Below are 113,116 nucleotides of genomic sequence, written 5' to 3'. Positions count from 1 at the left end.
AGCGAGAGCGTCAGCTCTGCGCCTCCCACCACTTCTTCAGTTCCGCGACCGCCGTGTCGTGCTCCAGCGGACCGTTCTCCAAGCGCAGTTCCAGCAGGAACGCGTACGCCTTGCCGATGACCGGGCCCGGGCCCACGCCCAGGACCTGCATGATCTCGTTGCCGTCCAGGTCCGGCCGGATCGCGTCCAGCTCCTCCTGGCTCTTCAGCTGGGCGATGCGCTCCTCAAGCCCGTCGTAGGTGCGCGAGAGGGCAGCGGCCTTGCGCTTGTTACGCGTCGTGCAGTCGGACCGGGTCAGCTTGTGCAGCCGCTCCAGGAGCGGACCGGCATCCCGTACGTAGCGGCGCACCGCGGAGTCTGTCCACTCGCCGTCGCCGTAGCCGTGGAAGCGCAGGTGCAGCTCCACCAGCTTCGAGACGTCCTTGACCATCTCGTTGGAGTACTTGAGCGCCGTCATGCGCTTCTTGGTCATCTTGGCGCCCACCACCTCGTGGTGGTGGAAGGAGACCCGCCCGTCCTTCTCGAAGCGCCGCGTCCGAGGCTTGCCGATGTCATGAAGGAGAGCGGCGATACGCAGAACGAGATCCGGCCCGTCCTCCTCCAGGGCGATCGCCTGCTCCAGGACGGTCAGGGAGTGCTCGTACACGTCCTTGTGCCGGTGGTGCTCGTCGCTCTCCAGCCGCAGCGCCGGCAGCTCGGGCAGGACCTGCTGGGCCAGGCCCGTCTCCACGAGGAGCGACAGGCCCTTCCGGGGATGAGAGGAGAGCAGGAGCTTGTTCAGCTCCTCGCGCACCCGCTCGGCGGAGACGATCTCGATCCGGCCCGCCATCTCCGTCATGGCGTCGACGACCTCGGGGGCCACCTCGAAGTCGAGCTGTGCGGCGAACCGCGCGGCCCGCAGCATGCGCAGCGGATCGTCGGAGAACGACGCCTCAGGCGTCCCGGGCGTACGCAGGACCCGCTCGGCCAGGTCCTTCCGGCCATCGTGGGGGTCGATGAAGACCTTCTCCGGCAGCGCGACGGCCATGGCGTTGACCGTGAAATCGCGCCGCACGAGGTCGTCCTCGATGGAGTCGCCGTAGGACACCTCCGGCTTGCGTGAAGTCCTGTCGTACGCCTCCGACCGGTACGTCGTGACCTCGATCTGGTAGCCGTGCTTCTGCGCCCCCACCGTGCCGAAGGCGATCCCGACCTCCCACACGGAGTCGGCCCACGGCCTGACGATCTTCAGCACGTCCTCGGGGCGGGCGTCGGTCGTGAAGTCCAGGTCGTTCCCGAGCCTGCCGAGAAGTGCGTCACGGACCGAGCCGCCGACCAGTGCGAGACTGAATCCGGCATCCTGGAATCGGCGGGCGAGATCGTCGGCGACCGGGGCGACCCGCAGCAGTTCGCTGACTGCGCGGTGCTGCACCTGGGTCAGGGCGCTGGGGTTGTCTGCGTTGGCATTCGGCACAACAGAAAAGGGTACGTGCACGGACCGGTCCGGGCGTCACCCATTTCCCGGGCCCTGCGAGACTCTCCCGATCATGCAGCACACTCCCCGGCACTTAGCCCCGACGCACCTCGTTACCATGCGGGGACGCAGCAACGGACGACGATCCACAGCAGTTGACGATGACGAGGGACGGGTACGCGTGGCCGAGGCGGCAGACATCCAGGGGATGCATCCCTCTCCTGCCCGCCGGTGGCTGCGGCGCACAGCCGCCGTGCTCGCCGGGGCGCCGCTCGTCGCCGCCCTGCTGGCGGGCGCCGCCGCCCCGTCGGCCCGGGCCGACGCCCCGGCCAAGGCTCCGACGGGGTCCAGCACGGTGTCGGTGTCCCTGGACGAGATCACCCCCAGCGCCCCGGAGAAGGGGGACACGCTGCGGATCTCCGGAACGCTGACCAACAAGGGCAAGGAGACGGTCACCGACGCCCAGGTCGACCTCCGGGTCGGCCCCCGTCTCTTCAGCCGGACAGCCATCGACGCGGCCGCCCGGCGCACGGGATACCTGCCCGGCACCGACCCCTATCCGATCGGCGGCAAGTACACGGTCGAGATCGACAAGCTGCGCTCGGGAATCAGCCAGGACTTCACGCTGTCCGTACCGGTCAGCAAGCTGGATCTCGGGGACGACGGGGTCTACCAGCTGGGCGTCTCGCTGTCGGGGCGCACCTCGCACACCGTGTACGACCAGGTGCTCGGCATCAAGCGGACCTTCCTGCCCTGGCAGGACGGCGACCGCGACTCCAAGATCGGCCTCAGCTACCTCTGGCCGCTGATCGCGTCCGCGCACCTCACGGCGGAGACCGGCTCGGACGAGCAGCAGACCCCGGTATTCGCCGATGACGACCTGGCCGCGGAGATCGCGCCGGGCGGCCGACTCGAACAGATGGTCTCCCTGGGCAGCCGGCTGCCCGTGACCTGGGTCATCGACCCGGACCTGCTGGCCAGCGTCGACGCGATGACCAAGCCCTACCGGGTCAAGTCCGGCGACACCACGGTCGCCGGAACGAACCAGGACGTGGCCAAGAAGTGGCTGACCTCGCTGGAAGCGGCGGTGTCCGAGGGCAAGGTCGTGGCCCTGCCGTTCGGCGACCCGGACCTGGCCTCGATCGCCCACCGGGGCAAGAACGTCTCCGGCACCCTCAGCCATCTGCAGACCGCCAGTGAGGTCGCCGGGATGACGGTGGAGACGATCCTCCACCTGAAGCCGTCCACCGACTTCGCATGGCCCGTCGACGGTGCGGTGGACCCGTCGATCGTGGACGTCGCCACCTCGGCCGGCGCCCACCATGTGATCGCCCGCAGCGACAGCCTCGACGAGACCGGGAACCTGGTCTACACGCCTTCCGCCGCCCGCCCGATCGGCGGCGGCACCACGGCGGTCGTCTCCGACGCGAGGCTCTCCACGGCCTTCCAGGGCGACATGGGCAACGCCGGGAGCTCCACGCTCGCCGTGCAGAAGTTCCTCGCCCTCACCCTCGCCCTGGCCGAGCAGGACACGGACAAGGACCGTTCCGTCGTCGTGGCACCCCAGCGCACGCCCACGGTCGCCCAGGCGCAGTCGATGGCACGCGCCCTCCACGCACTGGACGACGACCGCTGGACGAAGTCCGAGGGGCTGGCCCAGGCGGCGGCGACCAAGCCGGACTCCGAGGCGACCACCGATGTGCCTCCGGCATCCCGGTACCCCAAGAAGCTGCGCCGCCAGGAGCTGCCCACACAGGCGTTCCAGGACATCAAGTCCATCCAGTCCTCGCTCAATAACTTCCAGGTCATCCTGACCCACCCCGAGCGGGTGGTGACCCCCTTCGGCAACGCCGTCAACCGGTCCATGTCGACCTCGTGGCGGGGGAAGCCGCTGAAGGCGCAGCAGTACCGGGACTCGGTCCGCACCTATCTGCAGGGGCTCGTCGGCGAGGTCCAGCTCGTCCCGAAGTCGGACATCACCTTGTCCGGCCGCAGCGCCACGATCCCGGTGACCGTGCAGAACAGACTGCTGCAGGACGTCGATCACCTGGTGCTGCGGCTGAAGTCGGACAACGCGACGCGGCTCAAGCTGAACGACGGCGGCAGCATCGCGGAACAGCCCATCCAGATCGGCGCCGGGCACAGCCAGTCCGTGAAGTTCGACGCGGCGGCCAACATCAACGGCCAGGTCCAGATGACCGCGCAGCTCTACACGGAGGACGGGACTCCGTACGGTGAGGAGATGGCCTTCACCGTGAAGGTCTCCGAGATCACCCCGACGGTGCTTCTGGTCATCGCCGGCGGGCTCCTGCTGCTGGTGCTGGCCGGCATCAGGATGTATGCACATCGCAAGCGCGCCAACGCGGGCGGCGCGGCGGGCGACGACGGCAGTGAACCCGAGCAGCCGAGTGACCCGACGCCGGACACCGGTCCCGAAAGCGCGGAGCCGTCGGGCACGGGTGAGAAAGTGGACCGTTGAGCGATGTCTGTCGTGGCCGGTCGGCCGGGGACGATGAGGTGGGGTTTCGATGAACGCGCCGTACGACGGTGACCGCGGTCAGGGTACGGGCGGGGCCGGGTACTCCGGCGGCCCTCCGGTGCCCCCTGACCCGCAGCAGCAACCGGCGCCGGACCCGTATCTGCAGTCCGCGTACGACCACGACCCGTACCGGGCGCAGGACCTCTCGGCCCAGGACCCGGTGGACGAGGCGCTGTACGACCGCGCCGCGCATCCGCCGCCGCCCCCCGGCACCTACCAGCAGCCGCAGCCGCTCTATCAGCAGCCGCCGGCGGCCCAGTACGCCCCCGACCCCCGTATCTGGGCCCAGACACCGCCGCCCGAGCCCGCCGGACCCTCGCGCCACCTCCCGTACGGAGACAACGCCGCGACGACCCAGTTCGTGGGCGTGGACGACCTCGTCACACAGGCTTCCGCGGACCGCGACGAGCCCGACGCCTTCGCCCACCTCTTCCGCGACCAGGAAGGCCCCGCGAACCCGGGCGCCGCTCCGGCCCCGGCCCAGCCCGAGCCCGCCCCTGCGCCGGTCAAGTCCGGCGGCCGCGCCTCCAGCCTGCTGAAGTCCAGCGCGGTCATGGCGGCCGGCACGCTCGTCTCGCGCCTCACCGGCTTCGTCCGCAGCCTCGTGATCACCGCGGCGCTCGGCGCTGCCCTGCTCGGCGACAGCTTCACCATCGCGTACACGCTGCCCACGATGATCTACATCCTCACCGTGGGCGGCGGCCTCAACTCGGTCTTCGTTCCCCAGCTCGTCCGCTCGATGAAGGACGACGAGGACGGCGGCGAGGCGTACGCCAACCGGCTCCTGACCCTCGTGATGGTTGCCCTCGGCCTCATCGTCGCCGTGGTGGTCTTCGCGGCCCCCTGGCTGATCCGGCTGATGTCCTCGACGATCGCGGACGACCCTGCGGCCAACAACGTCGCCGTGACGTTCGCCCGCTACTGCCTGCCCACCATCTTCTTCATGGGTGTGCACGTCGTGATGGGGCAGATCCTCAACGCCCGCGGGAAGTTCGGCGCGATGATGTGGACCCCGGTCCTGAACAACATCGTCATGATCTTCACGTTCGGAATGTTCATCTGGGTCTACGGCACGTCCCACGAGTCCCACATGGGCGTGGACACGATCCCGCCGGAGGGCGTGCGCCTGCTGGGCATCGGCACCCTGCTCGGCCTGGTCGTGCAGGCGCTGGCCATGATCCCGTATCTGCGCGAGGCCGGCTTCCGCTTCCGTCCCCGGTTCGACTGGAAGGGCCACGGGCTGGGCAAGACGATAAAGCTCGCGAAGTGGACGGTGCTATTCGTCTTCGCCAACCAGGCCGGTGTGCTCGTCGTCACCCAGCTCGCGACCTCGGCCGGCAAGGCGTCCGGGAAGAACGGCGCGGGTTTCCTCGCCTACTCCAACGCCCAGCTGATCTGGGGCATGCCGCAGGCGATCATCACCGTCTCGGTCATGGCCGCCCTGCTGCCCCGGATCTCCCGGGCCGCCCACGACAACGACCCCGGCGCCGTCCGCGACGACATCTCGCAGGGGCTCCGCAACTCCGCCGTGGCCATCGTCCCGGTCGCCTTCGCGTTCCTCGCCTTGGGCGTGCCGATGTGCACCCTGCTCTACTCCTCCAGCGGCCCCGAGGCCGCCCGCTCCATGGGCTTCATCCTGATGGCCTTCGGCCTCGGCCTGATCCCCTACTCCGTGCAGTACGTGGTGCTGCGCGGTTTCTACGCGTACGAGGACACCCGGACGCCGTTCTACAACACGGTCATCGTCGCCCTGGTCAACGCGGCGGCCTCCGCGCTCTGCTACGTCGTGCTGCCCGCCCAGTGGGCCGTGGTCGGCATGGCCGCGTCGTACGGCCTGGCCTACGCCGTCGGCGTCGGGATCGCCTGGCGCCGGCTGCGCAACCGATTGGGCGGCGACCTGGACGGCGCGCACGTGGTCCGCACCTACGCCAGGCTGTGCCTCGCCGCGCTGCCCGCCACCTTGGTCGGCGGAGCCGCGGGCTTCGGCCTCCTGCAGGTGCTCGGGGAAGGCGCCTTCGGCTCGCTCGTCGCGCTGGTCTGCGGCGGTGTCCTGCTGCTCGGAGTGTTCTTCGTCGCGGCGAGGAAGATGCGGATCGAGGAGATCAACGGCATGGTCGGCATGGTCAGGGGGCGGCTCGGCCGCTGAGGCCGGCCGGTCCGCACAACCATCGCCGGTCTCCGCGTGTCGTGCATAGCGCCGGAGTGTGGGCACAATTGGCGTGACTGTGCAGAGCAGAGCTGGCTGGCATCGCGCAACGGATGGGGAGGCAGGAACGACGGTGGCGGAACGTAGCACGGCTGCCGTCGACGTGGCCGACAACAGCGGGGACAAGCCGCTGACCGCCAAGGCGGACGAGGCCACGACCGACGGTACGGCAGAAGCGCAGGACGCGGCGGACACGGACTCCCAGGAGGAGACCGACGAGACAGCCGCATCGAAGACCTTCCCGGCCACCCCGGATCTGCACAGCGGTCACAAGCTGGCCGGCCGGTACCGGCTGGAGGAATGCGTCACCCGTCTGGACGGGTTCAGCAGCTGGCGGGCCGTCGACGAGAAGCTGCGTCGCGCGGTGGGGGTCCACCTCCTGCCCGCGGAGCACCCGCGGGCACGCTCGGTCCTGGCCGCCGCCCGGTCCTCCGCGTTGCTCGGCGACCCGCGCTTCGTGCAGGTCCTGGACGCCGTCGAGGAGGACGAGCTCGTCTACGTCGTCCACGAGTGGCTTCCCGACGCCACCGAGCTCATGGCCCTGCTGAGCGCGGGCCCGATGGACGCCCACGACGCGTACCAGCTCGTCAGCCAGGTCTCCCAGGCCATGGCTGCCGCGCACCGGGAGGGCCTGGCCCACCTGCGGCTCACGCCGGGGGCCGTGCTCCGCAGCTCGTCCGGCCAGTACCGCATCCGCGGCCTCGCGGTGAACGCCGCCCTGCGAGGCATCACGTCCGACGGCCCCCAGCGCGCCGACACGGAGGCGATCGGGGCCCTGCTGTACGCCGCGCTGACCCAGCGCTGGCCGTACGAGAGCGATGCGTACGGGCTCACCGGGCTTCCCAAGGGGATGGGGCTGCTCCCGCCCGACCAGGTGCGGGCCGGAGTCCACCGGGGCCTCTCCGAGATCGCCATGCGGGCACTCGCCAACGACGGTGCCACGGCGTCCCGCCAGGAGCAGCCGTGCACCACGCCCGACGAGCTCGCCAAGGCCGTGGCGGCGATGCCCCGCATCCCTCCGCCCGAGCCCGTCTTCACCGCCCCGCCCGAGTACCAGCGGACCACCTACCAGCAGGGCACGTACGGAAGGCCGGCGGCGGCCGGTCCCGTTGTCACCCAGCCCGTCGTGCCCGTGCCCCCCGCGCCCTTGCAGAGCCGCACCGGCAAGGCGCTGAAGTGGGTCGTGTCCGCGCTGCTGATCGCCGCCCTGGGCCTGGGCAGCTGGCAGCTAGCCGAGACGCTCATCGACCGGGACAACAACTCGGGCGGTGACCCCGGCACCACCCAGTCCAACCCGGAGAACAACGACACCCCGCCGGTCGAGAAGAGCAAGCCCGTTCCGATCGTCACCGCGCAGGACTACGACCCGCTCGGCGCCGACGGCAGTGAGAAGCCGCAGAGCATAGGCAACGTCTACGACGACGACCCGAGCTCGTACTGGCACACGGACTGGTACGCGTCAGCCGAATTCGGCAATCTCAAAACAGGCGTCGGCGTCGTCCTCGACCTCGGCAAGACACAGCGCGTCGGCAAGGTGGACGTGTCCTTCCTCGGCGGCGACACCTCGGTCGAGCTGCGGACCGCCGACGGCTCCACGGTGCCGACCAGCCCCACCGGTTTCGACAAGGTCGCCCAGGGGTCGGGGACCCAGGTGTCGCTGAAGCCCTCCAAGCCCGTACAGGCGCGGTACCTGCTCGTCTGGCTCACCAAGCTCCCGCCGAGCGGCGAGGGCAACTACCGGGGGAAGGTCTCGGACATCAAGGTCACCAGCTGACGGCTTCGAACACGAGAATGGGGCTGGGCAGGATCCGAGGATCCTGCCCAGCCCCATTTTCTTGGTCGCGAACCGCTGCAGAGGTCAGTACGAAGGCGTCTTCGAGTGGAGACTCACGTTGTCGTACTGGGACCAGCCTTCCGCGTATGCGGAGAGCGGGTCCTTGTCGTAGACCATCCCCGTGTAGCAGGTATAGGTACCGAGCGACGAGCTGTAGGAAAGCTTCGAACAGTTATAAGATTTACCGTCCGAGTTCCGCACGATCTGGGCCTTGCCCCACACGTCCTCGGAAAGGCTGATCCGCGCCCACGCAGTGTGGCACTTGACGCTGTACCGCAGCTCAACGGCACCGAGCGTCCAGCTGGAGGTGCCGATCAGCGAGCGCTTCACAGTGGTGGCGTCGCCGGAGCACCCGGCGGAAATGGGATTCTTCCCGTCCATCGAATAGGTGGCCGCCTGGGCGCTACCCGGGAGCAACGCCACGACTACGGGTGCGGTGAGAACGGCCGGGAGAACCTTTCCCAGGTATCGCTTCATACGCCTCTGCCTCACGTGGTCCCCTTTCTGATTTCCCTCAATATTGGGCGGACAGGGCACCTCAGAAGCGCGACCGAATCGCGCCTTTTCATCATTCATACAATCCACCCGACCTCGCCATTTACTTCCCGGCGTGGATCGGTTTGAATGCACGGATGGCGACAGCTGAGGGGGGAGACCGCGAGCTCTACGGCTCCGGTGCCGCCGATCCACCGAGTGACGAGGACCTCCTCGCGCAGCATGTCGCCGGTGACCCCGATGCCTTCGGCGAGCTGGCTCGACGCCATCGCGACCGGCTGTGGGCCGTGGCCCTGCGGACGCTCGGCGACCGTGAGGAAGCGGCCGACGCCGTACAGGACGCCCTGATCTCCGCCTTCCGCGCCGCCCACACCTTCCGGGGCCAGTCCGCCGTGACCACCTGGCTGCACCGCATCACGGTGAACGCCTGCCTCGACCGCGTCCGCAAGGCCGCGTCCCGGAAGACCTCGCCCGTCGACGACCCGGAACGGCTCGACCAACTGCTGGAGCCCCATGAGTCCGCAGAGGCCCCGGCGGAACGCCATGACCTCCACCGCGAACTCGTCGCCGCGCTGGCCACCCTCCCCGCCGAGCAACGCGCGGCCCTCGTCCTCGTGGACATGCAGGGGTACCCGGTGGCGGAGACCGCTCGCATCCTCGATGTGCCCGTAGGCACCGTGAAGAGCCGCTGCGCACGGGGCCGGGCCCGCTTGGCGCCGCTGCTGACGCATCTCCGCAGCGACGGCCGCGCCGGCGAGACACCCGGCATGGAAGGGAACCGGACGCCCAGAGCATCCGTCCCACCGGCAGCCGGGCCACGAGACGCGGGCACGAGCGACCCCACTGTGATGAAGGGCGGAGGTGGACACCGATGACGTCAACACCCGGCACAACCCAGCACCCGGAAGTCTCGGAGATCTCCGACCTGACCGAGGACCTGCTTCCCGGAGTCCGGGCAGCCGAGATCCGCAGCCACCTGGGCAACTGTGAGCTCTGCGCCGATGTGCTCGCCTCCTTGGAGGAGATTCGCGCGCTGCTCGGCGACCTGCCCGCCCCCGAGCCCATGCCCACAGACATCGCCGACCGCATCGATGCCGCCCTCGCCGCCGAGGCGCGGACTCATCGCGCGGAGCCGGATTCAGCGACCGATGTTTCACGTGAAACAGAGCCGCCGCAGGAGCCCGGGCACATAGCCGGGAACCCGCCATCCCGGTCGCATGCCCCGGATCGCCCGGCCGGGCATGCGCATGCGAACACCGGCCCCGGCCGGCGTCCAGGCCGGAGGCGTCGCCGTACCACTCTGCTCGCCTCCGCATTCGGGGCCGCTGCTCTGGTCGGCATGAGCGTCTTCCTGCTGCAGAACGTCCCGGGAGCCGGGCGAAGCGACACCTCCGCAGCGGGGGTCAGCCAGGACACGACGGCCACGGCCCCGAAAAGCCGCTCGCAGGAGTTCTCCGCAGCCACCCTCGAGGACCAGGTCCACACGCTGCTGGGCCGGACCTCCGGCACGGAGAGCCCACCGGCCCCCCAGGGGAACGACGAGGCTCCCTCTATCGGATCCCAGTCCTCGCCCCATTCCCAGCCGTCGCTCCAAACGGATCCCTCGGACTCCCTGTCCCCCGAGTCCCCGCTCCGGACCCCCGCGGTGCCCGTCCCTGCGTGCGTGGAAGAAGGCATCGGCCGCAACAGCCCGGCGCTCGCCGTCGAGAGGGGCAGCTACGAGGGCACCGACGCGTTCCTCGTCCTCCTGCCTCATCCCACGGAACCGGACAGCGTTCAGGCGTATGTAGTGGACGCGGCCTGCGTGGGAGCCGAGCCTCCCGCCAAGGGGAAGCTGCTGCTGACACACGCCTACGCGCGCCGCTGAGAAGGCGCCGCCAGCCGCCCCGGCACGTCGGGAATGCATCCCCCGTAGGATCCGTTGGGTGGGGTGAGAGTCGTTGAACCGGCCCCAGTAGGCGTGGACAGTAGGCAGTCTGCAGAGACGAGGAAGAAACCCGTGAGCGACGTGCGTAATGTGATCATCATCGGCTCCGGCCCGGCCGGCTACACAGCCGCCCTGTACACCGCGCGCGCCTCGCTGAAGCCGCTGGTCTTCGAAGGGGCCGTCACCGCCGGTGGCGCGCTCATGAACACCACCGACGTGGAGAACTTCCCGGGCTTCCAGGACGGCATCATGGGCCCCGAGCTCATGGACAACATGCGCGCCCAGGCCGAGCGGTTCGGCGCCGAGCTGGTCCCGGACGACGTGGTCTCCGTCGACCTCACCGGTGACATCAAGACCGTCACCGACACGGCAGGCACCGTGCACCGCGCCAAGGCGGTCATCGTCACCACGGGCTCCCAGCACCGCAAGCTCGGACTCCCCAACGAGGACGCCCTCTCCGGACGTGGCGTCTCCTGGTGCGCGACCTGCGACGGCTTCTTCTTCAAGGACCAGGACATCGCCGTGGTCGGCGGTGGCGACACCGCGATGGAGGAGGCGACCTTCCTCTCGCGCTTCGCCAAGTCGGTCACCATCATCCACCGCCGCGACACCCTGCGCGCCTCCAAGACCATGCAGGATCGCGCCTTCGCCGACCCGAAGATCAAGTTCGCCTGGGACAGCGAGGTCGCCGGAGTCAACGGCGAGCAGAAGCTCTCCGGCGTGACGCTGCGCAACACGAAGACCGGCGAGACGTCCGAGCTGCCCGTGACCGGCCTGTTCATCGCCGTCGGCCATGACCCGCGCACCGAGCTTTTCAAGGGCCAGCTCGAACTCGACGACGAGGGCTACCTGAAGGTCAACGCACCTTCGACGCGTACCAACCTGTCCGGGGTCTTCGGTGCCGGCGACGTTGTCGACCACACCTACCGCCAGGCGATCACCGCGGCCGGCACCGGCTGCTCCGCTGCCCTCGACGCAGAGCGCTTCCTCGCCGCGCTCGCCGACGACGAGAAGGCCGCCCCGGCGGCCGCCGTCTGATCCACGCCTCACTCACATCCCCACACACCCCGCGAAGTTAGGAGGCCGCCGTGGCCGGCGCCCTGAAGAACGTGACCGACGACTCCTTCGAAGAGGTCGTCCTCAAGAGCGACAAGCCTGTGCTGGTGGACTTCTGGGCCGCCTGGTGCGGCCCGTGCCGCCAGATCGCTCCGTCGCTGGAGGCCATCGCGGCCGAGCACGACGAGATCGAGATCGTGAAGCTCAACATTGACGAGAACCCGGCCACCGCTGCCAAGTACGGCGTCATGTCCATCCCGACGCTGAACGTCTACCAGGGTGGCGAGGTCGCCAAGACCATCGTCGGCGCCAAGCCGAAGGCCGCCATCCTCCGCGACCTCACGGGCTTCATCGCCGACAAGGACCAGTAAGGCAGAAGCTGCGTCCGCTTGTTTCACGTGAAACGGGCCCGTCCTCCCCAGGACGGGCCCGTTTTGCATGCGGCCATGGAGCACGCACCTCACAACGGCCGCAGCGCAGGCTCCTTCTGTACCGCTCCGAGGAGCCGGTCCAGGGCCAGCTCGACATCTTCCTTCCAGGAGAGCGTCGTGCGCAGCTCCAGCCGCAGTCGAGGGTGCACCGGGTGCGGGCGTACCGTCTTGAACCCCACTGCCAGAAGGTGGTCGGCAGGCAGCACGCAGGCCGACTCCTTCCACCGGGCATCTCCGAAGGCTTCGATCGCCTTGAATCCCCGGCGGATCAGATCCTTGGCAACGGTCTGCACCATGACCCGTCCCAGCCCCTGGCCCCGGTAGCCCGGCATGATCAGCGCGGTCATCAGCTGAACGGCATCGGGGGAGACCGGGCTCGTCGGGAAGGCGGTGGCGCGCGGAACGTATGCGGGTGGTGCGTAGAGCACAAAGCCGGCCGGCACGTCATCGACGTAGACCACCCGCCCGCAGGAGCCCCACTCCAGAAGAACCCCGGAGATCCACGCTTCCTTCTCCCGGTCGGATGTGCCGCTCTTCACGGCGGCCTCTCCGCTGACCGGGTCGAGTTCCCAGAAGACACAGGAGCGGCAGCGCCGGGGGAGGTCGGGAAGGTTGTCCAGCGTGAGCGGTACGAGCCGACGCCCCATGAAGGCTGTTCCTCACTTCTCTCGCCCACTGCGTCATGGACGGAAATGCCCTGCCACAACGCATCGTAACCACCGCCGGATCAAGCCGACACCGCGAGAGAGCAAAGGGCGGGCTGTGATCCGTGAACCGGAAACAGCCCGCCCTCAGGGTGCGGCGTACGTCAGCTCTCGCCGTCCTCGGCCGAATCCTCGGAGGGGGCCTGGTCCAGTACCCGGCCCTCGCCCGGGGCGAGGCTGCCGAGGATGCGGTCCAGGTCCTCCATTGAGGCGAACTCGACGACGATCTTGCCCTTCTTCTGCCCGAGGTCGACCTTCACCCGCGTCTCGAAGCGGTCGGAGAGCCGCGATGCCAGATCGGAGAGCGCCGGGGAGAGCCGCGCCCCGGCCCGGGGCCCCTTGGCCTTCTTGGCGCTCGTGGGCCTGGAGCCCATCAGCGTCACGATCTCCTCGACCGCTCGCACCGAGAGCCCTTCGGCCACGATCCGATGGGCCAGCTTGTCCTGCTCCTCGGAGTCGTCCACCGACAGCAAGGCACGTGCGTGGCCCGCCGACAGGACCCCGGCGGCGACCCTGCGCTGCACCGGCGGGGACAGCCGCAGCAGACGCAGGGTGTTGGACACCTGCGGCCGCGAACGGCCGATCCGGTCCGCCAGCTGGTCATGCGTGCACTTGAAGTCCTTCAGCAGCTGGTCGTAGGCGGCCGCCTCCTCCAGCGGGTTCAGCTGAGCCCGGTGCAGGTTCTCGAGGAGGGCGTCCAGGAGAAGCTTCTCGTCGTCCGTGGCCCGGACGATGGCCGGGATGCGCTCCAGGCCTGCCTCGCGGCAGGCCCTCCAGCGCCGCTCGCCCATGATGAGCTCGAAGCGGTCGGCCCCGATCTTACGCACCACGACCGGCTGGAGAAGGCCGACCTCCTTGATGGAGGTGACCAGCTCCGCGAGCGCGTCCTCGTCAAAGACCTCACGCGGCTGACGCGGGTTCGGCGTGATGGAGTCGAGCGGCACTTCGGCGAAGTACGCGCCGGCGACATCGCCCGGGACCGTCGGCTCGGACCCCGACATCGGCGAGCTCGGCTCGGGCACGACGGGAGTGGCCCCGAGCGTGGCCACCTTGGCGGCAGCCACGCCCCGCTCCGTGGTCAGTACGGGCGAGGAAGCCCCGGAGCCGGCGGACGACAGCTGCTTCTCCTGCGGAGCGGCTGGGATCAGGGCACCGAGCCCTCGCCCCAACCCTCGACGACGCTCACTCACTGGATCCCCTCCGAATTGCTCTGCTGACTGATCGAACCGCCCGTGTGGGCGTGCTGTCCCTCGTAGTGCACCCCAACCCCGCGCAGCGCGATCTCGCGGGCTGCTTCGAGGTACGAGAGCGACCCGCTGGACCCGGGGTCGTAGGTGAGCACGGTCTGCCCGTAGCTCGGTGCCTCGGAGATGCGGACCGACCGGGGGATGCTGGTCCTCAGCACCTCCTTGCCGAAGTGGCTGCGGACCTCCTCCGCGACCTGTGACGCCAGCCGGGTCCGGCCGTCGTACATAGTGAGCAGGATGGTCGAGACATGAAGGTCGGGGTTCAAGTGGCCCCGTACCAGCTCGACGTTCCGCAGGAGCTGACCCAGACCCTCCAGCGCGTAGTACTCGCACTGAATGGGGATCAACACCTCCGCACCGGCCACCAGTGCGTTGACCGTCAGCAGGCCCAACGAGGGCGGGCAGTCGATCAGGATGTAATCCAGCGGCTGCTCATACGCCTGGATGGCGCGCTGGAGTCGACTCTCCCGCGCCACCAGCGACACCAGCTCGATCTCCGCACCGGCGAGATCGATGGTGGCCGGGGCGCAGAAGAGACCTTCGACGTCCGGGACGGGCTGAACCACGTCCGAGAGCGGCCTGCTCTCCACCAGAACGTCATAGATCGAGGGAACTTCGGCGTGGTGATCGATACCCAGAGCCGTCGAGGCGTTGCCCTGCGGGTCGAGGTCCACCACCAGGACCCGCGCCCCGTGCAGAGCCAGCGACGCGGCGAGGTTGACCGTCGAGGTGGTCTTGCCCACCCCGCCCTTCTGGTTCGCCACGACCATAACGCGGGTCTGCTCGGGACGTGGCAGCCCCTCGCCGGCTCGGCCAAGGGCCTCCACTGCCAGCTGGGCCGCACGACCGATGGGTGTGTCGTCCATCGGCGGCGGTGTTTCACGTGAAACACCGTTCCCCGCCGATTCGGTTCGGGGGCCGGGGACCGGATCGGTCATCGGCCCCGCGATGTTGGCGTCGGACCGCAAGGATTCACTCTCCTCGACTTCAGGCTCGCAATGAGCAGAGCCTGTCATGGTTTCGGGGTCGTGAACCAGCGAGGCCCGCTCTTCTGTGGATGAAACCACTTCTGTGGACAACTCCGTAGCCCTAACGGGCCTGCGATGGGGAGGGGCGGCTGCCTCATGACCGCGGCCGATGATTCCATGCAGCAGAGAACGACGTTTCACGTGAAACACGATGCCTCCGCAGCGTAGCTACGGAGCTACGACACTCCGCGCGAGGCTCAGCGACGACGTCGCGTCCGGCTGGTTCGCGCAGCCTTGGCTCGCTTTGCGGCGAACCTCACACCGCCCGGGCTCTCGCCGACCACCACCCGGACCACGGTGGACGTGGGGTCGACCACGCCTTCGCCGACATGCAGCACCTCGGTGTCCACCACGCCCAGCTTGCTGAGCGCGGCCCGAGCACCGTTGATCTCCTCCTCGGCGGTGTCGCCCTTGAGCGCGAGCATCTCGCCGTACGGGCGCAGCAGGGGCACACCCCAGCCGGCCAGACGGTCCAGCGGGGCCACCGCCCGGGCGGTCACCACATGCACCGGCTGCAGGGAGCCGAGAACCTCCTCGGCCCGGCCGCGGACCACGGTCACATGATCGAGCCCCAGCAGCTCCACGACCTCCTGGAGGAAGTTCGTCCGCCGCAGCAGCGGTTCCAGAAGGGTGATCTTCAGGTCCGGGCGCACCAGCGCCAGTGGAATGCCCGGCAGCCCGGCCCCGGACCCGACGTCGCAGACCGTGACTCCCTCGGGAACGACCTCGGAGAGCACCGCGCAGTTCAGCAGATGCCGCTCCCACAGACGCGGAACCTCTCGCGGCCCGATCAGCCCGCGCGTGACACCCGCGTCCGCCAGCAGCTCCGCGTACCGGACAGCCTCGGGAAAGCTCTCACCGAATACCTCCCGGGCCTCGTCGGGCGCCTGGGGAAGCGCTACTTCCTCCGTCACGGGGGACCGTCCTTCCATACCGCACTACCGCACCATGGTGGCTGTCTATCAGGCTGACAAAGATCGGCCCCGCCTGCGAACAGACGGGGCCGACAGGTAAGGAGCCGGTCAGACCGGCAGGACGACGACGAAGCGCTGCGGCTCCTCGCCCTCCGATTCGCTGCGCAGGCCCGCCGCGGCAACCGCGTCGTGCACGACCTTGCGCTCGAACGGCGTCATCGGGTCCAGCTTCACCGGCTCACCGGTGCTCTTGACCTCGTTGGCCGCCTTGGCACCCAGCTCGGCGAGCTCCGTGCGCTTCTTGGCCCGGAAGCCGGCGATGTCCAGCATCAGACGGCTCCGGTCACCGGTCTCCCGGTGCACGGCGAGCCGCGTCAGCTCCTGAAGCGCCTCCAGGACCTCACCGTCGCGCCCCACGAGCTTCTGCAGCTCGCGCGCCGAGTCGCTGATGATCGAGACCGCGGCCCGGTCTGCCTCGACGTCCATGTCGATGTCGCCGTCGAGGTCGGCGATGTCGAGCAGGCCCTCAAGGTAGTCCGCTGCGATCTCCCCTTCCTGCTCAAGGCGGGTCAAGGTGTCGCTGCCCTCAGCGGCCGTGGAGGTGGTGCCTTCCGTCACGGATGGACTCCTTCTTACTTCTTGGACGGGTGCTTGGGCCGCTGCGGGCCCTTGCGCTGTCCGGACTTGGCTTGGCGTGAGGAGCCGGACGCGGCCTTGCCCGCCGGCTTCGACTTGTCGTCCTGCGCGGAGCTCTTCTTCAGGGAGGTCTTGGACGCCTGCTCGTCGGAGTCGTCGCCGGCTCCACCCTGGTGGGCCGCACCGGTCTGGCGCTGCGCCTTCGTCTGCCGCTTGGGCTGCTGGCGACGCTGCGGGGCACTGCCCTCGGCCTCGGCGGCGGCGGTGTCGCTCTTGGTGACCGTGCCGTCCTCCTGGGGAGCGAGGCCGAGCTTGGCCAGTCCGACAACGAACTTCCGCTCGATGTCATTGCGGTCCGGGCCCTTGGCCACGATCCGCTTGACAGTGTTGCGCCGGGTCCGGCCGCGGACCTCACCGTGCGCGGTGACGCTCTTCAGCACGCGCCCGAGGTACTGCTCCTGCGCCTTGCTGCCCGGCGTCGGGTTCTGGTTGATCACGTACATCTGCTGACCCATGGTCCAGACGTTCGTGGTGAGCCAGTAGACGAGGACACCGACGGGGAAGTTGATGCCCATGACCGCGAAAATCAGCGGGAAGATGTACATCAGCATCTTCTGCTGCTGCATGTACGGCGTCTTGACCGTCAGGTCGACGTTCTTCGTCATCAGCTGGCGCTGCGTGAAGAACTGCGAGGCCGACATCATCACGATCATGACCGCGGTGACGACCCGGACGTCGGTCAGCGAAGCGCCGAGGGCGTCGACCTTCTCCGCGCTGTCCATGAACTTGGCGGCCAGCGGAGCACCGAAGATGTGGGCCTGACGGGCGCTGTCCAGCAGCGACTGGTCGATGACGCCGATCTTCTTGTTCGAGGCGATCGCGGAGAGTACGTGGTACAGCGCGAAGAAGAACGGCGACTGCGCGATGATCGGCAGGCACGAGGAGAGCGGGTTGGTACCCGTCTCCTTGTACAGCTTCATCATCTCTTCGGACTGACGCTGCTTGTCGCTCTTGTAGCGCTCCTGGATCGCCTTCATCTTCGGCTGGAGCAGCTGCATGTTCCGCGTCGACTTGATCTGCTTGACGAACAGCGGGATCAGACAGATACGGATGAGCACCACGAGGGACACGATGGACAGACCCCAGGCCCATCCGGTGTCAGGGCCGAAGATCGCCCCGTACAACTTGTGGAACTGGACGATGACCCAGGAGACGGGCCAGGTGATGAAGCTGAACAGACTGGCAATCGTGTCCACTAATCAGGCTCCTTGAGCATTGGGCGAAGTCTCTGCGGCCGAACTCGGGAGCTCGGTGGCCGAACCCCCGGGAGGCACGTCAGCGGCGGAGTCCCCGCCCTTGCTGCCGCGTATGGCGCTGCGCAGCAGTTCGTGCCAACGCGGACGTTTGCGTGGTGGTACGTAGTCCACGCCGCCGGGTGACCACGGATTGCATCGCAGGATGCGCCAGGCTGTCAGCGCCGTTCCCTTGATCGCTCCGTGCCGGTCGATCGCCGTATATCCATAGTGGGAACACGACGGGTAGTAACGGCAGACAGGCCCGAGAAGTGGGCTGATCGTCCACTGGTACAGCTTGATGAGAGCCAGCAGCGGGTACTTCATCGCACGCCCCCTCCCAGCAGCCGCTGCAAGGCGGCGTCCAGGTCTCGGGCCAGCTGTTCATGGCCGGCGTCACCCGATCCGGGCAACGCTCGTACGACAACCAGGCTACCGGGGGGCAGCAGGGCGAGCCGTTCTCGGACCAGGTGGCGAAGCCTGCGCTTCACCGCTGTGCGGACGACCGCACCACCCACGGCTTTGCTGACAACGAAACCCGCACGCGGCGGGGGAACGTTCTCCCCAGGCACGTGCGGGTCGGTTGCACCGCTTCGTAGATGGACGACGAGGAGCGGGCGACCGGCCCGGCGTCCTCGTCGTACCGCGGTCGCGAAGTCCTCGCGCCGCCTCAGCCGATTCTCGGAAGGCAGCACGTCATGACGACCTGTACGCGATCAGGCGGACAGGCTTGCGCGACCCTTGCTACGGCGGGACGCGAGAATCGCGCGGCCGGCACGGGTACGCATACGCAGCCGGAAGCCGTGGGTCTTCGCGCGACGACGGTTGTTCGGCTGGAAGGTGCGCTTGCTCACTCGGGGGCTCCAGAAATGACTCGTGTGTTGGCGGGACATCGCCTGGCTGTCACCGTGCGCCCACGAGAGACTCGCGTAAACGCCCTAGTGCACCGCATTCACAATCACAGATCGTGATCTTTGCCCATCGGAGGCAGGCGGCAGCAGCCATCGACAACTCGACCTGGTCACGGTACGCGCGGCTACGCCATCCGGTCAAACCGACCCTGTCGGACCCCCCATTGTGCACAGGCTGTGGACAACGACTTGAACCGCGCCGGTCGGGCTGACTACCGTGGCTGAACTCCGGTTCTTTTTCTTCCCGCCTGCCGGTCCTCACCCATCCCGACCCAAACCGTCCCGAGAACCACACATTCGTGGGACCAGCGAGAGAGCGTGCCCTGTGGCTGACGTACCTGCCGATCTTGCCGCAGTGTGGCCGCGAGTGCTGGAACAGCTCCTCGGGGAGGGGCAGCAGGGCATCGAGCCGAAGGACAAGCAGTGGATCGAACGCTGTCAGCCGCTCGCCCTGGTCGCCGACACCGCGCTCCTCGCCGTCCCCAATGAATGGGGCAAGCGGGTCCTCGAAGGCCGCCTCGCCCCCCTCATCAGCGAGACGCTGAGCCGTGAGTGCGGGCGCCCCATCCGGATCGCGATCACGGTGGACGACTCCGCGGGCGAGCCGTCCGGCCCCCCGGCGCCCCCCATGCACCAGTCCCCCCAGCCGTCCCACCGCTACCAGGGCCCTCAGCACGACGAGGGCCGGCACGGCGACGCGTACGACGGCTACGGGGGCCGGCCCTCGGACGACGGCATGCCCACCGCGCGGCCCGCCTACCCGGACTACCAGCAGCAGCGCCCGGAGCCCGGCGCCTGGCCGCGCACCCAGGAGGACCTGTCCTGGCAGCAGCCCCGGCTCGGCGGGTTCCAGGACCGCGAGCCGGCGCCCGAGCAGTGGCGCGAGCCGTACGGCGGCGGCCGCCCCCCGCAGCACGACTACCGTCAGCAGCCGCCCGAGCGGCAGGGGTACGAGCCCCAGCACACCGAGCGCCCCCGTTCCGAGCGCCCCGAGCTGCCGGAGCCGCAGCACCGCGCGGGCACCGGCCGCCCCGGCGGCGCCCCGGGCCCGATGGGCGCACAGCCCGCACCGGCCCCCGGCCCCGGCGAGCCGCACGCCCGGCTGAACCCGAAGTACCTCTTCGACACCTTCGTCATCGGGGCCTCGAACCGCTTCGCGCACGCCGCGGCCGTGGCGGTGGCCGAGGCGCCCGCGAAGGCGTACAACCCCCTGTTCGTCTACGGGGAGTCGGGTCTCGGCAAGACGCATCTGCTGCACGCCATCGGGCACTACGCGCGGAGCCTCTACCCGGGCACCCGGGTGCGGTACGTGAGCTCCGAGGAGTTCACCAACGAGTTCATCAACTCGATCCGCGACGGCAAGGGCGACACCTTCCGCAAGCGGTACCGCGACGTCGACATCCTGCTTGTGGACGACATCCAGTTCCTGGCGAGCAAGGAGTCGACGCAGGAGGAGTTCTTCCACACCTTCAATACGCTGCACAACGCCAACAAGCAGATCGTGCTGTCCTCCGACCGGCCACCGAAGCAACTGGTCACTCTGGAGGACCGGTTGCGGAATCGTTTCGAGTGGGGGCTGACCACCGACGTACAGCCTCCCGAGCTGGAGACCCGGATCGCGATCCTGCGCAAGAAGGCGGTGCAGGAGCAGCTCAACGCCCCGCCGGAGGTGCTGGAGTTCATCGCCTCGCGCATCTCGCGCAACATCCGTGAGCTGGAAGGCGCTCTCATCCGGGTGACGGCCTTCGCGAGCCTCAACCGGCAGCCCGTGGACCTGGGGCTCACGGAGATCGTGCTGAAGGACCTGATCCCGGGGGGCGAGGACACCGCTCCCGAGATCACGGCGTCCGCCATCATGGCGGCGACCGCGGACTACTTCGGCCTGACGGTGGAAGACCTCTGCGGATCGTCGCGCAGCCGGGTGCTGGTGACGGCGCGGCAGATCGCCATGTACCTGTGCCGTGAGCTGACCGATCTCTCGCTGCCGAAGATCGGTGCGCAGTTCGGCGGCCGGGACCATACGACGGTGATGCACGCGGACCGCAAGATCCGGGCACTGATGGCGGAGCGGCGCTCCATCTACAACCAGGTCACCGAGCTCACCAACCGCATCAAGAACGGCTGACGGCGCCCCGCGCCGACTCCCGCACGTACCCGAAGGGCGCTGTGCGGACTCGTCAGGAGTCCGCACAGCGCCCTTCCGTGTTCCCCGAAAAGCGCCTCGCAACCCCCTTCGCGCGGCTCCCGGCGCGGGCCGGCCGTCCACCGGGTCCGCTCTCTGAGGCCCTGGTCTGTTCGATTAACCGGGAGGTCACGGGTGTTCTCCACAGATCCGGGCACTTTTTTCCCTCCACAGCCTGGGGATCCAAAAGTTGTCCATACTGCATCCACAGGCAGAACCTCCGGGAGGACATTGGGCCAGCTCAGCGGGTTGGGGATTTGTGGTCAACGATGATCCACAGCCTGTGGACAAGATTTTCGTCCACAGGCTGAGCTCAAGGTTGTCCACCGGCTGCCCACAGGTCGGAGGCCGTTTTCCCCAGCGGGAGGCCGCTTCTCCACATGGCTGTCCACTGTTCGGCAACACGACAGGCCCCATCACCGTCCCGAGTGAAAGGCGTCACACCAAGAGGCAGGGTTGGCCTGTGGGGAACGGGGGTAAAGCTGGGGACAGACCTGGGGAGAAACTGCCCTCCCCTGTGTACGGGTTGTGCACAACTTCCGGGTGTCCACAGAAAGCCCGGGTTGTCCACCGGTTCCGCCCACAGGGTCGGTGGATAAAAAACAGGCTCTGAGCTGCGAAAACGGGGTTATCCACGGTTTCCACAGGGCCTACTACTACCACCACCCATAGTTAGCCCGGAATCCGTTTCGAAGTGGGGCCTGTGCACAACTCGCCCTCGGAGCGCTCCGGGCCGCTCGCCGCGATTTGACCCCGAGCAGCAACGAGTGTCGGTGCGGTGCGTCAGACTGGTCCCCGGCGTCCTCCCCCTGTCATCGGCGGAGCGACCCGACCAGACGACGAAGGCCGACGACGACGAAGGCCGACAGGGCGAAGACAGCAGGAGGCGGTTCCGGTGAAGATCCGGGTGGAGCGCGATGTACTCGCGGAGGCGGTGGCCTGGGTGGCCCGCAGCCTTCCGGCCCGTCCGCCGGCGCCCGTTCTCGCGGGCCTTCTGCTGAAGGCCGAGGACGGAGCGCTCAGCTTCTCCAGCTTCGACTACGAGGTCTCGGCGCGGGTCTCGGTGGAGGCCGAGGTCGAGGAGGACGGCACCGTCCTCGTCTCCGGACGGCTGCTCGCCGACATCTGCCGCGCCCTGCCCAACCGGCCGGTGGAGATCTCCACAGACGGTGTACGGGCGACCGTCTCCTGCGGCTCCTCGCGATTCACACTCCACACCCTTCCTGTGGAGGAGTACCCGGCGCTTCCGCAGATGCCGACCGCGACGGGCACCGTGCCGGGTGAGGTCTTCGCCTCCGCCGCCGCCCAGGTCGCCATCGCCGCGGGCCGCGACGACACGCTGCCCGTCCTGACCGGCGTCCGCATCGAGATCGAGGGCGACACCGTCACCCTCGCCTCCACCGACCGCTACCGCTTCGCGGTCCGCGAGTTCCTGTGGAAGCCGGAGGACCCGGAGGCCTCCGCTGTCGCCCTGGTGCCCGCCAAGACGCTGCTCGACACCGCCAAGGCCCTCACCAGCGGTGACACGGTCACCCTGGCGCTGTCCGGCTCCGGCTCCGGCGAAGGGCTCATCGGGTTCGAGGGCGCCGGACGGCGTACGACCACCCGACTGCTCGAAGGCGACCTGCCGAAGTACCGGACGCTCTTCCCCACCGAGTTCAACTCGGTCGCCGTGATCGAGACCGCCCCCTTCGTGGAGGCCGTCAAGCGCGTCGCCCTGGTGGCCGAGCGCAACACCCCGGTCCGGCTGACCTTCGAGCAGGGCGTCCTGATCCTGGAGGCCGGCTCCAGCGACGACGCACAGGCTGTGGAAAGGGTCGACGCCGTGCTGGAGGGCGACGACATCTCGATCGCCTTCAACCCGACCTTCCTGCTGGACGGCCTCAGCGCCATCGACTCCCCGGTCGCCCAGCTCTCGTTCACGACCTCCACCAAGCCGGCGCTGCTCAGCGGCCGCCCGGCCGTGGACGCCGAGGCGGACGACGCGTACAAGTACCTGATCATGCCGGTCCGCCTCTCCGGCTGACCTCCCCGGCCCCGCCCCGGCGGGGCCCGACGGGCGTGTTCAGCGCCGAGCACGCCCGGCGTCCTGTCCCCTTCCGGGCGTAGGCTCGGAAGCGGGTACGAATCGGCACAACGCTAAGGAATCTCTGATGGAGCTCGGTCTCGTCGGCCTCGGCAAGATGGGCGGCAACATGCGCGAGCGCATCCGCCGCGCAGGCCACACCGTCATCGGTTACGACCGCAACGCGGATCTCGCCGATGTCCACAGCCTGGAAGAGCTTGTGGGCAGCCTCAAGGGTCCCCGGGTCGTGTGGGTGATGGTCCCGGCCGGAGCCGCGACCCAGTCCACCGTGGACGAACTGGCCGAGCTCCTTTCGCCCGGCGACATCGTCGTGGACGGCGGGAACAGCCGCTGGACCGACGACGAGAAGCACGCGGAGGAGCTGCGCGCCAAGGGCATCGGCTTCGTGGACTGCGGCGTCTCCGGCGGCGTCTGGGGCCTCGAGAACGGCTACGCGCTCATGTACGGCGGCGACGCCGAGGACGTGGCGAAGGTCCAGCCGGTCTTCGACGCCCTGAAGCCCGAGGGCGACTTCGGCGCGGTCCACGCGGGCAAGGTCGGCGCCGGCCACTTCGCCAAGATGGTCCACAACGGCATCGAGTACGCCATGATGCAGGCGTACGCCGAGGGCTGGGAGCTCCTGGAGAAGGTCGACTCCGTCACCGACGTGCGCGAGGTCTTCCGCTCCTGGCAGGAGGGCACGGTCATCCGTTCCTGGCTGCTCGACCTGGCGGTCAACGCCTTGGACGACGACGAGCACCTCGACAAGCTCCGCGGCTACGCGGCCGACTCGGGCGAGGGCCGCTGGACGGTCGAGGCCGCGATCGACAACGCGGTGCCGCTGCCCGCGATCACGGCGTCGCTCTTCGCGCGCTTCGCCTCGCGCCAGGACGACTCCCCGCAGATGAAGATGATCGCCGCGCTGCGCAACCAGTTCGGTGGCCACGCGGTCGAGAACAAGAAGTAACCCCGCAACGACGAGCGGGAGGGGCCGGCCGCTCCTCCCGCCGACGGAGCACGGAGCAGGAAGCCGGGAAGGTCGGCGCACCACATGCACGTCACGCATCTGTCGCTGGCCGACTTCCGTTCGTACGCCCGGGCCGAGGTGTCGCTCGACCCGGGCGTCACCGCGTTCGTGGGGGCCAACGGCCAGGGCAAGACGAATCTGGTGGAGGCCGTCGGCTATCTCGCCACGCTCGGCAGCCACCGCGTCTCCTCCGACGCCCCGCTCGTCCGCGTGGGCGCCGAGCGCGCGGTGATCAGGGCGGCCGTCACCCAGGGCGAGCGCTCGCAGCTGGTCGAGCTGGAGCTCAACCCGGGCCGGGCGAACCGCGCCCGGATCAACAGATCGTCGCAGGTCAGACCCCGTGACGTGCTCGGCATCGTGCGGACGGTGCTGTTCGCCCCCGAGGACCTGGCCCTGATCAAGGGCGACCCCGGCGAGCGTCGGCGGTTCCTGGACGAGCTGATCACCGCGCGGTCGCCGCGGATGTCCGGGGTGCGCTCCGACTACGAGCGTGTGCTCAAGCAACGGAACACGCTGCTGAAGTCCGCCGCGATGGCCCGCAGACACGGTGGGCGCTCCCTCGATCTGTCGACGCTCGACGTGTGGGACCAGCATCTGGCCGGGGTGGGCGCAGAGCTGCTGGCCCAGCGCCTGGACCTGATCGCCACGCTCCAGCCGCTGGCGGACAAGGCCTACGGCGACGTGGCGCCGGGCGGCGGCCCGCTGGCGCTGGACTACCGCAGCTCCGTCGGCGGCGAGGCCGGCCCCGCGCGCACGCGCGAGGAGCTGTACGGACAGCTCATCGAGGCCCTGGCCGGGGTCCGCAAGCAGGAGATCGAGCGTGGAGTGACGCTGGTCGGCCCGCACCGCGACGACCTGGTGCTCGGCCTGCGCGGGATGCCCGCCAAGGGGTACGCGAGCCACGGGGAGTCCTGGTCGTACGCGCTGGCGCTGCGCCTCGCCTCGTACGAGCTGCTGCGCGGCGAGGGCAACGAACCGGTGCTGGTGCTGGACGACGTGTTCGCCGAGCTGGACGCCCGCCGCAGGGAGCGGCTGGCGGAGCTGGTGGCGCCCGCCGAGCAGGTGCTGGTCACCGCGGCGGTGGACGACGACGTGCCGGGAGCGCTCGCGGGGACGCGGTACGCGGTGACCGCCGGCGAGGTGGAGCGGGTATGAGCGGCGACGGTGCGGGGAAGACCCCCGGCGGCGAGGACGGGGCGAAGCCCGCGGAGCCGTCCGGTGTGGACCTGGCCCGGGTCGCCCTGCGCGCGGCCAAGGAGCAGGCGCGGGCGCGCGGCGAGGCGGCGCAGCAGAAGAAGCAGGCCAGGCGCGGCGGCGGCCTGCGCTCCGGGGCGCGGCGGGACGGCCGCGATCCGCTGCCGCTGGGCGCCGCGATCAACCGGCTGATCACCGAGCGCGGCTGGGAGACCCCGGCGGCGGTCGGCGGGGTGATGGGCCGCTGGCCGCAGATCGTCGGTGACGACCTCGCGCTGCACTGTGTGCCCGTGCGGTACGACGAGGAACCGGACCAGCGCGTCCTGACGGTGCAGTGCGATTCGACGGCCTGGGCGACGCAGCTGCGGCTGCTGGCTCCACAGCTGGTGGCCCGGCTCAACGCGGACCTGGGCAACGGCACGGTGCGGATGATCAAGGTGCTGGGTCCCGGCGGCCCGCAGCACCGGTTCGGCCCGCTGCGCGCCCCGGGGAGCACGGGCCCGGGCGACACCTACGGCTGACCCGCCGCGACCTGCGCTTTTCGTGCCCGTAGCGGACTGTGTGCCGCGCTCCGGCTGCCCGGGAATCCGATGACGTTTCACGTGAAACCAGGTGGTGGTGAGCGGGCGTCCCTCACCGTAGCGGGAGGCTGACAGGCCGAAGCGCTCAACGCCTGCGTGAGCCCCTTGAGGCCCCGTCCCGGATATGGGGAGTCGTCAGCCGCTCATTCAGGGCGGCACATGCGTACTCAGGTACCCGCAAACCCCCATTCGGGTCGGCGCTACCGGTAGACTGATGAACAATCCCGTGTCTTGCGGGATTCGTCGATACAAGCCGAACGACGCAGCCGCTCCCGCCTGCCCGGAGAACGGCCTGTGCTGTGCCAGAAAGGGCGCTTCGTGGCCGATTCCGGCAACCCCAACGAGAACATTCCGTCCACCCAGGGCGACGCCGCTGCCGCCCCGGCCGAGGCGCAGCCCTCGTACGACGCCAGCGCGATCACCGTGCTGGAGGGTCTGGACGCGGTCCGCAAGCGACCTGGCATGTACATCGGCTCGACCGGTGAGCGCGGTCTCCACCACCTCGTGCAGGAGGTCGTGGACAACTCGGTCGACGAGGCCATGGCCGGGCACGCGGACTCCATCGACGTCACGATCCTCGCCGACGGCGGGGTGCGCGTGGTCGACAACGGCCGTGGCATCCCGGTCGGCATCGTGCCGTCCGAGGGCAAGCCGGCCGTCGAGGTCGTCCTCACCGTCCTGCACGCGGGCGGCAAGTTCGGCGGCGGCGGTTACGCCGTCTCCGGTGGTCTGCACGGCGTCGGTGTCTCCGTCGTCAACGCCCTGTCCACGCGGGTGGCCGTCGAGGTGAAGACCGACGGGTACCGCTGGACCCAGGACTACAAGTTCGGTGTCCCGACCGCCCCGCTGGCGCGTAACGAGGAGACCGGCGAGACCGGCACCAGCGTCACCTTCTGGGCCGACGGCGACATCTTCGAGACGACCGAGTACTCCTTCGAGACGCTCTCGCGCCGCTTCCAGGAGATGGCCTTCCTCAACAAGGGCCTCACCCTCAAGCTGACCGACGAGCGCGAGTCGGCGAAGGCGACGGCCGGTGCGGACAGCGCCGAGGCGGTGGAGGTTCCCGAGGAGGAAGTGGCCCGCTCGGTCACGTACCACTACGAGAACGGCATCGTCGACTTCGTCAAGTACCTCAACTCCCGCAAGGGCGATGTCATCCACCAGTCGGTGATCGACATCGAGGCCGAGGACAAGGACCGTCTGCTCTCGGTCGAGATCGCCATGCAGTGGAACACGCAGTACAGCGAGGGTGTCTACTCCTTCGCCAACGCGATCCACACGCATGAGGGCGGTACGCACGAGGAAGGCTTCCGCGCGGCGCTGACCTCGCTGGTCAACCGGTACGCCCGCGACAAGAAGCTGCTCCGCGAGAAGGACGACAACCTCACCGGTGAGGACGTCCGCGAGGGTTTGACCGCGATCATCTCGGTGAAGCTGGGCGAGCCGCAGTTCGAGGGCCAGACGAAGACCAAGCTGGGCAACACGGAGGCCAAGACCTTCGTGCAGAAGGTCGTCCACGAGCAGCTGACGGACTGGTTCGACCGCAACCCCAACGAGGCGGCCGACATCATTCGCAAGGGCATCGCCGCCTCGACCGCCCGGGTGGCGGCCCGCAAGGCGCGCGACCTGACCCGGCGCAAGGGGCTGCTGGAGAGCGCCTCGCTCCCCGGAAAGCTCAGCGACTGCCAGTCGAACGACCCCACCAAGTGCGAGATCTTCATCGTCGAGGGTGACTCCGCAGGCGGCTCGGCCAAGTCCGGCCGCAACCCGATGTACCAGGCGATCCTGCCGATCCGCGGCAAGATCCTGAACGTCGAGAAGGCCCGGGTCGACAAGATCCTCCAGAACACCGAGGTCCAGGCGCTGATCTCGGCGTTCGGCACCGGGGTCCACGAGGACTTCGACATCGAGAAGCTCCGCTATCACAAGATCATCCTGATGGCGGACGCCGACGTCGACGGCCAGCACATCAACACCCTGCTGCTGACCTTCCTGTTCCGCTTCATGCGTCCGCTGGTCGAGGCCGGCCACGTCTACCTGTCGCGCCCCCCGCTGTACAAGATCAAGTGGGGCCGCGACGACTTCGAGTACGCGTACTCGGACCGTGAGCGCGACGCCCTCGTGGAGCTCGGCAAGCAGAACGGCAAGCGGATCAGGGAAGACTCGATCCAGCGCTTCAAGGGTCTCGGCGAGATGAACGCCGAGGAGCTGCGCGTCACCACGATGGACGTCGACCACCGGGTGCTCGGCCAGGTCACGCTGGACGACGCGGCGCAGGCCGACGACCTGTTCTCGGTGCTCATGGGTGAGGACGTGGAGGCGCGGCGCTCGTTCATCCAGCGCAACGCCAAGGACGTCCGCTTCCTCGACATCTGAGTCGGCCGTACAAGCAAGCCGCAGCGCGAAAGGACTTTGACCAGCAATGGCCGACGAGAACACCCCCGCTCCCGTGACGCCCGAAGAGGTTCCGCCCGTCGAGGGCGTGGGTATGCGTGTCGAGCCCGTCGGGCTCGAGACGGAGATGCAGCGCTCCTACCTCGACTACGCGATGTCCGTCATCGTCTCGCGTGCGCTGCCCGACGTGCGGGACGGCCTCAAGCCCGTCCACCGCCGGGTGCTGTACGCGATGTACGACGGTGGCTACCGGCCCGAGAAGGGCTTCTACAAGTGCGCCCGTGTCGTCGGTGACGTCATGGGTACGTACCACCCGCACGGCGACTCCTCGATCTACGACGCCCTGGTCCGCCTGGCGCAGCCGTGGTCGATGCGCATGCCGCTGGTGGACTCCAACGGCAACTTCGGTTCCCCGGGCAACGACCCGGCCGCCGCCATGCGGTACACCGAGTGCAAGATGATGCCGCTGTCCATGGAGATGGTCCGGGACATCGACGAGGAGACCGTCGACTTCCAGGACAACTACGACGGCCGCAACCAGGAGCCGACGGTCCTCCCGGCGCGCTTCCCGAACCTGCTGGTCAACGGCTCCGCGGGCATCGCGGTCGGCATGGCGACCAACATCCCGCCGCACAACCTGCGCGAGGTCGCGTCGGGTGCCCAGTGGTACCTGGAGAACCCGGAAGCCTCGCAGGAGGAGCTGCTGGACGCCCTGATCGAGCGGATCAAGGGCCCGGACTTCCCGACCGGCGCGCTGGTCGTCGGCCGCAAGGGCATCGAGGAGGCGTACCGCACGGGCCGTGGCTCGATCACGATGCGCGCGGTCGTGGCGGTCGAGGAGATCCAGAACCGCCAGTGCCTGGTCGTCACGGAGCTTCCGTACCAGACCAACCCCGACAACCTCGCGCAGAAGATCGCCGACCTGGTGAAGGACGGCAAGGTCGGCGGCATCGCCGACGTGCGCGACGAGACCTCCTCGCGTACCGGCCAGCGCCTGGTCGTCGTACTGAAGCGGGACGCGGTCGCCAAGGTCGTCCTGAACAACCTGTACAAGCACACCGATCTGCAGTCCAACTTCGGCGCCAACATGCTGGCGCTGGTGGACGGGGTGCCGCGCACCCTGTCGATCGACGCGTTCATCCGCCACTGGGTGACGCACCAGATCGAGGTCATCGTCCGGCGCACGAAGTTCCGGCTGCGCAAGGCCGAGGAGCGCGCGCACATCCTGCGCGGGCTGCTGAAGGCCCTGAACGCCATCGACGAGGTCATCGCCCTCATCCGGCGCAGCCAGACCGTCGAGGTCGCCCGTGAGGGCCTGATGGGCCTGCTGGAGATCGACGAGCTCCAGGCGAACGCGATCCTGGAGATGCAGCTGCGCCGGCTGGCCGCGCTGGAGCACCAGAAGATCACCGCCGAGCACGACGAGCTCCAGGCGAAGATCAACGAGTACAACGCGATCCTGGCCTCGCCCGAGCGGCAGCGGCAGATCGTCAGCGAGGAGCTGGCGGCGATCGTCGACAAGTTCGGCGACGACCGGCGCTCCAAGCTGGTGCCCTTCGAGGGCGACATGTCCATCGAGGACCTGATCGCCGAGGAGGACATCGTCGTCACGATCTCCCGCGGCGGCTATGTGAAGCGCACCAAGACGGACGACTACCGCTCGCAGAAGCGCGGCGGCAAGGGCGTGCGCGGCACGAAGCTCAGGGAAGACGACATCGTCGACCACTTCTTCGTGTCCACGACGCACCACTGGCTGCTGTTCTTCACCAACAAGGGCCGGGTCTACCGGGCCAAGGCGTACGAGCTGCCGGACGCCGGCCGGGACGCGCGCGGCCAGCACGTGGCGAACCTGCTGGCCTTCCAGCCGGACGAGCAGATCGCGCAGATCCTGGCGATCCGCGACTACGACGCGGCGCCCTACCTGATCCTGGCCACCCAGGGCGGCCTGGTGAAGAAGACCGCGCTGAAGGACTACGATTCGCCGCGCTCCGGTGGTGTCATCGCCATCAACCTGCGGGAGACCGCGGACGGCGCCGACGACGAGCTGATCGGCGCGGAGCTGGTCTCGGCCGACGACGACCTGCTTCTCATCAGCAAGAAGGCCCAGTCGATCAGGTTCACCGCGACGGACGAGGCGCTGCGGCCGATGGGCCGCGCCACCTCGGGCGTCAAGGGCATGAGTTTCCGCGAGGGAGACGAACTGCTCTCGATGAATGTCGTCAGGCCCGGTACTTTCGTGTTCACTGCAACCGACGGCGGGTACGCGAAGCGGACCCCGGTCGACGAGTACCGCGTCCAGGGTCGCGGTGGCCTCGGCATCAAGGCCGCCAAGATCGTGGAGGACAGGGGCTCGCTGGTCGGCGCGCTGGTGGTCGAGGAGACGGACGAGATCCTCGCCATCACGCTCGGCGGTGGTGTGATTCGTACGCGAGTCAACGAAGTCAGGGAGACGGGCCGTGACACCATGGGCGTCCAACTGATCAATCTGGGCAAGCGGGATGCCGTCGTCGGCATCGCCCGCAACGCCGAGGCGGGCCGCGAGGCCGACGAGGTCGACGGACCCGTCGACAGCGACGCCGAAGGCGGTACGACCGAGCTGACCACGGCCGACGAGGCCGCCGGCAGCACGGTCGACAGCAATGTCGAGGACACGTCGTCCTCGACCGGGGAGCACGAGGAGTAGAGCGTGAGTGGAGCCACGGGCGCCGGTTCGGCCGCTTCCGGAGCCGGAGGTAACGGTGCCCGTGGCCCCGCCACGGACTCCCAAGGGGGCACTGTGACGGATACGCGGGGCCCTCAGCCCCAGTACGAGGGTTACGCGACCGGGCCGCTGCCCGGCGAGCGGGAACCCGCACCGGGCCAGGCGGGCCCGTACCACCCGCCGCAGGCCTACCCCTCGCCTCCGGGCGGGACCCAGGGCGGTGGGCGGCCCTACGGTGCTCAGCAGGGCGTGGGACCGGCCCAGACGGCCCGCAAGCCGCGGACGGGGGCGCGGACCACTCCGCGTACCCGTAAGGCGCGCCTGCGGGTGTCCAAGGCCGATCCGTGGTCGGTGATGAAGGTCAGCTTCCTGCTGTCCATCGCGCTCGGCATCTGCACGGTGATGGCGTCGGCGGTCCTGTGGATGGTGATGGACGCGATGGGCGTCTTCTCCACCGTGGGCGGCACCATCAGCGAGGCGACCGGCTCCAACGAGGGCAACGGCTTCGACCTCCAGGCGTTCCTGTCGCTGCCCAGGGTCCTGATCTTCACCTCGGTCATCGCGGTGATCGACGTGGTCCTGGCCACCGCGCTGGCGACGCTGGGCGCCTTCATCTACAACCTGTCGGCGGGCTTCGTGGGCGGTGTCGAGCTCACGCTGGCGGAGGACGAGTAGCCCTCCGGGTATCGATTTTGGGACTGGCCCCGACGTGCGCTAATCTTCAGAAGTCAGCGCGACGGAAAAGCGCGGCGGGGCTATAGCTCAGTTGGTTAGAGCGCATCCCTGATAAGGATGAGGCCACAGGTTCAAATCCTGTTAGCCCCACAGTACGAAGGCCCCCCACCGGAAACGGTGGGGGGCCTTCGGCGTTGTCGAACCTACTCACGTGAGGAGGCTGCGCGTCGTCTCGTGGCCGTACGCCGCAGGCGGCCGTGCGGCGTCTCCGTGAGGGTACCGAGGATGAACGCCTGCCTGGACCAGGGCGGCTGAGGGCAGTCCCGGTCCTGTCGGCATGAGGCTGGTCCCGGTCTCAGCGGCCAGGAGCCGGTCCCCGTCCCGTCGGACCAGGAGCCGGTACGAGATACAGGCCAGGGCCCCCCTGCGAAGCCGGGGGCCCCGATGGGCGCGACGGTGGTCACCCGACCTCTCGCCGCCCGGCGTGTGTGAACGCCCGGGCGCACGGGAAAGCCCCCGTCCGGTGTGAACCGGCCCGGGGGCTCAGGGGGTCAGGTGCTGCGGCGCTGTCACGGTGGGAGGAGCGAGGCGTCCTGCGCCAGGGTGCCGTGCGAGGTGCGGGCGGAGCCCGTGGTGTTCACGGTGTTCTTCGTGTCTGCGGACAGATGCCGGGTGGCGGGTGAGGAGCCGTGTGCCTCGGCGCGGATGCGCTGCTTCATCGTGGGCGGCAGCGCCCGGTCACGCGGAAGGGTCCATCGCACCGAAGGTCCGGTCGCTGTTGCGCGGTCGGCGGGGGTGTGCTCGTGGGCCGTGGCCGCCGGCTCCGTGTTCGTGTTCGTGGCTGTCGCCTGTGCGGCGGTGGCCGTGGAGCTCGCGAGGCCCAGAGCCGCGAGGAGTGCGAAGAACGCGGTGACGAGGGCGGTCCAGATGTTCTTGGCCGAGACGGTGCTCATGGCCCCTCACTTTCAGGTGGTCCGGTTTGCTTACCTTTCCGATGATGTGGATCCGGCCCGCGATTTCGTGGACCGACGCCGCGCATGCGCCGATCTTCAGATGAACACCACTCGTATGGTTCAACCGGCCCGCCCCGGCCTTCCATGAGGGCTTCCGAGGGGGACGCACAGAGGGGTTCCGGCCGCACGTCGGCAGGCGCCAATTGGGTTGCGGGGAGGTCACCGGTCGATATCGGCCGGTGTGTATAGTCGGGCGGCAGAAGTCCCCTACGCCAACGAAGGACGAGGTCGCGCGGTGAAGAAGCTTCTCCTGGTCGCACTGGCCGCCATCGGCGGGCTCCTCGTGTACCGCCAGATCCAGGCGGATCGCGCCGAGCAGGATCTGTGGACGGAGGCGACCGACTCCGTGCCCGCGGGTTCGGGTGTCTGAGACGGAACAGCCTGGTACGAGCCCCGGTCGCTGACGCGGCCGGGGCTTCGTGCTGTTGCGGGACCGTGACAGCTGTGCTCTTGAGTTCGCGCAAGCAAATCAATAGCTTGCGTGAGCAAAGACATTGACTGTTCGGTCGAGGGGGCACGGGTGAGGACAGGTCATCACCGCGGCGGTGCGCGGGCGGGGATTCTGATCGGTGGGGCGTTGTTCGCCCTGGTGGCGGGCGCGCTACCCGCCCCGGCGGCAACGGCCGCGCACGGGGCGCCAGCGGTCGCGCGGTCCGGCGGCAACGGCAGCCTGGTGATGGTGCTCGACTCGTCCGGCTCCATGGGGGACGACGACGGCACCGGCCGCACCCGGATGGAGAGCGCCCGCGCGGCCGTCTCCACGGTGGTGGACGGCCTTCCGGACGGCTTCCCGACCGGGCTGCGGGTCTACGGCGCCGACCGGCCGCACGGCTGTACGGACACCCGCCTCGTCCAGCCGGTGCGCGCCCTTGACCGGGGCGGTCTCAAGCGGGCGGTCGAGGCGGTGCGGCCCCGGGGCGACACCCCCATCGGCCTCTCGCTCCGCAAGGCGGCCGAGGACCTGCCCGAACCGGCGGACGGCGCCATCGGCACGCGCACGATCCTGCTGGTCTCGGACGGCGAGGACAACTGCGGTGCGCCGGCGCCCTGCGAGGTTGCCGAGCGGCTCGGCGGGGAAGAGACCGGGCTGCGCATCGACACCGTCGGCTTCCAGGTGGAGGGCCCCGCCCGCGAACAGCTGGAGTGCATCGCGCGCGCGGGCAAAGGCCGTTACTACGACGCACCGGACGCCGACGCACTGGCCCGCCAACTCCAGCGCGCCGCACGGCTCTCGGCGGACGGCTACCGGCTGAAGGGGCGCCGGGTGACCGGCGCGGCCACGGCCGACCGGGCACCCGTACTGACCCCCGGGCAGTACCTGGACACCATCGGGCCGGGCGAGAAGCGGTACTACGCGGTCGACTTCGACGCCGCCTCCACGGCGGACCTCGCCGCGACAGCGGTCCCGCAGCCGGGGGCGGCGGTGGACACGTTCGACGCCCTGACCACCAGGATCGAGCACGCCGGACACGGGTACTGCGCGACGGACACCGAGCGCTTCTCGCAGCGGGAGGGCGCGGTGCCGCTGACGGCCGCGGTCGCCCGGGTCCCCTCGCCGGACGGCGGCCGCGTCTGCGACCGTGCGGGCCGCTACCGGCTCGTGGTGGAGCGGACGAGCAAGAAGGTCTCGGACGCGGCCCGTTGGCCCCTTGAGCTGGTGTACGGGGCCGAGGCGCCGCTGGCGGAGGGGGTGACGCCCGCTCAGTCGGAGACGGAGTACGGCGCGGGTGACGGGAACGCCGCGCTGCCGACGGGCGATCCGCGCGATGTGCGGGGCGGCACCGGCTTCAACGACGCGCGGGAGCTCGGCCCCGGCGTGTGGCGCGACCGCGTCCTGCCCTCGCAGACTCTCTGGTACAAGGTCCCGGCGGGCTGGGGCCAGCAGGTCTCCTACACCGTCGAGTTCGCGAACGAGCCCACGGTGGACCGGGCCCACTCCACGTACTCGTACGGCGCCACCCGGCTCTACACCCCGGCCCGCTTCCCGCTCGACGGGGGCGGTGAGTTCCACGGGAGCACGCTGTACGACGGCAGCCCCGCGGCGGTCCGGATGGGCGGGGTCCCGGTCGCCTGGACCAACCGCTACGAGAGCCGGTCGTACGTCCAGCCGGTGCGCGTCGGGGGCGACTTCTACATCTCGGTGACGCTGGGCGCGCGGGCCGCGGAGATCGCGGAGAACCCGGAGATCGGTGTGGTGCTGCGCGTGGCGGTGCTGGGCGAGGAACGCTCCGGGCCGGGGCGCGACGCCCCGGCGGTTACGGGACCGGCGGGCGGGAAGACCGGCGGCGCCGAGGGCGCGGGGGCGGACAAGCAGGGCGATTCGGCCGCTGCCGCAGACAGTGGCGGTGCGGGAGGGGCAGGATGGGCGGTCGTTGCGGCCGCGGGCGCGGGGGCTGCCGCCATGGCCGCAGTTCTGGCCGTGTTCGTATATGTACGCGGCCGCCGGAGGGCAGCCGTACGGATGACGAGGGGAAGCGCGTGATGAGGCGGCGCAGCAGGATGCGGGGGGCGCTCGCGGCGGTGGCGGCGGTGTTCGCGGTGGCGGCGCTGCCGGGACAGGCGTACGCGGCCGGAGCCCCCGGCTCGTACACCTTCGATCCGGACGCCGAGTCGGCGGCCGGCGCCGACATCAGCGCCGAGGCGACGAAGCTGAAGCCTGGCGGGGTCTACAAGAGCGCGATCCGGAGTGGGCAGAAGCTGTACTACCGGCTGGACCTGGACGCGAAGACGAACGCCTACGTGTCCGCCGTCGTCGTGCCGAAGGGCGGCGGCAAGGTGTCGTACGGGGACGGGATCACGGTCAGCATCCGGGACAGCTCGGACGACGAGTGCAGTTCGCAGGACGCCGTGTTCGGGACCGCGCAGTACCCGCGCCCCATCGCCGCCTACGCCTCCCGGCGGATCGAGAAGGACGGCAGCTGCCAGGACGCCGGTACGTACTACGCGCTGATCGAGCGGGAGACCAAGGAGACCTCGGACCAGGGGGAGTGGGACCTGGAGCTGCGTTACGCCTCCGAGCCGGAGATCGCGAACGCCTCCTCCGCGCCGACCACCGCCCCGACGTCCTGGGCGTCCGCCTCACCGCAGCCGCCCGCCGCCGCCACGGACAACACCCGTCGCGGGGGCGCCGGCTACTACGACGCCACGAGCCTGGAGACCGGCGAGTGGAAGGACCGGATCGAGCCCGGGCAGACCCTCTTCTACCGTGTGCCGGTGGACTGGGGCCAGCAGCTCTTCGCCACGACGGAGCTGAGCAACAGCACCTCCGAGAAGAGCGCGTACGTCAGCAGCGCGCTGACGGTGTCGCTGGAGAACCCGGCACTGGGGCACGTCGCCGATGTGTCGCCCACGGCCTATACGGGAAAGCCGGTCTCCGTCCCCTTCGACCCGCTGCCCCCGGTGGCGTACCGGAACCGGTACGACTCCAGTGACGATGTCGGCGGGATGCGGTTCGCGGGCTGGTACTACCTCTCCGTCACGCTGAGCCCGGACCTCGCGAAGCCGTACGGGCAGAAGCCGATCGCGCTGACCCTCAAGATCAGTGTGAAGGGCGAGGCGGGGAAGTCGCCGTACAAGGGCGATGCCGGGATCTTCTCTGTGACCCAGGGCGACAAGGACGCGGCGCGGGAAGGGCAGAGCGGCGCGCAGGCCGCCGAGGCCAGGAGCGAGCGCGGCACGATGAAGCTGGTCGCGGCGGCCGGAATCGGCGCCGGCACCGTGCTGGTGCTCTGGCTGGGGGCGTGGACCCTGATCGCGCGACGCCGCGCGGCCGCGGCACCGGCCGCGCCCACGGGCGGGCAGTACCCGTACGGAGGGCCGCCTCAGGCCTGGTAGGCGCGGGCGGCCGCCCTCGTACTCAGGACTGGGTCAGCGCCCAGATGCCCACGGCGAAGCAGACCAGCGCCACCAGCAGGACCGGGACCGCCACCCTCGGGGACGGTCCCGGACGCGTTCCGGGGGCGGAGGCCGGTGCCTGGAAAGGGGCCGTCCCCTGCTGGGGGGCCGTGTAGGGGTGGGTGAAGGACCGATCCTGCGGACCGGGAGCCGGGGCGAGCACGGGGTTCGCGTCGGGGGCGGTGTACCCGGCCGGCTGCGGATAGCCGTACGGGGCCGCGGGTGCGGCGGTGTGCGGGGCGTGGTGCGCGGGAACGGCCGGCCCGGGGGGCGGGAGGTGGAAGCTGCCCGTCTCGGACATGGGAGCGGGCGCGGAGGGGTAGGGCTGCGGCTGCTGCCCGCTGGGATGAGGGCCGGTCGCCAGGGGCGCCGTCGGCTGGGGCGCCGGGGCTTGCTGGGGCGACGGGGGCGCGGTCGGCTGACCACTTGTCTGAGGGCCGGGTGAGTGCGCTGCCGCCGGGCCGCCGGACCGCAGCGGGCCGTCGGGGCCGAAGCCCTCGGGAAGCGGGCCGATCTGGTCGAAGACCTCCACCGGCTCCTCGGCGTCCGAGGGCTCGGGAAGCATCTCGACGGCGGCGTTCAGGGCCTTGCGCGCGCCCGTGGCCGTACGGAAGCGGTCCTGCGGGTCCGGCTGCAGGAGGCCCGCGATGACCTGCCACAACGGCTCCGGGACGCCGTCAGGGGCACTGGGGGTGCCGTGCTCCGCGAAGTGCTCGATGAGCGCCTGCGAGTCGGGCTTGGTGCCCTGGAGCAGATAGAGGGCGACCAGGCCGACCGCGAAGAGGTCCGCCGGGAAGTCCGGTTCGGCGCCCATCATCTGCTCGGGCGCGAAGTAACCGAGCGTCCCCACCACGTAGTTCGTCTCGGTGAGGCGCGGCTCGCCCTTGCGCATGGAGATGCCGAAGTCCGACAGCCGCAGATGCGGGCGGCCCCGGCCGGTGGCCTCCATAAGGATGTTGGCCGGTTTGATGTCCCGGTGCACCACGCCTTCGGCGTGCACCGTCGAGAGGCCGGCCAGCAGCTGGTCGAGCAGGGTGCAGACGAAACGAGGGGGCAACGGGCCGTAGTCGCCGATGACATGGGCCAGTGAGCCGCCGCTGACGAGGTCCATGGTGAAGAGAACCTGGTCGTCGTCGGCGGCCCAGCTGGCCGGTGCGAGCACATGGGGGTGCTCGATGCGCAGCGCCTGTTCACGGACGAAGCGGAGCAACGTGTGCGCGTCGCTCTGCTGGAGCACCTTGGCCGCCACATAGCGGCGGCGCCGGTGGTCCCAGGCGCGCCACACGGCACCGACCCCACCACGTCCGATCGGATCGACCAGTTCGTACCGTCCGGCGAAGACCTCACCCATGGCGCTGTGCCCGCTCCCCGTTCATGTTTCCGGCCCGTGCCCCCGTACCGTGCGGGGCCTAGCTCTGGTGGCTCTCGTAGTGCGCCACCGCTTCCGCGGTGCGCCCCGCTCCGTACACCCGGAGGAACTCTGCCAGTTCCGGGTGGGTCGGGGCGAGGGAGTCCGCCGCATCGATGATGTCACCGGCGGCCGAGACCGACCGCAGCAGCGACTGGATCTCCCGGACCACCCGGCGGACGGTGGGTGCTCCGCCGGTCGATGTGGTCTGGCCGGTGCCGGAGAGGACGGATCCGCCCTGGGACTTCTTGATCTCCTCCATCCGGGCTGTGGCCTCGGCGGCGCTGACGCTGCCGTCAGCGACCTGTCCGGCCAGCTCCTGAAGGGCCTGGACGCGCTGGACGACAGCGGGGTTGCCGATCTTCGCGCGCTGACCGCTCATGAGCTGGGAGAGCATGGGAGCGGACAGTCCGAGTGCCGCGGCGAGGCGGGCCTGGTTGAGTCCGAGGTCGTCGATCAGCCGGCGGAAGAGCGCCCCCAACGGCTCCCCGTACCAACTGCGCTGGAGGTCTCTGGCTCTGGCCGTCGCCTCTTGCTGCGCTGCATCCATTGCGTCTCCCCTTCGCATCGGCTTCGCTGCTGCGAACCTCGACCAGCATCTTACGGAGCGTGGTCGCGCACGGGGAGTCCCCGAATTTTTGCAGGATCACCGGGGTGAGCCGGTACTCTGTTCTGCGGCGGTGACCGGAACATCCAGGTGTTCGGGCTGCGTGCTGTCGGGGCCTTAGCTCAGTTGGTAGAGCGCTGCCTTTGCAAGGCAGATGTCAGGAGTTCGAATCTCCTAGGCTCCACATCCCAAGAGGTCCCCTGATCTGCGGAAACACGGATCAGGGGACCTCTTTGGTGTGCGTGCTGTCGTGCGGTGTGCGCGGGTCAGGCGCGGTCGTCCAGGCCCGTGCCCTCCGGGCCGTCCTCGCCGGCCGCCTCGGCGTCGGCCTGCTTGGCCTCGACCTCGGGGTCCAGGAGGGTCGAGGTCTGCGGGCTGCCGTCGACGGAGGACAGCGGGGCGCGGTCGTCCACCTCGGTGGGGGCGGGCGGCTCCACCAGCCACTCGGGGTTGGCCTGCTTGTCCCACCAGCGCCACACCGCGTAGCCGGCGGCCGCGAGGATGCCGGTCACGGCCAGGCCCTTGAACGCCTTGCCCGCCCTGGCCCGTCGCTCGTGCTTCCGGGCCAGCTTGCGAATCTGCTTGGCCGTGACCTGGCCGCGCAGTGCGGCCACCGCGGCGGCGCTGCGGGCGGCGGCTTCCTCCGCCACCGGCTGGGCGGCGGCCCGGGCGCTCTCGATGCGCGGGACGGTGTAGTCCGCGGCGCTGCGGGCGGCCTGACGGGTGCGGAGCGCGGCGCGCTGGGCGGCCTCGTCGACCTTGGGGGGTACGTGTGTGCGGGCGAGCTCGATACGCGGGGCGACGTGCGCGCCGTACTGCACACGGGCCTGCTTGGCTGCCTTCGACACCTTCGGTGCGAGCAGCGTGCGGGCCTCGTGCGCATAGTGAACGGCCTGGTCCTTGGCCGAGTCGGCGTAGGGCGCCACCACTTCCGCGGCGTGCTGCACGCTGTCCCTCGCCGAGTCGGTTGCGGCACGCACGCTGTCGATGCGGGTCACGGGATCCTCCTCCTTGGTGGCGGGTAGGTACTCCGCCTTTCCACCCAATTCGAGATCATGCCTGCGTGGGCCCTGTGCGGCATGTGGGGCGGGCATCCGGGTCATTCGGTACCTCCCGACGACCATGCCATGGTTCATCCGGTATCGCGCCGGTTCGTCACGCACTTGGCCGCATCGGTTGTGCCGCGGCGGCGCGGAGGCGACCGTCTCCCGCCTCGGACGCCGCGGGGGCGGCCCGTGCAAGGATCGGAGCGTCGGTCCGGCCCGGTCAGCGGTGCGGTCCGGCGCGCAGCGCAGACGCGCAGAGCACACGTGCAGACTCACGGAAGGCAGATCGTGGCCGAGCAGCTTTACGCCACCTTGAAGACCAATCAGGGCGACATCGAGATCCGGCTCCTGCCGAACCACGCTCCGAAGACGGTCAAGAACTTCGTCGAGCTCGCCCAGGGTGAGCGCGAGTGGACCGACCCGGCCACGGGGCAGCCGACCCGGGCCCGGTTGTACGACGGCACCGTCTTCCACCGCGTGATCAGCGGTTTCATGATTCAGGGCGGTGACCCGCTGGGGAACGGCACGGGTGGCCCCGGGTACAAGTTCGCGGACGAGTTCCACCCCGATCTCGCCTTCACCAAGCCGTATCTGCTCGCCATGGCCAACTCCGGACCCGGCACCAACGGCTCGCAGTTCTTCGTCACGGTCTCGCCGACGGCCTGGCTGACCAACAAGCACACGATCTTCGGCGAGGTGGAGGACGCGAAGAGCCGGCAGGTGGTGGACGCCATCGCGGGCACCGCGACCAACGCGCGTACCGACCGGCCGGTGCAGGACGTCGTCATCGAGTCGGTGAGCGTGGAGAAGCGCTGATCGCCCAGCGCGTCCGTCTGCTCACTCTCCGATTTCACGTTCGGGAACCAACCGCCCCGCCCGTCCGTATCTCATGGCAGAACGGATGCGCGGGGCGGTGTCGTGCGCACCCGTGCGACGACGAGGACCGAGGGGACCGGGAAGCCATGGGACCGATGGACCAGCAGCCGCCGGGCGCGGCCGGAACACCCCCGCCCGTCGAGGGGCCGGCCCACTGCTATCGGCACCCGGACCGGGAGACAGCGGTCCGGTGCGTCCGCTGCGACCGGCCCATCTGCCCGGACTGCATGGTCGACGCGTCGGTCGGCTTCCAGTGCCCGGACTGCGTCCGCCGGGGATCCGGTACGGGGCACAGCGCCTCGGCCGCGCGCCCGCGCACACTGGCCGGGGGCGTCGTCGCGGCGGACCCCCGGCTGGTCACCAAGATCCTCATGGGGATCAACCTCGCGGTGTTCGTCGCGGTCCTGGCCGACCATTCGCTGGTCGACCGTCTCGAGCTCCTGGGCCGTGCCGTCTTCACGGACGAAGGGCCGCTTGAGGGCATCGCGGAGGGCCAGTGGTACCGGCTGGTGACGTCGATGTTCCTGCACGAGGCGCCGTGGCACATCGCCTTCAACATGCTGGGGCTGTGGTGGCTGGGCGGACCGCTGGAGGCGAAGCTGGGCCGCGTCCGCTTCCTCGCGCTCTACCTGCTCTCCGGGCTGGCGGGCGGCGCCCTGACGTACTGGCTCGCGGAGCCGAACCAGCCGTCGCTGGGAGCCTCGGGCGCCATCTACGGTCTGCTGGGCGCCACCGCCGTACTGATGCGCCGGCTGAACTACGACATGCGCCCGGTCATCGCGATCTTCGCGCTCAACCTGATCATCACCTTCAACCCCTGGGGCGGGATCGCCTGGCAGGCGCATGTCGGGGGGCTGATCGCCGGAGTGCTGATCGGGATCGGCATGGTGCACGCCCCGCGTGAACGCCGGGATCTGGTGCAGTTCGGGACCTGCGCCCTGGTGCTCGTGGCCGTCGTCCTGATCGTGGTGACGAGAACGGCTGCCCTGACCTAGAGGGCGCCTCCGGCCGTCTCCACAGGACAGTTGTGGACCATTTGTGACCGGAGTTGTCCACAGGGTTCCACAGCATGATCCGGATCTTGTGCATAGCGCGGGAACAACTGTGCCCCTTGTCCCTGAGCTGGGTTTTTCCAGTCGGGACAAGGGGCGTCCCGCCCCGGGGCGGGGGCGGCTGCAGTCACACCGGCGTCAACGGCCTGAGAGTTATCCACAGATCGTCTGACCTTTTCCCCCACCTGTGGATAACGCTGTGGGTAACTCAGGGCAGGGGTTGCGGAGCAGGGTCGGCGTGTGGTTCTACGCGGTCGCGTGGGCTATTTCCACTGGGTGGAGACGCCGAAGCCGCCGGCGATGAAACCGAAGCCGACGACGATGTTCCAGTTCCCCAGCGACTTCACCGGCAGATCGCCGTCGGTCACATAGAAAACGACGATCCAGGCCAGCCCGATGAGGAACAGCGCCAGCATCACGGGCGCCACCCAGCTACGGCTGGTCAGCTTTATGTTGGTCGCCTGCTTCGCCGGGGGCGGCGTGAAGTCGGCCTTCTTGCGGATCCGTGACTTCGGCACGAGGAACTCTCCTGTCGATGCGCTGCGTGACCGCGCAGGGAACTGTGGCTGGCGCCGGGGCGGGGCGCGAGGGGGAATGTGGCCTCCCCCGGGCGTCCGTTAGCGTAGTCCTTCCGTGGCACCGAAGGAGATAAGGGTACGTTGAGCAATTCTGCCGACTCTCCCCCCGGGCCGGTCCGCCGCACCTTCCGGCACCCGGCCAGAGTGCTCACGGCTGCCGTTTTCGCCCTTGCCGGACTCATCTTCGTGACCAGCGCGAATACGGCGAAGGGCACCAATATCCGGACCGACGCCTCACTGCTGAAGCTTTCCGACCTCATCCAGCAGCGCAGCGAGAAGAACGCCGCCCTGGAGGAGTCCGCCGCATCCGTGCGCGAGGACGTCGACAGCCTCGCCCAGCGCGACAACGGCAGCACCAGGGCGGAGGCCGCCAGGCTCAAGGCGCTGGAGCGGACCGCGGGCACCACCGAGCTGTCCGGCCCGGCCGTCTCCGTCACGCTCAACGACGCCCCGCCCAACGCCACCGCCAGCCCCGGCTACCCCGATCCGCAGCCCAACGACCTGGTCATCCACCAGCAGGACCTCCAGGCCGTCGTCAACGCCCTGTGGCAGGGCGGCGCCAAGGGCGTCAAGGTCATGGACCAGCGGCTGATCTCCACCAGCGCCGTGCGCTGCGTCGGCAACACCCTGATCCTCCAGGGCCGGGTCTACTCACCCCCGTACAAGATCACCGCGGTCGGCGACACCGCTGCGCTGCGGCGGGCGCTGGACGCCTCGCCGGCGATCCAGAACTACCTGCTGTACGTGAAGGCGTACGGGCTCGGCTGGAAGGTGGACGAGCAGGGGACCGCGACCCTCCCCGGCTACTCGGGCACCGTGGACCTGCACTACGCGGAGCCGGTGAAGTAGCAGACGGCGACAGGCGTCGCACAGCTTTCCACAGGCACCCCACGCCGGGCCCCGGGCCCTTTAGTCTGGACCCGGTACCGAATGGAGGGTCTGGATGTACAGCTGGATCTGGCGGCATCTGCCGGGCAACGTGTGGGTGCGTGCGTTCATTTCGCTCGTCCTCGCCCTGGCGGTCGTCTATGTGCTGTTCCAGTACGTCTTCCCGTGGGCGGAGCCGCTGCTTCCGTTCGGCGATGTGACGGTCGACGGAGCGAGCGCGCCGACGGGGGCCGCCCGGTGAGCGCCCGCATCCTGGTCGTGGACAACTACGACAGCTTCGTCTTCAACCTCGTCCAGTACCTCTACCAGCTCGGTGCCGAGTGCGAGGTGCTGCGCAACGACGAGGTGACCACGGCCCACGCGCAGGACGGCTTCGACGGCGTCCTGCTCTCCCCCGGCCCCGGCACCCCGGAGCACGCGGGCGTCTGCGTCGACATGGTGCGGCACTGCGCGGCGACCGGCGTCCCGGTCTTCGGGGTCTGCCTGGGCATGCAGTCCATGGCGGTGGCGTACGGCGGCGTCGTCGGCCGCGCCCCCGAGCTGCTGCACGGCAAGACCTCGGCGGTGCTCCACGAGGGCGCGGGCGTCTTCGCCGGACTGCCCTCGCCGTTCACCGCGACCCGCTACCACTCGCTCGCCGCCGAGCCGGACACCGTGCCCGACGAGCTGGAAGTCACCGCGCGGACCGCGGACGGCATCATCATGGGCCTCCGCCACCGCGAGCTGGCCGTCGAGGGCGTGCAGTTCCACCCGGAGTCGGTGCTCACCGAGCACGGCCACCTGATGCTGGCCAACTGGCTGGTGCGCTGCGGGGACACCGGAGCCGTCGAGAGGTCGGCGGGGCTCGCTCCGGTGGTGGGCAAGGCCGTCGCGTGACCCCACCCCGCCACGGAGCCGGGGCCGGGCAGGACGACCCGCACGATCCGCGGGCGTACGAGGACCCGGGCGCGTTCGAGGCGGCGGTCCACCGGCTGGCGGACCCGTTGAACGACCCGCTGCCGGGCCCGGAGCCCGTGGTCCCGGAGCCCGTGGTCCCGCAGCAGGCGCCCTACGAGCCACAGAGCCCTCAGCAGGCCCCGCAGGAGTGGTACGACCCCGATGGGTACCAACGGGACTGGTACGGCCACCAGGAGCCCGTACAGCCGCCTTCGGAGGCATCGCCGCCCGCGCCCGACCCGCACGTCCCGGGCCCCGCGGCCGTTCCGCAGCCCCCTGCCTCCGAGGCCGTGGAGCCGGCCACGGAGGTCCTCGGCCGAATAGACGCGGGCGACCCGGTCGTGCCGGCGCCCCGCCCGGAGCCGGAAGCGCTCACCGAGGCCGACGCGCCCGGAGGCGTACCCGACGCGCCCGGAGGAGCGCCTGACGCGCCCACGCCCCCGCCCACCGGCGGACGCGCCGAGCGCAGGCGTGCCGCCAAGGGGCGCGGCCGCCGGCGTCCCGCGCCGCGGCCCGGTCCCCAGAGCGCGGCCCCGGCGAAGCCCATGACGCGCATGGAGGCGCGCCGCGCGGCCAAGGCCGCCAAGGACAGCCCCGCGATCGTCATCAGCCGGGGCATCGGCGAGCTCTTCATCACCCTGGGCGTCCTGATGCTCCTGTTCGTCACCTACCAGCTCTGGTGGACGAATGTGCGCGCCGACCAGATCGCCGGCCGGGAGACGCACAAGATCCAGGACGACTGGGCCAAGAACGAGAAGACCCCTGAGAAGCAGGAAGCGTTCGAGCCGGGGCAGGGCTTCGCCATCATCCACATCCCCAAGCTGGACGTCGTCACGCCGATCGCGGAGGGCACCAGCAAGGAGAAGGTCCTCGACCGGGGCATGGTCGGCCACTACAGCGAGAAGCCGCTGAAGACGGCGATGCCCTCCGCCAAGGAGGGCAACTTCGCGCTGGCCGGCCACCGCAACACCCATGGCGAACCGTTCCGCTACATCAACCGCCTGAAGCCCGGCGACCCGATCGTGGTCGAGACCCGGGAGGCGTACTACACGTACGAGATGACGAGCGAGCTGGCGCAGACCTCGCCCTCCAACGTCTCCGTGATCGCGCCGGTGCCGGAGCAGTCCGGGTTCACCAAGCCCGGCCGGTACATCACCTTGACGACGTGTACGCCGGAATTCACGAGTACGTACCGTTTGATCGTCTGGGGCAAGATGGTCGACGAACGGCCGCGCAGCGAGGGGAAGCCCGACGTGCTCGCGGACTGAACGGGCCGGACGCCATGAAGACAGGGCGGTGCGATGACAGCGACGACCGAGGACCAGGAGCGGACCGACGAGTCCGCGCCACCTACGCGGAAGGGCGGCCGCCATCCCCTTGCGACCGCGGTCAGTGTCTTCGGTGAACTGCTCATCACCGCAGGTCTGGTGCTCGGCCTCTTCGTCGTCTACTCGCTGTGGTGGACGAACGTGCTCGCCGACCGCGAGGCCACCAAGCAGGGCCACACCGTCCGCGACAAGTGGGCCGACGGCCCCGGCGCGCTGGACACCAAGGACGGCATCGGCTTCCTCCACGTCCCGTCGATGAAGAACGGCGAGGTGCTCGTCAAGAAGGGCACCGACACCGACATCCTCAACGACGGTGTCGCCGGCTACTACACCGATCCGGTGAAATCCGCGCTCCCCTCCGCCAGGGAGGGCAACTTCTCGCTGGCCGCCCACCGGGACGGCCACGGGGCGAAGTTCCACAACATCGACAAGGTGCACACCGGGGACGCGATCGTCTTCGAGACGAAGGACACCTGGTACGTCTACAAGGTCTTCAGCGAGCTTCCGGAGACGTCCAAGTACAACGTCGACGTGCTGGGCCCCGTCCCGAAGGGCTCGGGCGCGAAGAAGGCCGGCCGCTACATCACGCTCACGACCTGCACCCCGGTCTACACGTCCAAGTACCGCTACATCGTCTGGGGCGAGCTGGTCCGCACGGAGAAGGTCGACCGCGACCGCACGAAGCCGGTGGAGCTGCGCTGACGGTTGTGCCGTGACGCCGGAGGGCCCCGGTCACCTTCGCGGTGACCGGGGCCCTCCGTTCGTACGGGGTGCGGAGCGGGTCAGTGACCCCTGCCGCCGTTCGGGCCGCCGAAGATGTTGCCACCGGCGTCGATGGTGTTCAGGGTGACCGTGCCGCCCTTGTCCACCTGCTGGTTCGGCCCGGGGGTGCTCATGACCACCTTGGCGTCCGGCTTGTCGACCGAACCGGGACCGAGTGCGACGACCAGGCCCATGCCTCCCAGCTGAGCCTTCGCGTCCTGGTACGACTTGCCGACGATGTCGTCCGGGACGGTCACCTTTTCCGGCTCGGCCGGGCCCTTGGAGACCTTCAGGATGATCGAGGTGTCCTTGCCGGCCTTCGTGTTCGGCTCGGGGTTCTGGCCGATCACCTCGTTCGCCGGCTTGTCGGAGTCCTCGTCCGACCTGCCGATGTTGGTGAAGCCGAGTCCCTTCAGCTGGTTCACCGCTTCGTCGTACGAGCGGGTGGACACGTTGGGTACCGTGAGCAGCTTCTCCGTGGCGACCTTGAGCGTGACCTCGGAGTTCTCCTCGGCCTTCGTGTCGCCCTTCGGGGACTGCTCCAGGACGGTGCCGGGATCGGCCTGGTCGGACTCGACCGATGTGACGTTGACGGTGAAGCCGCGCTTCTCAAGGATCTCGCGGGCGTTGTCCTCGGACTTCTCGGTGACGTCCGGAACCTCGACCTTCGGCGGGCCGCTGGAGACGAAGACCGTGACGGTCTCCTGCTCCTTCATCTGCCCGTCCTCCGGAGTCTGACGGCAGATCTTGCCCTTGGGCTGGTCCTTGCACTCTTCCTTCGGACCGACCTTGAGGACGATGTTCGTGTTGTCGGCCAGCTTCTGAGCGTCCTTGACCGTGATGCCGACCATGGTGGGCACGTCGAACGCGCCGTCGTCGCCACCGTCGCCGCCGAAGACCGCCTTGCCGATGAGGATCGCGCCGATCAGCACCAGGATGCCCGCGACGACCAGGAGGATCGTCGAGGTGTGGTTCTTCTTCTGCCTGCGGCGGTCGGGGCGGTCGTCGTAGCCGTAGCCCCCGTCGTCCGGGTTGACCGGTGGCAGCATCGACGTGCGCTCGCCGCTCTGGTCGGCGGCGCGCAGGGCGGTGGTGGGCTGGTCGTTGTCGTACCCGCCGGGGTAGCCGCCGCCGTAACCCGCCGCACCCATCGCGGCGGTCGCGGCGACCGGCTGGCCGTCGAGGCACGCCTCGATGTCGGCGCGCATCTCGTCGGCCGACTGATAGCGGTAGTCCGGGTCCTTGGTGAGGGCCTTCAGCACGATCGCGTCCATGGCGGGCGTGATCTCGGGATCGAAGTTGCTCGGCGGCTGCGGCTCTTCCCGTACGTGCTGGTACGCGACCGCCACCGGGGAGTCCCCGACGAACGGGGGCCGGACGGTCAGCAGCTCGTAGAGCAGGCAGCCGGTCGAGTAGAGGTCGGACCGCGCGTCGACCTGCTCGCCCTTGGCCTGCTCCGGGGAGAGGTACTGGGCGGTGCCGATGACGGCGGCGGTCTGGGTCATCGTCATGCCGGAGTCGCCCATGGCGCGGGCGATACCGAAGTCCATGACCTTGACCTGTCCGGTCCGGGTCAGCATGACGTTGGCCGGTTTGATGTCCCGGTGGACGATGCCCGCGCGGTGCGAGTACTCCAGCGCCTGGAGGATGCCGACCGTCATTTCGAGCGTCCGCTCGGGCAGCAGCCTGCGCCCGGAGTGCAGCAGCTCGCGGAGCGTCGAGCCGTCGACGTACTCCATGACGATGTACGGGATGGAGACCCCGTCGACGTAGTCCTCGCCGGTGTCGTACACCGCGACGATCGCCGGATGGTTGAGCGAGGCGGCGGACTGGGCCTCACGGCGGAACCGGGCCTGGAAGGACGGGTCGCGGGCGAGGTCCGCCCGGAGCGTCTTCACGGCGACGGTGCGGCCGAGCCGGGTGTCGTGGGCGAGGTAGACCTCGGCCATGCCACCACGGCCGAGCACCGAGCCCAGCTCGTACCGGCCGCCTAGGCGACGCGGCTCTTCCATAACTGTTCCAGCCCTCTCCGTCAGTCCTGACCGCACCGGTGTGCGGTCCGGCGGTGTGCTGTTCGCGCATACGCTACCGGCCGCGCATCAGCTGATCGGCCCGCAGGCAATACCTGATATCCGACCGGTATCCGCAGAGGCGCTTTCGCGGCCGGGTGTGAGCGGTCTCACTTCTCGCTGTCGATGACCGCCTTCATGACGGCCTTCGCGATCGGGGCGGCCAGGCCACCACCGGAGATGTTCTCGCGGGTGGCGCTGCTGTCCTCCACGACGACGGCCACCGCCACCGGCGAACCGTTGTCGGTCTTCGCGTACGAGATGAACCACGCGTACGGGTTGCCCTTGTTGTTCAGACCGTTCTGGGCGGTACCGGTCTTGCCGCCGACCGTGACGTTGGGGATCTGGGCGTTCGTGCCCGTGCCCTCCTTGACGACGGTCTCCATCATTTCCTGCAGCTTCTGGGCGTTCTCCGCCGAGAGGGGCCGGCTGAACTCTTCCTTCTCGTGCGTGTAGATCACGTCCAGGTTGGGCGCCTTGCGCTCGGCGACCATGTACGGCTGCATGAGCTTGCCGTCGTTGGCGACGGCGGAGGCGACCATCGCCATCTGGAGCGGGGTGGCGCGGTTGGACGCCTGGCCGATGCCGGCCATGGCGTTCTGAGGCCGGTTGTCCTCGGGGTACACGCTGGCGTTCGAGCGGACCGGGGTGAAGATCTCCTTGTTGAAGCCGAACTTGCCGGCCTCGTCGATCATCTTCTGGTTGCCCAGGTCATCGCTGATCTTGCCGAAGACGGTGTTGCAGGAGTACCGCAGCGCCTGGCGGAGCGAGGCGTTCTTGCACGGGATGCTGCCCTCGTTGGGCAGGTCGTCGGTCGACTGCGGCAGGCGCCAGGGCAGCGGCGACTTCGTGTCCTCGTCGATGTCGTCGTAGAGCCCGTTCTCCAGGGCGGCGGCCGCGGTGACGACCTTGAACGTCGAGCCGGGCGGGTAGGTCTCGCGCAGTGCCCGGTTGAGCATCGGCTTGTTCTTGTCGTCCTTCAGGGACTGCCACGCCTTGCTGTCGGACACGCCGTTGCCCGCGAAGGACGAGGGGTCGTACGAGGGGGTGCTGGCGAGCGCCAGGATGGCGCCGGTCCGCGGGTCGAGGGCGGCGACGGCGCCCTTCTTGTCGCCGAGGCCCTCGAAGGCGGCCTTCTGGGCCGCGCCGTTGAGCGTGGTGACGACGTTGCCGCCGGTCCTCTCCTCACCGGTGAACATCGACATCGTCCGGTTGAAGAACAGCTGGTCGTCGTTGCCGGTGAGGATGCCGTCCTCGAGGTTCTCCAGCTGGGTGGCGCCGAACGCCTGCGAGGAGTAGCCGGTCACGGGGGCCCACATGGGGCCGTCCTTCCAGACCCGCTTGTACTTGAAGTCGCTTCCCTTGGTCTCGGCGGACCCGGTGATCGACTTGCCGTCCACGATGATGTTGCCGCGCTCATGGGCGTACCGCTCGATGCGGACGCGGCGGTTCTCGTCGCGGGTGTTGAGGGCGTCGGCCTTCACGTACTGCAGGTAGTTGGTCCGCGCGAGCAGGGCGAAGATCAGGACGCCGCAGAAGATCGCGATCCGGCGCAGGGGCTTGTTCACGGGCGGACCACCTGGGTCATCTCGGCGTCGGTCGAGGGTGCGGGGGCGGGCGCGGGGCGGCGGGCGGTGTCGCTGATGCGGATGAGGATGCCGATCAGGGCCCAGTTGGCGATCACGGACGAACCACCGGCCGCGAGGAACGGCATCGTCATACCGGTGAGCGGGATCAGACCCATGACGCCGCCGGCGACGACGAAGACCTGGATCGCGAAGGCGCCGGAGAGGCCGATCGCGAGGAGCTTGCCGAACGGGTCGCGGGCGGCGAGCGCCGTGCGGACACCGCGTTCCACGATGAGGCCGTAGACCAGCAGGACGGCCATCATTCCGGCGAGGCCGAGCTCGTCACCGACGGTGGCGAGGATGAAGTCGGCGTTGGCGGCGAAGCCGATCAGGTCGGAGTGGCCCTGGCCCCAGCCGGAGCCGAGCGTGCCACCCGACCCGAAGGACATGATGGCGTTGCCGATCTGCTCGCAGGAGCCGTCCGTGTGGAAGCACTTGAACGGGTCCTTCCAGGCATTCACGCGGGCCTCGACGTGCGGCTCGAAGCTCGCGACACCCACGGCTCCCACAGCCGACATCAGGAGACCGAAGACGATCCAGCTGGTCCGCTCGGTGGCGACGTACAGCATGATCACGAAGAGGCCGAAGAACAGCAGCGACGTTCCGAGGTCGGTCTCGAAGACCAGGATCAGGATCGACAGCGCCCAGATGACCAGGATGGGGCCCAGGTCGCGCCCGCGCGGCAGGTACAGCCCCATGAAGCGGCGGCTGGCGAGCGCCAGCGCGTCCCGTTTGACCATGAGATACCCGGCGAAGAAGATCGCGATGATGATCTTCGCGAACTCCCCGGGCTGGATGGAGAATCCGGCGATGTTGATCCAGATCTTCGCGCCGAACTTGGCCGGAAAGAACATGGGAAGGATCAACAGGAACAGCGCGGCCACCATTGAGATGTACGTGTAGCGCTGCAGGATGCGGTGGTCCTTCAGCAGCAGGAGCACGCCGACGAACAGCGCCACACCGACCGCCGAGTACATCAGCTGCCGGGGAGCGGACGGGGTGAACACCCCGTAGTAGTTCTCGGCGTCCCTGATCAGCTTCGGCGACTGGTCGAGCCGCCAGATCAGCACCAGCCCCAGCCCATTGAGCAGAGTGGCCAGCGGCAGCAGCAGCGGGTCCGCGTACCGGGCGAACTTCCGCACCACGAGATGGGCGACACCGCCGAGCAGGACGAGCCCCGCCCCGTAGCCGAACATGCCGGACGGCAGCTTGCCGTCCATGGCCAGGCCCACGTTGGCGTAGGCGAACACCGAGATGGCGATGGCGAAGCCCATCATCATCAGTTCGGTGTTGCGCCTGCTCGGTGCGTCGATCGCGCCGATCGTGGTCGTGTTGGTGACAACGCTCATGGTGCTGAAGGCCCCCTACGGCTCTACTTCTTACCGCACTGCGGGACCAGCTTCTTCTCTTCCTCCGAGAGGCTGGGCCCAGGAGTGGGAGTCGTGGAAGTCTGCTCGGACTTGGTGTCGCCACCGGATGTCTTGGAGGACTTGGACGCCTTGGTGGCGTCGGTGTCCGTGCCCTGCGCCTGGCCCTCGTCCCCGTGCTCCTTCTCCGCGGCACGGCGCTGCTCGTCCTTCTTGCAGGCGGACGCCTGGGTGGAGAGCTCGGTGATCTTCTCGCGGGCGTCGGCGAGGCTGCCCTCGGCGATCGTCGCCTCGACCTTCTTGCGCTGGTAGGGCGGGAGGTACTTGAGTTCGATCTCGGGATGGTCGGTCTCGACCTTCGAGAGCGAGAGCCAGCCGAGTTCCTGGCTGATGCCCCGGTACAGCGCGACGTTGTCGTTCTTCGCGCCGACGTAGAACTGGGTCTGGGTCCAGCGGTAGCCGCCGTAGAGCCCGCCGCCGACGACGGCCAGCGCGAGCACCACGTACAGGGAGCGCTTGAGCCACTTGCGGCCGCCGCCCTGCTTGACGAAGTCGTCGTCGGAGTAGGACCCGAAGGACCCCTCGGGCATCCCGTCGTAGCCGGAGTCGTCGCCGCTGCCGGGCGGGCCGAAGCTGCCGGAGGGCGGCGGTACGGGACGGCCGAGGCCGGCCGCACGGCCCGCCGGCGTCTGCATCGCGCCGCCGTCGTTCAGCTGGGCCGCCTGGTTCTCGGCGACCGCGCCGACGACGACCGGGGTGTCATTGAGCTGCCCGGCCAGGGTGTCGTTGCTGTCGACGTCGAAGACATCGGCGACGATGCAGGTGATGTTGTCCGGTCCGCCGCCGCGCAGGGCGAGCTGGATCAGGTCCTGGATGGTCTCCTGCGGGCCCTGGTAACTGGCGAGCGTCTCCTCCATCGTCTGGTGGGAGACGACGCCGGAGAGCCCGTCGGAGCAGATCAGGTAGCGGTCGCCGGCCCGGACCTCACGGATGGAGAGGTCGGGTTCGACGTGGTCACCACTGCCCAGCGCGCGCATCAGCAGGGAGCGCTGCGGGTGGGTGGTGGCCTCCTCCTCGGTGATCCGGCCCTCGTCCACCAGCCGCTGGACCCAGGTGTGGTCCTGCGTGATCTGGGTGAGCACGCCGTCGCGCAGCAGGTACGCGCGCGAGTCGCCGACGTGCACCAGGCCGAGGCGCTGGCCGGTCCAGAGCAGGGCGGTGAGCGTGGTGCCCATGCCCTCCAGCTGAGGATCCTCCTCGACCATCATCCGCAGCTGGTCGTTGGCCCGCTGGACCGCCGTACCGAGCGAGGTGAGGATGTCGGAGCCCGGGACGTCGTCATCGAGCTGGACGAGGGTGGAGATCACCTCGGAACTGGCGACCTCACCGGCCGCCTGGCCGCCCATGCCGTCGGCGATCGCGAGGAGGCGGGGACCGGCGTAGCCGGAGTCCTCGTTGCCCTCCCGGATCATGCCCTTGTGCGACCCGGCGGCGAAGCGCAGGGACAGACTCATGCGCACCTCACCCGTCGGTTCGGGGTACAGCCGGTCTCGAGCCACACTGCCCACCCTCCGGTCGGGAGCCTGGCCGGGTCCGATGCCCGGACCCCCGCGGCTCGCTCGCTCCGCTCGCTCATTGTCGTACTACTTCCGCAGCTCGATGACGGTCTTGCCGATCCGGATCGGCGCGCCCAGCGGAACGGGCGTCGGGGTGGTGAGGCGGGTCCGGTCCAGGTACGTGCCGTTGGTGGACCCGAGATCCTCGACGATCCACTGGCCGTCACGGTCGGGGTAGATCCTGGCATGCCTGCTGGACGCGTAGTCGTCGTCCAGCACGATCGTTGAATCATGGGCCCGGCCGAGCGTGATGGTCTGCCCCTGGAGCGCCACCGTGGTGCCGGTGAGCGTGCCTTCGGAGACGACCAGCTTGGTCGGCGCACCGCGGCGCTGGCGGCCGGGCTGCTGGCGCTGCTGCGGCGGTGCCGCGTTCTGGCGTCCCTGGGGCGGACGCGCGTCGTTCGCGGTGCGGCGTGAGCCGCGCTGCGTGACACGCGTTCCGAACAGGTCGCTGCGGATGACCTGGACGGCCACGATCACGAACAGCCACAGAACAGCCAGGAAACCTAGCCGCATGACCGTCAGGGTCAGCTCTGACATTGCCCCCGCTTCACCCTTCGGCTTGCCGGTAAACGATGGTGGTGCTGCCCACGACGATCCGCGAGCCGTCGCGGAGCGTAGCGCGGGTGGTGTGCTGCCCGTCTACCACGATGCCGTTGGTAGACCCGAGATCCTGGATCGTCGAGGGCGTTCCGGTCCTGATCTCACAGTGCCGGCGGGAGACGCCGGGGTCGTCGATCCGCACATCGGCGTCGGTGCTGCGGCCCATGACCAGTGTCGGGCGGGAGATCTGGTGGCGGGTGCCGTTGATCTCGATCCAGCGCCGCACCTGCACGTTCGGCAGGGAGGTGGGGGTGGCCGGCGGACGCCGGTCGGAACCGCCGTGACGCCCTGCGCCCGGCGGCGGACCGGCGGGCATGGGCGGGGCGGAGGTGGGCGGGTAGCCGTAGCCACCGGGGGCCTGCGGAGCGGAACGGCCGGGGTACCCCTGGGGGGACTGGCCGCCGTAGCTCTGGCCCTGGCTCGGTGCCTGGCCGGGGCCCTGTCCTTGTCCCTGACCCTGTGACGAACTCGACGCCAGGGTGCGGCTGCGGACCCGGTAGAGGCCGGTGTCGAGATCCTCGGCCTTCTCCAGGTGGACCTTGATGGGGCCCATGAACGTGTACCGCTGCTGCTTGGCGTAGTCCCGGACGAGGCCGGAGAGCTCGTCGCCCAGCTGGCCGGAGTACGGGCTCAGGCGCTCGTAGTCGGGGGCGCTGAGCTCGACGATGAAGTCGTTGGGGACGACGGTGCGCTCACGGTTCCAGATGGTGGCGTTGTTGTCGCACTCCCGCTGGAGGGCACCCGCGATCTCGACCGGCTGGACCTCGGACTTGAAGACCTTGGCGAAAGTGCCGTTGACCAGACCTTCGAGACGCTGCTCGAAACGCTTCATCACTCCCACGGGGCACCTCCTCCGGTGTCATCGTCCCTGTACTGCTTACTGATCGTATCCACGCGTCGGGAAATCGGCTGGTTCCCCTTGTCTGCCCTGGGGGCGAGTGTCCCCCCTCACACGGATCGTAGAGGTGGCCTCCTCACAGTGTCCCGCACCTTGGACGCACTCAGGAGGAGTGGGGGCGACCTCTGGGGGTTCCCGGTTCCTTTCGGACGTTCTGCGCACGTCGGCCGAGCGTGCGGCGAGTGCCCGGTGATCGGGCGGCGAAACAACGGATGTGAATCCACCCTGTCCAGCGTGCTAATCTTCCGGATGTCGCCAGGCGATCGCACCGAAAAAGTGAGAGAGCCCGGAAGCACCACTCTTGCGCGAGTGGCGGAACGGCAGACGCGCTGGCTTCAGGTGCCAGTGTCCTTAGGGACGTGGGGGTTCAAATCCCCCCTCGCGCACAAGAAGGAAGCCCCCCAGGCATCAGCCCGGGGGGCTTCTTCCGTTCGGGGACGACCCCGCCCCTGCGTGCTTCCCTGTGTGTTTGGTTTCACGTGAAACGCCCGTTTTACGCGTGTGGGGCGTCACCCGTCGCGTTGTAGCGCAGGAGGTACGCGGCGAACCGGCCGAGGTCGTCCTCCGTCCAGTCCGCAAGGCGTTCCTGGTAGGCCGCGCGCCGGCTGGCCTGGGTGGCGGCGAGGGCCTGCGTTCCGGCCTCGGTGGGGTGCAGGACCTGGATGCGGTGGTCGTCCGGGTCGGGATGGCGCTCGACCAGGCCGAGCTTCTCCAGGGTGCCGATCTGCCGGCTGACCGTGGACTTGTCGAGCATGTAGTGCGCCGCCAGATCGGTCGCACGGCACCCCTGCTGGTCGTCGATGTGCGCCAGCAGCGTGTACGAGACGAGCGGCAGCTCGGGGTGGAGCTGGGCCGCGGCAGCCCGCGCGCGGCGGGCGAAGGCGGTCAGCTCGCGCTGGATGACGTCCAGCGACTCCTCGCGTTCTCCGGGGGTGCCTGACACGGGTTCGCCTTCCTCGAAAGTTCAGTTGTAGAGTACAACGGAATTGGAGTTGTAAAAGCCAACCAGTTGAGTTGTAAAAGCCAACTACCTGGCCGATCGTCTGGAGCCCCCATGTCCGCAGGCCCGAGCGCCGCCGCCGGCTCTCCGGCGGGCGCACTGCGTCACGTACTGAGCCACCTCGTCACCCCGCTGCTGATGTGCATCGGCATGGGCCTCGCCTACCTCGGCGCCTTCCACGCCCCGCAGCCGCACGACCTGCGGGTCGACGTGGTCGGCTCGGGGCCGTCCGCACAGGTGCTGGCGCAGACCCTCCAGGACAAGGGGAACGGGGCGCTGAGCGTGCGTACCGTCGCCGACCGAGCCACCGCCGCCGAGCACCTGCGCACGCAGGACAGCTACGGCGCCTACATCCCCGGCAGGGCCCCCGAACTGCTCGTCGCCTCCGCCTCCTCCGACACCAGCGCGACGGCGGTCGAGAAGGTCTTCACCCAGGTCGCGGCCGGCCAGGGCGCCCCGCTGAAGGTGACGGACACCGCGCCCACGGCCGACGGCGACCCGACCGGCCAGGGCATCTTCTTCCTGCTGGTCGCCGTGAGCATCGGCTCGTACGCCTCCGTCGCCGTGATCGGCGGCGCCGGAGCGGTCCTGCGGCTGGGGGTCCGGGCGGCACTGGCGCTGGGCGCCTCGCTGGTGGTCAGCGCCATCGGAGCGGTGTTCGCGGGGCCGCTGTTCGGTCTCGTGGACCACGGGCTAGGGGGGCTCTGGGCCATGGCGTGGCTCTACTCGGCGGGCATCCTGCTGATCGGTGTGGGCTTGCACACGTTCCTCAAGCGGTGGACCACGCTCGGCGTGATGGTGCTGTTCGTCATGCTCAATTTCACCAGCTCCGGCGGGATCTTCCGCCCCGAACTCCAGCCCGGCTTCTTCGGGGCGCTGCACTCCTTCTGGAACGGGGCGGGCTTCGTGGAGGGCGTGCGCGGCCATGTGTACTTCGGCGGCCACGCGCTGGGCGGGAATCTGCTGGTGCTGGCGCTCTGGTTCGTCGCGGGTGTGGCGCTGACGGGGCTCGCGGGCCTGGCCGAGGCGAGGCGGCGCCGGGCGGCCGCCCTTGCGGCCATCCCTCCTGCCGCCGCCTCCGCTGCCTCCGCCGGTCCGGTGCGGCCGTCGGGCGAGGAGGAGGAAGAGGAGATGGAGGAGGCGGTGGGGGTCTGAGCGGCTGACCAGCGGGGGAGAGCCCGGCCCCGGAGTTATCCACAGGGGCAGACGGCGATCGGTGTACGGCGGTACCGTCGGCGGCAGTTGATGTTGGGGCAGGTCCCGGCGGCTGCGCCGGGCGGGGGCGGGGGAGGCTGCGCGCCATGGAAAAGACCGGAACGGGACTGCCGCCGGTACGACTCGTTGAACTCGGCGGTGAGGCCGCGGTCGCGGGGGCGGTGCTCCCCGCGGCCGCGGGCGGGCCGCGCATACCGGCCGTGCCGGGGTTCGCCCACCGTACGGACGGGGCTGACGCGGAGGCCGGGGGCCGGCCGAAGGAGAAGGGCAAGGCGCTGCGGGCGCGGGTGCCCCGGTCCGCGCACGCGACGCTGGACCTGCCCGCCGGGCGGCCGGACGCGGTGCGCGCGGTCGAGGAGTCCAACCGGGGCCGGGTGGCGGAGCTGACGCCGATACGGGTGGGCCGGATGGCCGCCACACCCTTCGCCTTCCTGCGCGGCTCGGCCGGACTGATGGCCCATGACCTGAGGGGCACCCCCGTCACCGGGATCGCCGCCCAGCTCTGCGGCGACGCGCACGCGGCCAACTTCGGGCTGTACGGCGATGCGCGGGGCGGCCTCGTCATCGACCTGAACGACTTCGACGAGACCGTGGCCGGGCCCTGGGAGTGGGATCTCAAGCGCCTGGCGACCTCGCTGGTGCTCGCGGGCCGGGAGGCCGGTGCCGACGAGGACACCTGCCGCAAGGGCGCGTACGACACCGTGGGCGCCTACCGGCGGACGATGAGGCTGCTGGCCCGGATGCCCACGCTCGACGCGTGGAACGCCATCGCGGACGAGGACCTCGTCTCCCACACCGACGCGCGGGACCTGCTCGGCACCCTGGAGCGGGTCTCCGAGAAGGCCCGCAACAACACCGGTGCGCGCTTCGCGGCGAAGTCCACGGAGGACTCCGAGGACGGCGGCCGCCGCTTCGTGGACGCGCCGCCGGTGCTGCGCCGGGTCCCGGACGCGGAGGCCGCGGCCGTGGCGGCGGGACTGGGGGAGTATCTGGGGACCGTCTCCGAGGACCGGCTGCCGCTGCTGGCCCGGTACGCGATCCATGACGTGGCGTTCCGGGTGGTCGGCACCGGCAGCGTGGGCACCCGCTCCTACGTGGTGCTGTTGCTGGACCACCGGGGGGAGGCGCTGGTACTCCAGGTGAAGGAGGCCAGGCCCTCGGTGCTCGGGCCGCATCTGGCCGCCGTGGGGTTCGCGGTGCCGGAGGTCGCGCACGAGGGGCGGCGCGTGGTGCTCGGGCAGAAGCGGATGCAGGTCGTCAGTGACCATCTGCTGGGCTGGACGACGGTGGACGGCCGGCCCTTCCAGGTGCGCCAGTTCAGGAACCGCAAGGGGAGCGTCGACCCCGCCGCCCTGGCCGCCGACCAGGTGGACGACTACGGCCGGATGACCGGTGCGCTGCTGGCGCGGGCCCACGCACACAGCGCGGACCCGAGGCTGCTGGCGGGCTACTGCGGCAAGAACGACGAGCTGGACGAGGCGGTGGCGGCGTTCGCCGTGACCTACGCGGACCGCACGGAGGCGGACCACGGGGAGCTGGTGCGGGCGATCGGGGCGGGGCGGATCGCCGCGGAGCGGGGGGTGTGAGGGGCGGGCACGCCCGGCCGCCGGCAGGAGGCGTGAGGCCTGCCGGGGCCACCGCGGGTCCACGGGGGCGGGCCGGGGCCATACGCTGGACGGGTGACCCACGAAGCACCCGGGGTGCCGACCTCCCCGAATGACGATGACCTGCAGGACGAGGCCAGGCCGGCCGCCGGCCGCGAGGAGGCGGCGGAGACCGCGGGGCAGGAACGGCCCGAGGCGCGGCTCGCACAGGCGGTCCGGGTGGCCGAGCAGGCGCTGATCGAGTTCGAGATCGCGGTGGAGACGTTCCGGGTCGAGGTGGAGAACTTCTCCCGGCTGCACCATCAGCGGCTGGGTCCGATGTACGCGCGGCTGGACGAGCTCGACGCGCAGATCGCCGAGGCGCGGGCGGCGAAGACCGGTGACCCCGAGGACGTGCGCAAGGCCGAGGAGGCGCGGTCGGTCGTGATGCCCATGCCGGGCGTGGACGAGCTGTTCCACGACTGGATGGACTCCGAGGGCCTGTCCCCCGAGGCGTCGGCCATGCTGACCGATCAGAAGGTGCGCCCGCCCAAGCGGGTCCGCCCCACCGACGAGGCCCGCAAGCTGTACCGCGACCTGGTCCGCAAGGCGCACCCGGACCTGGCCCAGGACGAGGCGGAGCGGGCCAGGCGGGACGAGTTCATCGCGCGCGTCAACGCCGCCTACGGGCGCGGGGACGAGGCCCAGCTCAACGAACTGGCCGAGGAGTGGGCGGCGGGACCGGCAGCACCGCGCCAGGAGCTGGGCGAGGCCGACGAGCTCTACGCCCGGCTGGACTGGCTGACCCAGCGCAAGGAACTGCTGACCGAGTGGGCCCAGGAGCTGGAGGAGAGCGCGATCGGCGCCATGCTGCGGATGGCCCCGGACGACCCGGACCAGCTTCTGGAGGAGATCGCCGAACAGCTGCTGGGCGAGGTCTCGCAGCGGGAGGCGGAGCTCGCGGCTCTGGTGCAGTAGCGTTTTCGGTGGCCCCGAGCGCACTGATTCGGTGACCCCGAGCGCACTGACGAGAGCCCGAGCGCACTGACGAGAGAAGGCATGACCCATGAATTTCGGCCCGCTTCCCACGGTCGATGTCGCGTCCGTCCCGGCGGACGGCCTCGTCCTGGACGTCCGGGAGAACGACGAGTGGGTGGCCGGACACGTCGAGGGCGCCCTGCACATCCCCATGAGCGACTTCGTGGGCCGCTTCGGTGAGCTGACCGAGGCGGTGGAGGACGGCCGCCGGGTGCACGTGATGTGCCGGGTCGGCGGCCGTTCCGCCCAGGTCACCCAGTACCTGGTGCAGCAGGGGATCGACGCCGTCAACATCGACGGCGGCATGCTCGCCTGGGACGGCGCGGGCCGCCCGATGGTCACCGACAACGGCACCCCGGCCTTCGTCGCCTGACGCAACCCGCTCCGGTCGTCCGGCGCCGGGGTCGCCCGTCGCCGGGGTCGTCCGGCGCCGGGGTCGTCAGCGGTCGAAGTCGAGCTCCACTTCCTCGGTGACCGGACGGGACTGGCAGGCCAGCACGTAACCCGCGTCCGTCTCCTCCGGCTCCAGGGCGTAGTTGCGGTCCATCCGCACCTTGCCGGAGACCAGGAACGCCCGGCAGGTGCCGCAGACGCCACCCTTGCACGCGTACGGGGCGTCCGAGCGCCTGCGCAGCACCGTCTCCAGCAGCGACTCGCCCCCTTCGACCGGCCAGGTGCCGGAACGGCCGTCGAGCGTCGCCGTCAGGACACCGCCGACCGGCGTCTCGACCCGGGGCCCGGCGGGTGCGGCGGGGGTGTCCTCGACGTGGAAGATCTCCTGGTGGATGCGGGAGCGGTCCACGCCCAGCCCGTTCAGCGCGACCTCGGCGGCCCGGACGAGGCCCAGCGGCCCGCACAGGAACCAGCCGTCGATCTCCGCCACCGGCAGGAGCGCCGGCAGCAGTCCGGAGAGCCGCTCGCCGTCCAGCCGGCCCGAGGGTAGACCGGCCTGCTGCTCCTCCCGGGACAGGGCGGTGACCAGCTGGAACCGGTCCGGGTAGCGGTCCTTCAGGTCGGCGACCTCGTCCAGGAACATCGTCGAGGCGGCGGTCCGGTCGCTGCGGACCAGGCAGAACGTGGCGTTCGGCTCCCGGGCGAGCAGGGTGGCCGCCATGGACAGCACCGGGGTGATGCCGCTCCCGCCGACGATCGCCGCGAACTGCCCGGCGCGGGGCGTCAGGACGAAGCGCCCCATCGGGGGCATCGCCTCGATCGTGTCCCCGACCAGCAGCTCCTTGAGCGCGTACGTGGAGAACGCGCCGCCGTCCACGAGGCGGATGCCCACCCGCAGCGCCGGGCCGGCCGAGGGCTCGGGGGCCGGTGCGCAGATCGAGTACGAGCGCCGGACCTCCTCGCCGTCCACGGTGTAGCGGACGTTGAGGTGCTGGCCGGGCTTGTGCCGGAAGGTCTCGTGCAGGCCGGGCGGGACGGCGAGGGTGACGGCCACCGAATCGTCCGTGAGCCGCTCGATCCCGCTGACCCGGAGCGGATGGAACATCTACAACTCCTTGAAGTGGTCGAACGGCTCCTGGCAGGCCACGCAGCGCCGGAGCGCCTTGCACGCCGTGGAGGAGAACCGGCTCAGCAGCTCCGTCTCGGTGGAGCCGCAGTGCGGGCAGCGCACGGACAGGGCCAGCGGCACCGGACCGCCGGACGCGGTGTCGTGCGGCCGGGGCGGGGCTATGCCGAACTCCGCCAGCTTCCGGCGCCCTTCGGCGCTCATGTCGTCCGTCGACCAGGCGGGCGACAGGACCGTCTCCACGGACACCTCGGCCACGCCGTGGTCGTGCAGCACGCGCTCGATGTCCGCCGACATCGCCTCGATCGCCGGGCAGCCGGTGTACGTCGGCGTCAGCCTGACCGTGACATGGTCCGGGTCGTGCACCTCCACGCCCCGGACCACTCCCAGATCCTCCAGCGTCAGCACGGGGAGCTCCGGGTCCGGGACGGAGCCCGCGAGGCTCAGCAGCTCCTCCTCGACGGACGTCCAGGTCACCATGACGCCCCCGGGTGGCTGCGGTGCAGGTGCTGCATCTCGGCGAGCATCCGGCCGAAGGACTCCGTGTGGATGCCCTGCCGGCCCGCGCCCGCCGTCCAGGCGCCGGACTGCGGGCCCGTCGGCACGGTCAGGGTGGCCCGGCCGAGGACGTCGGTGACGGCCTCCAGCCAGCGGCTGTGCAGCGCCTGCCAGTCGGCGTCGACGCCCTCGACCGGCTGGAACAGCTCGCCGGTGAAGCGCCACAGCGCGTCCACCGCCCGCTGCATCCGCTCGTGACTCTCGTCCGTCCCGTCACCGAGGCGCAGGGTCCACTGCTCGGCGTGGTCCCGGTGGTAGGCGACCTCCTTGACCGCCTTGGCCGCGATCTCCGCGAACGGACCGTCCCCGGCGGCCAGCTGCTCGTACAGGCCCTGCTGGTGGACCGAGAAGTAGAGCTGCCGGGCGATGGTGTGGGCGAAGTCGCCGTTGGGCTGCTCGACCAGCTGGAGGTTGCGGAAGGCGCGTTCCTCGCGGAGGTAGGCCAGTTCGTCCTCGTCGCCCGCGAGGGAGAGCAGCAGCCGGGCCTGGCCCAGCAGGTCGAGGGCGATGTTGGCGAGGGCGACCTCCTCCTCCAGCACCGGGGCGTGGCCGGCCCACTCCCCCAGCCGGTGCGACAGCACCAGCGCGTCGTCGCCCAGGGCGAGGGCCGCGGTCACAGGTGCTTCACCCCGTCCGGGATCTCGTAGAACGTGGGGTGCCGGTAGGGCTTGTCACCGGCAGGCTCGAAGAAGGAGTCCTTCTCGTCCGGCGACGACGCCGTGATCTGGGCGGAGGGCACGACCCACAGCGAGACCCCCTCGGACCGGCGGGTGTAGAGGTCGCGCGCGTTGCGCAGGGCCATTTCGGCGTCCGGCGCGTGGAGGCTGCCGGCGTGGGTGTGGGAGAGCCCGCGCCGCGAGCGGACGAACACCTCCCACAGCGGCCAGTCCGTCGAGCTGTTCATGCTGTCGCCTTTCCGTTCCGTACGGCCGGGTCCGCGCCGGGCGTGTGCTTACTGGCGTATGCGGCGGCGGCCTCGCGGACCCAGGCGCCTTCCTGGTGCGCGCTGCGGCGCTGGGTGAGGCGCTGCTCGTTGCACGGGCCGTTGCCCTTCAGGACCTCCTGGAACTCCGTCCAGTCGATCGCGCCGAAGTCGTGCCTGCCGCGTTCCTCGTTCCACCGGAGGTCCGGGTCGGGGAGGGTCAGGCCGAGCGCCTCGGCCTGGGGGACGCAGATGTCCACGAACCGCTGCCGCAGCTCGTCGTTGGAGTGCCGCTTGATCTTCCAGGCCATCGACTGCGCGGAGTGGGCCGAGGCGTCGTCCGGCGGGCCGAACATCATCAGGGACGGCCACCACCAGCGGTTCACCGCGTCCTGGGCCATCTCGTGCTGGGTGGGGGTGCCGTTGCTCAGCGCGAGGAGCAGTTCGTACCCCTGGCGCTGGTGGAACGACTCCTCCTTGCAGATGCGGACCATCGCGCGGGCGTACGGGCCGTAGGAGCAGCGGCAGAGGGGCACCTGGTTGGTGATCGCGGCGCCGTCCACGAGCCAGCCGATGGCGCCGACGTCCGCCCAGGTCAGCGTGGGGTAGTTGAAGATCGAGGAATAGCGCTGGCGCCCCGCGTGGAGCTTGTCGAGCAGTTCCTCGCGGCCGGTGCCCAGGGTCTCGGCCGCGCTGTACAGATACAGGCCGTGCCCGGCCTCGTCCTGCACCTTGGCCATGAGGATCGCCTTGCGGCGCAGCGAGGGGGCGCGGGTGATCCAGTTGGCCTCCGGCTGCATGCCGATGATCTCGGAGTGGGCGTGCTGGGCCATCTGCCTGACCAGCGAGGCGCGGTACGCGTCGGGCATCCAGTCGCGCGGCTCGATGCGCTCGTCGGCCGCCACCGCCGCGTCGAAGGCGGCCTGGAGCGCCGCATCGGGCCCCGCTCCGTCGCCTGCTGCCGTCTGCGCTGTCTGGCTCGCAGTCACTGCCGCCATCCCGGACTCCCTACCGACCGATCGTTCGGTTCAATGTCTTCAATGGTGAGTCCGGGGCCCGTAGGGTGTCAACCCTGTGGATAACCGACGCGATCGGGGCGGGATGGATTCGGACGACGACAGGGTCGCCAGCGACGAGGGCGGACCCGTTCCCGCCGTCGAGGCGGCGCCCGCGGCGGCCGGCGGAATGGCCGGGCTCTCGTTTCCGTACCAGATCGTCGCCGCCGTGGCGCTCGCCGCCTTCGGGGTGCTCGCCTGCATGCAGCTGGCCATGATCTTCCTGCACGTCGCGCCCTCCAACACGCTCACCAAGCAGCACGGCGCGGCGGTGGACGACTGGGTGTACCCCGAGTTCGAACAGAACTGGAAGCTCTTCGCACCCAACCCCCTGCAGCAGAACGTGTCCGTTCAGGTGCGCACCGAGATAGCCGGGGCCGACGGCCCCCGCACGACGGCCTGGCGGGACCTCTCCGCCGAGGACGGCCGGGCGATACGCGGCAATCTGCTGCCCAGCCACGTCCAGCAGAACGAACTCCGCCGGGCCTGGGACTTCTACACCGGATCGCACGACGACAAGAACCGGGCCAACGGCCTGCGCGGCACCCTGTCCGAGAAGTACGTCCGCCGCCTCGTGATGCTGCGCGTCGGCGGCCGGGACGACGGCGAGACCGTCCTGAGGATCCAGGTCAGGTCCGAGATACGGTCCGTCGCGGCGCCCGAGTGGAGCGACGAGAAGATCAGCACCGGCCCGTCCTATCGCGTCCTGCCCTGGTGGACGGTCACCGCCGACGACCTGGGGGCGGCCCAGTGAGTACCCCGCATCCGAGCCGCGGTCTCGCCGGCTTCATCCACCGCATCACGGCCTCGGCCCTCGGCCCGTACCAGAGCGCAGTCATCCGCATCGGCTTCTCGGGCACCTTCCTGCTGTTCCTGCTCAGGGAGCTGCCCCACCGGCACGAGATGTACGGCCCCGACGCGCCTTGGCGCTGGGACCTGGCGCGGCAGCTGATATCCGGGAACCAGGCCTTCACGACCCTCATGTGGTCGGACAGCAACGTCTGGTTCGAGTCCGTCTACGCGCTGGCGCTGGTCTCGTCCCTCCTGCTGATGCTCGGCTGGCACACCCGCGCGGTCTCCGTGGTCTTCATGGCCGGAGTCCTCTCGTTGCAGAACCGCAGCATCTTCATGGGCGACGGCGGCGACAACGTCATCCATCTGATGGCCATCTACCTGACGCTGACCCGCTGCGGGCAGGTCTGGTCGCTGGACGCCCGACGGTCGCGGCGCCGCGAGTCGGCGGAGTACGCCGACCTGGCGGCCGGTGGGCGACGGGTGCCCGGGGAGGCCGCCGGGATCGTGCTGTGGGTGGTGCTCGGCGCCGTCCTGGTGGGCGCCTCGGTGGCGGGCGGTCTGGGCGGGACCGTGTGGCTGCCGCTCCTCCTGTGGTGCCTGTGGCTCGGCCAGGGCGCCTGGTGGGCCGTGAACCGGTACGCGCCGCGCAACGAGCTCCGTGCCCTTCTCGACGTCATCGCCAACCTCGCCCACAACGCCACCCTCGTCGTGATCATGGCCGAGGTCTGCCTGATCTACGCGACGGCCGGCTGGTACAAGATCCAGGGCTCGCGCTGGCAGGACGGCACCGCGCTGTACTACCCGCTGAAGCTGGAGTACTTCACTCCGTGGCCCGCCCTGTCGGACCTCCTGGCTTCCAGCGGAGTCATGGTCATGGTGCTGTCGTACGCCACGGTCATCGTGCAGGTGGCCTTCCCGTTCACCCTCTTCAACCGGCGCGTGAAGAACTTCCTGCTCGGCGCGATGATCTGCGAGCACGCGGGGATCGCGCTCCTGCTGGGGCTGCCGTTCTTCTCGATGGCCATGATCGCCGCGGACGCCGTCTTCCTGCCGACCGCCTTCCTGGTGTGGCTCGGCGCGCGGGTGGCGGCCGGGCGTCAGCGGGTGTTCCGGCGGCGGGTACGGGTACCGGCGCCGCGTGCCGTCGGCGGCGGCCCGGAGGCACCGGAGCCCGGCGGCGACGGGAGCCATACCCTCGTCGGGTGAGCAGTGAGACCGGCAGCACCGGTGAGACCAGCGGCGGCGGCGCGCCCGTGGGCGACGAGCCCGCGCAGTACGACGAGGGGTTCGGGACGGAGATCGGTGTCGGGCCGCATCCGCTGCCCTGGCCCGAGGACGAGCGGTACGACCCCGAGCTGCTGGCCGGTGGCGACCGGCGCAACGTGGGCGACGAGTACCGGTACTGGACCCGTGAGGCGATCGTCGCCGACCTCGATCTGCGCCGCCACGATTTCCACGTGGCCGTGGAGAACTGGGGCCACGACTTCAACATCGGGTCCGTGGTGCGGACCGCGAACGCGTTCCTGGCCAAGGAGGTGCACATCGTCGGGCGGCGGCGCTGGAACCGGCGCGGGGCGATGGTCACCGACCGCTACCAGCATGTCCGGCACCACCCCGACACCGCGAGCCTGACCGCCTGGGCGGCGGCCGAGGGGCTGCCGATCGTCGGGATCGACAACCTGCCGGGGGCGGTGCCGTTGGAGCGGACGGTGCTGCCTCGGCGGTGTGTCCTCCTGTTCGGGCAGGAGGGGCCCGGGCTGACGGAGGAGGCTCGGCGGTGTGCGGAGGTGGTGTGTTCCATTGCGCAGTTCGGGTCTACGCGGTCGATCAACGCGGGGGCGGCCGCCGCCATCGCTATGCATGCCTGGGTGGCTCGGTATGCGGTGATTCCTGGGTGAGGTGGGACTGGCGCGGGGCGGGGTGGGGCGTACGCCTGCGGCGGGCCCTTTCCCCTACCCGCCCCTTCCCGTAACCGGGGCTCCGCCCCGGACCCCGCGCCCCAAACGCCGGCGAGGCTGAAGTTCACGCCGGTGAGGGTGGGATTCGCGCGGCCTCAGTTCTGGCGGCGGACCTCGATCGTGCGGAAGCGGTTCGAGACGAAGGCGCCGTCGCAGAGGGCCGCGTTGGCCGCTGGGTTGCCGCCCGAGCCGTGGTAGTCGGAGAACGCCGCCGTCTGGTTGACGTACACGCCGCCGGTGAGGTTCAGGGAGAGCTGGGCGGACTCGTCCAGGCAGACGTCCTCCAGCGCGCGTTCCACCTCCGGGGACGTCGTGTACGCGCCGACCGTCATCGCGCCCTTCTCGCGGATCGTGCGGCGCAGCAGCTCCAGGGCGTCCGGCGTCGAGTCGACCGCGACCGCGAAGGAGACCGGGCCGAAGCACTCCGAGAGGTACGGGGCCTCGCCGTCCGTCTTGGCGGCGTCGAGCTTGACGATCACGGGGGTGCGGACGGTGGCGTCCGGGAAGTCCGGGTTGGTCACCTCGCGGGACGGGAGCGCGACCTCGCCCAGGTGGGCCGCCGACTCCAGTCGGGCCTTCACGTCCGGGTTGACCAGGGCGCCCAGCAGGCCGTTCGCCCTGGCGTCGTCGCCCAGGAGGCCGGTGACGGCGGCGGCGATGTCGCCGACCACGTCGTCGTACGACTTGTCGCCCGCGTCCGTGGTGATGCCGGAGCGGGGGATGAGGACGTTCTGCGGGGTGGTGCACATCTGGCCGCTGTACAGGGAGAACGAGAACGCCAGGTTGGCGAGCATGCCGCGGTAGTCGTCCGTGGAGTCCACGACGACCGTGTTGACGCCGGCCTTCTCCGTGTAGACCTGGGCCTGGCGGGCGTTGGCCTCCAGCCAGTCGCCGAACTCCGTGGAGCCCGTGTAGTCGATGATCTTGATCTCGGGGCGGACCGCCAGCGTCTTGGCGATGCCCTCGCCCGGGCGCTCGGCGGCCAGGGCGACGAGATTCGGGTCGAAACCGGCCTCCGCGAGCACCTCGCGCGCCAGCTGGACCGTGAGGGCCAGCGGGAGCACCGCGCGGGGGTGGGGCTTGACCAGGACCGGGTTGCCCGTGGCGAGGGAGGCGAAGAGGCCCGGGTATCCGTTCCACGTGGGGAAGGTGTTGCAGCCGATCAGCAGCGAGATGCCGCGGCCCGCCGGGATGAACGTCTTGTGCAGCGCGAGCGGGTCGCGCTTGCCCTGCGGCTTGGACCAGTCGGCCGTCCGGGGCGCGCGGAGCTGCTCCTCGTAGGCGTAGGCGACGGCTTCGAGGCCGCGGTCCTGGGCGTGCGGGCCGCCGGCCTGGAACGCCATCATGAAGGCCTGGCCGCTGGTGTGCATCACGGCGTGGGCGAACTCATGGGTGCGGGCGCTGATCCGGGCCAGGATCTCCAGGCAGACCAGGGCCCTGGTCTCGGGGCCCGCCTCGCGCCAGGCAGGGATGCCCGCCCGCATCGCCGGAAGCAGCACGTCCAAGTCCGCGTGCGGGTACTCGACGCCGAGCTCGGGGCCGTACGGAGAGACCTCCCCGCCCGTCCAGCCGTCGGTGCCCGGCTGGCCGAGGTCGAGGCGGCCGTGCAGCACGGCGTCGAAGGCGGCCTTGCCCTCGGCGGCGCCGAGGCTTCCCGGAGCGCCGCCCTCTCCGTACGCCTTCGGGTGTTCGGGGTGCGGGGACCAGTAGTCACGCGTACGGATCGCTTCGAGGGCCCGGTCCAGCGTGGAGCGGTGCCTCTCGGACAGCAGGTGCGGGGAGAGCTCGGCGGCCATGACGGACCAACTCCTCATCGAGCTGGGCAGGGGCGGGCGGACAGAGTTAGAGTAACCGAACGATCGGTCGGGACAAGAGGGCCCACGAAACCTGTGGACAACTCGTAGGGGAGGATCGCGGACATGACCACGGCCAAGCGGGACACGTACACACCGGAGACTCTGCTGACCGTCGCCGTCCGTGTGTTCAACGAGCGCGGCTACGACGGCACGTCCATGGAGCACCTGTCCAAGGCGGCCGGAATCTCCAAGTCCTCCATCTACCACCACGTCGCGGGCAAGGAGGAACTGCTGCGCCGTGCGGTCAGCCGGGCGCTCGACGGGCTGTTCGGGATCCTTGACGAGCCGGGTGCGACGCGGGGCCGCGCGATCGAGCGGGTCGAGTACGTCACGCGCCGTACCGTCGAGGTACTGATAGCCGAACTCCCCTACGTCACGCTGCTGCTGCGGGTGCGGGGCAACACGAAGACCGAGCGCTGGGCCCTGGAGCGGCGGCGCGAGTTCGACCAGCGGGTCGCCGAACTGCTGAAGGCGGCCGTCGCGGACGGCGATCTCCGCTCCGACGTGGACATACGGCTCGCGACGCGGCTGCTGTTCGGGATGGTCAACTCGCTCGTGGAGTGGTATCGGCCGCTGCCCGACGGCGGCGCGGACGGGGAACGCCTCGCCGACACGGTGGTGCGGCTCGCCCTCGACGGCATGAAGGCCGGTCCGGACCGCCGTTGACCACGGGCCTGCCCGTATCCGCTCAGGCGAGCTCGGTGGGGCGGTCCGGTCCCGGGTCCAGGTCCGTTTCCTCGAACACCAGCAGCGTGCGCGTGGAGAGCACTTCCGGAATGGCCTGAATACGGGTCAGCACCAGCTCGCGCAGCGTCCGGTTGTCCGGTGTGTGCACCAGGAGCAGGACGTCGAAGTCGCCGCTGACCAGCGCGATATGGGTGGCTCCCGGCAGCGCCTGGAGCTGTTCCCGGACGGTCCGCCAGGAGTTCTGGACGATCTTGAGCGTGATGTACGCGGAGGCGCCCTGCCCCGCCCGCTCGTGGTTCACCCGTGCGCCGAAGCCCCGGATCACCCCGTCCTCGATGAGCCGGTTGATCCGGGCGTACGCGTTCGCGCGCGATACGTGGACGCGGTCGGCCACCGACCGTATCGAGGCGCGGCCGTCCGTCTGGAGCAGTCGCAGGATGGCGTGGTCGATGGAATCGAGCGGGCGTGCCGGTGGAACCTGGCCCGGCCCCTCGGCCCCGTCGGCCATTTGTTCAGCTGGCATGTTCCCGCGCCTCCCCGTCCTGGACGACCTGCCCCTATCCCAGGCTGTGGAAAACCGTTTGTCCACAGGCTGGCGGTGCCTGTAGCCAAAATGCGCTCGCGACCGAACAATCGGTAGGTGAGGCACGCCACACCTGTGCTTCACGCTGTTTTCGATATATCACCATATGTCGACACCCCTCGATGCTCGGAGGTGCCTGTCATGACGGTCCAAGAGCTGCCCGGTGCGGCCGCCTACCGGCCCACGCCGCCCCCGGCCTGGAAGCCTCTGACCGATCCCGCGCCGCTGCTCCCGGACCCGGAGCCGTACCGGGTCCTCGGTACGGACGCGGTGGCCGACGCCGATCCCGAGCTGCTGCTGCGGCTCTACGCGGAGCTGGTGCGCGGGCGGCGGTACAACGCCCAGGCGACGGCCCTGACGAAGCAGGGCCGGCTGGCGGTCTACCCGTCGAGCACGGGCCAGGAGGCGTGCGAGATCGCGGCCGCCCTGGTGCTGGAGGAGCGGGACTGGCTCTTCCCCAGCTACCGCGACACGCTCGCGGCGGTGGCCCGGGGTCTCGACCCGGTCGAGGCGCTGACGCTGCTGCGGGGTGACCGGCACACCGGCTACGACCCGCGCACGCACCGCATCGCGCCGCTCTGCACCCCGCTCGCCACCCAGTTGCCGCATGCCGTGGGCCTGGCCCACGCGGCGCGGCTGAAGGGCGACGACGTGGTCGCGCTGGCGATGGTCGGTGACGGCGGCACCAGTGAGGGCGATTTCCACGAGGCGCTGAACTTCGCGGCGGTCTGGAAGGCCCCGGTGGTCTTCCTCGTGCAGAACAACGGCTTCGCCATCTCCGTACCGCTGGCCAAGCAGACGGCCGCGCCCTCCCTGGCCCACAAGGCGGTGGGGTACGGCATGCCCGGCCGGCTGGTCGACGGAAACGACGCGGCCGCGGTGCACCAGGTGCTCTCCGAGGCGGTCGCCCGGGCCCGGAGCGGTGGCGGTCCGACCCTGGTCGAGGCGGTCACGTACCGGATGGACGCCCATACGAACGCGGATGACGCGACCCGCTACCGCGGCGACAGCGAGGTCGAGGCGTGGCGGGACCACGACCCCGTCCAGCTCATGGAGCGCGAGCTGACCGGGCGCGGCCTGCTCGACGACGAGGGCGTGGAAGAGGCGCGGGCGGCCGCCGAGCGGATGGCGGCCGCGCTCCGGGAACGGATGAACGCGGACCCGGAGCTCGACCCGATGGACCTCTTCACCCATGTGTACGCGGAGCAGACGGCGCAGTTGCGGGAGCAGGCGGCCCGGCTGCGCCAGGAGCTGGCCGCGGAGAACGACCAGCACGGCACGGAAGACGGGGGAACGGCGCGATGACCACGGCAGCGGTGACGGCCGGGGAGCGGACGGCCAAGGCCAAGCCCGCCACCATGGCGCAGGCGCTGGGGCGCGCGCTGCGCGACTCGATGGCCGAGGACCCCACGGTGCACGTGCTCGGGGAGGACGTCGGGACGCTCGGCGGGGTCTTCCGGATCACCGACGGCCTGGCGAAGGAGTTCGGCGACGAGCGCTGCACGGACACCCCGCTCGCCGAGGCGGGCATCCTCGGGGCCGCGGTCGGCATGGCGATGTACGGCCTGCGGCCCGTGGTCGAGATGCAGTTCGACGCGTTCGCGTACCCGGCGTTCGAGCAGCTGATCAGCCACGTCGCCAAGATGCGGAACCGGACCGGGGGCGCGATGCCGCTCCCGATCACCGTCCGGGTGCCCTACGGCGGCGGCATCGGAGGCGTCGAGCACCACAGCGACTCCTCGGAGGCGTACTACATGGCGACCCCCGGTCTCCATGTCGTCACCCCGGCCACGGTCGAGGACGCGTACGGGCTGCTGCGGGCCTCGATCGCCTCGGACGACCCCGTGGTCTTCCTGGAGCCGAAGCGGCTGTACTGGTCGAAGGCCGACTGGTCGCCGGAGCACCCCACCGCCGTGGAGCCCATCGGCCGCGCCGTCGTGCGCCGACCCGGCCGCAGCGCGACCCTGATCACCTACGGGCCGTCCCTGCCGGTCTGCATGGAGGCCGCTCAGGCGGCGGTCGAAGAGGGCTGGGACCTCGAAGTGGTCGACCTGCGCTCGCTGGTCCCGTTCGACGACGAGACCGTCGCCGCCTCCGTCCGCCGCACCGGGCGCGCGGTCGTCGTCCACGAGTCCACCGGCTTCGGCGGGCCCGGCGGCGAGATCGCGGCCCGGATCACCGAGCAGTGCTTCCACCACCTGGAGGCGCCGGTGCTGCGGGTCGCCGGGTTCGACATCCCGTACCCGCCGCCGATGCAGGAGCGGCACCACCTTCCCGGTGTGGACCGGGTGCTCGACGCCGTCGCGCGGCTCCAGTGGGAGGCGGACAACTGATGGCTCAGGTTCTTGAGTTCAGGCTTCCGGATCTCGGCGAGGGGCTGACCGAGGCGGAGATCGTGCGCTGGCTGGTGGAGGTCGGGGACGTCGTCGCCATCGACCAGCCGGTGGTGGAGGTGGAGACCGCCAAGGCGATGGTGGAGGTGCCCTGCCCGTACGGGGGTGTGGTGACCGCCCGCTTCGGCGACGAGGGCGCCGAGCTTCCGGTGGGGGCGCCGCTGCTGACCGTGGCCGTCGGATCGCCCGTGGAATCAGCCGGGGGAGGTGCGGACGCGGATTCCGGTACGGATTCCGGGTCCGGGAACGTGCTGGTGGGGTACGGGACCGGGGCGCCGCCGGTGCGGCGTCGGCGGGTCCGGCCGGAGGGGCTGAAGGCGGCGGTCGCCGTGTCCGTGGCGCCCGCCGAGGCTGCGGCCCCGGCCCCCACGCCCGAGCCCGCCCCCGCGCTCGGGCCGGTCGCGGTCGTGTCCCCGCTGGTCCGCAGGCTCGCGCGGCAGCACGATCTGGACCTGCGCCGGCTCGCCGGGTCGGGGCCCGACGGGCTGATCCTGCGCGCCGACGTCGAGTCCGCGATCCGGTCGGCCGCCGAGGCGCCCGTCCCGGAGCCCGCCGCTTCCTCCTCCTCCCCCGCCGGTGAGCGGGTCGCGCTGCGCGGCGTACGGGGAGCGGTCGCCGACAAGCTGTCCCGCAGCCGACGGGAGATCCCCGACGCCACCTGCTGGGTCGACGCCGATGCGACCGAGCTGATGGCGGTGCGCGCCGCGATGAACGGCGCCGCCGGGGCCGGTGCGCCCAAGGTGTCGGTGCTCGCCCTTCTCGCCCGCATCTGCACGGCGGCCCTGGCCCGTTACCCGGAGCTGAACTCCACGGTGGACCAGGAGGCGCGCGAGATCGTCCGGCTGCCGCAGGTCCACCTCGGATTCGCGGCGCAGACCGACCGGGGCCTGGTGGTCCCCGTCGTCCGGGACGCTCACGCCCGCACCACGGAGTCGATCGGCGCCGAGATCGCCCGGCTGACCGAGGCGGCCAGAACGGGCGCGCTGACGCCGGCCGAGCTGACCGGCGGCACGTTCACGCTCAACAACTACGGGGTCTTCGGGGTCGACGGCTCGACGCCGATCATCAACCACCCCGAGGCCGCGATGCTGGGTGTCGGCCGGATTGTTCCCAAGCCATGGGTGCACGAGGGCGAGCTCGCCGTGCGTCAGGTCGTCCAGCTGTCCCTGACCTTCGATCACCGGGTCTGCGACGGCGGTACCGCCGGGGGCTTCCTGCGGTACGTGGCGGACTGCGTGGAACAGCCGGCGCTGCTGCTCCGAAGCGTGTAGGCGGGCACCCGCCGGTGCGGGGCCTGGCCGTCCGGGGCGTCGGCCGGGCCCGCATACTCGGGGCATGACCGCCTACGACGCCATCGTTCTCGCCGGAGGAGCCGCCAAGCGGCTGGGCGGTGCCGACAAGCCCGCCGTGCGGGTGGGCGGCCGTCCGCTCCTCGACCGGGTCCTCGCCGCCTGCCCCGGCGCCGGGACCACCGTGGTGGTGGGGGACCGGCGGCCCACCGCGCGGGCCGTGACCTGGGCGCGCGAAGTCCCGCCCGGCGGCGGTCCGTTGGCCGCCCTGGGCGCCGGGGTCCGGCACACCTCGGCGGAGCGGGTGCTCGTGCTCTCCGCCGATCTGCCCTTCCTGGGCGCTGATACGATCGCCGCCCTGCTGACCGCCTCGGAGCGGGACGGCGTCGAGGGTGCCCTGTGCTCCGACGAGGGCGGGCGCGACCAGCCGCTCGTCGCCGTCTACCGGGGCGAGCCGCTCCGGCGCGAACTGGCCTGCCTCGCCGCCGAGCACGGGAGCCTGGGCGGGCTGCCGCTGAGGCTGCTCACGCAGGAGCTGACGCTGTGCCGGGTGGCGGCGGGCCCCCTCGCCTCGTTCGACTGCGACACCTGGGAGGACATCGCTTCGGCCCGGGCCCGGATCAGAGAACATGGGACGGTGCTGGACGAATGGATCACCGCAGTCAAGGAAGAACTCGGCATCGACCTCGACGTCGACACCGGCCTCCTGCTCGACCTCGCCCGTGACGCCGCCCACGGCGTCGCCCGGCCCGCCGCGCCCCTGACGACCTTCCTGGTCGGCTACGCGGCGGCGAAGGCGAGCGGCGACGGCGGAGGGCCCGAGGCCGTGGCGGAGGCCGCCCGCAAGGCGGCCGCGCTCGCGCTCCGGTGGGCGGACGAGAACGAGACGCCGTGACGGGGTCCGGGGGACCCGGGGGCCTCGGGGAGCCCGCGGACTCCGGCGCCCTCGGCGGCGGTGCCGCTCACGCCTCCGGGGCAAAGGCGCAGGCCGATGAGGACCGGGCCGTCGCCCAGGCCCTGGCCCTCGTGAGCCGGCCGTCGCCCCGCGACGCGGAGCCCGCGCCGGTGGACGCGCCGTCCGACTGGCTCACCAGCCTCCACGACGACTGGCCGGACGCCCCGGCCCCCGGTAGGCGGAGCACCCCTGCCGCGCAGGCCGACGGCACTCCCCGGCTGCCCGGCGAGCCGGGCAGCCGCCCCGCCGCGTCGTCGGAGCCCGGGCACGGCGGCGACCCGCTGAGCGACGCCGAGTGCACGGACCAGCCGGAACGTCACGGCTCCGACGCGGCCTCCTCCCGGCCCGGCGTCTCCCCCGCCGGGGACCGGCCCGGCCCCCGGCCCCGCGCCCCCCGGCACACAGCGCTCCCCTGGCCCGCGGCCCGGGGCATCGCCACCCGGGCCGGGCAGCGTGGTGCCGTGCGTACCGAATGGCTCGGGCTCGGCATGGTGCTGGGCCGGGTCCTGGGCGAGCCGTTGGCCGCGCTCACCGACCTGCCGTCCTTCGATACCTCGGCCATGGACGGGTGGGCCGTTGCCGGGCCCGGGCCCTGGCGCATCCAGGACGGCGGCGGCATCCTCGCCGGGCACGGCGCGCCCGCCCCGCTGCCCGACGGGGAGGCCGTGCGGATCGCCACGGGCGCCCGTATCCCCGCCGAGGGCACCGCCGTCATCCGCAGCGAGCACGCACACGCCGACGAGGCCAAGGGGCTGCTGTACGCGGAGCGGTCCGTGAGCCAGGGGCAGGACATCCGGCCGCGCGGCCAGGAGTGCCGGTCGGGGGAGATCCTGCTTCCCGCCGGCACGGTCGTCACGCCCGCAGTGCTCGGACTGGCCGCAGCCGCCGGGTACGACGAGCTGCCCGTCCGCGCCCGGCCGCGCGTCGACGTCCTGGTGCTCGGCGATGAACTGCTCACCGCCGGGCTGCCGCACGACGGGCTGATCCGCGATGCGCTGGGCCCCATGATCGGGCCCTGGGTGCACGCGCTGGGCGCCGAGGTCACTCCGCCGCGGCGCCTCGGGGATGATGCGGAGGCCCTGGAGAAGGCGCTCACCAGCTCCGAGGCCGACCTGATCATCACGACCGGAGGCACCGCCGCCGGGCCCGTCGACCACGTCCACCGCGTCCTCGGCCGGATCGGGGCCGAGCTCCTGGTCGACGGGGTCGCCGTGCGTCCCGGCCATCCGATGCTGCTGGCCCGGCTCCCCTCCGACGGGCCCTGGCTCGTCGGGCTGCCCGGCAACCCCCTGGCCGCCGTCTCCGGACTGCTCACCCTCGCCGGGCCGCTCCTCGGCGGACTGGCCGGACGTACCCCCGATGATCCCTACCGGGTGGCCGTGCGCGACGATGTGCACGGGCATCCGCGCGACACCCGGCTGGTGCCCGTGGTCCACCGGGCGGCCGGAGAACCCGGAACCGCAGGCGGGGCGGAGCACGTCGTACCACTGCACTACAACGGTCCCGCCATGCTGCGCGGGATCGCCGCCGCGGACGGGTTGGCCGTCGTGGAGCCGGGCGGGGTACGGTCCGGCACCGAGGTGGAGATCCTCGATCTACCGTGGGCCCCGGCGACGCCGTGGACTGAAGGGTGTTTCACGTGAAACTTCCCGGCCAAGACGCGATGGCCAGGCGGGCGGACGAACAGGTCGTCCCCACCCGCGTGATGCTTCCGCGCAGGGTCGTGGACGGACCGGCCCGCCAGGTCGCCAAGCGGCTGATGATGGCTCTGATGGTGCTGGCCATCACGGTGTTCATCGTCTGGATCGACCGGGTCGGCTACCACGATGCCGCCGACGGCAAGGTCGACCTGCTGGACTCGGTCTACTACGCGACGGTCACCCTCTCCACCACCGGATACGGCGACATCACCCCGTACAGCGACGGGGCCCGTCTCATCAATGTGGTGCTCGTGACACCGCTGCGCGTGCTTTTCCTCATCATCCTGGTCGGCACCACCCTTGAGGTCCTCACGGAGCGGACCCGGGAGGACTTCCGGCTGAAGCGTTGGAGAACCAACTTGCGTGACCACACTGTCGTCGTCGGGTTCGGAACGAAGGGCCGCTCGGCCATCCAGACCCTGTGCGCCACCGGGCTGAGCAAGGAACAGATCGTCATTGTCGACCCGCAGTCCAAGGTGATCGAGATCGCCACCGCCGAGGGCTTCACGGGTGTCATCGGGGATGCCACGCGCAGCGATGTACTGCTGCGGGCCGAGCTTCAGAAGGCCCGTCAGGTCATCATCGCCACCCAGCGCGACGACACCGCGGTGCTGGTCGCACTGACCGCCCGCCAGCTCAACCGGGGCGCGAAGATCGTGGCCGCGGTCCGTGAGGAGGAGAACGCCCCGCTGCTGCGGCAGTCCGGTGCTGACGCCGTCATCACCAGCGCCAGTGCGGCGGGCCGGCTGCTCGGCCTCTCCGTGCTCAGCCCCAGCGCGGGCACGGTCATGGAGGACCTCATCCAGCAGGGCAGCGGCCTCGATCTGGTCGAACGGCCGGTGATAAAGAGCGAGGTGGGCAAGAGCGTGCGGGAGACCGACGATCTCGTCGTCAACGTGCTGCGGGGCCACCGGCTCCTCGGCTACGACGACCCGGCGGCGAGCCCCTTGCAGCTGACGGACCGCCTGATCACCATCGTCCGCGCTTCGAACGAGCCTCCCAGCTACCCGCCGCACCAGGGCATCCCGCGTTCCTGAGACCGCCCCGCCCACGGAGTAGCCTCGCGGCCATGCATGCGATCACGATCCCCGAACCCGGTGGCCCCGAGGCGCTCGTGTGGGCCGAGGTGCCCGATCCCGTTCCCGGCGACGGCGAGGTCCTCGTCGACGTCGCGGCCAGTGCGGTCAACCGGGCCGATGTGCTCCAGCGCCAGGGCTTCTACGACCCGCCGCCGGGAGCGTCCCCCTACCCGGGCCTGGAATGCTCCGGCCGCGTCTCGGCCCTCGGGCCCGGGGTCACCGGCTGGGCCGTCGGCGACGAGGTGTGTGCGCTCCTCGCGGGCGGCGGTTACGCGGAGAAGGTCGCCGTTCCGGCGGGCCAGCTCCTCCCCGTACCCAAGGGGCTGGACCTCGTACGGGCCGCGGCGCTGCCCGAGGTGACGGCCACGGTCTGGTCCAACGTGTTCATGGTGGCCCACCTCCGGCCCGCCGAGACCCTGTTGGTGCACGGCGGGTCCAGCGGCATCGGCACGATGGCGATCCAGCTCGCCAAGGCCGTCGGCGCACGGGTCGCCGTGACGGCCGGCAGCCCCGACAAGCTGGCGCGCTGCGCCGAGCTGGGGGCGGACATCCTGATCGACTACCACGAGCAGGACTTCGTGGAGGAGATCCGCGAGACCACGGCCGGGGCGGGCGCGGACGTCATCCTCGACATCATGGGCGCGAAGTACCTCGACCGGAACGTGCAGGCGCTCGCCGTCAACGGCCGGCTCGCGATCATCGGGCTCCAGGGCGGCGCCAAGGGCGAGCTGAACCTCGGCATGCTGCTCAACAAGCGGGCGGCCGTCACCGCGACCTCGCTGCGCGGGCGCCCGCTCGCCGAGAAGGCGGCGATCGTCGCGGCCGTCCGCGAGCACGTCTGGCCGCTCATCGAGGAGGGCGTCGTGCAGCCGGTGGTCGACCGCACGGTGCCGATGCGGGACGCGGCCGAGGGCCACCGGGTCATGGAGTCCAGCACCCACATCGGCAAGGTGCTGCTCCAGCCGCCGACGACCGCCTGAGCGCACGCGTACGAAAGGGGCCCGGCACACCGTTTGTGTGCCGGGCCCCTCGTGCGTGGTCGGTTACAGGTACGGCCCCGAGCGGACCGGGCCGTGCGGGTCGATGCCGCCGTCCTCCTCCGGGCCGCTGCCGGGCGGCAGGGCCCGGCGCATCTGCTCCAGCTGGGCGCGGGCCGCCATCTGCTGGGCGAACAGCGCGGTCTGGATGCCGTGGAACAGGCCCTCCAGCCAGCCCACCAGCTGGGCCTGGGCGATCCGCAGCTCCGCCTCGGAGGGGACCGAGTCCTCGGTGAACGGCAGGGACAGCCGCTCCAGCTCCTCCACCAGCTCCGGCGCGAGGCCGTCCTCCAGCTCCTTCACGGAGCCGGCGTGGATCTCCTTGAGCCGCACCCGGCTCGCCTCGTCGAGAGGAGCGGCCCTCACCTCCTCCAGGAGCTGCTTGATCATGCTGCCGATCCGCATGACCTTCGCGGGCTGCTCGACCATCTCCGTCACCGGGACCTCCCGCGACTCGTCGTCCGTGCCACCGCCGCCGATCGCCATTCCGTCCTGCCCCACTACGAGGACCTGGGGGTGCTCCTGCGACCGTTCATTCCTCGGCATCTCCATGCCGCCATTGTCTCGCACACACGGTGTTCAACACTGTGGTGCCCCCGGAAACGGCTGATCCACCGCATCCAGGGGCACCGAACGGTCCTACGGCTCAGCCGGCCCGCCTCGCCAGGGCCACCCGCGAACGGGTGAAGACCGCCGCGAGGCCGCCCGCCAGCAGCGGGACCGCCACGGCCAGCAGGCCGATGGTCGCCCAGGGCAGCACGATCGGCGTGTACGCGGACTCCATGGGGTCCTCCCGCATGTACTCCATCGCCTCGCGCAGATCGACCAGCCGCAGGGCCACCGCGGGCACCAGACCCGCCGCCGTCCCGAGCAGCACCCCGGTCAGCGCCACCACCAGGCACTGGAATCCGGAGAGCGACCGCCGCACGCGCGGGGCCGCGCCGATCGCGCTGAGCGTGGTGAGGTCGGCCTCCGCGTCCGCCTTGGCCAGACCGGTCGTGATCGCGGCCGCGCCCACCGTCACCACCCCGGCGAACAGGGTGAGGATCAGCAGGATCGTGCTGCCCCGGTCGTTGGGCCCGGAGTTGCTCTGCACCCAGAGACCGCCCCCGGCCTGGTCGATGGCCGCGGTGACCCGCTGGTTCTCCGCGTCCGTGGGCTCGTGGCCGACGGCGTACACACTGCCGAACGGCTTCGTGTGCAGGCCGAGGCGTTCGGCGGTGCGCTGCGGGAGGATCATGCGGATGCCGGGCGTCGTGGCGTACTCGGCCTTCGCGATGTACACCTTCAGCCGGTCCGTCGTCTTCCGGGCGGGCCCGGGGTGCAGCTTGCGGTTCTTCTTGTCCTTGGCGTTGTACGTGTGGACGGCCTTGAGGGTGACCTCGCCGTTCTCCGCGTACGCCTCGTTGAGCAGGACCGGGGTGCCGGCCTTCAGCGCGGCGGCCGCCGCCGGGTCGTCCAGCTTCACGTACGTGTCGAGCAGCGCCGCGTCACCGACGACGATGTTGTCGGAGTCGTAGCTGAAGGACCCGGTGGAGTTGTGGACGTCCACACAGGCGGGGGTCCGCATCATCGCGCGGTGCTCGTCGGCGGAGAGCCGGGCGGCCAGCTCCTTGGCGCCCTTGGTGTCGAGCGGGCAGGTGTGGCCCTTGCCGGCCGGCTTGACCAGCGCGAGGGAGCCGCAGCCGCTCTCGTCCTCCTCGTAGTAGACGCTGCAGTCGCTGCCCGCCCAGACCCGGGAGATGTCGGCCCGGCGGCCGGTCACCGCCATGTCGTGCTCGACGGCGGCACGGGCCGCCGGAAGCCGCTCGGCGGCCTCGGCGTCGTTGGCACTCAGGGCGATCGTGCCCTTGGTCAGCATCGGCATGTAGGAGTAGTCGGACTCGGCCAGGCTGCTGGACATGTACGTCGCGATGGCGACGGAGCCCGCGACCGCGGCCATGACGGCGGCCACCGCCGGAGCGGTGCGGCCCCGGTTGCGGGCCGCGTCCCGCAGCGCCATCCGGGGCGAGAGCGGAAGCCTGCGCCCGAGCCGGCCCAGCAGCCCGACGATGACCGGGATGCAGGCCAGCAGGCCCAGCTCGGCGACGACCGAGCCGCCGGCGACCAGCATGGAGTTGCCGCCGGTGCCCCCGTACACGGCGATCAGCACGCCGAGCGCGAGCACGCAGGCGCCCGTGACCGGCAGCACCCGGGAGCTGCGGCGCACCCCGCGCCGGCCGGTCAGCGACTCCAGCACCGACTGCCGGCCGGCCGCGATCGCCGGGGCGAAGGCCGCCAGCAGGCCGGTGACCAGACCGAGCACGGCGATGACCAGGAGTTCGGCCGGGTGCAGTGCGAGGGAGCCGAAGCGGTGACCGGCCCAGCCCTCGATCAGCGGCCGGAACACCACCGTCAGCACCAGGCCGGTCACGACACCGGCGACCGCGCCGACGCCGCCGAGGACGAGACCGCCCCCGAGGACCACGGCGCGGACCTGGCTGCGGTCACCGCCGCAGGTGCCGAGCAGGCCCAGCTGGCGCCGGGACCGCCGGGCGCCGACGGCGAACGCGGGTCCGGCCAGCAGCACGACCTCCAGGAGCGCCATCGCGACGACGGTGATCAGGGCGGTGCTGGTCTCGTCGGAGGTGTAGGTGCGGTCGTTGGCGTACTGCGGGTCCGTCCGCAGCAGCGGGATCTCGGAGTCGGGCGGCGGGTTCTCGAAGACCTGCCGGGAGGTGACGAGGGCACCGGCCTTGTTGGCGGCCAGCACGTCCTGCCAGACGATCCCGGCCTTCCCGGGCCCCTCGACCAGCCACCGCGTCTCGCCCGGCTGGGGCGTCGGCACCTTCTTGTCGCGTGCGGCCAGGGCCGCCCAGGGGGCGATCACCGCGCCCGGTTCCGCGTACAGCGCCTTCGCCTCCAGGTCGGCGGGAAGCTCCACCGCACCGGTGATCGTGTACTTCTTGCCGGAGGTCGTCACCGTGACGTCGGAGCCCACACGCAGGCCCGCCGACTCCAGGAACGCCTCGGTGGCCACCAGCTCGCCCGCGGAGCGCGGGAACGCGCCCCCGACGAGGTCGATCCGCCCCCGGGCCATCCGGTCCGAGGTCCTGAACTCGGTGATCTCGGTGCTCGCGATGCCGTACGAGGTGGTGACGGTCGCGGACACGGACTGCTCGCTGACCGCCCGTACGCCCTTCGGGAACACGGCGCGCAGGTCGACAGGCTTCGGCTCCTCGGAGGGCTCCTTGCCGCTCGCCCGGTCGTACATGGTGCCGTCGGGCATCTGCTGGATCGGACCCAGGCCGACGTCGCTGTACACCGCGTCGGCCGCGCCGATCTCGGCCGTCAGCCGCTCGGCCGGGCTCAGCTCCGCGCTGCGGTACGTGATGTCGGCGGCCGTCACCCCGAGGACCGGCAGCGCGATCATCGCGACCACCAGGGCGCTGCGGCCCTTGGCCCGGAGGGCGTCACGGCGGGCTATCCGGAGGGCGGCGCGCCACCCCGTGAAGACGCTCACTCGGCTCCCCCGGCGGCCAGCAGCGAATCGGCCCCGGCCGTCAGCGTCTGGTCCACGATCGAACCGTCCCGCAGGAAGACGACCCGGTCCGCCCAGGCCGCGTACCGCGGTTCGTGCGTGACCATCACCCCCGCAGCGCCCTGGTCGCAGCGGTTGCGCAGGAGCGCGAGGACGGCCTCGCCGGTCTCCGAGTCGAGCGCCCCGGTCGGCTCGTCGGCGAGGACCAGGCGCCGGTCGCCCACCAGCGCGCGGGCGATGGCGACGCGCTGCTGCTGGCCGCCGGACATCTCGTCCGGGAAGCGGTCCGCGATCTCCAGGAGGTTCATCTCCTCCAGCGCGGCGCGGGCCTCCTTGCGGGCCTTGCGGACCGAGACGCCGTCGAGCTCGCGGGGCAGGGCGATGTTCTCGGCGGCGGTCAGGGCGGGGATCAGGTTGTAGTCCTGGAAGACATAGCCGACGCTGCGGCGGCGCAGGGCGGCGAGCCCCTTGCGGCCGAGCGCGGAGATGTCCTGGCCCTCGATGATCACCTGGCCGCCGCTCGCGGTGTCGAGACCGCCGGCGAGGGTGAGCAGGGTGGACTTGCCGGAGCCGGACGGGCCCATGACGGCGACGAGCTCACCGGCGTGCACCGACAGGCTGATGCCGCGCAGCGCCTGCACCTCGGCGATGCCGGTGCCGTGGGTGCGGGTGAGCGAGCGGAGTTCGAGCACCGGTGCGTCCACCGGCAGGGCCGGGGCGGACGGAGACGGGACGTGCAGGGACATGATTCCCTCTCGGAACGGTGGATGTGGAGGGCGCCGGATTCAGCGGCGCGTGCGGGACCGGGCGGACGGCCGGGCGGCGGTGCGGGCGGCCGGGCCCGGGGACGGGCCCTCCTCCGGCTCCGTGGCGGCGGCCTCGGCGAGCCGGATCAGCCGGGCCTCGCAGTGGTCCAGCCAGCGCGCCTCGGCCTCGGCCTGGAAGATCAGCTGCTCCACGACGAGCAGCCACGCCACCTCGTCGCGGTTGGCGGGTGCCTGGGCGAGGGACCGCGCCTTGAGGCGGGTGTAGTCCTGCATGGCCTTCACCGTGTGGTGGCGCTGGGCCTGGATGACGGCCTTGATGTCGACGCCGGGCGCCCCGACCGCCATGGCCAGCTTGATGGCCAGCTCGTCACGGGGCGGGTTGCTGCGGTCGACCGGCGTCTCGAACCAGGCACGCAGTTCGGTGCGCCCGGCGTCGCTGATCGAGTAGAGGGCGTGGCCCTGGTCGTCCTCGCCGTCCTGGGCGACCAGGCCGTCGCGCTCCAGCCTGCTCAGCGTCGTGTACACCTGCCCGACGTTCAGCGGCCAGGTGGAGCCGGTGCGCGACTCGAATTCGGTGCGGAGCTGGGAGCCGTAACGCGGCCCGCGCTCCAGGAGGGCGAGGAGCCCGTGACGGATCGACATACCGAGTATGTATACCGAGTATGTTGATCACCGCAAGTCTCCGCGGCGGCGGTTCGGAAGGAGGGCCGTACGTCAGCGGGCCCGGCGCATCCGCAGGGAGAGGAAGCCGAGACCCAGCCCGACCAGGGCGATTCCCGCGCCGAGCGACAGCTGCTGGAAGCGCCGCACGGTCGTCCCGCTCAAGGCCTGCCGGCCCTCGGGCGGAGGGTCGCGGAAGTCGGCCGGGTCGGGGGTGAAGACCGGCACGGCGGCGGATTCGGAGGGCGAGGGCCGCGGCTGCCGGTCCTCCAGCGCGTCCTGCCGCGCCACCTCGGCGGCCGAGCGCCCGGGCCGCTGCCGCCCCGCCCCGGCGGGCCACCCGGCAAGCGGAGACTGCGCGTCCACGGGACGGGACGCGCTCGGCGAAGGAGAAGCGGAAGACGGAGAGGAAGCAGAAGACGGAGAAGAAGCAGAAGCGGAGGACGAAGACGAGGCATCCGGCGCCGCCGCCCCCAGGGACGCGGCCGCCGTCAGCGCCAGGCAGGCCACGCCCCGGGAGGAGCGCGCGCGGAGCCGTCCCGAAGCCATGCGGTCACCGTCACACGCGACGGCACGACCGGCATCTCAGATGAGGCGTACGGATGGCTCCCGCCCGAGGACGGGGTGACCGGACGCGGGGACTAGGGCGACAGGCCCTAGGCGGGGTCCCCCGTGGCGACCTCCAGCTCGAAGTGGGCGCCGGTCTCCGACACCGCGGCCCCGGACGACGGGAACTGGTTGACGACCTGGTCCTCCGCGTACGCGTTGCCCGGGACCTTCTTCACCTTGAGCGTCCAGCCCGCCGCGTCCGCGCAGGCGCGCACCGAGAGGAGGTCCTTGTACATGAAGTTCGGGGCGTCGACCTTGTTCGGGTCGTCGATGTCCTCCGTCGCGTCCGTGCACTTATCGGTCTCGATCGTCCGGTTCCGCTCCGGATCGCGGTGATCGCCGGCCGGGGACTCGGTGGCCTTGGCGTCCGCGCCGCCCTTGTCGTCGCCGTTCATCGCGATGACCGTGATCAGGCCGCCGATCGCGACCAGCGCGACGACGATCGAGCCGATGATCACCGGCATGTTCCGCTTGGAGCCGCCGCCCGAGGCCGGGGACGTCGTCGTCTGCGGGGACACCGTGTACGGCGAGGGCGTCTGGTGCTGAAGCGGCGCCGGGCTCTGGTAGGCCGGGGCGCCCGTCTGCGGGTAGCCGTACGACGGGTTGGTGGCCGGGGCCGGCGTCGCCGGGCCGTACGGGCCGGGGGACTGGTACGGGCCCGGCTGGTACGGCGTCTGGACGCTGTGCGGGGCCGGCGCGGACTGGTCGACGGGCGGGAAGACCGCCGAGCCGACGCCCGAGCCGCTGTTGGCCGGCATGCTGCCGTCGCCGACGATCACCGGGGCGCCGGTGTGACCGCTCGCGCTCAGCACGCGGGCGATCTCGTCCTGCATGGCCGCCGCGCTCGGGAAGCGCTCGTTCGGGTTCTTCTTGAGCGCGCGGGCGACGAGGGCGTCCATCGCGGGCGTCAGCGACCGGTTGATCGTGGACGGGGCGACCGGCTCCTCCTGCACATGCGCGTACGCGATGGCGAGCGGGGAGTCCGCGTCGAAGGGGAGGCGCCCGGTCAGCAGCTGGAAGAGCATGATGCCGACCGAGTACAGGTCGGAGCGCGCGTCGACGCCGCGGCCGAGGGCCTGCTCGGGGGAGAGGTACTGCGGGGTGCCGACGACCATGCCGGTCTGCGTCATCGACGTCACGCCCGACTGCATGGCGCGGGCGATGCCGAAGTCCATGACCTTCACGACGCCGCGCTTGGTCACCATGACGTTGCCCGGCTTGATGTCGCGGTGCACCAGGCCCATCTCGTGGCTGGTGTCGAGCGCGGCCAGCACGTCCGAGGTCACCTTGAGCGCCTTGTCGGCGGGCATGGCGCCCTGGGAGCGGATGTCCGCCGCGAGGACGGAGCCGAGCGGCTGCCCCTCGACGTACTCCATGACGATGTACGGCATCAGCGCGCCGCCGAGCTCGTCCTCGCCCGTGTCGAACACCGAGACGATGTTGGTGTGCTGGAGCTTGGCCACGGCCTGGGCCTCGCGGCGGAAGCGCTCGCGGAACGACTGCTCGCGGCCCAGCTCGGTGTGGAGTGTCTTGATGGCGACCTGTCGGTCGAGGGCGGAGTCGTACGCCAGGTATACGGACGCCATCCCGCCTTCGCCGAGCAGGTCGCGCAGCTGGTAGCGGCCGCCGGCGACGGACCCGCCCGCGTAACGACCCTGCGAACCGTGTCCGCCGTCGTGGCTCATGACTTGCTTCCCCCTCGGCGCGCGACTCCCGGGAACTCGGCGCGCGACTCACGCGATCATCCGTAATTACCGGCCAAGTCTGCCGTAGGGGTACGACACGTCAAGCCGGGTGCCCGTTCCGTGACCGTACGCGCTGGAAGCGTCTCGGAAGCGTTACAGGATCAGCATGGAATTTGCGTCGGCGGCGCGCCAGCCGATTGGATGGCCGGTCCGGCGCCGAATCGGCTTGTCCCATCGAGGCTGTAGCGTGACGGGGCAATGCGGCCGGCAGCGCAGCCGGCGACGCAGCAAGGCACCGTGAGACCCCGCGGGCGCGCGGACGCGCGGACGGACGCGGACAGATACGACGGCGAGGACTGATGGCACCCGAACCCGAAGCAAACGGCGGCGGCGTTCCGGATGGCACCGATTCCTGGGGCATCGGCGGGGTCGTCGGCGACGGACGGTACCGGCTGACCCACCGGCTCGGCCGGGGCGGCATGGCCGAGGTGTTCGCGGCGGAGGACGTCCGGCTCGGGCGCACGGTCGCGGTGAAGCTGCTGCGCTCCGACCTCGCCGAGGACCCGGTCTCCAAGGCCCGCTTCACGCGCGAGGCGCAGTCGGTCGCCGGGCTCAACCACCACGCGGTCGTCGCCGTGTACGACTCCGGCGAGGACACCGTCGCCGGGCAGACCGTCCCGTACATCGTGATGGAGCTGGTCGAGGGCCGCACCATCCGCGACCTGCTGATCAGCGCCGAGGCCCCGCCGCCGGAGCAGGCGCTGATCATCGTCTCCGGGGTCCTTGAGGCGCTGGCCTACTCGCACCAGCACGGCATCGTGCACCGCGACATCAAGCCCGCCAACGTGATCATCACCAACTCCGGTGCGGTCAAGGTGATGGACTTCGGCATCGCCCGCGCGCTGCACGGCGCGCAGTCCACGATGACGCAGACCGGCATGGTCATGGGCACGCCGCAGTACCTCTCCCCCGAGCAGGCGCTCGGCAAGGCCGTCGACCACCGCTCCGACCTGTACGCCACCGGCTGCCTGCTGTACGAACTGCTGGCGCTGCGGCCCCCGTTCACGGGCGAGACGCCGCTCTCCGTGGTGTACCAGCACGTGCAGGACACCCCGGTCCCGCCGTCGAACATCCTGGACTCGGTGCCGCCGGAGCTGGACGGGCTCGTCATGCGCTCGCTGGCGAAGGACCCGGACGACCGCTTCCAGAGCGCCGAGGAGATGCGCGGCCTGGTCCAGTACGGCCTGCAGATGCTCCAGGTGCAGGGCGGCCACACCGGTACGTGGAACACCGGCCCGGTCGTCCTGAACGAGGGCGCGGGCACTCCGCCCGGCGGCATGACCGGCGCCACCCGCGCCATGGGCGGCTACCCGCAGCACGGGGACACCTCGCAGGCGCCGATCCTGCCGCCGATGAACCCGGACGACGGGGGATACGACGGCGGCAGCACCCGGCAGGGCGGCGGTGGCCGCGGCAAGCTGTGGCTGTTCGTCGTGCTCGCCCTGATCGCGATCGGCGCGGGCGTGGCCATCGCGCTCAACGCGGCGAACGGGAGCGGCCAGAAGCACGAGAAGCAGCCCACCGAGACCTCCAGCAAGCCCACGCCCACGGAGGAGTCGCCCACCCCGACCCCCGACGACACCCAGGACGACACCCAGCAGCCGGGCGACAGCACCGGCGGTGGCTGGGACGACGACACCTGGTCGCCGTCGCCCACGCCGAGCGAGACCGCCGAGTCCCCGAGCGCCTCCTCGCCCCAGCCGGGCACGGGCGGATCGGACAACGGCGGCGCGGACGGCGGTGACGGCGGCAACGGCTCCGGCGGAAACGGCAGCAACGGTTCCGGCAACGGCGGTTCGGGCAACACCGGCGACACCGGTACGACCACCGAGGGCGGCAACACCGGCACCAGCGAGGGCGGCAACACCGGCACGAGCGAGGGCACCGACGCCGGGGCCAGCGAAGGCGCGGCCGAGGGTTCGGAGGGCGCCCCGGGCGGTGCCGCGGCGGGCACGACCGCCGGTACGACGGCGGGCACGGCGGGCACGGGCACGGGCAACTGAGCCCCCTCACCCCGTGAAGGCCGCGCGCACCGCCTCGTACTCACGGGTCCACCAGACCGCCAGGGCCGACACCGCGGGGAACTGCGGGTCGGCCCTGCGGTCGTCCAGGCAGTAGCGCCAGCGCAGTATCCAGAAGTCGTTGAGCCGCTCCCACCAGACCCGGTGCACCGCCGCCGCCAGCTCCGCCGGGTCCGCCCCGGCCGCCCGCCGGTAGGCCCGGGCGTAGGCGCGTACCTTCGCCAGGTCCAGCGCGCCGGCCGGCTGCACGAAGAAGATCGCCGCCGCCCGGACCGCCTCCTCCGCCCGGGGCTGGACGGCCAGCCGGTCCCAGTCCAGGATCGCGACCGGGTCGGCGCCCCGGTAGAGCACGTTCAGCGGGTGGAAGTCGCCGTGCACCCAGCCGGTCGCGGGCGCTCCCGGGTCGGGTGGCCGTCGGTCGGCGTACCGTTCCAGCAGGGTGCGCCGCTCGCGCAGCCGGTGCTCGGCGAGCTCGTCGAAGGCGTCCCGGCCGACGCGTCCGCGCGCGGCGGCGAGCAGATCGCCGATCAGCGCGAAGGTGTCGGCCGCCTCGGGGCTCGCGTATCCGGGCGGATGCCCGCCGCCGGTCCCCGTGTCGCGTTCGGAGCCCATGACCTGCTCAAGACCGGTGTGTACGGCTCCGAGGAGCGTCCCGAGACGTGTCGACTGGGCGAGGGTGAGCTGGGCGCCGCCCCGGTGCAGGCCGTCGACCCAGGGGTGGAGGGCGTAGCAGCGGCCGGCGATCTCGGTGACGGTCCCGCCGTCGCGGTCCCGGACGGGCGGGGCGACGGGCACTCCGAGTAACTGGAGGCGGCGGGTCGCGCGGTGCTGGCGGACGATGGTGGCGCGCTCGCGGGTGCTGTCGTCCGAGTGATGTTTGAGGAAGTACGAGCCCCGCGTGGTGGACACCCGGTAACCGTGGTTGAGCAGGCCCTGGGAGAGCGGGGTGCAGCTGAGCGGCGCCCCGGCGCCCGGGTAGCGGCGAAGCACCTCGCCGACCGGCGGAACCGGCGGGGAGGCGACAGATGAGCGCGACACGCGTCAGATGTTAGATCACGCTGCGTTGCGGATCTGCCGGCTTGCGTGGAAGTCCAGAGTGTGCACCGTGACGAAGTGAGGTTCGAGCCAGAGGTACGAAGGGGCGAACGGCTCGCCGTTGACCTCGACGGGCGCGGGACCGAAGCGCTCGCGCTGGGCGGGGGTCGGCTCCACGACCCGTGCGGGCCCGGTGAACTGCACGGACCACAGGTCCTCGGTGCCCACCGGGGCGGTGTTGAAGTTGTCCGCTCCGTAGGCCACCACCGCGCCGTCGCAGGCGCCGTGGTGGCCGAGCCCGCTGTGCATGCGCAGCACGACGCGGCCGTCGATGACGATGTGCCGGGCCACCGTCAGCATCGGGAGGGCGCGCATGCTGGTCGCCAGCCGGCCGTAGGGGACCCGGCCGAGCAGGTCGATCGCGTGGAGTTCCTCGGTGGACATGCCTTCCACTGTCGGCCAGGGCATGTGGGCGGTATAAGAGGCCGGGGCCCCCGTTTCGCCGGGACCAAAGTCCCTCAGCGCTTCTCGGCCTGGAGCCGGGCCACGTAGGCGGCGGCCTGCGAGCGGCGTTCCATGCCCAGCTTGGACAGCAGGCTGGACACGTAGTTCTTGATCGTCTTCTCGGCGAGGTGCAGCCGTTCGCCGATCACCCGGTTGGTCAGCCCCTCGCCGATCAGGTCCAGGATCTTGCGCTCCTGGTCCGTGAGGTTCGCCAGCTTCTCGTCGTCGCGCCCGCGCTTCCCGTCGCGCAGCCGCTCCAGCACGCGGGCGGTCGCGACCGGGTCCAGCAGCGACTTCCCCTCCGCCACGTCCCGTACCGCCGCCAGCAGTTCGTTGCCCCGGATCGCCTTGAGGACATAGCCCGAGGCGCCCGCCATGATCGCGTCGAACAGCGCCTCGTCATCGGCGTACGAGGTGAGCATCAGGCAGTGGATGGACTCGTCCTGCGACCGGATCTCCCGGCACACCTCGACCCCGCTGCCGTCCGGCAGCCGTACGTCGAGCACGGCCACGTCGGGGCGGACCGCCGGAATCCGCACCAGCGCGTCGGCCGCCGTACCGGCCTCGCCGACCACCTCGATGTCGTCCTCCATCGCGAGCAGCTCATGCACCCCGCGCCGGACCACTTCATGATCATCGAGTAGAAATACCGTGATTTTTCCTTTTTCGCGCACAATCGCAGTCTCACACACTCACCCCTTCCCTGCCGCTGCCGGGCGGGATAACGTGCCGTTGTTCCGGCGGCCTGCGAGGCTGTGATCAGTGCTGTGACCAGCGAGGCTTCCCGAATTCCTCGATTTACTTGGATATCCAAGCAAAATCGCAGGTCAGGGAGGGTTTCGCAGTTACGGGACGCACTGGGTAACGTGCCTTGGACAGGGCGCTCGCCGGGGCACCTGTCACGCCTGTTTCCCGGACCGAGCGGCACCCACCCCGTGCACGGGTACGGACACAGGCGAGCCGCACTGGTCTCCCGGCAGACCCCGGGGGCCGGACCGACGGAGGAGCACGCACGTGACCGTGGAGAGCACTGCTGCCGCGCGTAAACCGCGACGCAGCAGCAAGCGGACCAGCGCCGCGAAAACGCCCGCGAAGACGCCGGAGGGTTCGACGCCCGAGCTCGTACAGCTGCTGACGCCCGAGGGCGAGCGGGTCGAGCACCCGGACTACTCGATCGACCTGAGCGCGGAAGAGCTGCGCGGCCTGTACCGGGACATGGTCCTGACCCGTCGCTTCGACGCGGAGGCCACCGCCCTCCAGCGCCAGGGCGAGCTGGGCCTGTGGGCCTCGCTGCTGGGCCAGGAGGCCGCCCAGATCGGTTCCGGCCGGGCCCTGCGCGACGACGACTACGTCTTCCCGACCTACCGCGAGCACGGTGTGGCCTGGTGCCGGGGCGTCGACCCGACCAATCTGCTCGGGATGTTCCGCGGTGTGAACCACGGCGGCTGGGACCCGAACACCAACAACTTCCACCTGTACACGATCGTCATCGGCTCGCAGACCCTGCACGCCACGGGTTACGCCATGGGCGTGGCCAAGGACGGCGCGGACTCGGCCGTGATCGCGTACTTCGGCGACGGCGCCTCCAGCCAGGGCGACGTCGCGGAGGCGTTCACCTTCTCCGCCGTCTACAACGCCCCGGTCGTCTTCTTCTGCCAGAACAACCAGTGGGCGATCTCCGAGCCCACCGAGAAGCAGACCCGGGTGCCGCTCTACCAGCGTGCCCAGGGCTTCGGCTTCCCCGGCGTCCGGGTCGACGGCAACGACGTCCTGGCCTGCCTGGCCGTCACGCGCTCCGCCCTGGAGCGGGCCCGGCGCGGCGAGGGCCCGACCCTGGTCGAGGCGTTCACGTACCGCATGGGCGCGCACACCACCTCGGACGACCCGACGAAGTACCGGGCCGACGAGGAGCGCGCGTCCTGGGAGGCGAAGGACCCGATCCTGCGCCTGCGCACGTACCTGGAGAAGCAGGGCGCGGCCGACGAGGCGTTCTTCACCGCCCTGGACGAGGAGAGCGAGGCCCTCGGCAAGCGCGTCCGCGAGGCCGTACGGGCGATGCCCGACCCGGACCGGATGGCGATCTTCGACCACGCCTACGCCGACGGGAACCCGCTCGTCGACGAGGAGCGCGCCGAGTTCGCCGCCTACCAGGCTTCGTTCGCCGAGGAGGGCAAGTAACCATGGCCGTGGAAAAGATGTCCCTCGCCAAGGCGCTCAACGAGTCGCTGCGCAAGGCCCTCGACACCGACCCGAAGGTCCTCATCATGGGTGAGGACGTCGGCAAGCTCGGCGGCGTCTTCCGGATCACCGACGGCCTCCAGAAGGACTTCGGCGAGGACCGTGTCATCGACACCCCGCTCGCCGAGTCCGGCATCGTCGGTACGGCGATCGGCCTCGCCCTGCGCGGCTACCGGCCCGTCGTGGAGATCCAGTTCGATGGCTTCGTCTTCCCCGCGTACGACCAGATCGTCACGCAGCTCGCGAAGATGCACGCCCGCGCGCTCGGCAAGATCAAGCTCCCCGTCGTCGTGCGCATCCCGTACGGCGGTGGCATCGGTGCCGTCGAGCACCACAGCGAGTCCCCCGAGGCGCTGTTCGCGCACGTCGCGGGGTTGAAGGTGGTCTCCCCGTCCAACGCGTCGGACGCGTACTGGATGATGCAGCAGGCCGTCCAGAGCGACGACCCGGTCATCTTCTTCGAGCCGAAGCGGCGTTACTGGGACAAGGGCGAGGTCGACACCGAGTCCATCCCGGGCGCGCTGCACGCGGCGGCTGTCGCCCGCACCGGCACGGACATCACGCTCGCCGCGTACGGCCCGATGGTGAAGGTCTGCCTGGAGGCCGCCGCGGCCGCCCAGGAGGAGGGCAAGTCGGTCGAGGTCGTGGACCTGCGCTCGATGTCCCCGATCGACTTCGACACCATCCAGGCGTCCGTCGAGAAGACCCGCCGCCTGGTCGTCGTCCACGAGGCACCCGTCTTCTACGGCTCCGGGGCCGAGATCGCCGCCCGCCTCACGGAGCGGTGCTTCTACCACCTGGAGGCGCCCGTGCTGCGGGTCGGCGGATACCACGCCCCGTACCCTCCGGCGCGGCTGGAGGAGGAGTACCTGCCGGGTCTGGACCGGGTGCTCGACGCCGTCGACCGCTCGCTGGCGTACTGAGGAGAGAGGAGCGTGACTACGATGACCGACACTTCCAACGCTGCTCGCTTCCGTGAGTTCAAGATGCCCGACGTGGGCGAGGGACTGACCGAGGCCGAGATCCTCAAGTGGTACGTCCAGCCCGGCGACACCGTCACGGACGGCCAGGTCGTCTGCGAGGTCGAGACCGCGAAGGCCGCCGTCGAGCTGCCGATCCCGTTCGACGGCGTCGTCCACGAACTGCGCTTCCCCGAGGGCACCACGGTCGACGTGGGCCAGGTGATCATCGCGGTGGACGTGGCGCCGGGTTCGGGTGACCCCGTTGCCGAGGAGCCCGAGGCCGCCCCGGCCCCCGAGGCCGCTCCCGAGGCGCCCAAGGGCCGCCAGCCCGTCCTGGTGGGTTACGGGGTGGCCGAGAGCTCCACGAAGCGCCGGGCCCGCAAGGGCGCCGAGACCGCGCCCCCGGCGGCCGCCCCCGCCGCCGTGCAGGCCGAGCTCAACGGGCAGGGCACGGCGGCGATTCCGGAGGCCCGCCCGCTGGCCAAGCCGCCGGTCCGCAAGCTCGCGAAGGACCTGGGCATCGACCTGGCGACGGTCACCCCGACCGGTGTCGGCGGTGTCATCACGCGCGAGGACGTGCACGCGGCGGCGACGCCTTCGGAGCCGGTGGCTCCTTCGGCTCCGTCCGAGGCGCCCGTGGTCGTGGAAGCGGAGGTTCCTGCTCAGCAGGGCGCCCGCGAGACGCGTATCCCGGTCAAGGGCGTCCGCAAGGCCATCGCGCAGGCCATGGTGGGCAGCGCGTTCACCGCCCCGCACGTCACCGAGTTCGTGACCGTCGACGTCACGCGCACGATGAAGCTCGTGGCGGAGCTGAAGGAGGACAAGGACATGGCGGGGGTGCGGGTCAATCCGCTCCTCATCATCGCCAAGGCCCTCCTGGTCGCGATCAAGCGGAACCCCGGGGTCAACGCGGTCTGGGACGAGGCGAACCAGGAGATCGTCCAGAAGCACTACGTGAACCTGGGCATCGCCGCCGCCACTCCGCGCGGCCTGATCGTCCCGAACATCAAGGACGCCCATGACCAGACGCTGCCGCAGCTGGCCGCGTCCCTGGGCGAGCTGGTCGCCACGGCCCGGGACGGCAAGACGTCACCGGCCGCGATGGCGGGCGGCACGGTGACCATCACCAACGTGGGCGTCTTCGGCGTCGACACCGGTACGCCGATCCTGAATCCGGGCGAGTCCGCGATCCTCGCGGTCGGAGCGATCAAGCTCCAGCCGTGGGTCCACAAGGGCAAGGTGAAGCCCCGTCAGGTGACCACGCTGGCCCTTTCGTTCGACCACCGGCTGATCGACGGCGAGCTGGGCTCCAAGTTCCTGGCGGACATCGCCGCGATCCTGGAGCAGCCGAAGCGGCTGATCACCTGGGCGTAGTCGTCCGTACGAGGGGCCCGCGCGAGGTTCGCGCGGGCCCCTCTGCTTTGTAACAAGGGTGTATGAGACACCGGTTGGGCGCAACGCACCCCCGTCCCGGACGGTTCTTGCTGATCGGAACTGTCAACGGATACCGAGGACGAATCGATGCGCTCTCACAAGATCACCTTCGCCGCCCTGGCCGTCGCCGCGGGTCTCTCGCTCACGGCCTGCCAGAACGACGACGATGCCGCGGCGCAGACCGACCCGTCGTCCGTGGCGACCGCGTCCCCGTCCACCGATGCGCCGGACGCGGGCGGTTCGGATTCGGGCGGCGGGAAGGAGACCGCCGACGGGGCCGGGTCCGACCAGTCCGGCACGGCCGCCAAGTGCCGTACCGACGGGCTGAAGATCACGGCGATCGACAACTTCATCGACGGCGATCCGCAGGGGACCGTCGCGGTGGAGATGAAGAACACCAGCGGCCGGGACTGCGTGATCGCCGGGTTCGCGGGCGTCGACCTGAAGACCAACGAGGGCACGCTGTCCGCCGAGCGCAAGGGGGCACCCGGAGACCCTTACGTCCTCAAGAACGAGAAGACGATCGCCTTCTCCGTCACGTATCCGCTCAACGAGACGGGCGGCACCGGCGTCCGCATCACCCACCTGGTGGTGACACCGCCCAACGAGACGAAGTCGGTCACCCTCCCCTGGCCGGGCAAGCCCTCGCTGCCCGTCACGGACGGCTCCGGCGACCCTGTGACGGTCGGCCCGATCGGCAGCGCGGGCCAGGGCGGCTGAGGCGTACGTTCCGTGCCCGTGGGGGTCCCGCTCGATGCGGGGCCCCCACGTTCGTGTGTCGGCCGGGTCCTTCAGGGGCCCGTGACCTCCCAGGCCGCTTCGATCATCCCGAAGATCTCGTCCACCGCGGCCTCCGGATCGGCCGCCTCGCGGGCCAGTGCGTGCGCGTCGACCACGAACCTGGCGATCGTCCGGCAGGCCGTCGAGGTCCGGGACAGCCGGGGGTCGGCGGCGATGGCCGTCGCCAGCGACTCCGCGTGCCGCAGCCGCATCGACTCCTCGTACTCCCGCAGCGCGGTCGATCCGTCGATCATCCGCCAGAGGGGGGCGGCGTCGTCCGCCGTGCAGTGCCGGACCATCGCGTGGATCTCGCGGCGCAGCGCGGGCATGAGCGGTTCGTCCGGTGCGCGGTCGGTGGCCGCCTGCGCGAGGCGGTGCTCGAAGTCGGCGTCCTGCTCGAACACGAGGGCCTCTTTGGAGGTGAAGTGGGAGAAGAGCGTGGTGACGGCCACGTCCGCCTCGGCGGCGATCTCCCGGATGCCCACCGCCTCGTATCCGCGTTCCAGGAAGAGCCGCAGCGCGGTGTCGGCGATCTTCTGGCGGGTCGCGGCCTTCTTGCGCTCGCGGCGCCCGGACTGCACGGTCATGCGCTCACGCTAGCAGCTACGTATCCGTAGCCGTTTCAAAACACTAACCGTTAGTGTTACGGTCCCCGGCATGAAGAAAGTGAGCTTCGCCGAGTTCGGCGGCCCCGATGTCCTGCGCCTCATCGACGCCGTGGAGCCCCATGCGGGCCCCGGCCGGATACGTATCGCCGTGCGGGCGGCAGGCGTGAACCCCGTCGACTGGAGGGTCCGTGAGGGCCAGGTCCTGGGCGCCCATCCGACCGTGCTGCCCTCCGGCGTCGGGCTGGATGCCGCCGGGATCGTGGACGAGGTGGGTGAGGGTGTCGAGGGCGTGGCGACCGGCGACCGCGTGTTCGGCGAAGGGGCCGACACCTACGCCGAGTTCGCCGTGCTGTCGGCCTGGGCCCGGATGCCCGAGGGGCTGACGTTCGAGGAGGCGGCCGGGTATCCGTCCGTGGTGGAGACCGCCCTGCGCGTCATCGACCAGGTCGGTGTACGGCCGGGCGAGACGCTGCTGGTGAGCGGGGCGTCCGGGGGCGTCGGTTCAGCAGTGCTCCAGATCGCCCGGGACCGGGGCATCGCGGTGATCGGCACGGGCGGCGCCGCCAATCAGGACTACCTGCGCGGGCTGGGCGCGCTCGCCACGACGTACGGCGAGGGCTGGGTCGAGCGGGTACGGGGGCTCGGCCGCGTCGACGCGGCGCTCGATCTGGCCGGCTCGGGCGTGATCCCCGAACTCGTCGCGCTGACGGGCGATCCGCGCAGGGTGATCACCATCGCGGATCTCGGCGCCCCGGAATTCGGCGTCCGCTTCTCCGGCGTGGCCGGCAGCGTGCCGGACGCGCTCGCGGAGGCGGTGGACCTGATCGAGCGGGGGCGGCTCCACATCCCCGTCGAGAAGTCGTACGCCCTCGCGGAGGCGGCGCAGGCGCACGCGGACAGTCGGGCGGGTCACACACGTGGGCGGCGAGTCATCGACGTCCGGCCCGCCGCCTGACGGTGCGTGCCGGGCCGGTGCGGGCGCGCCTGTAGCGCGAGTTCGGCGAACACCGTCTTCCCCACGGTGTGGGGCTCGACGCCCCATCGGTCCGCGATCCCGTCCACGAGGGGGAGCCCGCGCCCGTAGCACTCGTCACCGCCGGCCTCCCGAATCCCGGGCAGCCGCTCACCCCGGGGGTCGGTGACCTCCACGCGGAGGGCGGCGCCGGTGAGGACGACCCGCACCCGGATGAGCCGCCCGCGCAGGCTGCCGTGGATCAGCGCGTTGGTGGCCAACTCGGATACGAGGAGCGCGACTTCCCCGGCGCGCTCGGGGTACCCCCATTCACCGACGAGCCGAGCGGCCCGTCGCCGTCCGCGACTCGAAGCGGGCCGCCGGGCCCGTCCTCGTACTCAAGCCCACCGCGTGGGCCGCGTTCCACGCCGCGCTGCGCCGACCGTAGCGGTCGGCGCGAACGGCCGCTGTTCTCCAGGTCCAGGTCATGACCGGCATCCTGCCCTGACAACGGTCTGTGGGCGCTGCCCGGCGGCGGGACGGATACGGGGGACTCATTGCCCGGTGCAGCGGTCAGGGTCCCGTGACCCGGATGACGAGCACCGCCACGTCGTCCCGCTGCGGGACCTCCGCGAGGCCCGTGGAGAGCATCTGGAGGAGGAGGGGGAGGGGCTTGTCGGCGTGGTGGGACAGGAGCGCGGCCGTGTGGGCGGTGCACGCGTCGATGTCCTCGTCGCGGCGTTCGACCAGGCCGTCCGTGTAGAGCAGGAGCACGCTGCCCGGGGGCAGGGCACGGGTGTGGTCCTCGCGGGGCGGGGTGTCCGGGAGGCCGAGCAGGAGGAGGTCGTGGTCGGTCAGGGTGGTGACGCCCGAGCCCGGGGTGCAGAGGAGCGGCGGGGGGTGTCCGGCGTTGGACCAGGTCAGGCGCCAGTGGTCGGCGTCGCGGTCGAGGCGGGCGTGGACCGCCGTCGCGCCGACGCCCAGGGGGAGGACGCCGATGGCCTGGTCGATGGCGTGCAGGGCGCCGGCCGGTGAGTGGGCCGGGTCGTCCAGGCTCGCCTGGCGGAGCATGCTGCGGATCTGGCCCATCACGGTGGCGGCCCGGACGTCGTGGCCGATGACGTCGCCGATCGAGAGCATGAGGGCCGCGGGCAGCGGATAGGCGTCGTACCAGTCCCCGCCCACCATGTCCTGGTCGGCGGCGGGCAGGTACAGGGCGGCCATGTCCAGGCCGGGCACGTCCGGCAGCTCCGTCAGCATCGCGGCCTGGAGCTGTTCCGCGGCGCTGAGCCGGTGCGCCACGAAGCGGGTGCGTTCCACCGCCTGGCTCACGTACCCCGCCACCGTGGTGAGCACCGCCTCCTCGGTCGGCGCCATGACGTGCGGGCGGGACCAGCACCACGTGAGCACGCCGTGGCCGTTCGGCAGCGGGACGCACAGGACGGACTGGAGGCCCAGCGAGTCGTACCCGGCGACGGCCTCGGGCCCGAAGCCGGCCAGCAGCGCCGCGCGGTCCGGGACGAAGACGGCGCGCTGTTCCCGCATGGCCAGCGAGCTGGGGAAGGCCGCGTCCCGGTCCAGCCGGTCGATGGCGCTTTCCACAGGGCGTACGTCGTCCGGGTCGACGACCCGCCACAGCCCCTCGCCGTCGGCCAGCAGCAGACCCACGAACGCCGGCTCGGCGGGCCCCCGGAACATCTGGCGGAGGCGGCGGGTCAGGTCGGCCGGATCGTGGGCGTGGGCGAGTTCGACCGAGGCGCGCAGCAGCAGACCGGCATGGTCGCGGTCCCGCTGGATCAGCTCCGTCGCGATCCTCAGCCGCAACTCCATCGAGCAGGCGGCCGTGAGGTCTTCGAGGTCGCGCAGCTCGTCCGCCGTCCACTCCCGGGGGCGGTGGTCGATGGCGCAGAGCGATCCGAGCACCCGTCCGTCGGCGTCGGTGAGCGGCATTCCGGCGTACGCGACCACCTGGAGATCGGGGATGGCGAGACTGGCGCAGGTGCGCGGGTGCGCCCGGGTGTCGCTGAGGACCAGCGGACCGGCGTCCGCGACGACGTGCTGGCAGAGGGAGTGGCTGAGGGGGGTCTCGCGCCGGGCCGCCCAGTCGCCGGACATCCCGACCATGCCGGGGAACACCTGCCGGTCGGGCTCCAGCAGCGAGACCAGGGACACCGGGACGCGGAGCAGGCGCGAGACCAGCCGCGCGAACCGGTCCATGCCGGGATCGGCCGCCGCGGTCAGCCCGGCCAGCCGCAGCGCCTCCAGCCTTCCGGGGTCCCTCACTCCGGGGCCTCCGTCCGGACGGGCGGGAACGGCGCGATGTCCACAAAGCGCATTTTATGAATATACGGGCGATGGTCCGTGCTGTCCTGGCCTGCGGCCGGGCCCCTACCCCCGCCGGGCCTCCGTGTCGCCGTTGACCGTGCGCAGGGTCAGGCGGTGCGCGTCGTCGGAGTCCTCGGCGACCGGGAGGTCCGAGGTCGAGCGCCCGTTGACGGTGTGCGCCTCGGTCGCGTACGGGGGTGTGCCGGGCGGGAGCGTGACGCGCGCGGAACCGTTGCGGGTCACGCCGCTGAGCGTGTCCGGAGCGGTGGCGCATCGCACGTCGACGTCGCCGTTGACCGTCTCGGCGTCGATGCGGAGGCCCCGGAGGCCGGTCGCGCGGACGGACCCGTTCCGGGTGACCAGGTGCTGGTGGGCGCCCTTCGCGCCGGAGTCCTGCACGGTGACGTCGCCGTTGACGGTGCTGAGGCTCAGCCCGCCCCGTACGCCGCTCACGTCGATCCCGGCGTTGCGCGCCCGCACGGTGAGCGTGACGCCGGAGGGGACGCGCACGAGGGGCATGCCGCCGCAGTTGTCCCGGGCCCGGTCGTCGCGCGCGTCGCCCTCGTCGCAGGGCAGGTCGAGCGTGTACGTGTCCCCGTCCCCGTCCCCGTGGGCGAGGACGGAGCCGTCCACCGCGACGCGGTCCCCGTCCGTTCCGACGACCCGCACACCGCCCTGGGTGGTGACGACGAGCCGGGCGCCCTCCGCGAGGGAGGCCGCCCGGAAGTCCCCGCTCCGCGGCTCGTCGCCACCGTGCCCGCAGGCAGTCAGCACCAGCAGCGCGCACCCGGCCAGGGCCACGCGTCCCTTCGCCACGCTCCGCGATGAGGTCATGGGGTGCGTGTGCCCCGGGAACGGGGGCTTACGGGGTCAGGTGACCGCGGGGCTGCGGCGCTCCACCAGGACGACGTCGCGCCAGACGCCGCGGTGGCGGCCGATCCGCTCCCGGGTGCCGATGACGCGGAAGCCGGCACGCCGGTGCACGGCGAGGCTGGCGGTGTTCTCCGGGAAGATGCCGGACTGGACGGTCCAGATCCCGGCCCGGTCCGTGGAGTCCGTCAGCGCCGTGAGCAGCGCGGAGGCGATCCCCCGGCCGCGGGCGTCCGGGTGGACGTAGACGGAGTGCTCGACCACTCCCGCGTACGCGCACCGGTCCGAGACCCGGCCGGCCGCGACCCAGCCCAGCACGGTCCCCGCCCCGTCCAGGGCGGCGAACCGGTGCCCGGGCAGATTCGCGGCGTCGAACGCGGCCCAGGACGGCGCCTCGGTCTCGAAGGTGGCGTTGCCCTCGGCGATCCCCGCCTCGTAGATCGCGAGCACCTGCTCCGCGTACTCCGCCGTCAAGGGCACGAGGGGGGTCAACGGCGGCCCCCGCGCCCGCCCGTGAACGCCGAGATGATCCAGATGACCAGCAGGGCCAGAAAGACGACGACGATGATCGTGGGAAGCGCTGACATCCTGGTCCCCTCGGAGTCGTGTGGCCCGTGAGGCTCAAGGGGCCCGGATCGAGCGGATGTTACGCGCCTGCGGCGAGGGTCGCCAGGGTTCCGTCACGCCCCGCGGATCAGTAACTGCCGGTGTAGCCCAGCGCGCTGCCGACGCGGCCGGAGCTCTCGGAGGCGCCACCCACCGCGTACGAGGTGTAGTCGGCGTCGTTGAGCATCGGGGTGTAGCAGGAGTACTGACCGGACGCGCTGTCGTAGTGCGGGGTGCCGCAGTACTCCCAGGAGTTGTCCTGGTCGCGGACGACCTTGGCGTAGACGCTGTTCCCGTCGGACCAGACCCGGGCCCAGACCGTCCGGCACGACGGGCTGTAGCGCAGCTCCACCGTGCCGACCCGGGCGCCGTTCACGTAAAGGGCCTGCGAGCGGGCGGTGTACGCCCCCGAGGCGCAGCCGGACGACATGGGATCGGCGCCGTCCCGCGCGGCCGCGTCGGCGGAGCCGGACAGGCCGAGGGCGAGTCCGGCGACGGCCGCGGCCACGGCGGTCGCGTGCTTGAGGGTGCGGGCGAGCTGCATGAGCGGTCCTCCGGGAGGAGCAGGGGTGGATGTGGGGGCACCGTGGCACGGCCGGCGGGGGCCGGTCCACGGTTCGCCGTCCCGTCCCGCGGCGGGCCCGACGGGACGGCGTCCCGGGACGGCGCGTCCCCCGTCCCAGGGACGTGAGCTGCTGGAACGGGCCGGATCCGGCGTGCCAACGTCGGTGCGAGCAGCGGCCGTCAGCCGCCCCCACCACCCAGGAGCCACCCATGGCATTCAGCAGCACGGCCAAGCGCGCGGCGGTCGTCGCCGCCTCCACCCTCGCGCTGGCGCTGGGCATGACCGGAACCTCGCACGCCCTCGCCCGGGACGGCCTCGACCCCAACGCCTCCGGCTGCTCGTCCGACGCGTACACGGCGAGGCAGACGCACATCCTGGACCGTGACGGCCGGACGTACGTCGGCGTCGTGGAGCTGCGCTACAGCCCCGCCTGCCGCACCGCCTGGGTGCGCGTCCAGGGCGACCAGTCCGATCTGCACGGGACCGTGCAGCGTACGCAGGACTACGTGAAGCAGTACTGCGGCTCCGTCAACTGGAGCACCAGCCTCGGCCAGTACACCTGCTACAGCCCGATGCTCAACGACGCCGGCTACACCTCCTACGCCTTCGGATACGCCGTGCACAACGGGGTCGAGAGCTACGAGGCCATCACCACCATCTACTGAACCCGAAGCCGTCTTCGCCGCGACGCCTGCGCCGCCTCTTCGTGATCCGCCCACCCCTATCCAGGGAGCAACCATGCGTATACCGGCCCTCTTCGGCCGGACGGCCGTGATCGCCGTCGCGTCCGCCGCCCTCGCCACCGGCTTCACCGGCTCCGCCTCCGCCGCGAGCCGCGACGGCCAGGACCCGATCTCCTCCGGCTGCTCGGCCACCGCCATCACGGCCGCCTCCCGGGCGCTGTACGCGAAGGGTGCCCAGGTCGGCACCGTCGAGCTGCGCTACAGCACCGCCTGCCGCACCACCTGGGTCCGGGTCTACTCGGACGGGCCGAACTTCGGCGGTTACATCAACCGCGTCCAGGACGGCGCCACCCAGTGGTGCGGCGGCCCGAGCATCGCCGCCAACGGCCAGGAGACCTGCTTCAGCCCGATGCTGAACGACGCGGGCTACACCTCCTGGGCCGCCGGTTACGCCTCCGACGTCATCGGCTACGACGAGTCGGGTACGCACACCACCTCGGCGTACTGAGCCCTAGGGCCTGTCGTCAAACTGCCGTCTGCCGCGCGGCGCCATGCACGCACTCTCGCCGCACCGGCCCCAGACCCCGGTACGTCCAGTACAGGGGTCTGGGGCCGGCACGCCGAGAGCACGCACCTGACGCCGCCCGGCCGCCCTTCGGGCAACGACGCCAGTTTGAAGACAGGCCCTAGCGGGCGCGCAGCGCCTCCGTGCCCGCGTACCGGGCGCCCGCGCCCAGCTCCTCCTCGATGCGGATCAGCTGGTTGTACTTCGCGGTGCGGTCGGACCGGGACAGGGAGCCCGTCTTGATCTGGCCGCAGCCCGTGGCGACCGCCAGGTCCGCGATCGTGGTGTCCTCCGTCTCGCCCGAGCGGTGCGACATGACGACCGTGTACCCGGCGCGGTGCGCGGTGGAGACCGTGGTCATCGCCTCCGTCAGCGTGCCGATCTGGTTGACCTTCACCAGGATCGAGTTGGCGACCCCGGAGGCGATGCCCTCGCGCAGCAGCGCGTCGTTGGTGCAGAACACGTCGTCGCCCGTCAGCTGGCAGCGGTCGCCGACGCGCGCGGTCAGCTCGCGCCAGCCGTCCAGGTCGTCCTCGGCCATCGCGTCCTCGACCGACACGACGGGGTAGGCGTCGATCAGTTTCACCAGGTAGTCCGCGTGCTCCGCGGGAGTGCGGCGTACGCCCTCGCCCGCGTAGTCGTACACCCCGTCGCGGAAGAACTCCGACGTCGCCGGGTCCATGACCAGCCCGATGTCCGTGCCCGGCCGGTACCCCGTGCGCTCGACGGCCGCCACGACGAAGTCCAGCGCCTCTTCCGCCGTACGGAGGGACGGCGCGAAGCCGCCCTCGTCGCCGACGCCCGTGGAGTGGCCGGCGCCGAGCAGGTCGCGGCGCAGGGTGTGGAAGACCTCCGAGCCCATCCGGACCGCCTCGGCGAAGGTCTCCGCGCCGATCGGGGCGATCATGAACTCCTGGAAGTCCAGCGGATTGTCGGCGTGGGCGCCCCCGTTGACGATGTTCATCATCGGGACGGGCAGCAGCCGGGCGTCCGACCCGCCCAGGTACCGGTAGAGCGGCAGGCGGTGGGCGACCGCCGCGGCCTTGGCGGCGGCGAGGGAGACGCCCAGGATCGCGTTGGCGCCGAGCCGGGCCTTCGTGGCGGTGCCGTCGGCGGAGACGAGCGCGGCGTCCAGCCCGGCCTGGTCCTCCGCGTCCCGGCCGATGACGGCCTCGGTGAGCTCGGTGTTGACGTGGCGCACGGCCTGGTCGACGCCCTTGCCGTGCCAGCGGGCCGGGTCGCCGTCGCGCAGTTCCACGGCCTCGCGGGCGCCGGTCGACGCCCCGGAGGGGACCGCGGCCCGGCCGAGCGAGCCGTCCGACAGGACCACGTCCACCTCGACGGTGGGATTGCCCCGGCTGTCCAGGACGCGGCGGCCGGTGACGGAAGTGATGGCGGTCATGGGAGTCCTTCCCGTTGTCGCGTTGCCGCGGTCCGGCTGCGACGACGGTGGCGCGGGACCCGGCGCCAACAACTCTACAGCAATGCTGTTCAGTAAGGCTGTGTAGTTGTGCTGAACAGTTCTGCTGTGCAGTCTTCCGGCCTGTTTCCGACCCCGCGCTAAAGTGCGGTATGCCCCTCCCGGAATCCGCCTCCATCGCCGCCGAGCTGCGCACAGCGATGGGCAAGCTCACCCGCCGCGTGAAGCTTGAGGACCAGATGCCGCTCGGCCAGGTGGCCGTGCTCGGCGAGCTGGACCGTAACGGCGCCCTGACCACCAGCGAGCTCGCCGCCAACCAGCGGGTGCGGCCGCAGTCCATGGCGCGCGCGGTCGGGCTGCTGATGGATCAGGGGCTGATCACCCGTCGCGCCCACCCCACCGACGGCCGCAAGAGCCTGGTCGAGCTGTCGGCGGCCGGGCGCGCCCTCCTGGAGGAGGAGCGCGAGCGCCGGGCCGACTGGCTGGCCCGCGCGATCGACGCGGAACTGAGCGAGGAGGAGCGGGCGTTGCTGGCCCGTGCGATCGGGCTCGTCGGGCGGCTGGCCGCGCACTGACGGTGGTGCGGGGGCCGGTCCGTCGAGAACCGGCCCCCGCGGCCTTACGGCCCTACCGCCTCACCGCCTCACCGCTTCAGCAGGAAGCCGAAGTCCGTCGACGTCCTCCCGGTCAGGCGGACCGGCGCGACGAGCTTCCCCTCGGCCAGCAGGCGTTCCGTCTCGCCCCGTGAGAGGCCGAAGCCGTCCGCGACCAGGCGCAGCGGGCGGACGGGAACGGGGACGGCGAAGCGGACCGACACCTCGGCCACCTCGCGGCCGAGGTGATCGTCGCCCCCGGTGTCCAGGCGCCAGGCGCCCGTCCAGTCGAGGGCGATGTGGTTGCGGCGCCGCACGACGCCGTCCCGGAGGAGTTCGCCCGCCAGGGCCGGGTCGTTGGCGTGCATCCGGTCCAGCAGTTCAGGTCGTACGGAGCGGACGTGCGCGCGCTCCAGGATCGTGACCTTGGTGGTGTCCCCGCACCCCGTGCAGAGCGCGAGGAGCCAGGCGTCGAGCAGCTTGTGGTTCGCGTTGACGCGGAACTTGCCGTGGGCCCGGAAGGTCCCGGACGCGCAGGCGTGGCAGCGGCGCCGGACGAGGGGCAGGCGTGTGGGCATGACGGCCCAATGAGAGAGCACAGGTGTACACCGGTTTCCGTGTGAGAAATCCGCAGCGGGAAGCGGCACGGCGCACAGGGTGCGACGCGCGGCCGGTCAGCAGTGGGGAGGTCTCACGCGATGTACAACGGAACGCCCTTTCAGGGGACGGCAGATGCGGGACCGCGCCGCGAACGGTGGGGCCCGGCTGGACGGTAGTGGGGCGATCCGGCGGATCGCCACCGGTTTTCGGGCGGGCCTGGTCCCCGAAAGTCCTTGCCCATTAAGGTCGTTGTGATCGCAAAGAGTGCGAAGAGCGGGCCAGGGGGGACGATGGGCGGGATAAGGACGGCACACCGGTGGGCGGTCGTCGCGGCCGGGGCCGCGCTGGCGGCGGTGTCGCTGGCCGGCTGCGGGGACGGCGGCGACGGTGCGGCGGGCGCGAAGGCGGCCGAGGGCGCCAAGGGAGGCGGGGACGCGAAGAAGCCGGCGCGGCGCGCGTACGACCCACCCGTGCGCTTCGAGGGGAACGCCGTCGACCTGACGGGCGCCGAACAGCCGAGCACGTCGAGCGGAGAGGCCCTGCGGCCCTCGGTGACGCTGGCGGACGGGGTCGCGTACGTCGACGATCAGCGCGGGATCAACGCGATCGACACCCGGACCGGCGACTCCAAGTGGTACGTGGCGACCAAGCACGAGGGGGAGCGGGGCGGCTTCGGGACGGAGCGGGTCGCGCCCCTGGTCTCGGACGACGGGCGGACCGTCTACGCCGCGTGGGACCGCCGGGTGCCGGGTGAGGGCACCGTGCGGGACCGGTTCGTCATCGAGGTGGTGGCCGTCGACACGGCCACCGGCAAGCGGACGTGGTCGGCCGAGATCCCGTCCGACCCCAGCGCCACCGGAATGGCCGCCACCGCCATCGGCGCCGACGGCAACCTCGCGCCGCAGGTCGTCGGGGTGGACGCGGGCACCGCGGTGGTCACCGACGCGGACACCACGTACGCCCTCGACACCGCCACCGGGGACGTCCGCTGGAAGAAGGGCGACTACCGGGCGCTGAACCTCGCCGAGGGCGTCGTGGCCGGCGGCGAGGAGACCGGATACAACCAGGGCCGGCTGCTTGGCGTCGACGCGGCGACGGGCGAGCAGCGGTGGACCGTCGCGGGCGCGCGGCAGCCCGCCCGTGCCGCGCCGAAGTTGCTGAGTGCGAACCGGGACGGCCACACGGACGTCGTGGACGCGGTCGACGGCAAGCTCCGGCTGATCATCGACAAGCCGGACTACCGCTGCCTGGACGACGCGCGGTCGCTGGTCGCGTGCTCCAAGGACGGGTACAACGCGTCGGACCGGGGCATCGTGGTCATCGACGCGACCACGTTCCGGCGCAAGTGGGTGCTGTCCGACGACTCGGAGCGGTCGGTGCCGGGGGTCACCGGTTTCTGGCACGGCGCCCTGTACGGCGAGGTGGGCGGACGGCCGGTCGTCCTGGACGGCGAGACGGGCGAGGACCGCGAGACCGACCCGAACGCGGCCCCGATCGAGATCGACCGGTACGGCGGTGTGGAGGGCACGCGGTTCATCCCGGCCGCGGGCTGAAGAGGGGCTGGTTGAGGCGGTCGGTTCGGGGGAACGCCCCCGTATCCCGCGGGGGTTGACCACGCCGGCCTCCGGGGGGCCGCAGGATGGCCCGGTCGCCGCGCGGCTGGTGCGATGAGGGTCCATCACCGGTGACGGCGTACCACCGTTCCGGCACAGAGAAACGGACCATCATGCGCGGATTACTACGGCGCCGCCGGGGCATCGCCTTCCTGGCCGGGCTGACCGCCACTCTCCTCGCCACGGCATCCGGACTGCCCGCGGTGGCGGCACAGCCGCGTTCCGCCGACCCGCTCCAGCGGCAGGTGGACGCGATTCATGGGACGGGGGCCGTGGGTGTGCTGGCCGAAGTGTCCGGACCGGGCGGCCGGAGCGCCGCGCGTGTCGGGACGGCCGTGGCAGGCAGCCGGATACCGATGCCCTGGAACGGCAGGTTCCGGATCGGCAGCGCGACCAAGACCTTCACCGCCGCGGTTGTGCTGCAGCTCGTAGGGGAAAACCGCATGTCCTTGGACGACACCGTCGAGCGGTGGCTGCCGGGTGTGGTCCGGGGTCACGGCAACGACGGCCGGCGCATCACCGTACGCCAGCTGCTGCAACACACCAGCGGCCTCAGGGACGTGGCCCCCGAGATAGCCGCGCTGAACAGCGCGGCAGGCTATCGGGCGGAGCGGTTTCGTACCTACCCCCCCGGGGAACTGGTGCGGCTGGCGGTGAGCGACGCGCCCAGGTTCCCGCCGGGCAAGGGGTGGTCGTACTCGAACACCAACTACGTCCTCGCCGCGATGATCATCGAAGAGGTCACCGGCCGGAGCTGGGCCCGTGAGGTGAAGGCTCGGATCATCCGTCCGCTGGGCCTGAGCGGGACCTCCGTGCCCGGCACGTTTCCCTTGGTCCGAGGCCCGCACGCCCACGGTTACGCCGCGTTCGGCACCGAGGAGGCCACCGACGTCACGACGCTCGATCCGAGCATGGCCTTCGGCTCCGGCGCGGTCATCAGCACGGCGCACGATCTGAGCCGCTTCTACGCCGCGCTGCTCGGCGGCCGGCTGCTCACCCCGGCGCAACTGGGCGAGCTGACCGACACCGTGGACGCGCCCGAGCTCGGCGTGCGGTACGGGCTCGGGATCGCCGAGATCCCGCTGTCCTGCGGTGGCACCTACTTCGGGCACCGGGGCGAACTGCTCGGCTACACCACCTGGGCCGGTGCCACGGCGGACGGCAGGCGGAGCGCGGCGGTCTACGTCAACAGCGAGGGCGGGCAGGGCACGCAGAACGCCATGACCGCGCTCGTGGACCAGCAGCTGTGTGCGAAGGGCTGACGGGGGGGAAGAGCGAAGGGCCCCGCACACCGTGGTGTGCGGGGCCCAGCTCCGTACAAACGGCTTACTTCTTGAAGCCGTAGTCCATCAGCTTCTTCGCGTCCGACGTGCGGGTCGCCTCCGACGTCGAGGTCAGCACCGTGCCGATCACCGTCTTGCCGTTGCGGGTCGCGGCGAAGACCAGGCAGTACTTGGCCGCCGGGCCGGAGCCCGTCTTCACGCCGATCGTGCCGCTGTACGTACCCAGCAGCTTGTTCGTGTTGGTCCACGACATGTAGCGGTAGCCACCGCTCTTCGTCGTGACCTTCTGCTTGGTCGACTTCGTCTTCACGACCGAGCGGAACGTGGAGTACTTCATCGCGCTGCTCGCGAGCTTCGTCAGGTCGCGCGGGGTCGAGTAGTTGGACCCGTTCCCTATGCCGTCGAACGAGTCGAAGTGCGTGTTCTTCAGGCCGAGCGTCTTGGCGGTGCTGTTCATCTTGCCGATGAACGACTTCACCCGCGCCGCGCGCGTCGAACCGGAGCCGAACTTGTCCGCCAGCGCGTACGCGGCGTCGCAGCCCGACGGCAGCATGAGGCCGTAGAGCAGCTGGCGCACGGTGACCTTGTCGCCCACGATCAGCCGCGCCGAGGACGCGCCCTTGGAGACGATGTAGTCGCTGTACGCCTTCTGGATCGTGACCTTGGAGTCGAGGTTCAGGCCCTTCTGGGCCAGCACCACGCGCGCGGTCATGATCTTCGTCGTCGAGCCGGTGGAGCGGCGGGTGTCCGCAGCCTTGGTGAACAGCGTCTTTCCGGTGCCGTTGTTCATCACGAAGCCGCCCTTGGCGACGATCGAGGGCGCCTTCGGCGCGGCGGCCCGTGCCTTGGCGAAGTAGGGCGCCTTGGGTGCGGCGGCCTGTGCCGTGGAGGCGAACGCACCGCCCGCGATCAGGGCGCCCGTGGTGAGGGCCACCGTGACGGTCGCCGAACCGCGCCTTATGCCCTTAATGCCGAGTTTCAAAGTGAACGCTCCAAATACCCCTGAAAGGCGGCCACATGAGGGTGCCGCCGCGCTGGTAAGACGAACGACCGCCCCGCATGGTTGGGCCCACTCATGGGTGATTTTTTACGACATCCAGGGGCGGCGGGGCGGCCCGCGGCGTTCGCGGGGCGAGGGCGGGCGGTGGCCAGGGGCTACCATCGGCGTCACATCCGAGCGCCCCAGAGGCCGGAGGTCACCGTGGACGATGTCGTGCGTGCGCAGGAGTCCGTCAGGGCATACGGCGAGCTCGTCGCCCTCGCCGAGCGCCTGGAGGCGCTGCGGCAGCTGGGCGAGGACGGCGTCGAGGCGCATACGACGGCCGCGCTGCACGCGGTCCGCTTCGCCGCGACGATCCTGTGGCGGACCGTGCCGGACGTGCCGGAGCCGGACTACCGCCAGGACGAGGAGCGGCTGCTCGAACTGGCCGCGCACTGGCGCGAGGCCGCGCTCGGCCTCGGCGAGTTCGCGCCCCGGCGCCCGACGCTGCGGCTGGTGGAAAACGACGGGTCGTCCGCGTAGCCGCCGGGATAGCGTCCCCGGCATGACGCCTTCCCTGCGCAGTGAGCGCCTGGTCCTCGAACCGTATGTGCCCGCCGACGAGGAGGACTTCGTCGGCCTCTTCATGGACGAGCGGGTTTCCCGCTGGATGGGCGACGGGCCCTGGCCCGAGGAGCAGTACCGCACCACGTTCTCCCGCATCTTCACGCACGCCTACGGCAGCGAGGGCTTCGACGTCTGGGCCGTGCGACGGGGCGGCCGGACGGTCGGCCACGCGGAGATCAAACCAGCCAAGGTCGTGGAGGGGTACGAGCTGATCTACGGCCTCGCCCCCGAAGCGTGGGGCCAGGGCCTCGGCACCGAACTCGCGCGCAGGATCGTCGCGTACGGCTTCGAGGCGCTGGGCCTGGACCAGGTCTACGCGACCGTGGCCGAGCCGAACGCGGCCTCGCTGGCGGCCCTGCGGAAGGTGGGTTTCCAGCACGTCAGGGACATCGCCGAGGAGGACGGCGGCACGACGCTGCTGCTGGCCGTCGGCCGGTAGCCGGCCCGGCGGCGCCCACATCGTGGACGGGACGGTGCTTGCGTGCATGTTGTATCTATGCTGTACGCATGCCAGCCCCCGCTCCCTCCACCGCACCCGTGACCCCGCCCGCGAAGCGGCCCCCGGCCGCGGAGCGCGTCTACACGCACGTCAAGGACGCCGTCCTGGACCGCCGCTACGAGGGCGGCACCCTGCTCACCGAGGGCGGCCTCGCCGAGGCCGTGGGGGTCTCGCGCACCCCGGTGCGCGAGGCGCTGCTGCGCCTGGAGGTCGAGGGGCTGATCAAGCTCTACCCGAAGAAGGGCGCCCTGGTGCTCGCCGTCTCCGCCCAGGAGATCGCGGACGTGGTGGAGACCCGGCTGCTGGTCGAGGAGTTCGCCGCCCGCAAGGCGGTGCCCGCATCCCCGCAGCTGATCAGCCGGCTCGAAGCGCTCCTGGAGGAGCAGCGGCACTTCTCCGGCACCGGCGACCTGGCCACCGTCTCCGTGAAGGACCGCTGCTTCCACGCCGAGATCGTCCGCCACGCGGGCAACGAGATCCTGTCCCGCCTCTACGACCAGCTGCGCGACCGCCAGCTGCGGATGGGCGTCGCCGTCATGGAGGCCCACCCGGGCAGGATCGCCGCCAACATCGCGGAGCACGGCGAGCTGCTGGAGGCGATCAGGTCCGGTGACGCGGACGGCGCAGCCCAGGTCGTGCGCCGCCACGTCGGCCGGGTCAAGGTGCTGGTCCGGGGTGAGGACCGGTGAGTTCCGCCGCCGCGCCCACCCTGCCCCTGCCCGGTGACCCGCCCGGCGGCCGGCGTGCCGCCTGGGTCTGGGGCATCGGCGTCGCCGTCTACTTCGTCGCCATCATCTTCCGGACCAGCCTCGGCGTCGCCGGACTCGACGCCGCCGACCGGTTCGACGTCAACGCCTCGGCGCTCTCCACCTTCTCCATCCTCCAGCTGCTCGTGTACGCGGGCATGCAGATACCCGTCGGCCTGATGGTCGACCGGCTCGGCACCAAGCGGGTCCTCACCCTCGGGGCCGTCCTGTTCACCCTCGGCCAGCTCGGCTTCGCGCTCTCCCCCTCGTACGGCACCGCGCTCGCCTCCCGCGCGCTGCTGGGGTGCGGCGACGCGATGACGTTCATCAGCGTGCTCCGGCTGGGGACGCGCTGGTTCCCGGCCCGGCGCGGACCGCTGATCGGCCAGGTCGCCGCCCTCTTCGGGATGGCGGGCAACCTGATCTCCACGCTGGTCATCGCCCGCGCCCTGCACGGCTTCGGCTGGACGACCACCTTCGTCGGCAGCTCGCTGGCCGGGGTCGTGGTGCTGGTGCTGCTCCTGCTCTTCCTCAAGGACCACCCCGAGGGCTACGAGCCGCCGCGCGCCCGGCACGCCGGCGGGGCGTACGTGCGCAAGCAGATCGCGGCCTCCTGGCGGGAGCCCGGGACCCGGCTCGGGATGTGGGTGCACTTCACCACGCAGTTCCCGGCGATGGTGTTCCTGCTGCTGTGGGGCATGCCGTTCCTGGTCGAGGACCAGGGGCTCGGCCGGGGGACCGCCGGTGAGCTGCTGACCCTGGTGGTCCTCTCGAACATGATGCTGGGGCTCGTCTACGGGCAGCTGATCGCCCGTCACCACGCCGTCCGCGTCCCGCTCGCCCTCGGCACGGTCGGCACGACGGCCGCGCTGTGGGCGGTGACGATCTTCCACCCGGGGGACCACGCGCCGATGTGGCTGCTGGTCGTCCTGTGCGTGGTGCTCGGGGCGTGCGGGCCCGCCTCCATGATCGGCTTCGACTTCTCCCGCCCGGCCAACCCGCCGGAGCGCCAGGGCACCGCGTCCGGCATCGTCAACATGGGCGGCTTCGTCGCCTCGATGACCACGCTGTTGGCGGTCGGCGTGCTGCTGGACGCGACCGGTGACAACTACCGGGTGGCGTTCTCGTCGGTCTTCGTCCTGGAGGCGCTGGGCGTCACGCAGATCCTGCGGCTGCGCGCGAGGGCCGCGCGCCGCGAGCGCGACCACCATGTGATCAGCCGGGTGGAAGCGGTGCACGTGCCGGTGTGAACCGGCCCCGAACGGCGGCGCGCCCGTCCCCCTCGTGGGGGCGGGCGCCGCTGTGTGCCGGGGGGCGTCTACGGGGTGACGGCGAAGTGCTGGAGGATGGCGTCGGCCAGCTCCTGGTCGCCCTCGGTCTTGATCCGGTCCGCCACGGCGGCGGGCCGCACCCGGCCGCAGGCCAGCCGTACGTACGTCTCCCAGTCCATGGACAGCGTCGCGGCGGGCCCGAGCGACGGAGCCACGTCCAGCGAACCGCGCCCTTCGGCGTCGACCCGCACCGTGCGCATGAACTCCAGCGGCCCGTGGACGTCCAGCACCACGGCGGAGTTGGCCGGTGCGCCCGCGCTCTTGGCCACCACCTTCGGCAGCCCCAGCAGCAGGATGTCGCGGGCGACCAGGGCGCCGGGGGTGTCCAGGTTCCCGGGCTTGCCCAGGGTCGTCCGCAGGTCCTGCTCGTGCACCCAGACGTCGAACGCGCGCATCCGCAGCGCCGTCTCCAGGGTCTGCTCCTTGCCCAGCGGCGCCCGCACCATGGTCTCCGGGTCCCGCGTCTCGTTCCGCAGCTGGCGGGAGCGCCGGATGATGGTGTACTCCAGCTCCGAGGTCATCTCCGGCGCGGTGTGGTGGCGCCTGACGTCGACCTGCATCTCCATGTAGCGGGCGAACTCGCTCTGCACGTGGAACAGGTCGCGCGGCAGGGTGTGGATCGGGCGCGGGTCGCCGAGCTGTTCGCACTCCATGCCGATGATGTGCGACACGATGTCGCGCACGGACCAGTTGGGGCAGGGTGTGCGGCCGTTCCACTCCCCCTCGGCGAGCGGGCTCACCAGCTCGGCTATGGACTCGATGGAGTGGGTCCAGGCGTCGGCGTAGGTCTGGAGGCTGGGATGGACGGTCACGGGACCCCTCGTGCGGTTCTGCGGTGCATGGGCAACTGGGCGCGGACGGTCGGGCTGCTGGCTGCGGGCAGCAATGAGGTTCGGTGGCTAAGTTACGCTGCGAGCAGGCACCCCGGCAGTGCTTTCGTGTGACGATCGTAGGCCGGTGTTGACGGCTCGAATGCCAGGACGGTGGTAGTGTGCGCGCCTCCCTCATCCAGATCGCAGTAGACCCGGACGAACCTGTCGGTTCCCGCAGGGAACGCGCCGCCTCGCTGGTGGCGTCGCAGCGGGACGCGGATCTGGTGGTCCTGCCCGAACTGTGGCCGGTCGGAGCCTTCGCCTATACGGCCTTCGAGGACGAGGCCGAGCCGCTGACGGGCCCGACGCACGAGGTGATGGCCAAGGCCGCCGCCGAGGCCGGGGTCTGGCTGCACGCCGGTTCCTTCGTGGAACGGGCCGGGGACGGCACCCTCTACAACACCACGCTCGTCTTCTCCCCCGAGGGCGAGCGGGCCGCCGCCTACCGCAAGATCCACCGCTTCGGCTTCGACCAGGGCGAAGCGGTCATGATGGGCGCCGGGGAGGACCTGGTCACCGTCGCCCTCCCGGAGACCACGCTCGGCCTCGCCACCTGCTACGACCTCCGCTTCCCGGAGCTCTTCCGGGGCTTGGTCGATGCCGGGGCCGAGACCCTGGTCGTCGCTGCCGGGTGGCCGGAGCGCCGCCGCGCCCACTGGACGCTGCTCGCCCAGGCCCGTGCCGTCGAGAACCAGGCGTACGTCCTCGCCGTCGGCTCCGCCGGTACGCACGCGGGCATCCAGCAGGCCGGGCACTCCCTCGTCGTGGACCCCTGGGGCGAGGTGCTCGCGGAGGCGGGCGCGGACGAGGAGGTGCTGACCGTGGAGCTGGACACGGCCAAGGTCGCGGCGACCCGGGACCAGTTCCCGGCGCTGAAGGACCGGCGGCTCGGGCTGGCCGCGCCGAAGATCTGACGTGTGAAGGGCCCCTCGTCTCACGGTTTCACGTGAAACAAGGGGCCCTTCGCGCCGTTGGTGCGGTCAGTCGTCGTGGTCCTTCTCCGCGAGCACGATCACGCACACCGCGACCGCGATCAGCAGCGACGCGTCGGCGTCGTCCCGCACGATGTCGATGCCGTACGTGTCCCGGATGGACAGCCAGCGACGGGAGATCTGGGCCAGCAGTTCGCCGTCGTAGTCGATGGCGAACTCGCGGTCCAGGATCTTGCCGCTGACGTCCAGCTCCGTGCCGTCCGCCAGGGTCACGCGGTAGTGGTTGCGGAGCAGCGACAGATGCTTCTTCTTGACCTTGGCGAGCTGTTCGCCGTCCCGCTCGATCAGCATCGTGTCGCGCAGACTCAGGAGCTTCTGGCGGATCTCCACGACGATCCGGCCCTGCGCGTCCTTCAGCTCGAAGGTGTCGCGCACCCGCATGGCCTTGCCGTCGACCAGGAAGACCTTGCGGCCGTCCGCGTCCTCGATCCAGTAGTCGTCACCGATACCGAAAATGCGCTCACGCACGAGAAGTCTCATGGCTCACAGGTTCCCCGAGCCACCTGTGGAATGCGGGAACGCCACGGTGATGTTGACTGGTCTCATGGCAACACGTGCGCGCGTCAGGGCCCCCGAACTCATCGGCAAGGGCGGCTGGCTCAATACAGGCGACCGGCAGTACACCCTCGCTGACCTGCGAGGACGCATCGTCATCCTCGACTTCTGGACCTTCTGCTGTGTGAACTGCCTGCATGTTCTCGATGAGCTGCGCGAGCTGGAGGAGAAGCACCGCGACACCGTCGTGATCATCGGCGTGCACTCGCCGAAGTTCGTGCACGAGGCGGAGCACCAGGCCGTCGTGGACGCGGTCGAGCGGTACGAGGTCCAC

The 113,116-nt window shown here is 70.8% G+C and carries 107 protein-coding genes, 3 tRNA genes and 1 pseudogene (1 of these 111 running past the window's edge); 61 read left to right on the top strand and 50 right to left on the bottom strand.

Going from position 1 to position 113,116, the window contains the following annotated elements; all coding sequences use genetic code 11:
* Window positions 1–10 precede the first annotated feature (10 nt).
* Window positions 11–1,453 (bottom strand): CCA tRNA nucleotidyltransferase, encoded by a 1,443-nt coding sequence (locus OHS17_RS16720; protein WP_073863850.1) that lies wholly within the window; start codon window positions 1,451–1,453, stop codon window positions 11–13.
* A gap of 181 nt (window positions 1,454–1,634) precedes the next feature.
* Between OHS17_RS16720 and OHS17_RS16715 the strand changes: the two genes are divergently transcribed.
* The 3 genes from OHS17_RS16715 (at window position 1,635) to OHS17_RS16705 (ending at window position 7,972) form a co-directional block, all read left to right on the top strand.
* Window positions 1,635–3,932, top strand: coding sequence for a DUF6049 family protein (locus OHS17_RS16715; RefSeq protein WP_330312818.1), 2,298 nt, complete (start codon window positions 1,635–1,637; stop codon window positions 3,930–3,932).
* Window positions 3,933–3,981: 49 nt separating this feature from the next.
* Entirely contained in the window at window positions 3,982–6,138 is a 2,157-nt protein-coding gene (gene murJ / locus OHS17_RS16710) for a murein biosynthesis integral membrane protein MurJ (protein ID WP_330312817.1), read from the top strand.
* 133 nt (window positions 6,139–6,271) lie between these two features.
* Window positions 6,272–7,972, top strand: coding sequence for a protein kinase family protein (locus tag OHS17_RS16705; protein WP_330312816.1), 1,701 nt, complete (start codon window positions 6,272–6,274; stop codon window positions 7,970–7,972).
* 84 nt (window positions 7,973–8,056) lie between these two features.
* Here OHS17_RS16705 and OHS17_RS16700 read toward each other — a convergent pair whose 3' ends face one another.
* Window positions 8,057–8,509, bottom strand: a complete 453-nt coding sequence (locus OHS17_RS16700; RefSeq protein ID WP_330312815.1) for a DUF2690 domain-containing protein — start codon at window positions 8,507–8,509, stop codon at window positions 8,057–8,059.
* Between the two features lie 155 nt (window positions 8,510–8,664).
* Here OHS17_RS16700 and sigM point away from each other — a divergent pair, with 155 nt between their 5' ends.
* From sigM to trxA, 4 genes are all read left to right on the top strand, one after another.
* A complete protein-coding gene (gene sigM / locus OHS17_RS16695) occupies window positions 8,665–9,402 on the top strand; it encodes an RNA polymerase sigma factor SigM (RefSeq protein WP_330312814.1) in 738 nt (245 codons plus the stop codon).
* The gene (locus OHS17_RS16690; protein ID WP_330312813.1) at window positions 9,399–10,394 is read left to right on the top strand and encodes an anti-sigma factor family protein; all 996 of its coding nucleotides are present in this window, start codon (window positions 9,399–9,401) and stop codon (window positions 10,392–10,394) included. The genes sigM and OHS17_RS16690 overlap by 4 nt, the downstream gene beginning before the upstream one ends.
* 132 nt (window positions 10,395–10,526) lie before the next feature.
* Window positions 10,527–11,492: a thioredoxin-disulfide reductase gene (gene trxB / locus OHS17_RS16685; RefSeq protein ID WP_330312812.1), complete on the top strand. Its 966-nt coding sequence runs from the start codon at window positions 10,527–10,529 to the stop codon at window positions 11,490–11,492.
* A gap of 50 nt (window positions 11,493–11,542) precedes the next feature.
* The gene (trxA, locus tag OHS17_RS16680) at window positions 11,543–11,881 is read left to right on the top strand and encodes a thioredoxin (protein ID WP_018101890.1); all 339 of its coding nucleotides are present in this window, start codon (window positions 11,543–11,545) and stop codon (window positions 11,879–11,881) included.
* Window positions 11,882–11,970: 89 nt separating this feature from the next.
* Here trxA and OHS17_RS16675 read toward each other — a convergent pair whose 3' ends face one another.
* From OHS17_RS16675 to rpmH, 9 genes are all read right to left on the bottom strand, one after another.
* Complete coding sequence (locus OHS17_RS16675) at window positions 11,971–12,588, bottom strand: GNAT family N-acetyltransferase (protein WP_073863857.1); 618 nt, start codon at window positions 12,586–12,588, stop codon at window positions 11,971–11,973.
* Window positions 12,589–12,749: 161 nt separating this feature from the next.
* Complete coding sequence (locus OHS17_RS16670; protein WP_330312811.1) at window positions 12,750–13,835, bottom strand: ParB/RepB/Spo0J family partition protein; 1,086 nt, start codon at window positions 13,833–13,835, stop codon at window positions 12,750–12,752.
* Window positions 13,832–14,908 carry a ParA family protein gene (locus tag OHS17_RS16665; protein WP_078498647.1) on the bottom strand — a complete coding sequence of 359 codons (1,077 nt, stop codon included), beginning with the start codon at window positions 14,906–14,908 and terminating at the stop codon, window positions 13,832–13,834. The genes OHS17_RS16670 and OHS17_RS16665 overlap by 4 nt, the downstream gene beginning before the upstream one ends.
* A 209-nt stretch (window positions 14,909–15,117) precedes the next feature.
* Window positions 15,118–15,834, bottom strand: a complete 717-nt coding sequence (gene rsmG / locus OHS17_RS16660; RefSeq protein ID WP_018101894.1) for a 16S rRNA (guanine(527)-N(7))-methyltransferase RsmG — start codon at window positions 15,832–15,834, stop codon at window positions 15,118–15,120.
* 108 nt (window positions 15,835–15,942) lie between these two features.
* Window positions 15,943–16,452, bottom strand: coding sequence for a Jag family protein (locus OHS17_RS16655; protein WP_330312810.1), 510 nt, complete (start codon window positions 16,450–16,452; stop codon window positions 15,943–15,945).
* A 14-nt stretch (window positions 16,453–16,466) separates the two neighbouring features.
* A complete protein-coding gene (gene yidC / locus OHS17_RS16650) occupies window positions 16,467–17,726 on the bottom strand; it encodes a membrane protein insertase YidC (protein ID WP_018101896.1) in 1,260 nt (419 codons plus the stop codon).
* Between the two features lie 3 nt (window positions 17,727–17,729).
* Window positions 17,730–18,089: a membrane protein insertion efficiency factor YidD gene (gene yidD / locus OHS17_RS16645; RefSeq protein ID WP_073863860.1), complete on the bottom strand. Its 360-nt coding sequence runs from the start codon at window positions 18,087–18,089 to the stop codon at window positions 17,730–17,732.
* The gene (gene rnpA / locus OHS17_RS16640; protein WP_073863861.1) at window positions 18,086–18,457 is read right to left on the bottom strand and encodes a ribonuclease P protein component; all 372 of its coding nucleotides are present in this window, start codon (window positions 18,455–18,457) and stop codon (window positions 18,086–18,088) included. The genes yidD and rnpA overlap by 4 nt, the downstream gene beginning before the upstream one ends.
* 21 nt (window positions 18,458–18,478) lie before the next feature.
* Entirely contained in the window at window positions 18,479–18,616 is a 138-nt protein-coding gene (gene rpmH, locus OHS17_RS16635) for a 50S ribosomal protein L34 (protein ID WP_006348049.1), read from the bottom strand.
* Between the two features lie 382 nt (window positions 18,617–18,998).
* On the opposite strand from rpmH, the gene dnaA reads away from it, so the two are divergent.
* From dnaA to OHS17_RS16590, 9 genes are all read left to right on the top strand, one after another.
* Window positions 18,999–20,798 (top strand): chromosomal replication initiator protein DnaA, encoded by a 1,800-nt coding sequence (gene dnaA / locus OHS17_RS16630; RefSeq protein ID WP_330312809.1) that lies wholly within the window; start codon window positions 18,999–19,001, stop codon window positions 20,796–20,798.
* A 952-nt stretch (window positions 20,799–21,750) separates the two neighbouring features.
* On the top strand, window positions 21,751–22,881 hold the full coding sequence (dnaN, locus tag OHS17_RS16625; protein ID WP_018101898.1) for a DNA polymerase III subunit beta: 1,131 nt from the start codon (window positions 21,751–21,753) through the stop codon (window positions 22,879–22,881).
* Between the two features lie 127 nt (window positions 22,882–23,008).
* Window positions 23,009–23,887: a phosphogluconate dehydrogenase (NAD(+)-dependent, decarboxylating) gene (gene gnd / locus OHS17_RS16620; protein WP_161207100.1), complete on the top strand. Its 879-nt coding sequence runs from the start codon at window positions 23,009–23,011 to the stop codon at window positions 23,885–23,887.
* 84 nt (window positions 23,888–23,971) lie between these two features.
* Window positions 23,972–25,102, top strand: a complete 1,131-nt coding sequence (gene recF / locus OHS17_RS16615; RefSeq protein ID WP_330312808.1) for a DNA replication/repair protein RecF — start codon at window positions 23,972–23,974, stop codon at window positions 25,100–25,102.
* A complete protein-coding gene (locus tag OHS17_RS16610; RefSeq protein WP_018101900.1) occupies window positions 25,099–25,662 on the top strand; it encodes a DUF721 domain-containing protein in 564 nt (187 codons plus the stop codon). The genes recF and OHS17_RS16610 overlap by 4 nt, the downstream gene beginning before the upstream one ends.
* 354 nt (window positions 25,663–26,016) lie before the next feature.
* Entirely contained in the window at window positions 26,017–28,098 is a 2,082-nt protein-coding gene (gyrB, locus tag OHS17_RS16605) for a DNA topoisomerase (ATP-hydrolyzing) subunit B (protein WP_330312807.1), read from the top strand.
* Window positions 28,099–28,144: 46 nt separating this feature from the next.
* Window positions 28,145–30,799: a DNA gyrase subunit A gene (gene gyrA / locus OHS17_RS16600; RefSeq protein WP_330312806.1), complete on the top strand. Its 2,655-nt coding sequence runs from the start codon at window positions 28,145–28,147 to the stop codon at window positions 30,797–30,799.
* A gap of 93 nt (window positions 30,800–30,892) precedes the next feature.
* Window positions 30,893–31,492: a DUF3566 domain-containing protein gene (locus OHS17_RS16595; RefSeq protein WP_330312805.1), complete on the top strand. Its 600-nt coding sequence runs from the start codon at window positions 30,893–30,895 to the stop codon at window positions 31,490–31,492.
* A gap of 76 nt (window positions 31,493–31,568) precedes the next feature.
* A tRNA-Ile gene (locus OHS17_RS16590) sits at window positions 31,569–31,642 on the top strand.
* A 419-nt stretch (window positions 31,643–32,061) separates the two neighbouring features.
* Here OHS17_RS16590 and OHS17_RS16585 read toward each other — a convergent pair.
* Window positions 32,062–32,445 (bottom strand): DUF6344 domain-containing protein, encoded by a 384-nt coding sequence (locus OHS17_RS16585; RefSeq protein WP_330312804.1) that lies wholly within the window; start codon window positions 32,443–32,445, stop codon window positions 32,062–32,064.
* A 295-nt stretch (window positions 32,446–32,740) separates the two neighbouring features.
* Between OHS17_RS16585 and OHS17_RS16580 the strand changes: the two genes are divergently transcribed.
* The 3 genes from OHS17_RS16580 (at window position 32,741) to OHS17_RS16570 (ending at window position 36,339) form a co-directional block, all read left to right on the top strand.
* A complete protein-coding gene (locus OHS17_RS16580) occupies window positions 32,741–32,875 on the top strand; it encodes a DLW-39 family protein (protein ID WP_003958712.1) in 135 nt (44 codons plus the stop codon).
* A 150-nt stretch (window positions 32,876–33,025) separates the two neighbouring features.
* Window positions 33,026–34,987, top strand: a complete 1,962-nt coding sequence (locus OHS17_RS16575; RefSeq protein ID WP_330312803.1) for a vWA domain-containing protein — start codon at window positions 33,026–33,028, stop codon at window positions 34,985–34,987.
* A gap of 17 nt (window positions 34,988–35,004) precedes the next feature.
* A complete protein-coding gene (locus OHS17_RS16570; protein WP_330315275.1) occupies window positions 35,005–36,339 on the top strand; it encodes a hypothetical protein in 1,335 nt (444 codons plus the stop codon).
* Between the two features lie 22 nt (window positions 36,340–36,361).
* Here the strand turns inward: OHS17_RS16570 and OHS17_RS16565 are convergent, their stop codons facing one another.
* Window positions 36,362–37,750 (bottom strand): serine/threonine protein kinase, encoded by a 1,389-nt coding sequence (locus OHS17_RS16565; RefSeq protein WP_330312802.1) that lies wholly within the window; start codon window positions 37,748–37,750, stop codon window positions 36,362–36,364.
* Window positions 37,751–37,808: 58 nt separating this feature from the next.
* Window positions 37,809–38,357 (bottom strand): helix-turn-helix domain-containing protein, encoded by a 549-nt coding sequence (locus OHS17_RS16560; RefSeq protein ID WP_026171365.1) that lies wholly within the window; start codon window positions 38,355–38,357, stop codon window positions 37,809–37,811.
* 168 nt (window positions 38,358–38,525) lie between these two features.
* On the opposite strand from OHS17_RS16560, the gene OHS17_RS16555 reads away from it, so the two are divergent.
* Window positions 38,526–38,598, top strand: a tRNA-Ala gene (locus tag OHS17_RS16555).
* A gap of 82 nt (window positions 38,599–38,680) precedes the next feature.
* Here OHS17_RS16555 and OHS17_RS16550 read toward each other — a convergent pair.
* Window positions 38,681–39,412 (bottom strand): DUF5324 family protein, encoded by a 732-nt coding sequence (locus tag OHS17_RS16550; protein WP_330312801.1) that lies wholly within the window; start codon window positions 39,410–39,412, stop codon window positions 38,681–38,683.
* Between the two features lie 336 nt (window positions 39,413–39,748).
* On the opposite strand from OHS17_RS16550, the gene OHS17_RS16545 reads away from it, so the two are divergent.
* Together OHS17_RS16545 and OHS17_RS16540 are read left to right on the top strand one after the other, a co-directional pair.
* Window positions 39,749–40,276: a peptidylprolyl isomerase gene (locus OHS17_RS16545; protein ID WP_330312800.1), complete on the top strand. Its 528-nt coding sequence runs from the start codon at window positions 39,749–39,751 to the stop codon at window positions 40,274–40,276.
* Window positions 40,277–40,431: 155 nt separating this feature from the next.
* Window positions 40,432–41,331, top strand: a complete 900-nt coding sequence (locus OHS17_RS16540) for a rhomboid family intramembrane serine protease (RefSeq protein ID WP_330315274.1) — start codon at window positions 40,432–40,434, stop codon at window positions 41,329–41,331.
* A 320-nt stretch (window positions 41,332–41,651) separates the two neighbouring features.
* On the opposite strand, the gene crgA is transcribed toward OHS17_RS16540, so the two are convergent.
* Window positions 41,652–41,906 (bottom strand): cell division protein CrgA, encoded by a 255-nt coding sequence (gene crgA / locus OHS17_RS16535; RefSeq protein ID WP_018101913.1) that lies wholly within the window; start codon window positions 41,904–41,906, stop codon window positions 41,652–41,654.
* A 141-nt stretch (window positions 41,907–42,047) separates the two neighbouring features.
* Here crgA and OHS17_RS16530 point away from each other — a divergent pair, with 141 nt between their 5' ends.
* From OHS17_RS16530 to OHS17_RS16510, 5 genes are all read left to right on the top strand, one after another.
* Window positions 42,048–42,815, top strand: a complete 768-nt coding sequence (locus OHS17_RS16530) for a DUF881 domain-containing protein (RefSeq protein WP_026171366.1) — start codon at window positions 42,048–42,050, stop codon at window positions 42,813–42,815.
* Window positions 42,816–42,909: 94 nt separating this feature from the next.
* Window positions 42,910–43,095: a hypothetical protein gene (locus OHS17_RS16525; protein WP_018101915.1), complete on the top strand. Its 186-nt coding sequence runs from the start codon at window positions 42,910–42,912 to the stop codon at window positions 43,093–43,095.
* Entirely contained in the window at window positions 43,092–43,730 is a 639-nt protein-coding gene (locus OHS17_RS16520; RefSeq protein ID WP_330312799.1) for an aminodeoxychorismate/anthranilate synthase component II, read from the top strand. Before OHS17_RS16525 ends, OHS17_RS16520 begins: the two co-directional genes overlap by 4 nt.
* A complete protein-coding gene (locus OHS17_RS16515) occupies window positions 43,727–45,058 on the top strand; it encodes a class E sortase (protein ID WP_330312798.1) in 1,332 nt (443 codons plus the stop codon). The genes OHS17_RS16520 and OHS17_RS16515 overlap by 4 nt, the downstream gene beginning before the upstream one ends.
* Before the next feature lie 33 nt (window positions 45,059–45,091).
* On the top strand, window positions 45,092–45,820 hold the full coding sequence (locus tag OHS17_RS16510; protein ID WP_330312797.1) for a class E sortase: 729 nt from the start codon (window positions 45,092–45,094) through the stop codon (window positions 45,818–45,820).
* A gap of 80 nt (window positions 45,821–45,900) precedes the next feature.
* Here OHS17_RS16510 and pknB read toward each other — a convergent pair whose 3' ends face one another.
* From pknB to OHS17_RS16480, 6 genes are all read right to left on the bottom strand, one after another.
* Window positions 45,901–47,892, bottom strand: coding sequence for a Stk1 family PASTA domain-containing Ser/Thr kinase (gene pknB / locus OHS17_RS16505; protein WP_330312796.1), 1,992 nt, complete (start codon window positions 47,890–47,892; stop codon window positions 45,901–45,903).
* 167 nt (window positions 47,893–48,059) lie between these two features.
* Entirely contained in the window at window positions 48,060–49,517 is a 1,458-nt protein-coding gene (locus OHS17_RS16500; RefSeq protein ID WP_330312795.1) for a peptidoglycan D,D-transpeptidase FtsI family protein, read from the bottom strand.
* Window positions 49,514–50,926, bottom strand: a complete 1,413-nt coding sequence (locus OHS17_RS16495) for an FtsW/RodA/SpoVE family cell cycle protein (RefSeq protein WP_164629490.1) — start codon at window positions 50,924–50,926, stop codon at window positions 49,514–49,516. Before OHS17_RS16495 ends, OHS17_RS16500 begins: the two co-directional genes overlap by 4 nt.
* A 23-nt stretch (window positions 50,927–50,949) precedes the next feature.
* Window positions 50,950–52,458: a Stp1/IreP family PP2C-type Ser/Thr phosphatase gene (locus OHS17_RS16490; RefSeq protein ID WP_018101922.1), complete on the bottom strand. Its 1,509-nt coding sequence runs from the start codon at window positions 52,456–52,458 to the stop codon at window positions 50,950–50,952.
* 129 nt (window positions 52,459–52,587) lie between these two features.
* Window positions 52,588–53,100: an FHA domain-containing protein FhaB/FipA gene (locus OHS17_RS16485; RefSeq protein WP_018101923.1), complete on the bottom strand. Its 513-nt coding sequence runs from the start codon at window positions 53,098–53,100 to the stop codon at window positions 52,588–52,590.
* 10 nt (window positions 53,101–53,110) lie between these two features.
* A complete protein-coding gene (locus OHS17_RS16480; RefSeq protein ID WP_330312794.1) occupies window positions 53,111–54,004 on the bottom strand; it encodes a DUF3662 and FHA domain-containing protein in 894 nt (297 codons plus the stop codon).
* A gap of 360 nt (window positions 54,005–54,364) precedes the next feature.
* Between OHS17_RS16480 and OHS17_RS16475 the strand changes: the two genes are divergently transcribed.
* A tRNA-Leu gene (locus tag OHS17_RS16475) sits at window positions 54,365–54,447 on the top strand.
* A 107-nt stretch (window positions 54,448–54,554) separates the two neighbouring features.
* Here OHS17_RS16475 and OHS17_RS16470 read toward each other — a convergent pair.
* Window positions 54,555–55,004, bottom strand: a complete 450-nt coding sequence (locus OHS17_RS16470; RefSeq protein ID WP_330312793.1) for a MarR family winged helix-turn-helix transcriptional regulator — start codon at window positions 55,002–55,004, stop codon at window positions 54,555–54,557.
* Window positions 55,005–55,115: 111 nt separating this feature from the next.
* Here OHS17_RS16470 and OHS17_RS16465 point away from each other — a divergent pair, with 111 nt between their 5' ends.
* The 4 genes from OHS17_RS16465 to OHS17_RS16450 all read left to right on the top strand — a co-directional run bounded on the left by OHS17_RS16465 (window position 55,116) and on the right by OHS17_RS16450 (window position 59,270).
* The gene (locus OHS17_RS16465; protein ID WP_330312792.1) at window positions 55,116–56,216 is read left to right on the top strand and encodes a hypothetical protein; all 1,101 of its coding nucleotides are present in this window, start codon (window positions 55,116–55,118) and stop codon (window positions 56,214–56,216) included.
* Window positions 56,217–56,362: 146 nt separating this feature from the next.
* Window positions 56,363–57,862, top strand: coding sequence for a DUF2252 domain-containing protein (locus tag OHS17_RS16460; RefSeq protein ID WP_330312791.1), 1,500 nt, complete (start codon window positions 56,363–56,365; stop codon window positions 57,860–57,862).
* A 93-nt stretch (window positions 57,863–57,955) separates the two neighbouring features.
* Window positions 57,956–58,837, top strand: coding sequence for a hypothetical protein (locus tag OHS17_RS16455; RefSeq protein WP_330312790.1), 882 nt, complete (start codon window positions 57,956–57,958; stop codon window positions 58,835–58,837).
* An 88-nt stretch (window positions 58,838–58,925) separates the two neighbouring features.
* Window positions 58,926–59,270 carry a rhodanese-like domain-containing protein gene (locus OHS17_RS16450; protein WP_018101929.1) on the top strand — a complete coding sequence of 115 codons (345 nt, stop codon included), beginning with the start codon at window positions 58,926–58,928 and terminating at the stop codon, window positions 59,268–59,270.
* Between the two features lie 66 nt (window positions 59,271–59,336).
* Here the strand turns inward: OHS17_RS16450 and OHS17_RS16445 are convergent, their stop codons facing one another.
* Genes OHS17_RS16445 through paaA form a run of 5 tightly spaced genes read right to left on the bottom strand, consistent with a single transcriptional unit; the run spans window position 59,337 to window position 62,894 of the window.
* The gene (locus OHS17_RS16445; protein ID WP_330312789.1) at window positions 59,337–60,395 is read right to left on the bottom strand and encodes a 2Fe-2S iron-sulfur cluster-binding protein; all 1,059 of its coding nucleotides are present in this window, start codon (window positions 60,393–60,395) and stop codon (window positions 59,337–59,339) included.
* A complete protein-coding gene (gene paaD / locus OHS17_RS16440) occupies window positions 60,396–60,896 on the bottom strand; it encodes a 1,2-phenylacetyl-CoA epoxidase subunit PaaD (protein WP_018101931.1) in 501 nt (166 codons plus the stop codon). It lies immediately after the preceding gene.
* The gene (gene paaC / locus OHS17_RS16435; RefSeq protein WP_073863880.1) at window positions 60,890–61,591 is read right to left on the bottom strand and encodes a 1,2-phenylacetyl-CoA epoxidase subunit PaaC; all 702 of its coding nucleotides are present in this window, start codon (window positions 61,589–61,591) and stop codon (window positions 60,890–60,892) included. Before paaC ends, paaD begins: the two co-directional genes overlap by 7 nt.
* The gene (paaB, locus tag OHS17_RS16430; protein ID WP_330312788.1) at window positions 61,588–61,878 is read right to left on the bottom strand and encodes a 1,2-phenylacetyl-CoA epoxidase subunit PaaB; all 291 of its coding nucleotides are present in this window, start codon (window positions 61,876–61,878) and stop codon (window positions 61,588–61,590) included. The genes paaC and paaB overlap by 4 nt, the downstream gene beginning before the upstream one ends.
* Window positions 61,875–62,894 carry a 1,2-phenylacetyl-CoA epoxidase subunit PaaA gene (gene paaA, locus OHS17_RS16425; protein ID WP_330312787.1) on the bottom strand — a complete coding sequence of 340 codons (1,020 nt, stop codon included), beginning with the start codon at window positions 62,892–62,894 and terminating at the stop codon, window positions 61,875–61,877. The genes paaB and paaA overlap by 4 nt, the downstream gene beginning before the upstream one ends.
* A 103-nt stretch (window positions 62,895–62,997) precedes the next feature.
* Between paaA and OHS17_RS16420 the strand changes: the two genes are divergently transcribed.
* The 3 genes from OHS17_RS16420 to OHS17_RS16410 are packed head-to-tail and all read left to right on the top strand — an operon-like array spanning window position 62,998 to window position 65,644.
* Window positions 62,998–63,705, top strand: coding sequence for a DUF5819 family protein (locus tag OHS17_RS16420; protein ID WP_330312786.1), 708 nt, complete (start codon window positions 62,998–63,000; stop codon window positions 63,703–63,705).
* Window positions 63,702–64,952 (top strand): HTTM domain-containing protein, encoded by a 1,251-nt coding sequence (locus tag OHS17_RS16415; RefSeq protein ID WP_330312785.1) that lies wholly within the window; start codon window positions 63,702–63,704, stop codon window positions 64,950–64,952. Before OHS17_RS16420 ends, OHS17_RS16415 begins: the two co-directional genes overlap by 4 nt.
* Entirely contained in the window at window positions 64,949–65,644 is a 696-nt protein-coding gene (locus tag OHS17_RS16410; RefSeq protein ID WP_161208379.1) for a TrmH family RNA methyltransferase, read from the top strand. The genes OHS17_RS16415 and OHS17_RS16410 overlap by 4 nt, the downstream gene beginning before the upstream one ends.
* Before the next feature lie 155 nt (window positions 65,645–65,799).
* On the opposite strand, the gene paaN is transcribed toward OHS17_RS16410, so the two are convergent.
* The gene (gene paaN / locus OHS17_RS16405) at window positions 65,800–67,500 is read right to left on the bottom strand and encodes a phenylacetic acid degradation protein PaaN (RefSeq protein ID WP_330312784.1); all 1,701 of its coding nucleotides are present in this window, start codon (window positions 67,498–67,500) and stop codon (window positions 65,800–65,802) included.
* Window positions 67,501–67,623: 123 nt separating this feature from the next.
* On the opposite strand from paaN, the gene OHS17_RS16400 reads away from it, so the two are divergent.
* Window positions 67,624–68,226 (top strand): TetR/AcrR family transcriptional regulator, encoded by a 603-nt coding sequence (locus OHS17_RS16400; protein ID WP_018101939.1) that lies wholly within the window; start codon window positions 67,624–67,626, stop codon window positions 68,224–68,226.
* Between the two features lie 22 nt (window positions 68,227–68,248).
* On the opposite strand, the gene OHS17_RS16395 is transcribed toward OHS17_RS16400, so the two are convergent.
* Window positions 68,249–68,755 carry an Lrp/AsnC family transcriptional regulator gene (locus tag OHS17_RS16395; RefSeq protein ID WP_383165682.1) on the bottom strand — a complete coding sequence of 169 codons (507 nt, stop codon included), beginning with the start codon at window positions 68,753–68,755 and terminating at the stop codon, window positions 68,249–68,251.
* 216 nt (window positions 68,756–68,971) lie between these two features.
* On the opposite strand from OHS17_RS16395, the gene pdhA (OHS17_RS16390) reads away from it, so the two are divergent.
* From pdhA (OHS17_RS16390) to OHS17_RS16360, 7 genes are all read left to right on the top strand, one after another.
* The gene (gene pdhA / locus OHS17_RS16390) at window positions 68,972–70,135 is read left to right on the top strand and encodes a pyruvate dehydrogenase (acetyl-transferring) E1 component subunit alpha (protein ID WP_330312782.1); all 1,164 of its coding nucleotides are present in this window, start codon (window positions 68,972–68,974) and stop codon (window positions 70,133–70,135) included.
* Window positions 70,132–71,163 (top strand): alpha-ketoacid dehydrogenase subunit beta, encoded by a 1,032-nt coding sequence (locus OHS17_RS16385; protein ID WP_018101942.1) that lies wholly within the window; start codon window positions 70,132–70,134, stop codon window positions 71,161–71,163. The genes pdhA (OHS17_RS16390) and OHS17_RS16385 overlap by 4 nt, the downstream gene beginning before the upstream one ends.
* Window positions 71,163–72,494 (top strand): dihydrolipoamide acetyltransferase family protein, encoded by a 1,332-nt coding sequence (locus OHS17_RS16380; protein WP_330312781.1) that lies wholly within the window; start codon window positions 71,163–71,165, stop codon window positions 72,492–72,494. Before OHS17_RS16385 ends, OHS17_RS16380 begins: the two co-directional genes overlap by 1 nt.
* A gap of 64 nt (window positions 72,495–72,558) precedes the next feature.
* Window positions 72,559–73,407: an NTP transferase domain-containing protein gene (locus OHS17_RS16375; RefSeq protein ID WP_330312780.1), complete on the top strand. Its 849-nt coding sequence runs from the start codon at window positions 72,559–72,561 to the stop codon at window positions 73,405–73,407.
* Window positions 73,404–75,110, top strand: coding sequence for a molybdopterin-binding protein (locus OHS17_RS16370; RefSeq protein ID WP_330312779.1), 1,707 nt, complete (start codon window positions 73,404–73,406; stop codon window positions 75,108–75,110). Before OHS17_RS16375 ends, OHS17_RS16370 begins: the two co-directional genes overlap by 4 nt.
* A 20-nt stretch (window positions 75,111–75,130) precedes the next feature.
* Window positions 75,131–76,204, top strand: coding sequence for a potassium channel family protein (locus OHS17_RS16365; protein WP_018101946.1), 1,074 nt, complete (start codon window positions 75,131–75,133; stop codon window positions 76,202–76,204).
* A 32-nt stretch (window positions 76,205–76,236) separates the two neighbouring features.
* Entirely contained in the window at window positions 76,237–77,226 is a 990-nt protein-coding gene (locus OHS17_RS16360; protein WP_018101947.1) for an NAD(P)H-quinone oxidoreductase, read from the top strand.
* Between the two features lie 63 nt (window positions 77,227–77,289).
* Here OHS17_RS16360 and OHS17_RS16355 read toward each other — a convergent pair whose 3' ends face one another.
* The 6 genes from OHS17_RS16355 to OHS17_RS16330 all read right to left on the bottom strand — a co-directional run bounded on the left by OHS17_RS16355 (window position 77,290) and on the right by OHS17_RS16330 (window position 84,524).
* Complete coding sequence (locus tag OHS17_RS16355; RefSeq protein ID WP_073966598.1) at window positions 77,290–77,835, bottom strand: bacterial proteasome activator family protein; 546 nt, start codon at window positions 77,833–77,835, stop codon at window positions 77,290–77,292.
* A 94-nt stretch (window positions 77,836–77,929) separates the two neighbouring features.
* Window positions 77,930–80,785, bottom strand: coding sequence for an FtsX-like permease family protein (locus tag OHS17_RS16350; protein ID WP_330312778.1), 2,856 nt, complete (start codon window positions 80,783–80,785; stop codon window positions 77,930–77,932).
* On the bottom strand, window positions 80,782–81,549 hold the full coding sequence (locus tag OHS17_RS16345; protein WP_161212308.1) for an ABC transporter ATP-binding protein: 768 nt from the start codon (window positions 81,547–81,549) through the stop codon (window positions 80,782–80,784). The genes OHS17_RS16350 and OHS17_RS16345 overlap by 4 nt, the downstream gene beginning before the upstream one ends.
* Window positions 81,550–81,588: 39 nt before the next feature.
* Window positions 81,589–82,212: a PadR family transcriptional regulator gene (locus tag OHS17_RS16340; RefSeq protein WP_330312777.1), complete on the bottom strand. Its 624-nt coding sequence runs from the start codon at window positions 82,210–82,212 to the stop codon at window positions 81,589–81,591.
* Window positions 82,213–82,284: 72 nt separating this feature from the next.
* Entirely contained in the window at window positions 82,285–82,596 is a 312-nt protein-coding gene (locus tag OHS17_RS16335; protein ID WP_330312776.1) for a hypothetical protein, read from the bottom strand.
* A gap of 290 nt (window positions 82,597–82,886) precedes the next feature.
* Window positions 82,887–84,524 carry a protein kinase domain-containing protein gene (locus OHS17_RS16330; protein ID WP_330312775.1) on the bottom strand — a complete coding sequence of 546 codons (1,638 nt, stop codon included), beginning with the start codon at window positions 84,522–84,524 and terminating at the stop codon, window positions 82,887–82,889.
* A 359-nt stretch (window positions 84,525–84,883) separates the two neighbouring features.
* Here OHS17_RS16330 and OHS17_RS16325 point away from each other — a divergent pair, with 359 nt between their 5' ends.
* The gene (locus OHS17_RS16325; RefSeq protein ID WP_330312774.1) at window positions 84,884–86,587 is read left to right on the top strand and encodes a protein kinase domain-containing protein; all 1,704 of its coding nucleotides are present in this window, start codon (window positions 84,884–84,886) and stop codon (window positions 86,585–86,587) included.
* A gap of 6 nt (window positions 86,588–86,593) precedes the next feature.
* On the opposite strand, the gene OHS17_RS16320 is transcribed toward OHS17_RS16325, so the two are convergent.
* The 3 genes from OHS17_RS16320 to OHS17_RS16310 form a co-directional block, all read right to left on the bottom strand.
* Window positions 86,594–87,595: a phosphotransferase gene (locus OHS17_RS16320; protein ID WP_330315273.1), complete on the bottom strand. Its 1,002-nt coding sequence runs from the start codon at window positions 87,593–87,595 to the stop codon at window positions 86,594–86,596.
* A 63-nt stretch (window positions 87,596–87,658) separates the two neighbouring features.
* Window positions 87,659–88,084, bottom strand: coding sequence for a pyridoxamine 5'-phosphate oxidase family protein (locus OHS17_RS16315; protein WP_018101956.1), 426 nt, complete (start codon window positions 88,082–88,084; stop codon window positions 87,659–87,661).
* Window positions 88,085–88,158: 74 nt separating this feature from the next.
* Entirely contained in the window at window positions 88,159–88,818 is a 660-nt protein-coding gene (locus tag OHS17_RS16310; protein WP_330312773.1) for a response regulator transcription factor, read from the bottom strand.
* 340 nt (window positions 88,819–89,158) lie between these two features.
* Between OHS17_RS16310 and pdhA (OHS17_RS16305) the strand changes: the two genes are divergently transcribed.
* The 4 genes from pdhA (OHS17_RS16305) (at window position 89,159) to OHS17_RS16290 (ending at window position 93,498) form a co-directional block, all read left to right on the top strand.
* The gene (gene pdhA, locus OHS17_RS16305; RefSeq protein ID WP_330312772.1) at window positions 89,159–90,322 is read left to right on the top strand and encodes a pyruvate dehydrogenase (acetyl-transferring) E1 component subunit alpha; all 1,164 of its coding nucleotides are present in this window, start codon (window positions 89,159–89,161) and stop codon (window positions 90,320–90,322) included.
* 2 nt (window positions 90,323–90,324) lie between these two features.
* Window positions 90,325–91,305 (top strand): alpha-ketoacid dehydrogenase subunit beta, encoded by a 981-nt coding sequence (locus OHS17_RS16300; protein WP_330312771.1) that lies wholly within the window; start codon window positions 90,325–90,327, stop codon window positions 91,303–91,305.
* A 12-nt stretch (window positions 91,306–91,317) separates the two neighbouring features.
* Window positions 91,318–92,718 carry a dihydrolipoamide acetyltransferase family protein gene (locus OHS17_RS16295; RefSeq protein WP_330312770.1) on the top strand — a complete coding sequence of 467 codons (1,401 nt, stop codon included), beginning with the start codon at window positions 91,318–91,320 and terminating at the stop codon, window positions 92,716–92,718.
* A 147-nt stretch (window positions 92,719–92,865) separates the two neighbouring features.
* Window positions 92,866–93,498: a DUF4232 domain-containing protein gene (locus OHS17_RS16290; protein WP_330312769.1), complete on the top strand. Its 633-nt coding sequence runs from the start codon at window positions 92,866–92,868 to the stop codon at window positions 93,496–93,498.
* Window positions 93,499–93,569: 71 nt separating this feature from the next.
* Here the strand turns inward: OHS17_RS16290 and OHS17_RS16285 are convergent, their stop codons facing one another.
* Complete coding sequence (locus tag OHS17_RS16285; RefSeq protein WP_330312768.1) at window positions 93,570–94,145, bottom strand: TetR/AcrR family transcriptional regulator; 576 nt, start codon at window positions 94,143–94,145, stop codon at window positions 93,570–93,572.
* A 70-nt stretch (window positions 94,146–94,215) separates the two neighbouring features.
* On the opposite strand from OHS17_RS16285, the gene OHS17_RS16280 reads away from it, so the two are divergent.
* Window positions 94,216–95,121 carry an NADP-dependent oxidoreductase gene (locus tag OHS17_RS16280; protein WP_330312767.1) on the top strand — a complete coding sequence of 302 codons (906 nt, stop codon included), beginning with the start codon at window positions 94,216–94,218 and terminating at the stop codon, window positions 95,119–95,121.
* Here the strand turns inward: OHS17_RS16280 and OHS17_RS16275 are convergent.
* Window positions 95,076–95,414 (bottom strand): annotated as a pseudogene (locus OHS17_RS16275) (ATP-binding protein); the annotation flags it as partial. The gene OHS17_RS16280 and the pseudogene OHS17_RS16275 overlap by 46 nt on opposite strands.
* Between OHS17_RS16275 and OHS17_RS16270 the strand changes: the two are divergent.
* Complete coding sequence (locus OHS17_RS16270; protein ID WP_330315272.1) at window positions 95,405–95,566, top strand: DUF397 domain-containing protein; 162 nt, start codon at window positions 95,405–95,407, stop codon at window positions 95,564–95,566. The pseudogene OHS17_RS16275 and the gene OHS17_RS16270 sit on opposite strands and share 10 nt — an antisense overlap.
* 125 nt (window positions 95,567–95,691) lie before the next feature.
* Here the strand turns inward: OHS17_RS16270 and OHS17_RS16265 are convergent, their stop codons facing one another.
* The 4 genes from OHS17_RS16265 to OHS17_RS16250 all read right to left on the bottom strand — a co-directional run bounded on the left by OHS17_RS16265 (window position 95,692) and on the right by OHS17_RS16250 (window position 99,463).
* On the bottom strand, window positions 95,692–97,401 hold the full coding sequence (locus tag OHS17_RS16265; protein ID WP_330312766.1) for a GAF domain-containing SpoIIE family protein phosphatase: 1,710 nt from the start codon (window positions 97,399–97,401) through the stop codon (window positions 95,692–95,694).
* 105 nt (window positions 97,402–97,506) lie between these two features.
* Window positions 97,507–98,277: a DUF4097 family beta strand repeat-containing protein gene (locus tag OHS17_RS16260; RefSeq protein ID WP_330312765.1), complete on the bottom strand. Its 771-nt coding sequence runs from the start codon at window positions 98,275–98,277 to the stop codon at window positions 97,507–97,509.
* 36 nt (window positions 98,278–98,313) lie between these two features.
* Window positions 98,314–98,793: a GNAT family N-acetyltransferase gene (locus OHS17_RS16255; RefSeq protein WP_330312764.1), complete on the bottom strand. Its 480-nt coding sequence runs from the start codon at window positions 98,791–98,793 to the stop codon at window positions 98,314–98,316.
* A gap of 214 nt (window positions 98,794–99,007) precedes the next feature.
* A complete protein-coding gene (locus OHS17_RS16250; protein ID WP_330312763.1) occupies window positions 99,008–99,463 on the bottom strand; it encodes a DUF2690 domain-containing protein in 456 nt (151 codons plus the stop codon).
* Window positions 99,464–99,693: 230 nt separating this feature from the next.
* Here OHS17_RS16250 and OHS17_RS16245 point away from each other — a divergent pair, with 230 nt between their 5' ends.
* Together OHS17_RS16245 and OHS17_RS16240 are read left to right on the top strand one after the other, a co-directional pair.
* Entirely contained in the window at window positions 99,694–100,149 is a 456-nt protein-coding gene (locus tag OHS17_RS16245) for a DUF2690 domain-containing protein (protein ID WP_330312762.1), read from the top strand.
* Between the two features lie 73 nt (window positions 100,150–100,222).
* Window positions 100,223–100,675, top strand: a complete 453-nt coding sequence (locus tag OHS17_RS16240) for a DUF2690 domain-containing protein (RefSeq protein WP_330312761.1) — start codon at window positions 100,223–100,225, stop codon at window positions 100,673–100,675.
* A gap of 178 nt (window positions 100,676–100,853) precedes the next feature.
* Here OHS17_RS16240 and eno read toward each other — a convergent pair whose 3' ends face one another.
* Complete coding sequence (eno, locus tag OHS17_RS16235) at window positions 100,854–102,134, bottom strand: phosphopyruvate hydratase (RefSeq protein WP_330312760.1); 1,281 nt, start codon at window positions 102,132–102,134, stop codon at window positions 100,854–100,856.
* A gap of 170 nt (window positions 102,135–102,304) precedes the next feature.
* Between eno and OHS17_RS16230 the strand changes: the two genes are divergently transcribed.
* The gene (locus tag OHS17_RS16230; protein WP_161211937.1) at window positions 102,305–102,727 is read left to right on the top strand and encodes a MarR family winged helix-turn-helix transcriptional regulator; all 423 of its coding nucleotides are present in this window, start codon (window positions 102,305–102,307) and stop codon (window positions 102,725–102,727) included.
* 68 nt (window positions 102,728–102,795) lie between these two features.
* Here OHS17_RS16230 and OHS17_RS16225 read toward each other — a convergent pair whose 3' ends face one another.
* A complete protein-coding gene (locus tag OHS17_RS16225) occupies window positions 102,796–103,344 on the bottom strand; it encodes a DUF1062 domain-containing protein (RefSeq protein ID WP_330312759.1) in 549 nt (182 codons plus the stop codon).
* Between the two features lie 291 nt (window positions 103,345–103,635).
* Here OHS17_RS16225 and OHS17_RS16220 point away from each other — a divergent pair, with 291 nt between their 5' ends.
* Both OHS17_RS16220 and OHS17_RS16215 read left to right on the top strand, forming a co-directional pair.
* Window positions 103,636–104,898 carry an outer membrane protein assembly factor BamB family protein gene (locus OHS17_RS16220; RefSeq protein ID WP_330312758.1) on the top strand — a complete coding sequence of 421 codons (1,263 nt, stop codon included), beginning with the start codon at window positions 103,636–103,638 and terminating at the stop codon, window positions 104,896–104,898.
* A gap of 173 nt (window positions 104,899–105,071) precedes the next feature.
* On the top strand, window positions 105,072–106,220 hold the full coding sequence (locus tag OHS17_RS16215) for a serine hydrolase domain-containing protein (RefSeq protein WP_330312757.1): 1,149 nt from the start codon (window positions 105,072–105,074) through the stop codon (window positions 106,218–106,220).
* A 64-nt stretch (window positions 106,221–106,284) separates the two neighbouring features.
* On the opposite strand, the gene OHS17_RS16210 is transcribed toward OHS17_RS16215, so the two are convergent.
* Window positions 106,285–107,223: a D-alanyl-D-alanine carboxypeptidase family protein gene (locus OHS17_RS16210; protein WP_330312756.1), complete on the bottom strand. Its 939-nt coding sequence runs from the start codon at window positions 107,221–107,223 to the stop codon at window positions 106,285–106,287.
* Window positions 107,224–107,442: 219 nt separating this feature from the next.
* On the opposite strand from OHS17_RS16210, the gene OHS17_RS16205 reads away from it, so the two are divergent.
* From OHS17_RS16205 to OHS17_RS16190, 4 genes are all read left to right on the top strand, one after another.
* Entirely contained in the window at window positions 107,443–107,763 is a 321-nt protein-coding gene (locus OHS17_RS16205) for a hypothetical protein (protein ID WP_330312755.1), read from the top strand.
* Between the two features lie 22 nt (window positions 107,764–107,785).
* Window positions 107,786–108,286: a GNAT family N-acetyltransferase gene (locus tag OHS17_RS16200; RefSeq protein ID WP_330312754.1), complete on the top strand. Its 501-nt coding sequence runs from the start codon at window positions 107,786–107,788 to the stop codon at window positions 108,284–108,286.
* Window positions 108,287–108,354: 68 nt separating this feature from the next.
* On the top strand, window positions 108,355–109,035 hold the full coding sequence (locus OHS17_RS16195) for a GntR family transcriptional regulator (protein ID WP_330312753.1): 681 nt from the start codon (window positions 108,355–108,357) through the stop codon (window positions 109,033–109,035).
* A complete protein-coding gene (locus tag OHS17_RS16190; protein WP_330312752.1) occupies window positions 109,032–110,342 on the top strand; it encodes an MFS transporter in 1,311 nt (436 codons plus the stop codon). The genes OHS17_RS16195 and OHS17_RS16190 overlap by 4 nt, the downstream gene beginning before the upstream one ends.
* Before the next feature lie 68 nt (window positions 110,343–110,410).
* On the opposite strand, the gene OHS17_RS16185 is transcribed toward OHS17_RS16190, so the two are convergent.
* Window positions 110,411–111,235, bottom strand: a complete 825-nt coding sequence (locus OHS17_RS16185; protein ID WP_330312751.1) for a maleylpyruvate isomerase family mycothiol-dependent enzyme — start codon at window positions 111,233–111,235, stop codon at window positions 110,411–110,413.
* Window positions 111,236–111,414: 179 nt separating this feature from the next.
* Between OHS17_RS16185 and OHS17_RS16180 the strand changes: the two genes are divergently transcribed.
* The gene (locus OHS17_RS16180) at window positions 111,415–112,209 is read left to right on the top strand and encodes a carbon-nitrogen family hydrolase (protein WP_330312750.1); all 795 of its coding nucleotides are present in this window, start codon (window positions 111,415–111,417) and stop codon (window positions 112,207–112,209) included.
* Between the two features lie 66 nt (window positions 112,210–112,275).
* Here the strand turns inward: OHS17_RS16180 and OHS17_RS16175 are convergent, their stop codons facing one another.
* Window positions 112,276–112,767: an LURP-one-related/scramblase family protein gene (locus OHS17_RS16175; protein ID WP_026171377.1), complete on the bottom strand. Its 492-nt coding sequence runs from the start codon at window positions 112,765–112,767 to the stop codon at window positions 112,276–112,278.
* A gap of 64 nt (window positions 112,768–112,831) precedes the next feature.
* On the opposite strand from OHS17_RS16175, the gene OHS17_RS16170 reads away from it, so the two are divergent.
* On the top strand, window positions 112,832–113,116 hold the beginning of the coding sequence (locus OHS17_RS16170) for an NHL domain-containing thioredoxin family protein (protein WP_330312749.1). Its footprint extends 1,521 nt past the window's final position; only the first 285 of its 1,806 coding nucleotides appear in the window; its start codon is at window positions 112,832–112,834; the stop codon falls past the right edge of the window.

The organism is Streptomyces sp. NBC_00523 (assembly GCF_036346615.1).
Classification (GTDB): Bacteria; Actinomycetota; Actinomycetes; order Streptomycetales; family Streptomycetaceae; genus Streptomyces.
This window is presented reverse-complemented; position numbering and strand designations above follow the sequence as displayed.

Coding starts and splice junctions, on each gene's coding strand:
- sigM (WP_330312814.1), top strand. CDS start 8,665: ATGGCGACAGCTGAGGGGGGAGACCGCGAGCTCTACGGCTCCGGTGCC.
- OHS17_RS16355 (WP_073966598.1), bottom strand. CDS start 77,835: ATGGAGATGCCGAGGAATGAACGGTCGCAGGAGCACCCCCAGGTCCTC.
- OHS17_RS16540 (WP_330315274.1), top strand. CDS start 40,432: ATGGACCAGCAGCCGCCGGGCGCGGCCGGAACACCCCCGCCCGTCGAG.
- OHS17_RS16420 (WP_330312786.1), top strand. CDS start 62,998: ATGGATTCGGACGACGACAGGGTCGCCAGCGACGAGGGCGGACCCGTT.
- OHS17_RS16675 (WP_073863857.1), bottom strand. CDS start 12,588: ATGGGGCGTCGGCTCGTACCGCTCACGCTGGACAACCTTCCCGACCTC.
- OHS17_RS16300 (WP_330312771.1), top strand. CDS start 90,325: ATGGCCGTGGAAAAGATGTCCCTCGCCAAGGCGCTCAACGAGTCGCTG.
- eno (WP_330312760.1), bottom strand. CDS start 102,134: ATGACCGCCATCACTTCCGTCACCGGCCGCCGCGTCCTGGACAGCCGG.
- OHS17_RS16325 (WP_330312774.1), top strand. CDS start 84,884: ATGGCACCCGAACCCGAAGCAAACGGCGGCGGCGTTCCGGATGGCACC.
- OHS17_RS16220 (WP_330312758.1), top strand. CDS start 103,636: ATGGGCGGGATAAGGACGGCACACCGGTGGGCGGTCGTCGCGGCCGGG.
- OHS17_RS16195 (WP_330312753.1), top strand. CDS start 108,355: ATGCCAGCCCCCGCTCCCTCCACCGCACCCGTGACCCCGCCCGCGAAG.
- OHS17_RS16340 (WP_330312777.1), bottom strand. CDS start 82,212: ATGTCGATCCGTCACGGGCTCCTCGCCCTCCTGGAGCGCGGGCCGCGT.
- OHS17_RS16375 (WP_330312780.1), top strand. CDS start 72,559: ATGACCGCCTACGACGCCATCGTTCTCGCCGGAGGAGCCGCCAAGCGG.
- OHS17_RS16510 (WP_330312797.1), top strand. CDS start 45,092: ATGACAGCGACGACCGAGGACCAGGAGCGGACCGACGAGTCCGCGCCA.
- OHS17_RS16690 (WP_330312813.1), top strand. CDS start 9,399: ATGACGTCAACACCCGGCACAACCCAGCACCCGGAAGTCTCGGAGATC.
- OHS17_RS16560 (WP_026171365.1), bottom strand. CDS start 38,357: ATGGATGCAGCGCAGCAAGAGGCGACGGCCAGAGCCAGAGACCTCCAG.
- paaA (WP_330312787.1), bottom strand. CDS start 62,894: ATGGCGGCAGTGACTGCGAGCCAGACAGCGCAGACGGCAGCAGGCGAC.
- OHS17_RS16345 (WP_161212308.1), bottom strand. CDS start 81,549: ATGTCCCTGCACGTCCCGTCTCCGTCCGCCCCGGCCCTGCCGGTGGAC.
- paaN (WP_330312784.1), bottom strand. CDS start 67,500: ATGGCCGCCGAGCTCTCCCCGCACCTGCTGTCCGAGAGGCACCGCTCC.
- OHS17_RS16445 (WP_330312789.1), bottom strand. CDS start 60,395: ATGTTCCATCCGCTCCGGGTCAGCGGGATCGAGCGGCTCACGGACGAT.
- OHS17_RS16175 (WP_026171377.1), bottom strand. CDS start 112,767: ATGAGACTTCTCGTGCGTGAGCGCATTTTCGGTATCGGTGACGACTAC.
- OHS17_RS16360 (WP_018101947.1), top strand. CDS start 76,237: ATGCATGCGATCACGATCCCCGAACCCGGTGGCCCCGAGGCGCTCGTG.
- OHS17_RS16490 (WP_018101922.1), bottom strand. CDS start 52,458: ATGAGTCTGTCCCTGCGCTTCGCCGCCGGGTCGCACAAGGGCATGATC.
- OHS17_RS16700 (WP_330312815.1), bottom strand. CDS start 8,509: ATGAAGCGATACCTGGGAAAGGTTCTCCCGGCCGTTCTCACCGCACCC.
- OHS17_RS16200 (WP_330312754.1), top strand. CDS start 107,786: ATGACGCCTTCCCTGCGCAGTGAGCGCCTGGTCCTCGAACCGTATGTG.
- OHS17_RS16365 (WP_018101946.1), top strand. CDS start 75,131: ATGGCCAGGCGGGCGGACGAACAGGTCGTCCCCACCCGCGTGATGCTT.
- OHS17_RS16665 (WP_078498647.1), bottom strand. CDS start 14,908: ATGACAGGCTCTGCTCATTGCGAGCCTGAAGTCGAGGAGAGTGAATCC.
- OHS17_RS16465 (WP_330312792.1), top strand. CDS start 55,116: ATGTCCGCAGGCCCGAGCGCCGCCGCCGGCTCTCCGGCGGGCGCACTG.
- OHS17_RS16585 (WP_330312804.1), bottom strand. CDS start 32,445: ATGAGCACCGTCTCGGCCAAGAACATCTGGACCGCCCTCGTCACCGCG.
- OHS17_RS16395 (WP_383165682.1), bottom strand. CDS start 68,755: ATGGCCGACGGGGCCGAGGGGCCGGGCCAGGTTCCACCGGCACGCCCG.
- OHS17_RS16250 (WP_330312763.1), bottom strand. CDS start 99,463: ATGCAGCTCGCCCGCACCCTCAAGCACGCGACCGCCGTGGCCGCGGCC.
- gnd (WP_161207100.1), top strand. CDS start 23,009: ATGGAGCTCGGTCTCGTCGGCCTCGGCAAGATGGGCGGCAACATGCGC.
- OHS17_RS16450 (WP_018101929.1), top strand. CDS start 58,926: ATGAATTTCGGCCCGCTTCCCACGGTCGATGTCGCGTCCGTCCCGGCG.
- OHS17_RS16400 (WP_018101939.1), top strand. CDS start 67,624: ATGACCACGGCCAAGCGGGACACGTACACACCGGAGACTCTGCTGACC.
- OHS17_RS16385 (WP_018101942.1), top strand. CDS start 70,132: ATGACCACGGCAGCGGTGACGGCCGGGGAGCGGACGGCCAAGGCCAAG.
- OHS17_RS16460 (WP_330312791.1), top strand. CDS start 56,363: ATGGAAAAGACCGGAACGGGACTGCCGCCGGTACGACTCGTTGAACTC.
- OHS17_RS16260 (WP_330312765.1), bottom strand. CDS start 98,277: ATGACCTCATCGCGGAGCGTGGCGAAGGGACGCGTGGCCCTGGCCGGG.
- OHS17_RS16610 (WP_018101900.1), top strand. CDS start 25,099: ATGAGCGGCGACGGTGCGGGGAAGACCCCCGGCGGCGAGGACGGGGCG.
- OHS17_RS16245 (WP_330312762.1), top strand. CDS start 99,694: ATGGCATTCAGCAGCACGGCCAAGCGCGCGGCGGTCGTCGCCGCCTCC.
- OHS17_RS16330 (WP_330312775.1), bottom strand. CDS start 84,524: ATGAGCCACGACGGCGGACACGGTTCGCAGGGTCGTTACGCGGGCGGG.
- pdhA (WP_330312782.1), top strand. CDS start 68,972: ATGACGGTCCAAGAGCTGCCCGGTGCGGCCGCCTACCGGCCCACGCCG.
- OHS17_RS16315 (WP_018101956.1), bottom strand. CDS start 88,084: ATGTCCACCGAGGAACTCCACGCGATCGACCTGCTCGGCCGGGTCCCC.
- pknB (WP_330312796.1), bottom strand. CDS start 47,892: ATGGAAGAGCCGCGTCGCCTAGGCGGCCGGTACGAGCTGGGCTCGGTG.
- paaD (WP_018101931.1), bottom strand. CDS start 60,896: ATGGTGACCTGGACGTCCGTCGAGGAGGAGCTGCTGAGCCTCGCGGGC.
- OHS17_RS16230 (WP_161211937.1), top strand. CDS start 102,305: ATGCCCCTCCCGGAATCCGCCTCCATCGCCGCCGAGCTGCGCACAGCG.
- murJ (WP_330312817.1), top strand. CDS start 3,982: ATGAACGCGCCGTACGACGGTGACCGCGGTCAGGGTACGGGCGGGGCC.
- paaB (WP_330312788.1), bottom strand. CDS start 61,878: ATGAACAGCTCGACGGACTGGCCGCTGTGGGAGGTGTTCGTCCGCTCG.
- OHS17_RS16380 (WP_330312781.1), top strand. CDS start 71,163: ATGGCTCAGGTTCTTGAGTTCAGGCTTCCGGATCTCGGCGAGGGGCTG.
- OHS17_RS16290 (WP_330312769.1), top strand. CDS start 92,866: ATGCGCTCTCACAAGATCACCTTCGCCGCCCTGGCCGTCGCCGCGGGT.
- OHS17_RS16565 (WP_330312802.1), bottom strand. CDS start 37,750: ATGGGTGAGGTCTTCGCCGGACGGTACGAACTGGTCGATCCGATCGGA.
- OHS17_RS16240 (WP_330312761.1), top strand. CDS start 100,223: ATGCGTATACCGGCCCTCTTCGGCCGGACGGCCGTGATCGCCGTCGCG.
- gyrA (WP_330312806.1), top strand. CDS start 28,145: ATGGCCGACGAGAACACCCCCGCTCCCGTGACGCCCGAAGAGGTTCCG.
- yidD (WP_073863860.1), bottom strand. CDS start 18,089: ATGAAGTACCCGCTGCTGGCTCTCATCAAGCTGTACCAGTGGACGATC.
- OHS17_RS16570 (WP_330315275.1), top strand. CDS start 35,005: ATGCGGGGGGCGCTCGCGGCGGTGGCGGCGGTGTTCGCGGTGGCGGCG.
- OHS17_RS16285 (WP_330312768.1), bottom strand. CDS start 94,145: ATGACCGTGCAGTCCGGGCGCCGCGAGCGCAAGAAGGCCGCGACCCGC.
- OHS17_RS16495 (WP_164629490.1), bottom strand. CDS start 50,926: ATGAGCGTTGTCACCAACACGACCACGATCGGCGCGATCGACGCACCG.
- OHS17_RS16485 (WP_018101923.1), bottom strand. CDS start 53,100: ATGTCAGAGCTGACCCTGACGGTCATGCGGCTAGGTTTCCTGGCTGTT.
- OHS17_RS16215 (WP_330312757.1), top strand. CDS start 105,072: ATGCGCGGATTACTACGGCGCCGCCGGGGCATCGCCTTCCTGGCCGGG.
- recF (WP_330312808.1), top strand. CDS start 23,972: ATGCACGTCACGCATCTGTCGCTGGCCGACTTCCGTTCGTACGCCCGG.
- OHS17_RS16280 (WP_330312767.1), top strand. CDS start 94,216: ATGAAGAAAGTGAGCTTCGCCGAGTTCGGCGGCCCCGATGTCCTGCGC.
- OHS17_RS16525 (WP_018101915.1), top strand. CDS start 42,910: ATGTACAGCTGGATCTGGCGGCATCTGCCGGGCAACGTGTGGGTGCGT.